General features: G+C 73.2%; 103 protein-coding genes and 2 riboswitches (1 of these 105 only partly in view). Of the genes, 54 read left to right on the top strand and 49 right to left on the bottom strand.

What is annotated here, in order from left to right; translation table 11 throughout:
* Positions 1–820: the 5' portion of an NAD-dependent epimerase/dehydratase family protein gene (locus tag ACWGSR_RS19685; RefSeq protein ID WP_453567778.1), read on the bottom strand. It extends 182 nt beyond the left edge of the window; the window shows 820 of its 1,002 coding nt (coding positions 1–820); it begins with the start codon at positions 818–820; its stop codon lies beyond the left edge, outside the window.
* A gap of 243 nt (positions 821–1,063) precedes the next feature.
* Between ACWGSR_RS19685 and ACWGSR_RS19680 the strand changes: the two genes are divergently transcribed.
* A complete protein-coding gene (locus ACWGSR_RS19680) occupies positions 1,064–1,693 on the top strand; it encodes a hypothetical protein (protein ID WP_453567776.1) in 630 nt (209 codons plus the stop codon).
* 48 nt (positions 1,694–1,741) lie between these two features.
* Positions 1,742–3,184 (top strand): PepSY-associated TM helix domain-containing protein, encoded by a 1,443-nt coding sequence (locus ACWGSR_RS19675; RefSeq protein WP_453567774.1) that lies wholly within the window; start codon positions 1,742–1,744, stop codon positions 3,182–3,184.
* Positions 3,185–3,220: 36 nt separating this feature from the next.
* Here ACWGSR_RS19675 and ACWGSR_RS19670 read toward each other — a convergent pair whose 3' ends face one another.
* From ACWGSR_RS19670 to ACWGSR_RS19655, 4 genes are all read right to left on the bottom strand, one after another.
* Positions 3,221–3,775, bottom strand: coding sequence for a winged helix-turn-helix domain-containing protein (locus ACWGSR_RS19670; protein ID WP_376235821.1), 555 nt, complete (start codon positions 3,773–3,775; stop codon positions 3,221–3,223).
* Between the two features lie 362 nt (positions 3,776–4,137).
* Positions 4,138–5,169 (bottom strand): glutamine synthetase, encoded by a 1,032-nt coding sequence (gene glnII / locus ACWGSR_RS19665; protein ID WP_376235819.1) that lies wholly within the window; start codon positions 5,167–5,169, stop codon positions 4,138–4,140.
* Positions 5,170–5,380: 211 nt separating this feature from the next.
* The gene (locus ACWGSR_RS19660; RefSeq protein WP_376235817.1) at positions 5,381–6,544 is read right to left on the bottom strand and encodes an ARPP-2 domain-containing protein; all 1,164 of its coding nucleotides are present in this window, start codon (positions 6,542–6,544) and stop codon (positions 5,381–5,383) included.
* Entirely contained in the window at positions 6,541–7,935 is a 1,395-nt protein-coding gene (locus ACWGSR_RS19655; protein ID WP_453567772.1) for a hypothetical protein, read from the bottom strand. Before ACWGSR_RS19655 ends, ACWGSR_RS19660 begins: the two co-directional genes overlap by 4 nt.
* A gap of 205 nt (positions 7,936–8,140) precedes the next feature.
* Here ACWGSR_RS19655 and ACWGSR_RS19650 point away from each other — a divergent pair, with 205 nt between their 5' ends.
* Complete coding sequence (locus tag ACWGSR_RS19650; protein WP_453567769.1) at positions 8,141–9,046, top strand: Gfo/Idh/MocA family protein; 906 nt, start codon at positions 8,141–8,143, stop codon at positions 9,044–9,046.
* A gap of 65 nt (positions 9,047–9,111) precedes the next feature.
* Here the strand turns inward: ACWGSR_RS19650 and ACWGSR_RS19645 are convergent, their stop codons facing one another.
* Entirely contained in the window at positions 9,112–9,474 is a 363-nt protein-coding gene (locus tag ACWGSR_RS19645) for an arsenate reductase family protein (RefSeq protein ID WP_376235809.1), read from the bottom strand.
* 161 nt (positions 9,475–9,635) lie between these two features.
* Here ACWGSR_RS19645 and ACWGSR_RS19640 point away from each other — a divergent pair, with 161 nt between their 5' ends.
* Positions 9,636–9,911: a hypothetical protein gene (locus tag ACWGSR_RS19640; RefSeq protein ID WP_376235807.1), complete on the top strand. Its 276-nt coding sequence runs from the start codon at positions 9,636–9,638 to the stop codon at positions 9,909–9,911.
* Between the two features lie 73 nt (positions 9,912–9,984).
* On the opposite strand, the gene glnA is transcribed toward ACWGSR_RS19640, so the two are convergent.
* Entirely contained in the window at positions 9,985–11,409 is a 1,425-nt protein-coding gene (gene glnA, locus ACWGSR_RS19635; protein WP_366375409.1) for a type I glutamate--ammonia ligase, read from the bottom strand.
* Between the two features lie 257 nt (positions 11,410–11,666).
* Here glnA and ACWGSR_RS19630 point away from each other — a divergent pair, with 257 nt between their 5' ends.
* Positions 11,667–12,134 (top strand): RDD family protein, encoded by a 468-nt coding sequence (locus tag ACWGSR_RS19630; RefSeq protein WP_376235804.1) that lies wholly within the window; start codon positions 11,667–11,669, stop codon positions 12,132–12,134.
* Between the two features lie 71 nt (positions 12,135–12,205).
* Here the strand turns inward: ACWGSR_RS19630 and ACWGSR_RS19625 are convergent, their stop codons facing one another.
* The 4 genes from ACWGSR_RS19625 to lipB all read right to left on the bottom strand — a co-directional run bounded on the left by ACWGSR_RS19625 (position 12,206) and on the right by lipB (position 15,299).
* Positions 12,206–12,910, bottom strand: a complete 705-nt coding sequence (locus tag ACWGSR_RS19625) for a DUF4191 domain-containing protein (RefSeq protein ID WP_376246250.1) — start codon at positions 12,908–12,910, stop codon at positions 12,206–12,208.
* Between the two features lie 10 nt (positions 12,911–12,920).
* A complete protein-coding gene (locus tag ACWGSR_RS19620) occupies positions 12,921–13,136 on the bottom strand; it encodes an SCO2195 family GlnR-regulated protein (RefSeq protein WP_062756304.1) in 216 nt (71 codons plus the stop codon).
* A 277-nt stretch (positions 13,137–13,413) separates the two neighbouring features.
* Positions 13,414–14,370: a lipoyl synthase gene (gene lipA, locus ACWGSR_RS19615; RefSeq protein ID WP_376246254.1), complete on the bottom strand. Its 957-nt coding sequence runs from the start codon at positions 14,368–14,370 to the stop codon at positions 13,414–13,416.
* Between the two features lie 131 nt (positions 14,371–14,501).
* Entirely contained in the window at positions 14,502–15,299 is a 798-nt protein-coding gene (gene lipB / locus ACWGSR_RS19610) for a lipoyl(octanoyl) transferase LipB (protein ID WP_376246257.1), read from the bottom strand.
* Positions 15,300–15,595: 296 nt separating this feature from the next.
* Between lipB and ACWGSR_RS19605 the strand changes: the two genes are divergently transcribed.
* Entirely contained in the window at positions 15,596–17,065 is a 1,470-nt protein-coding gene (locus tag ACWGSR_RS19605; RefSeq protein ID WP_453567765.1) for a regulator, read from the top strand.
* A 156-nt stretch (positions 17,066–17,221) separates the two neighbouring features.
* Here ACWGSR_RS19605 and ACWGSR_RS19600 read toward each other — a convergent pair whose 3' ends face one another.
* Positions 17,222–18,574, bottom strand: coding sequence for an FAD-dependent oxidoreductase (locus tag ACWGSR_RS19600; RefSeq protein WP_453567864.1), 1,353 nt, complete (start codon positions 18,572–18,574; stop codon positions 17,222–17,224).
* Positions 18,575–18,815: 241 nt separating this feature from the next.
* Positions 18,816–19,727 (bottom strand): TIGR01777 family oxidoreductase, encoded by a 912-nt coding sequence (locus ACWGSR_RS19595; protein WP_376246263.1) that lies wholly within the window; start codon positions 19,725–19,727, stop codon positions 18,816–18,818.
* Between the two features lie 47 nt (positions 19,728–19,774).
* Here ACWGSR_RS19595 and ACWGSR_RS19590 point away from each other — a divergent pair, with 47 nt between their 5' ends.
* Positions 19,775–20,290, top strand: a complete 516-nt coding sequence (locus tag ACWGSR_RS19590; RefSeq protein WP_453567762.1) for an N-acetyltransferase family protein — start codon at positions 19,775–19,777, stop codon at positions 20,288–20,290.
* A gap of 123 nt (positions 20,291–20,413) precedes the next feature.
* On the opposite strand, the gene ACWGSR_RS19585 is transcribed toward ACWGSR_RS19590, so the two are convergent.
* The gene (locus ACWGSR_RS19585; RefSeq protein WP_376246269.1) at positions 20,414–21,061 is read right to left on the bottom strand and encodes a TetR family transcriptional regulator; all 648 of its coding nucleotides are present in this window, start codon (positions 21,059–21,061) and stop codon (positions 20,414–20,416) included.
* Between the two features lie 167 nt (positions 21,062–21,228).
* On the opposite strand from ACWGSR_RS19585, the gene ACWGSR_RS19580 reads away from it, so the two are divergent.
* A complete protein-coding gene (locus tag ACWGSR_RS19580) occupies positions 21,229–22,023 on the top strand; it encodes an SDR family NAD(P)-dependent oxidoreductase (RefSeq protein ID WP_453567760.1) in 795 nt (264 codons plus the stop codon).
* A gap of 79 nt (positions 22,024–22,102) precedes the next feature.
* On the opposite strand, the gene ACWGSR_RS19575 is transcribed toward ACWGSR_RS19580, so the two are convergent.
* Complete coding sequence (locus ACWGSR_RS19575; protein ID WP_376246281.1) at positions 22,103–22,624, bottom strand: DUF4240 domain-containing protein; 522 nt, start codon at positions 22,622–22,624, stop codon at positions 22,103–22,105.
* Positions 22,625–22,734: 110 nt separating this feature from the next.
* Here ACWGSR_RS19575 and ACWGSR_RS19570 point away from each other — a divergent pair, with 110 nt between their 5' ends.
* On the top strand, positions 22,735–23,673 hold the full coding sequence (locus ACWGSR_RS19570) for an SDR family oxidoreductase (RefSeq protein ID WP_453567757.1): 939 nt from the start codon (positions 22,735–22,737) through the stop codon (positions 23,671–23,673).
* Between the two features lie 113 nt (positions 23,674–23,786).
* On the opposite strand, the gene ACWGSR_RS19565 is transcribed toward ACWGSR_RS19570, so the two are convergent.
* The 6 genes from ACWGSR_RS19565 to ACWGSR_RS19540 form a co-directional block, all read right to left on the bottom strand.
* Positions 23,787–24,752, bottom strand: coding sequence for a helix-turn-helix transcriptional regulator (locus ACWGSR_RS19565; protein WP_453567755.1), 966 nt, complete (start codon positions 24,750–24,752; stop codon positions 23,787–23,789).
* Between the two features lie 45 nt (positions 24,753–24,797).
* Positions 24,798–27,512 carry a pyruvate dehydrogenase (acetyl-transferring), homodimeric type gene (gene aceE / locus ACWGSR_RS19560; protein WP_453567753.1) on the bottom strand — a complete coding sequence of 905 codons (2,715 nt, stop codon included), beginning with the start codon at positions 27,510–27,512 and terminating at the stop codon, positions 24,798–24,800.
* A 459-nt stretch (positions 27,513–27,971) separates the two neighbouring features.
* Positions 27,972–28,595, bottom strand: coding sequence for a GntR family transcriptional regulator (locus ACWGSR_RS19555; protein WP_030205765.1), 624 nt, complete (start codon positions 28,593–28,595; stop codon positions 27,972–27,974).
* A 130-nt stretch (positions 28,596–28,725) separates the two neighbouring features.
* Positions 28,726–30,540 carry a 2-oxoglutarate dehydrogenase, E2 component, dihydrolipoamide succinyltransferase gene (gene sucB / locus ACWGSR_RS19550; protein ID WP_376242276.1) on the bottom strand — a complete coding sequence of 605 codons (1,815 nt, stop codon included), beginning with the start codon at positions 30,538–30,540 and terminating at the stop codon, positions 28,726–28,728.
* 62 nt (positions 30,541–30,602) lie between these two features.
* On the bottom strand, positions 30,603–31,991 hold the full coding sequence (lpdA, locus tag ACWGSR_RS19545) for a dihydrolipoyl dehydrogenase (protein WP_376242274.1): 1,389 nt from the start codon (positions 31,989–31,991) through the stop codon (positions 30,603–30,605).
* Between the two features lie 299 nt (positions 31,992–32,290).
* The gene (locus ACWGSR_RS19540; protein ID WP_376242272.1) at positions 32,291–33,799 is read right to left on the bottom strand and encodes a leucyl aminopeptidase; all 1,509 of its coding nucleotides are present in this window, start codon (positions 33,797–33,799) and stop codon (positions 32,291–32,293) included.
* 316 nt (positions 33,800–34,115) lie between these two features.
* On the opposite strand from ACWGSR_RS19540, the gene ACWGSR_RS19535 reads away from it, so the two are divergent.
* The 5 genes from ACWGSR_RS19535 (at position 34,116) to ACWGSR_RS19515 (ending at position 41,011) form a co-directional block, all read left to right on the top strand.
* Complete coding sequence (locus tag ACWGSR_RS19535) at positions 34,116–36,227, top strand: hypothetical protein (RefSeq protein ID WP_453567750.1); 2,112 nt, start codon at positions 34,116–34,118, stop codon at positions 36,225–36,227.
* A gap of 27 nt (positions 36,228–36,254) precedes the next feature.
* Positions 36,255–37,811: a GT4 family glycosyltransferase PelF gene (gene pelF / locus ACWGSR_RS19530; protein WP_453567748.1), complete on the top strand. Its 1,557-nt coding sequence runs from the start codon at positions 36,255–36,257 to the stop codon at positions 37,809–37,811.
* On the top strand, positions 37,808–39,397 hold the full coding sequence (locus ACWGSR_RS19525) for a hypothetical protein (protein ID WP_453567746.1): 1,590 nt from the start codon (positions 37,808–37,810) through the stop codon (positions 39,395–39,397). Before pelF ends, ACWGSR_RS19525 begins: the two co-directional genes overlap by 4 nt.
* 202 nt (positions 39,398–39,599) lie before the next feature.
* The gene (locus ACWGSR_RS19520) at positions 39,600–40,220 is read left to right on the top strand and encodes a spherulation-specific family 4 protein (RefSeq protein WP_453567744.1); all 621 of its coding nucleotides are present in this window, start codon (positions 39,600–39,602) and stop codon (positions 40,218–40,220) included.
* Positions 40,217–41,011 (top strand): endo alpha-1,4 polygalactosaminidase, encoded by a 795-nt coding sequence (locus ACWGSR_RS19515; protein ID WP_453567742.1) that lies wholly within the window; start codon positions 40,217–40,219, stop codon positions 41,009–41,011. Before ACWGSR_RS19520 ends, ACWGSR_RS19515 begins: the two co-directional genes overlap by 4 nt.
* 7 nt (positions 41,012–41,018) lie before the next feature.
* Here ACWGSR_RS19515 and cobS read toward each other — a convergent pair whose 3' ends face one another.
* A complete protein-coding gene (cobS, locus tag ACWGSR_RS19510) occupies positions 41,019–41,825 on the bottom strand; it encodes an adenosylcobinamide-GDP ribazoletransferase (protein WP_376242261.1) in 807 nt (268 codons plus the stop codon).
* A 25-nt stretch (positions 41,826–41,850) separates the two neighbouring features.
* Between cobS and ACWGSR_RS19505 the strand changes: the two genes are divergently transcribed.
* Positions 41,851–42,615, top strand: coding sequence for a hypothetical protein (locus tag ACWGSR_RS19505; RefSeq protein WP_453567740.1), 765 nt, complete (start codon positions 41,851–41,853; stop codon positions 42,613–42,615).
* Here the strand turns inward: ACWGSR_RS19505 and ACWGSR_RS19500 are convergent.
* The 4 genes from ACWGSR_RS19500 to ACWGSR_RS19485 all read right to left on the bottom strand — a co-directional run bounded on the left by ACWGSR_RS19500 (position 42,555) and on the right by ACWGSR_RS19485 (position 47,517).
* The gene (locus tag ACWGSR_RS19500; protein ID WP_453567738.1) at positions 42,555–43,166 is read right to left on the bottom strand and encodes a hypothetical protein; all 612 of its coding nucleotides are present in this window, start codon (positions 43,164–43,166) and stop codon (positions 42,555–42,557) included. The two genes, ACWGSR_RS19505 and ACWGSR_RS19500, sit on opposite strands and share 61 nt — an antisense overlap.
* A 140-nt stretch (positions 43,167–43,306) precedes the next feature.
* A complete protein-coding gene (locus ACWGSR_RS19495) occupies positions 43,307–45,070 on the bottom strand; it encodes a phosphatidylglycerol lysyltransferase domain-containing protein (protein WP_376242255.1) in 1,764 nt (587 codons plus the stop codon).
* Positions 45,071–45,179: 109 nt separating this feature from the next.
* Positions 45,180–46,268: a nicotinate-nucleotide--dimethylbenzimidazole phosphoribosyltransferase gene (cobT, locus tag ACWGSR_RS19490; protein ID WP_376242253.1), complete on the bottom strand. Its 1,089-nt coding sequence runs from the start codon at positions 46,266–46,268 to the stop codon at positions 45,180–45,182.
* 46 nt (positions 46,269–46,314) lie between these two features.
* On the bottom strand, positions 46,315–47,517 hold the full coding sequence (locus tag ACWGSR_RS19485; protein ID WP_453567735.1) for a bifunctional adenosylcobinamide kinase/adenosylcobinamide-phosphate guanylyltransferase: 1,203 nt from the start codon (positions 47,515–47,517) through the stop codon (positions 46,315–46,317).
* 91 nt (positions 47,518–47,608) lie between these two features.
* Between ACWGSR_RS19485 and ACWGSR_RS19480 the strand changes: the two genes are divergently transcribed.
* Entirely contained in the window at positions 47,609–47,815 is a 207-nt protein-coding gene (locus ACWGSR_RS19480; protein ID WP_030205728.1) for a hypothetical protein, read from the top strand.
* A 293-nt stretch (positions 47,816–48,108) separates the two neighbouring features.
* On the opposite strand, the gene ACWGSR_RS19475 is transcribed toward ACWGSR_RS19480, so the two are convergent.
* The 3 genes from ACWGSR_RS19475 to ACWGSR_RS19465 all read right to left on the bottom strand — a co-directional run bounded on the left by ACWGSR_RS19475 (position 48,109) and on the right by ACWGSR_RS19465 (position 50,798).
* On the bottom strand, positions 48,109–49,182 hold the full coding sequence (locus ACWGSR_RS19475; RefSeq protein WP_376242248.1) for a S1C family serine protease: 1,074 nt from the start codon (positions 49,180–49,182) through the stop codon (positions 48,109–48,111).
* Positions 49,183–49,350: 168 nt separating this feature from the next.
* Positions 49,351–50,127, bottom strand: coding sequence for a class I SAM-dependent methyltransferase (locus ACWGSR_RS19470; RefSeq protein ID WP_376242282.1), 777 nt, complete (start codon positions 50,125–50,127; stop codon positions 49,351–49,353).
* Between the two features lie 65 nt (positions 50,128–50,192).
* Positions 50,193–50,798, bottom strand: coding sequence for a DUF3043 domain-containing protein (locus tag ACWGSR_RS19465; protein WP_376242246.1), 606 nt, complete (start codon positions 50,796–50,798; stop codon positions 50,193–50,195).
* 293 nt (positions 50,799–51,091) lie between these two features.
* Here ACWGSR_RS19465 and ACWGSR_RS19460 point away from each other — a divergent pair, with 293 nt between their 5' ends.
* The 5 genes from ACWGSR_RS19460 (at position 51,092) to ACWGSR_RS19440 (ending at position 57,751) form a co-directional block, all read left to right on the top strand.
* Complete coding sequence (locus ACWGSR_RS19460) at positions 51,092–51,868, top strand: PspA/IM30 family protein (RefSeq protein ID WP_366375861.1); 777 nt, start codon at positions 51,092–51,094, stop codon at positions 51,866–51,868.
* Positions 51,869–51,931: 63 nt separating this feature from the next.
* Positions 51,932–52,210 (top strand): PspA-associated protein PspAA, encoded by a 279-nt coding sequence (gene pspAA, locus ACWGSR_RS19455; RefSeq protein ID WP_376242244.1) that lies wholly within the window; start codon positions 51,932–51,934, stop codon positions 52,208–52,210.
* Between the two features lie 244 nt (positions 52,211–52,454).
* On the top strand, positions 52,455–53,711 hold the full coding sequence (locus ACWGSR_RS19450; RefSeq protein WP_453567732.1) for a sensor histidine kinase: 1,257 nt from the start codon (positions 52,455–52,457) through the stop codon (positions 53,709–53,711).
* Positions 53,708–54,406: a response regulator gene (locus ACWGSR_RS19445; protein ID WP_453567730.1), complete on the top strand. Its 699-nt coding sequence runs from the start codon at positions 53,708–53,710 to the stop codon at positions 54,404–54,406. The genes ACWGSR_RS19450 and ACWGSR_RS19445 overlap by 4 nt, the downstream gene beginning before the upstream one ends.
* A 183-nt stretch (positions 54,407–54,589) precedes the next feature.
* A complete protein-coding gene (locus ACWGSR_RS19440; RefSeq protein WP_453567728.1) occupies positions 54,590–57,751 on the top strand; it encodes an efflux RND transporter permease subunit in 3,162 nt (1,053 codons plus the stop codon).
* Between the two features lie 81 nt (positions 57,752–57,832).
* Here ACWGSR_RS19440 and nadA read toward each other — a convergent pair whose 3' ends face one another.
* Positions 57,833–59,020, bottom strand: a complete 1,188-nt coding sequence (nadA, locus tag ACWGSR_RS19435) for a quinolinate synthase NadA (protein WP_376242235.1) — start codon at positions 59,018–59,020, stop codon at positions 57,833–57,835.
* A gap of 236 nt (positions 59,021–59,256) precedes the next feature.
* On the opposite strand from nadA, the gene ACWGSR_RS19430 reads away from it, so the two are divergent.
* Positions 59,257–59,613 (top strand): HesB/IscA family protein, encoded by a 357-nt coding sequence (locus tag ACWGSR_RS19430; RefSeq protein ID WP_015033024.1) that lies wholly within the window; start codon positions 59,257–59,259, stop codon positions 59,611–59,613.
* A gap of 71 nt (positions 59,614–59,684) precedes the next feature.
* Here the strand turns inward: ACWGSR_RS19430 and ACWGSR_RS19425 are convergent, their stop codons facing one another.
* Both ACWGSR_RS19425 and ACWGSR_RS19420 read right to left on the bottom strand, forming a co-directional pair.
* Positions 59,685–61,304 (bottom strand): hypothetical protein, encoded by a 1,620-nt coding sequence (locus ACWGSR_RS19425; protein WP_453567726.1) that lies wholly within the window; start codon positions 61,302–61,304, stop codon positions 59,685–59,687.
* Between the two features lie 75 nt (positions 61,305–61,379).
* Positions 61,380–61,586: a hypothetical protein gene (locus tag ACWGSR_RS19420; RefSeq protein ID WP_376243630.1), complete on the bottom strand. Its 207-nt coding sequence runs from the start codon at positions 61,584–61,586 to the stop codon at positions 61,380–61,382.
* Between the two features lie 129 nt (positions 61,587–61,715).
* On the opposite strand from ACWGSR_RS19420, the gene ACWGSR_RS19415 reads away from it, so the two are divergent.
* Positions 61,716–62,690 carry a carbohydrate kinase family protein gene (locus tag ACWGSR_RS19415; RefSeq protein WP_376243633.1) on the top strand — a complete coding sequence of 325 codons (975 nt, stop codon included), beginning with the start codon at positions 61,716–61,718 and terminating at the stop codon, positions 62,688–62,690.
* 84 nt (positions 62,691–62,774) lie between these two features.
* Here ACWGSR_RS19415 and ACWGSR_RS19410 read toward each other — a convergent pair whose 3' ends face one another.
* Entirely contained in the window at positions 62,775–64,217 is a 1,443-nt protein-coding gene (locus ACWGSR_RS19410) for an aminotransferase class V-fold PLP-dependent enzyme (protein ID WP_453567723.1), read from the bottom strand.
* A 413-nt stretch (positions 64,218–64,630) separates the two neighbouring features.
* Between ACWGSR_RS19410 and ctaC the strand changes: the two genes are divergently transcribed.
* From ctaC to ACWGSR_RS19390, 4 genes are all read left to right on the top strand, one after another.
* On the top strand, positions 64,631–65,626 hold the full coding sequence (ctaC, locus tag ACWGSR_RS19405; protein ID WP_376243638.1) for an aa3-type cytochrome oxidase subunit II: 996 nt from the start codon (positions 64,631–64,633) through the stop codon (positions 65,624–65,626).
* On the top strand, positions 65,623–67,362 hold the full coding sequence (gene ctaD, locus ACWGSR_RS19400) for an aa3-type cytochrome oxidase subunit I (RefSeq protein ID WP_453567721.1): 1,740 nt from the start codon (positions 65,623–65,625) through the stop codon (positions 67,360–67,362). Before ctaC ends, ctaD begins: the two co-directional genes overlap by 4 nt.
* Positions 67,359–67,757, top strand: coding sequence for a cytochrome c oxidase subunit 4 (locus tag ACWGSR_RS19395; RefSeq protein WP_366375336.1), 399 nt, complete (start codon positions 67,359–67,361; stop codon positions 67,755–67,757). Before ctaD ends, ACWGSR_RS19395 begins: the two co-directional genes overlap by 4 nt.
* 122 nt (positions 67,758–67,879) lie before the next feature.
* Positions 67,880–69,133, top strand: coding sequence for a L,D-transpeptidase (locus ACWGSR_RS19390; protein WP_376243645.1), 1,254 nt, complete (start codon positions 67,880–67,882; stop codon positions 69,131–69,133).
* Positions 69,134–69,138: 5 nt separating this feature from the next.
* Here ACWGSR_RS19390 and ACWGSR_RS19385 read toward each other — a convergent pair whose 3' ends face one another.
* Complete coding sequence (locus tag ACWGSR_RS19385; protein WP_041128838.1) at positions 69,139–69,540, bottom strand: DNA-binding transcriptional response regulator; 402 nt, start codon at positions 69,538–69,540, stop codon at positions 69,139–69,141.
* Between the two features lie 202 nt (positions 69,541–69,742).
* Between ACWGSR_RS19385 and ctaE the strand changes: the two genes are divergently transcribed.
* The 6 genes from ctaE to ACWGSR_RS19355 all read left to right on the top strand — a co-directional run bounded on the left by ctaE (position 69,743) and on the right by ACWGSR_RS19355 (position 76,953).
* A complete protein-coding gene (ctaE, locus tag ACWGSR_RS19380; RefSeq protein WP_125658266.1) occupies positions 69,743–70,363 on the top strand; it encodes an aa3-type cytochrome oxidase subunit III in 621 nt (206 codons plus the stop codon).
* 74 nt (positions 70,364–70,437) lie between these two features.
* On the top strand, positions 70,438–71,247 hold the full coding sequence (gene qcrC, locus ACWGSR_RS19375; protein WP_376243649.1) for a cytochrome bc1 complex diheme cytochrome c subunit: 810 nt from the start codon (positions 70,438–70,440) through the stop codon (positions 71,245–71,247).
* Positions 71,244–72,296, top strand: coding sequence for a cytochrome bc1 complex Rieske iron-sulfur subunit (qcrA, locus tag ACWGSR_RS19370; RefSeq protein WP_376243651.1), 1,053 nt, complete (start codon positions 71,244–71,246; stop codon positions 72,294–72,296). Before qcrC ends, qcrA begins: the two co-directional genes overlap by 4 nt.
* A complete protein-coding gene (qcrB, locus tag ACWGSR_RS19365) occupies positions 72,293–73,918 on the top strand; it encodes a cytochrome bc1 complex cytochrome b subunit (RefSeq protein WP_453567717.1) in 1,626 nt (541 codons plus the stop codon). Before qcrA ends, qcrB begins: the two co-directional genes overlap by 4 nt.
* Before the next feature lie 133 nt (positions 73,919–74,051).
* Positions 74,052–75,116, top strand: a complete 1,065-nt coding sequence (gene trpD / locus ACWGSR_RS19360) for an anthranilate phosphoribosyltransferase (RefSeq protein ID WP_376243657.1) — start codon at positions 74,052–74,054, stop codon at positions 75,114–75,116.
* Positions 75,117–75,202: 86 nt separating this feature from the next.
* Positions 75,203–75,319, top strand: a riboswitch (SAM riboswitch).
* Between the two features lie 209 nt (positions 75,320–75,528).
* Positions 75,529–76,953, top strand: coding sequence for an aminotransferase class V-fold PLP-dependent enzyme (locus ACWGSR_RS19355; RefSeq protein WP_453567715.1), 1,425 nt, complete (start codon positions 75,529–75,531; stop codon positions 76,951–76,953).
* Positions 76,954–77,024: 71 nt separating this feature from the next.
* On the opposite strand, the gene ACWGSR_RS19350 is transcribed toward ACWGSR_RS19355, so the two are convergent.
* Together ACWGSR_RS19350 and ACWGSR_RS19345 are read right to left on the bottom strand one after the other, a co-directional pair.
* On the bottom strand, positions 77,025–77,306 hold the full coding sequence (locus tag ACWGSR_RS19350) for an Lrp/AsnC family transcriptional regulator (RefSeq protein ID WP_030205672.1): 282 nt from the start codon (positions 77,304–77,306) through the stop codon (positions 77,025–77,027).
* Positions 77,303–78,037 carry a rhomboid family intramembrane serine protease gene (locus tag ACWGSR_RS19345; protein WP_376243664.1) on the bottom strand — a complete coding sequence of 245 codons (735 nt, stop codon included), beginning with the start codon at positions 78,035–78,037 and terminating at the stop codon, positions 77,303–77,305. Before ACWGSR_RS19345 ends, ACWGSR_RS19350 begins: the two co-directional genes overlap by 4 nt.
* A gap of 159 nt (positions 78,038–78,196) precedes the next feature.
* On the opposite strand from ACWGSR_RS19345, the gene ACWGSR_RS19340 reads away from it, so the two are divergent.
* The 5 genes from ACWGSR_RS19340 to ACWGSR_RS19320 all read left to right on the top strand — a co-directional run bounded on the left by ACWGSR_RS19340 (position 78,197) and on the right by ACWGSR_RS19320 (position 83,888).
* Complete coding sequence (locus ACWGSR_RS19340; protein ID WP_015033005.1) at positions 78,197–78,439, top strand: hypothetical protein; 243 nt, start codon at positions 78,197–78,199, stop codon at positions 78,437–78,439.
* Between the two features lie 33 nt (positions 78,440–78,472).
* Positions 78,473–79,837, top strand: a complete 1,365-nt coding sequence (locus ACWGSR_RS19335) for an NYN domain-containing protein (protein WP_453567713.1) — start codon at positions 78,473–78,475, stop codon at positions 79,835–79,837.
* A 254-nt stretch (positions 79,838–80,091) separates the two neighbouring features.
* Entirely contained in the window at positions 80,092–81,141 is a 1,050-nt protein-coding gene (locus tag ACWGSR_RS19330; protein WP_376243670.1) for a C40 family peptidase, read from the top strand.
* A gap of 194 nt (positions 81,142–81,335) precedes the next feature.
* Complete coding sequence (locus ACWGSR_RS19325) at positions 81,336–82,385, top strand: C40 family peptidase (protein ID WP_376243673.1); 1,050 nt, start codon at positions 81,336–81,338, stop codon at positions 82,383–82,385.
* Positions 82,386–82,661: 276 nt separating this feature from the next.
* Positions 82,662–83,888 carry a hypothetical protein gene (locus tag ACWGSR_RS19320; RefSeq protein ID WP_453567710.1) on the top strand — a complete coding sequence of 409 codons (1,227 nt, stop codon included), beginning with the start codon at positions 82,662–82,664 and terminating at the stop codon, positions 83,886–83,888.
* A gap of 96 nt (positions 83,889–83,984) precedes the next feature.
* On the opposite strand, the gene ACWGSR_RS19315 is transcribed toward ACWGSR_RS19320, so the two are convergent.
* A complete protein-coding gene (locus ACWGSR_RS19315) occupies positions 83,985–85,259 on the bottom strand; it encodes a glycosyltransferase 87 family protein (RefSeq protein WP_453567708.1) in 1,275 nt (424 codons plus the stop codon).
* A gap of 84 nt (positions 85,260–85,343) precedes the next feature.
* Here ACWGSR_RS19315 and ACWGSR_RS19310 point away from each other — a divergent pair, with 84 nt between their 5' ends.
* Complete coding sequence (locus tag ACWGSR_RS19310) at positions 85,344–86,486, top strand: glycosyltransferase family 4 protein (protein ID WP_453567706.1); 1,143 nt, start codon at positions 85,344–85,346, stop codon at positions 86,484–86,486.
* A gap of 65 nt (positions 86,487–86,551) precedes the next feature.
* On the opposite strand, the gene ACWGSR_RS19305 is transcribed toward ACWGSR_RS19310, so the two are convergent.
* On the bottom strand, positions 86,552–88,348 hold the full coding sequence (locus tag ACWGSR_RS19305) for an AMP-dependent synthetase/ligase (RefSeq protein ID WP_376243800.1): 1,797 nt from the start codon (positions 88,346–88,348) through the stop codon (positions 86,552–86,554).
* Positions 88,349–88,651: 303 nt separating this feature from the next.
* Here ACWGSR_RS19305 and ACWGSR_RS19300 point away from each other — a divergent pair, with 303 nt between their 5' ends.
* The 6 genes from ACWGSR_RS19300 (at position 88,652) to ACWGSR_RS19275 (ending at position 93,707) form a co-directional block, all read left to right on the top strand.
* Positions 88,652–89,419 carry a metallophosphoesterase family protein gene (locus tag ACWGSR_RS19300; RefSeq protein WP_376243797.1) on the top strand — a complete coding sequence of 256 codons (768 nt, stop codon included), beginning with the start codon at positions 88,652–88,654 and terminating at the stop codon, positions 89,417–89,419.
* A gap of 130 nt (positions 89,420–89,549) precedes the next feature.
* Positions 89,550–89,993, top strand: a complete 444-nt coding sequence (locus tag ACWGSR_RS19295; RefSeq protein ID WP_376243794.1) for an SRPBCC family protein — start codon at positions 89,550–89,552, stop codon at positions 89,991–89,993.
* Positions 89,994–90,207: 214 nt separating this feature from the next.
* Positions 90,208–91,341 (top strand): ArsA family ATPase, encoded by a 1,134-nt coding sequence (locus ACWGSR_RS19290; protein WP_376243791.1) that lies wholly within the window; start codon positions 90,208–90,210, stop codon positions 91,339–91,341.
* Positions 91,342–91,384: 43 nt separating this feature from the next.
* Complete coding sequence (locus ACWGSR_RS19285) at positions 91,385–91,813, top strand: DUF5304 domain-containing protein (RefSeq protein ID WP_376243789.1); 429 nt, start codon at positions 91,385–91,387, stop codon at positions 91,811–91,813.
* Positions 91,814–91,879: 66 nt separating this feature from the next.
* Positions 91,880–92,821 carry an ROK family glucokinase gene (locus ACWGSR_RS19280; RefSeq protein WP_376243786.1) on the top strand — a complete coding sequence of 314 codons (942 nt, stop codon included), beginning with the start codon at positions 91,880–91,882 and terminating at the stop codon, positions 92,819–92,821.
* Between the two features lie 142 nt (positions 92,822–92,963).
* Complete coding sequence (locus ACWGSR_RS19275) at positions 92,964–93,707, top strand: endonuclease/exonuclease/phosphatase family protein (protein ID WP_453567702.1); 744 nt, start codon at positions 92,964–92,966, stop codon at positions 93,705–93,707.
* A gap of 47 nt (positions 93,708–93,754) precedes the next feature.
* Here ACWGSR_RS19275 and ACWGSR_RS19270 read toward each other — a convergent pair whose 3' ends face one another.
* Both ACWGSR_RS19270 and ACWGSR_RS19265 read right to left on the bottom strand, forming a co-directional pair.
* Positions 93,755–94,546, bottom strand: coding sequence for a hypothetical protein (locus ACWGSR_RS19270; protein WP_453567700.1), 792 nt, complete (start codon positions 94,544–94,546; stop codon positions 93,755–93,757).
* Entirely contained in the window at positions 94,539–95,321 is a 783-nt protein-coding gene (locus tag ACWGSR_RS19265) for an alpha/beta hydrolase (RefSeq protein WP_376243810.1), read from the bottom strand. The genes ACWGSR_RS19270 and ACWGSR_RS19265 overlap by 8 nt, the downstream gene beginning before the upstream one ends.
* Positions 95,322–95,531: 210 nt before the next feature.
* Here ACWGSR_RS19265 and ACWGSR_RS19260 point away from each other — a divergent pair, with 210 nt between their 5' ends.
* The 4 genes from ACWGSR_RS19260 to ACWGSR_RS19245 all read left to right on the top strand — a co-directional run bounded on the left by ACWGSR_RS19260 (position 95,532) and on the right by ACWGSR_RS19245 (position 99,358).
* On the top strand, positions 95,532–96,278 hold the full coding sequence (locus ACWGSR_RS19260; RefSeq protein ID WP_453567698.1) for a lysophospholipid acyltransferase family protein: 747 nt from the start codon (positions 95,532–95,534) through the stop codon (positions 96,276–96,278).
* 104 nt (positions 96,279–96,382) lie between these two features.
* A complete protein-coding gene (macS, locus tag ACWGSR_RS19255) occupies positions 96,383–97,594 on the top strand; it encodes a MacS family sensor histidine kinase (RefSeq protein ID WP_376243775.1) in 1,212 nt (403 codons plus the stop codon).
* A 20-nt stretch (positions 97,595–97,614) separates the two neighbouring features.
* Positions 97,615–98,262, top strand: a complete 648-nt coding sequence (locus tag ACWGSR_RS19250; RefSeq protein ID WP_376243807.1) for a response regulator — start codon at positions 97,615–97,617, stop codon at positions 98,260–98,262.
* 97 nt (positions 98,263–98,359) lie between these two features.
* A complete protein-coding gene (locus ACWGSR_RS19245; RefSeq protein WP_453567696.1) occupies positions 98,360–99,358 on the top strand; it encodes a 2-hydroxyacid dehydrogenase in 999 nt (332 codons plus the stop codon).
* A gap of 33 nt (positions 99,359–99,391) precedes the next feature.
* Here the strand turns inward: ACWGSR_RS19245 and ACWGSR_RS19240 are convergent, their stop codons facing one another.
* Together ACWGSR_RS19240 and ACWGSR_RS19235 are read right to left on the bottom strand one after the other, a co-directional pair.
* The gene (locus ACWGSR_RS19240) at positions 99,392–101,260 is read right to left on the bottom strand and encodes an anthranilate synthase family protein (protein WP_453567694.1); all 1,869 of its coding nucleotides are present in this window, start codon (positions 101,258–101,260) and stop codon (positions 99,392–99,394) included.
* 103 nt (positions 101,261–101,363) lie between these two features.
* Positions 101,364–101,420: a trp operon leader peptide gene (locus ACWGSR_RS19235; RefSeq protein WP_366375856.1), complete on the bottom strand. Its 57-nt coding sequence runs from the start codon at positions 101,418–101,420 to the stop codon at positions 101,364–101,366.
* Between the two features lie 128 nt (positions 101,421–101,548).
* Between ACWGSR_RS19235 and ACWGSR_RS19230 the strand changes: the two genes are divergently transcribed.
* Together ACWGSR_RS19230 and ACWGSR_RS19225 are read left to right on the top strand one after the other, a co-directional pair.
* A complete protein-coding gene (locus tag ACWGSR_RS19230) occupies positions 101,549–102,901 on the top strand; it encodes a class II 3-deoxy-7-phosphoheptulonate synthase (RefSeq protein ID WP_376243766.1) in 1,353 nt (450 codons plus the stop codon).
* 122 nt (positions 102,902–103,023) lie between these two features.
* A complete protein-coding gene (locus ACWGSR_RS19225) occupies positions 103,024–103,281 on the top strand; it encodes a (2Fe-2S)-binding protein (protein ID WP_453567692.1) in 258 nt (85 codons plus the stop codon).
* A gap of 12 nt (positions 103,282–103,293) precedes the next feature.
* Here the strand turns inward: ACWGSR_RS19225 and bfr are convergent, their stop codons facing one another.
* The gene (gene bfr / locus ACWGSR_RS19220) at positions 103,294–103,770 is read right to left on the bottom strand and encodes a bacterioferritin (protein WP_030205614.1); all 477 of its coding nucleotides are present in this window, start codon (positions 103,768–103,770) and stop codon (positions 103,294–103,296) included.
* Between the two features lie 182 nt (positions 103,771–103,952).
* Between bfr and ACWGSR_RS19215 the strand changes: the two genes are divergently transcribed.
* Positions 103,953–104,609 carry a sulfite oxidase-like oxidoreductase gene (locus tag ACWGSR_RS19215; RefSeq protein WP_366375284.1) on the top strand — a complete coding sequence of 219 codons (657 nt, stop codon included), beginning with the start codon at positions 103,953–103,955 and terminating at the stop codon, positions 104,607–104,609.
* Positions 104,610–104,626: 17 nt separating this feature from the next.
* Here the strand turns inward: ACWGSR_RS19215 and ACWGSR_RS19210 are convergent, their stop codons facing one another.
* From ACWGSR_RS19210 to thiO, 6 genes are all read right to left on the bottom strand, one after another.
* Entirely contained in the window at positions 104,627–105,178 is a 552-nt protein-coding gene (locus ACWGSR_RS19210; protein WP_453567689.1) for a DUF4396 domain-containing protein, read from the bottom strand.
* Between the two features lie 68 nt (positions 105,179–105,246).
* Complete coding sequence (locus ACWGSR_RS19205) at positions 105,247–106,098, bottom strand: deoxyribonuclease IV (RefSeq protein WP_376243756.1); 852 nt, start codon at positions 106,096–106,098, stop codon at positions 105,247–105,249.
* A 6-nt stretch (positions 106,099–106,104) separates the two neighbouring features.
* The gene (gene pknB / locus ACWGSR_RS19200; protein ID WP_453567687.1) at positions 106,105–108,051 is read right to left on the bottom strand and encodes a Stk1 family PASTA domain-containing Ser/Thr kinase; all 1,947 of its coding nucleotides are present in this window, start codon (positions 108,049–108,051) and stop codon (positions 106,105–106,107) included.
* A 207-nt stretch (positions 108,052–108,258) separates the two neighbouring features.
* Complete coding sequence (locus tag ACWGSR_RS19195) at positions 108,259–109,053, bottom strand: thiazole synthase (RefSeq protein ID WP_376243750.1); 795 nt, start codon at positions 109,051–109,053, stop codon at positions 108,259–108,261.
* Between the two features lie 5 nt (positions 109,054–109,058).
* The gene (thiS, locus tag ACWGSR_RS19190; RefSeq protein ID WP_376243748.1) at positions 109,059–109,292 is read right to left on the bottom strand and encodes a sulfur carrier protein ThiS; all 234 of its coding nucleotides are present in this window, start codon (positions 109,290–109,292) and stop codon (positions 109,059–109,061) included.
* Positions 109,289–110,527, bottom strand: a complete 1,239-nt coding sequence (gene thiO, locus ACWGSR_RS19185) for a glycine oxidase ThiO (protein WP_453567684.1) — start codon at positions 110,525–110,527, stop codon at positions 109,289–109,291. The genes thiS and thiO overlap by 4 nt, the downstream gene beginning before the upstream one ends.
* Positions 110,525–110,637: riboswitch (TPP riboswitch) on the bottom strand. (Overlaps the previous gene by 3 nt.)
* 144 nt (positions 110,638–110,781) lie before the next feature.
* Between thiO and ACWGSR_RS19180 the strand changes: the two genes are divergently transcribed.
* Together ACWGSR_RS19180 and ACWGSR_RS19175 are read left to right on the top strand one after the other, a co-directional pair.
* Positions 110,782–111,945 carry an NAD(P)/FAD-dependent oxidoreductase gene (locus tag ACWGSR_RS19180; protein WP_453567858.1) on the top strand — a complete coding sequence of 388 codons (1,164 nt, stop codon included), beginning with the start codon at positions 110,782–110,784 and terminating at the stop codon, positions 111,943–111,945.
* A gap of 78 nt (positions 111,946–112,023) precedes the next feature.
* A complete protein-coding gene (locus ACWGSR_RS19175) occupies positions 112,024–112,389 on the top strand; it encodes an Rv2175c family DNA-binding protein (RefSeq protein ID WP_366375266.1) in 366 nt (121 codons plus the stop codon).
* The last annotated feature ends 210 nt before the right edge of the window (positions 112,390–112,599 follow it).

Raw genomic sequence — 112,599 nt, 5'->3', positions numbered from 1 at the left:
CGGTGTGCATCGCGTCGTACGTCTCGCCCGGCGGCAGCCACACGGGCAGCTCCGACCACGGCTCCGCCCCCGCCGCGACCAGCTCCTCCGGCGCGGTCCAGCGCAGCTCGGCGCCCGAACCGGTGGCCCGGACGCAGGCGTCCAGGAACTCGCCCATGGTGGTGTGCCCGGGCGGCGAGACGAGGTTGTACGGCCCCGAGAGCCCGGCCTCCACCGCGTCCAGCGTCCACGCGGCCAGGTCGCGCACGTCCACGTACTGGATCGGCGCCTTCTCCGGCCCGGGGGCCAGGACCGGGCCGCCGCGCGCGATCCGGTTCAGCCACCAGGGGAGCCGGCCCACGTTCTCGTACGGGCCGAGGACCAGGCCCGCGCGGACGAACAGCGTCCGGTCGGCGCCGAAGGCGGCCCCGGCGGCCAGCTCCCCGCCCCGCTTGGCCTCCGCGTACGGCACGTCCCCGTCGTCCGGCGAACCCTCCACCAGCGGCCCGTCCTCCGCGAGCCCGGCCGCCGGGGGCCAGGCGTACACGGAACGGCTCGACACGTACGCGTAGCGCCCGACCCGGTCCGCGAGCAGCCCGGCCGCGTCCCGCACCGCCGAGGGGGCCGCCGACCAGGTGTCCACGACCGCGTCCCAGGACCCCCCGGCCAGGGCGGCGAGACCGTCCGCACCGGCGGTGCGGTCGCCCGTGAGGGACCGGGCCCCCTTCGGGGCGGCGTGCCGGCCCCGGTGGAAGACCGTCACCTCCCAGCCCCGTTCGAGCGCGTCCTCGACGACCGCGCGGCCCACGAACTCCGTACCTCCGAGCATCAGCAGTTTCATGATCAGAGCCTGCCCGGCCGCCCGGTCGGGGGGCCAGCGGTTCCGCTCCCGGAGGATTCCGCCGGGGGCGGAAACGGAAGGCGGACGAGGGAGGGCGCGGGAGGACGAGGGGGGTCTGTTCGGCCAGATGGCGGGATGACACCATGGCGGACGATGACGGATGCCCGGTCGCCCCTGCGCGCCCTGCGAGCCGCGCTGTTCGCGGTGGTGTGCGTGGCTTTGGCGGCCGTGGGGCATTCGTCCATGTCTGCGCACCGGCTTCCGGCCACCGCCCTCCTCGGCGCCTTCGTCGTGACGGCCGCCCTCGCCTGGGCCGCGGCCGGCCGCCGCCGGGGCACGCCCGCGATCGCGGGCGCGCTGCTCGCCCTCCAAGGAGCGCTCCACGCCCTCTTCTCGGCGACGGGCGCCCACGGAGGACACGCGGCCCGCCCGGCGCTCCCGGACGGACCCGCCGTCACGGCCCACCACCACGCGACGCACGGCGTGCACGACGCGGCCGCCCCCGTGACGGGGATGGAGGGGACGGTCTCCGCCCTGGACCCGGCCGTCGCGCAGACCGTGGACTCCGCCACGGCCTCCGGCCCCGGCATGCTCGCCGTCCACCTCCTCGCCGCGCTCCTCTGCGGCCTCTGGCTGGCCCGCGGCGAGGCCGCGCTCTTCGCGCTCGCCCGCGCCGCCCTCGCGTACGCCTTCACCCCGCTGCGGCTGATGTTCGCGCGCGTCCACGTCCCCGACGCCCCGCGCGGCCCGGTCCGCAGGGCCCGGCGGAACGCCCACCGCCCGCACACCGTCGTCCTCGCCCACACCCTGTCCCGGCGCGGTCCGCCCCGACCGTCCGCACCCCGCGCCACGGCCCTCGGAGCACACGTCTGACCCGGGGGCCGCTCCCCCTGCCTGCACCGAGAACCAGGACGGTCACCCATGACGATCGACGATCCCGCACGCCCGGAAACCCCCGAGGCGCCACCGTCGGACCCCACTCCGCCCACGCCCCACAAGCCCACCACCTGGAGCGCCCTCCGCCCCCTCCTCCTCCGCGTCCACTTCTACGCGGGCGTCCTCGTCGCCCCGTTCCTCCTCGTCGCCGCCCTCAGCGGCCTGCTCTACGCGCTCTCCTTCCAGGCCGAGAAGGTGGTCTACGCGCACGAGCTGGAGGTCCCCGTCGGCGACACGGCCCTGCCGCTCTCCCGCCAGGTCGACCTCGCCCGCGAGGCCAACCCGGACGGCACCGTCACCGCCGTCTGGCCCGGCGCCGAACCCGGCGCGACCACCTGGGTCCTGATGGCCGACCCCGACGCCCCCGAGGGCACCTCGCTCGCCGTCTTCGTCGACCCGTACACCGGGGACGTCCGCGGACAGCTCCCCAGCTACGGCGGCTCCGGCGCCCTGCCGCTGCGCACCTGGATCGACGGCCTCCACCGCGACCTGCACCTCGGCGAGTTCGGCCGCAACTACAGCGAGCTCGCCGCGAGCTGGCTGTGGGTGATAGCGCTCGGCGGCCTGCTGCTCTGGCTCGGCCGGCGCCGGAAGAGCCGCCGCGCCCTGTTCGTGCCGGAGGGCGGCCCGGCCTCCCGCCGCCGCACCCTCTCCTGGCACGGTTCGGTCGGCCTGTGGGCGGCGGCCGGCCTCGTCCTGCTCTCGGCGACGGGCCTGACCTGGTCGCGGTACGCGGGCGAGAACATCGGCACCGTCCAGGACGGCCTGGGCGGCGCGACCCCCGTGCTCACCGCGACGGTCGGCGGCGCGTCCACCGGCCACGAGGGGCACGAGGGTCACGGCGGCGGCCACTCCGGCACCGCCGAACCCGCCGCCCAGGGGCCGGACATGGGCCTGGACCGGGCCGTCGAGGCGGCCCGCGCGGCGGGCGTCGACAGCCCGCGGATCTCGGTGGTCCTGCCCGCCGACGGCAAGGGGTACGTGGTCAAGGAGACCGACACGCAGTTCCCGCTCGAACTCGACTCGGTCGCCCTCGACCCGGCCGACGGCACGGTCCTCGACCGGCTCGCCTTCGCGGACTACCCGCTGCTCGCGAAGCTCACCCGGATCGGCATCGACGCGCACACGGGCGTCTTCCTGGGCCTGTTCAACCAGCTGCTGCTGGCGGCCCTCGCCCTCGCGCTCGTCCTGCTGATCCTCTGGGGCTACCGGATGTGGTGGCTGCGCCGCCCGGGCCGCCCGGCGGCGCGCGGGGCCTGGCGGAAGGTCCCGGTCACCCTGCTGCTGCCGCTCGCGGCCACCACGGCGCTCGTCGCCTGGTTCGTCCCGCTGCTCGGGATCAGCCTGCTGCTGTTCCTGGCCGTCGACCTCGCCCTCGCCCTGGCCGCGAAGGTCAGGACGAGGGCGGAGGAGAACCGGACGGCCTGACCGGACGGAGCGTCCCGGCCGGGCCGAACGGCCCGGTCAGGGCGTGTACTTGTAGCCGACCCGCCGCACGGTCTGGATCGTGTGGCGGTGCTCGGCGCCCAGCTTGCGGCGCAGCCGCGCCACGTGGACGTCGACCGTGCGCCCGTCGCCGACGTGCCCGTACCCCCACACCGTGGTGACCAACTGGTCGCGGGTGTGCACCCGGTGAGGGTGCGCCACCAGATGGGCGAGGAGCTCGAACTCCAGGTACGTCAGGTCCAGCTGCTCCCCGTCCACGACGGCGACCCGCTGCACGTCGTCGATGGTCACCGGCCCCCGCTCCTCGGCCGCGACGGGCGCGGTCACGGGGGAGGGGACGGCCACGGGCAGGTGCTGCTGCTGGTCGGCCGGGACGAGCACGAGGTACCCGATCATCGGCGGACGGCCCGGCAGCGCGGGCAGCGTGTGCTGCGGCGCGGGCAGCAGGGTGGCACCGGGCGGCAGGAAGTCCGCCACCTGGGAGAAGTCGACGACCTCGTTCGGATCGACGGCACGCAGTCGGTGCCGGCCGGGACGGACGGCCGTGAGGGAGGCGCTCTGGGTGTGGGCCATGGCAGGTCAGCTCTTTCGCGCGGAGAAACGGACGGACAGGCGTCGTACGTCGTGCGCGTCGGCCGAAGGCCGGGGATCGGACAGGGCCGATCGGGGCTTTAGAGGGCCGACGCGTTCCTCGCGCGGCAACACACCCGGTCGAAGTCGTGATGCTGCCGAGAAGGCCAGAACGGCTCGAGGTCGTGACGACCCGTCGCGGTGTCGTTCTGCAGGATGGCCATAACCCTATTGAACCAGAAGGGAAACACCGGGACGACCCCCGGAGCGGTCAAAACCTGTGTCGCGCATCCCACATGACGGAAGGGGCGCCCACCGTACGAAACGGTGGGCGCCCCTCCGGAAGTCGCCCGGGGGCCTTCCGGTCAGACCTGGCCGGCCTTCGCCAGGGCCTCGCAGCAGGTGTCCACCAGGAGGCGGGTCACCACGTACGGGTCCACGTTGGCGTTCGGGCGGCGGTCCTCGATGTAGCCCTTGCGGTCCTGCTCGACCTGCCACGGGATGCGGACCGAGGCGCCGCGGTCCGAGACGCCGTAGGAGTACTTGTCCCACGGGGCGGTCTCGTGCAGGCCCGTCAGGCGGTCGTCGATGCCGGCGCCGTAGTTCTTGACGTGGTCGAGCGGCTTCGAGCCCTCGCCGAGGGACTCGGCGGCGGTGATGATCGCGTCGTAGCCCTCGCGCATCGCCTTCGTGGAGAAGTTGGTGTGCGCGCCCGCGCCGTTCCAGTCGCCCTTCACCGGCTTCGGGTCCAGCGTCGCCGAGATGTCGAAGTCCTCGGCCGTGCGGTACAGCAGCCAGCGGGCGATCCACAGCTGGTCGGAGACCTCGAGGGGGGCCAGCGGGCCGACCTGGAACTCCCACTGGCCGGGCATGACCTCGGCGTTGATGCCGGAGATGCCGAGACCGGCCGCCAGGCAGTTCTCCAGGTGCGCCTCGACGACGTCGCGGCCGAAGATCTCGTCCGCGCCGACGCCGCAGTAGTAACCGCCCTGCGCGGCCGGGAAGCCGGCCTCGGGGAAGCCCAGCGGGCGCGAGCCCTTGAAGAAGGTGTACTCCTGCTCGATGCCGAAGATCGGCTCCTGCGCGGCGTACGTCGCGGCGACCTCGGCGAGCGCGGCGCGCGTGTTGGACGAGTGCGGCGTCATGTCCGTGTTGAGGACCTCGCACAGGACCAGGACGTCGTCGCCGCCGCGGATCGGGTCCGGGCAGACGAAGACCGGCTTGAGGACGCGGTCCGAGGCGTGGCCCTCGGCCTGGTTCGTGCTGGAACCGTCGAAGCCCCAGATCGGCAGCTCGTCGAGCGTCGCGCCCCCGCCCACGACGATCTTCGTCTTGGAACGAAGCTTCGCGGTCGGCTCGGTGCCGTCGATCCAGATGTACTCAGCCTTGAAGGTCACGGGGCTCATCCTTAGGGCGCGTGGCGTGCTGCTGGGGTTTCCCCCGGCGCCCGGAGGCGGCGGGAGGGGCTGCCCGCGGCGGCTCGCGGCGCTGCGAGAAGCTGCGGTCTCCGTACGGACCGGCCGGGGCCGGACCGTACGGTTGCTTTCGGACCGCAGCTTCGCAACACGGGATTTCCCGTCGGTTGCCCGTTTGTGAACCCCGTGTTACTCAGCCTTCCCGGCCCTCCCGCACCTTCCGTGCGACCACGTGGGCGTCCAGCAGCCCGCCGAGCCCCGCCGCCCCGATCCGCCGCACCAGCTCCGGATACGTGGTGCCCAGGGCCTCCGCGGTCCGCCCGAGGTGCCAGTCGTGGTCCGCCAGGCGGTGCAGCAGGTACCCCTTCCTGACCTGCTTGTCCGAGAGCCGGAAGGTCTTCAGATAGGCCGTCCGCCCCCGGTGGTCGGTGATCAGCTCCCCGATGTGCTGCTCCCGCCCGTCCCGCCGGAACGGCGGCAGGAACCGGTACAGGTCGAACGTCCCCGCCCGGTACACCCGCTCGAAGGAGTACGGCGTCTCCAGGAGGTCCCGCGCCATCAGCCCGTCGTGCGCCGCCGCCCAGGCCCGCTCCTGCCCCAGGGCCGCCGCCCGCAGGTCCGCGAGCGTGCGGATCCCGCCGGCGCCGTCCCGGATCCGCGCCGTGAACTCCGGCACCGGGGCGCCGTAGTGCGCGTACTGGTGGACGAGCTCCCCGTACAGGTCCTCGACCAGCGTCGGGTGCAGGACCCGGTAGTCCTCCGGGTGCGGCACCACGAAGGCCGCGGCCAGCGCGTCGGCCACGTACAGGAGCGTCCCGCACTGCCCCGGGTGCAGCTCGAACACCCGCAGCGCCTCCCCGAGCCCCGGCACGCCCCACCCGGCGTACGCGGCCTCGGCCCGCGGCGAGAGCCCGCGCCGCACCGCCTCCCGCGACCAGTCGTCCCAGACCACGGACGGCCCGCCGAAGTGCAGCGCGAGATAGCCCTCCAGGGCGAGGTGCAGCGGCAGGAACCGCAGCCGCCGCTCGCCCCGCCGGCGCTTGGCCGGGCGGTGGACGCGGCGCACCGGCACGCACGGCGGCGGCTCCTCGGTGCGGTCGCCGAGCAGCGTCCCGTACGCGGCGGACTCGCCGTCCTGCCGGGCGCCGGACCAGTCGGCGACGAAGCCGTGCGGGACGTACGAGGTGTACGCCGTCCGGCCGCCGAGCTCCACCGAGGCCGTCCCGAACCCCTCGTACACCTCCCGGCGCAGCCGCAGTCCGGCCACCGGCTCGGACCGCACGAGCGGCACGAGCCGCACCCCGCCCCACACCTGCGCGGGCCGCACGTCGAGCCCGCCCAGATCGATCCGGGTCACCCTCCGGCCCCCTTCAGAAACGTTTCCACCCGCCGGTCCAGATAGGCCCGCAGCTCCCCGAATCCCGTCCGGCCCTCCGCGAACTGCGCGATCTCCACCAGGGCCGCCAGGTCCTCCGCGTCCCGGACGCCGGCGGTCGGCACCCCGGGCGCGAGCCGGCGCACGTCGAAGCCCTCGGCGTCGTATACGGGGTTGAGGTGCACGACGCTCGTCCGCCGCTCCGGATCGAGCCGCGTCCGCCACACCCGGAGGACCTCGCCCGCGAGCCCCGGCGGGGCGTTGTCCCAGCCGTCCGAGACGATCACCAGCCGCTCGGGACCGGTCTCCAGGGCGTCCAGGACCCGCAGGCCGAGCGGGGTCGGCCCGTACGGCCGGACGAGCAGCGGATCGTCCCCGCCGGAGGTCCACAGCGGGGCGTACGCGCCCGGCGCCGCGAGGGCCTCCAGGAGGAAGTGGCAGCCCAGGGCCACGGCCAGCGGACGGCGCCGCTTCACCGCCGAACCGGAGGACGAGAAGCTGTCGTCGAGCACGGCCGCCACCCGCCCCCAGCTCCCCGCGTGCGGTCCGGCCGCGCGCCGGGCGGCGGCCCGCAGCGCCCCGGTCAGCTCGCCCCGCCGGGCGACCCGCTCGGCGAAGGGCAGCGAGAGCACGTACACCGCGAGCCGGGTCAGCGGCAGGGCGGACAGGTCCCGCGCGGCCCCCGCCGCGCGCTCGGTCCTGAGCCGTTCGAACCGGGTCATCCGGGGCGCGATCCGCTCCAGGAACAGCGCGCGGGGCACGCCGTGCTTCGCGGCGAACCCCTCGGCGACGGTGAACGGCAGCTCGTACAGCGCGCCCTGCTCGTGGTGCGCCCTGCGGTACGCGTCGAGCAGCGGGCTCCCGTACCGGACGCGGCGGCGGGGCGCGAAGAGGAAGTCGCCCGTCTCCGGGTCGGCCGCCGGCCCGTGGACGTGCCGGAGGGCGGTCTTCAGGCCGGGCCGGTACTTCACGGCGTCGAGCGCCGGGTCGGGCCGGGCCGCGATCCACTCGCGCACGATCGCGCGCGTGCGCCGGTTGTTGACCCCGGCGGCGCGCAGCGTCCGGAACAGCCGGTAGACCCGCTGCGGCGGCAGCAGGGCGAGCCGGGCGGCGATCAGCCGCCCCTCGCCCGGCCCGGCCTCCGCCGGGGTGCGCAGCAGGTGCTCGACGACGAGGGCCGCGTTGTGGTCGTTGATGTCGAGCGCGAGCGCGGCGGCGTACACGGGACGGTAGTTGACCCGTACGTACGCGTGGAGGAAGGCGAGCGAGAGCCGCTGCTCGCCGGCGGAGGAGCGGAACTCGCCCTGCCCGGTGGCGGTGACGGCGGCGTTGACGAAGAGGAGCACGTCCTCGGCGGCGACGAGCTCGGACACGGACCTTCCCTCTCCCTCGGGCGCCGGCCGGGGAATGAGGGCGCGAACAGCGAAGACGTTGCTTCAGAGGCAGGTTCCGGAAGTCGCGCCGGAGTCCCGCGGCCGGCGGGGAAACGCTAACCCGGGAGGGGGGAGGGGAGCCAGGGGGTTTCGGGGCCGCACCCCGTCACCACCGCCCGGTGGGGCCACCCGGCAGACTGTGACCATGGCGAAGCAGCTCGGGGCGAGGCCCCGCATCGGACTCCTCGGCACCGGCCCCTGGGCCGGGCACACGCACGCGCCCGCACTCGCCGGGCACCCGGACGTCGAGTTCAGCGGGGTGTGGGGCAGGCGCCCGGAGGCGGCGGAGGCGCTGGCCGCCGCGTCGGGCACGCGCGCGTACGAGGACGTGGACGCCCTCTTCGCGGCGAGCGACGCGGTGGCCCTCGCCCTCCCGCCGGACGTGCAGGCCCCGCTGGCGGTGCGGGCCGCGGCCGCCGGCTGCCACGTCCTCCTGGACAAGCCGGTCGCCACGACGGTGGCCGGGGCCCGCGAGGTGGCGGAGGCGGTCGAGGCGGCGGGCGTCGCCTCGGTGGTCTTCTGCACCCTCCGGTTCGCGGAGCCGACGGCCTCCTGGATCGAGGAGCGGGCGGCGGCGGACGGCTGGTTCCTGGGCGAGGCGCACTGGCTGGGCTCGCTCTACGGCTCCGGCTCCACCAGCGAGTACGCGGCCTCGCCCTGGCGGCGCGAGAAGGGCGGCCTGTGGGACGTGGGCCCGCACGTCCTCTCGGTCTACCTGCCGGTCCTGGGGGACGTCACGGAGATCACGGCCGCGCCGGGCCCGGGCGACACCCACCACCTCGTCCTGCGCCACGCGTCGGGGGCGAGCAGCACGGCGACGCTCACCCTGAGCGCCCCGCCGGAGGCGGCGGAGGCGGCCCTCACCCTCTTCGGCACGGAGGGCCGCGCCGAGATGCCCCGCTGGAACGGCGCGGTGGACGCCTTCGGGGCGGCCGTGGACGCCCTGGTCGCGTCGGCCCGCACGGGCACGCCCCACCCCTGCGACGCCCGCTTCGGCCTGCGCCTCACGGAGATCCTGACGGAGGCGGAGCGACTGACGGCGAGGCACTGAGGCTTCGGGACCGGCCCCGGGGCTTCTGCTCCTCAGCGGCGGGTACAGACGGGCCCCGGGCCCCCTCAGCGGCGGGACAACGCGTCCCGCACGGCCTCCTCGGACCGCCCCACGACGGCGGTGCCGTCCTCGGCGGTGATGATGGGCCGCTGGATGAGCTTCGGGTGCGCGGCGAGGGCCTCGATCCACCGGTCGCGGCCCTCCGCGTCCCGGGGCCACTCCTTCACCCCGAGCTCCTTGGCCTCGGCCTCCTGGGTCCGGGCGACGTCCCACGGTTCGAGCCCGAGCCGCCCGAGCACCTCCCGGATCTCGTCGGCCGAGGGCACGTCCTCCAGGTAGCGCCGGACGGTGTACTCGGCCCCTTCGGCGTCGAGGAGCGCGAGGGCGCCGCGGCACTTGGAACAGGCGGGATTGATCCAGATCTCCATGGCGCACACGGTACCCCCGCGACCTCCCTCCGTGAGCCCCTCCGTGCCCCCGAAAACCGGTCCTGGCCAGGGACGATTGTCAGTGGGGGCCGGTAAAATAATGGGTGAAGGTGAGGGTCCCGAGGAGGGCCCGCACCCCGCCGTTCGCCAGGAGGTAGCCCATGGCTCTCGCCGTGATCCGGACGCCGTCCCTCGAACCCTGGAAGCCGCTCCAGAAGCAGCCGCTCCCCGCGGGCCGGCCCCGCGAGTGGTACGTCACGCACAACCGGCGCCTGAAGGCCATGCGCCTCGCGATCGCCCTCCTCGACGCCGGCGTCTACGTCCCGTCGAAGGCCACGAACGCGACCATACGCACCACGGCCGAGCAGCTCGGCGTCCACCCGCCCTCGGACACCACCTGCCGCATGGTCCGCGCCCTGATCCGCTACGGGCGCTGACGGGGCCGCGAGCACGCCGAAGGCCGCCGCCCGGAACCTTCCGGGCGGCGGCCTTCACTGCTGAAGCTCCGGCTTAGAGGTCGAAGTACAGCTCGAACTCGTGCGGGTGCGGGCGCAGCTGGATCGGCGCGATCTCGTTCGTGCGCTTGTAGTCGATCCAGGTCTCGATCAGGTCCGAGGTGAAGACGCCGCCGGCCTGGAGGTACTCGTTGTCCTCCTCCAGGGCGGAGAGGACGGCCTCCAGGTTGGTCGGGACCTGCGGGACGTTGGCGTGCTCCTCCGGAGCCAGCTCGTACAGGTCCTTGTCGATCGGCTCCAGCGGCTCGATCTTGTTCTTGATGCCGTCGAGGCCCGCGAGGAGCAGCGCCGAGAAGGCGAGGTACGGGTTCGAGGACGGGTCCGGCGCGCGGAACTCGACGCGCTTGGCCTTCGGGTTCGCGCCCGTGATCGGGATGCGCATGGCGGCGGAGCGGTTGCGCTGCGAGTACACCATGTTGACCGGGGCCTCGAAGCCCGGGACCAGGCGGTGGTAGGAGTTCACCGTCGGGTTGGTGAAGGCGAGCAGCGACGGGGCGTGCTTGAGGATGCCGCCGATGTAGTAGCGGGCGGTGTCCGAGAGGCCCGCGTAGCCCGTCTCGTCGTAGAACAGCGGGTCGCCGTTGGCCCACAGCGACTGGTGGACGTGCATGCCCGAGCCGTTGTCGCCGAAGATCGGCTTCGGCATGAAGGTCGCGGTCTTGCCGTTGCGCCAGGCGACGTTCTTCACGATGTACTTGAAGAGCATCAGGTCGTCGGCCGCGGCGAGCAGCGTGTTGAACTTGTAGTTGATCTCGGCCTGGCCGGCGGTGCCGACCTCGTGGTGCTGGCGCTCGACCTGGAGGCCGACGTTCTCCAGCTCCAGGGAGATCTCGGAGCGCAGGTCGGCGAAGTGGTCGACCGGCGGGGCCGGGAAGTAGCCGCCCTTGTAGCGGACCTTGTAGCCGCGGTTGTTCTCCACCGCACCGGTGTTCCAGGCGCCGGCCTCGGAGTCGATGTGGTAGAAGCCCTGGTTCGCCGAGGTCTCGAAGCGCACCGAGTCGAAGACGTAGAACTCGGCCTCGGGGCCGAAGAAGGCGGTGTCGGCGATGCCGGTGGAGGCGAGGTAGGCCTCGGCCTTCTTCGCGATGTTCCGGGGGTCGCGGCTGTACTGCTCGCCCGTGATCGGGTCATGGATGAAGAAGTTGATGTTCAGCGTCTTGTCACGGCGGAAGGGGTCCACACGGGCCGTCGACAGGTCCGCGCGCAGCGCCATGTCGGACTCGTGGATCGCCTGGAAGCCGCGGATCGACGAGCCGTCGAAGGCGAGCTCCTCCGACGGGTCGAAGGCCGAGGCGGGGATCGTGAAGTGCTGCATCACACCCGGAAGGTCGCAGAACCGGACGTCGACCATCTTGACGTCGTTGTCCTTGATGAACTTCTGGGCCTCTTCGGCGTTCTGGAACCCGTTCGTCTGGGACATCCCACTCCTCCTACTCCCGGCCCGGGGAGGGGCGGGGTTTGCAGCTCGGTCGTGCGGCCAGTGCGGTGGCACACGCTGGACCCGACCATAGGCAGACGGGATTTCTCAAGCATGACCCAATTGTTTCGTCGAAGTTAACCGGGGTGGGTGCCGGTCGTGCTCCGGGCGTGGGTCCGTTCCCGCCGCCAGGGGGTCCTCGGACCTCCACCCGCTACCCGGGCCGAAGAGATCGAAAACGGGCACAGTACCGTGGTCGGGTGGACAACAGGCAAGCAATCGGATCTTGGCTCTCCGGCCCCCGCGCGGCGGCCGAGGACGCAGGCGTCGACTTCGGCTACCGAGGTCAGCAGCTCGGGCTGCCCGAGGAGGGACCCGGCTCGATCGCCCGCCCCGGGCGGCGCCTCGGCGCCCTCGCCGTCGACTGGGCCCTCTGCATGCTGATCGCATACGGCCTGGTCACCGACGGCTACAACCAGGCCACCGGCAACTGGGCCCTCGTCATCCTGCTCGTCCTGAGCGTCCTGACGGTCGGCACCGTCGGCTCCACGCCGGGCAAGCGGCTCTTCGGCCTGCGGGTGGTCTCCGTGCGCGGCGGCCGTCTCGGCCTCCTCCGCGTGGTGCTCCGCTCCGTCCTCGTCTGCCTGGCGATCCCGGCCCTGATCTGGGACCGCGACGGCCGCGGCCTCCACGACCGCCTCTCCGGCGCCGTCCAGGTCCGCATCTGACGCCCCGGGTACGCGAGAGGGGCTCCGGACCGCACGGTCCGGAGCCCCTCTCACGTGTTCGGTCGGGCGCGTCAGCGCATCTTTCCGCCGCGCGGCATCCGCATGCCCTTCGGCATCGGACCCTTCGGCAGCGGCATGTTGCTCATCAGGTCGCCCATCGCCCGCAGCCGGTCGTTGGCGGCGGTCACCTGCGGTCCGGAGAGCACCCGGGGCAGCTTCAGCATGGTCGTGCGGACCTTCTTCAGCGGCACCTGGCCCTCGCCGTCGCCGACGATGATGTCGTGCACGGGCACGTCCACCACGACGCGGTTCATGCGCCTCTTCTCGGCCGCGAGGAGCGCCTTGACCCGGTTCGGGTTGCCCTCGGCGACCAGGACGATGCCCGCCCGGCCGACCGCGCGGTGCACGACGTCCTGGTTGCGGTTCATCGCGACCGCGGGGGTCGTCGTCCAGCCGCGCCCGACGTTCTGCAGCACCGCCGCCGCCGCGCCCGGCTGGCCCTCCATCTGCCCGAAGGCCGCTGTCTCGGCGCGCCGTCCGAAGACGACGGCCGCCGCCAGGAGGCCCAGGACGAAGCCCAGGATGCCCAGGTAGACCGGATGACCGATGAGGAAGCCGATCGCGAGGAGGACACCGAGTACGCCGATGCCCACGCCCGCGACGACGAGACCGACCTTCGGGTCGGCCTTCCGGGTCATCTTGTACGTGAGGGCGATCTGCTTCAGTCGCCCGGGGTTGGCAGCGTCAGCGCTGCTCGTGTTTGCCTTCCTCGCCATGTCCTGAAGTTTACGTGGCCCGGGAAGCGCGGCCCGACGCGACCTCCATCACGCGCTGGGCCTCGACCCGGTCCTTGGCGCGGCGCCGGTCCTCCAGGACGGAGTTCCAGGCGTTGCGCCGGGCGGTGCGCTGGCCCGAGCCCAGGAGCAGCGACTCCACGGCCCTCAGTGCGTCGGTGACGGACGGGATCGCGGTGACGCGGACATGCGTCGATGCGGCCGGCATGGCGGGGTCCTCCCTCGATGGCGGGTGAGACGAGGCGGGGGTGTGAGCGGGCGGTGGCGGTGGGTGAAACCAGGCTCACAGATCGGTGTTACCAGGACGTGACCCGACGGTCAAACACTGATGAAACGTCGGTGCGGCCGGTCGGCCCAGTGCGGAAACGTCGGTGCGGCCCGTACGGCCCCGCTGAGCTGCGGGGTCGTGCGGACCGCACCGGATCCGGCCACTACCGGCCGGTAACTACTTGTGCTCGGATTCACACGGGGATCGGCGCACCGGCTCACGCGCTCTGCGTGGCCGCCCGCTTCTCCCTCGCCTGCTGGTACAGACGCCCCGCGCGGTACGACGAACGGACCAGCGGGCCCGACATCACGCCGGAGAAGCCGATCTCGTCGGCCTCCTCCTTCAGCTCCACGAACTCCTGCGGCTTCACCCAGCGCTCCACCGGGTGGTGGCGGACCGAGGGGCGCAGGTACTGCGTGATCGTGATGAGCTCGCAGCCCGCGTCGTGCAGCTGCTGGAGCGCCTCGCTGATCTCCTCGCGGGTCTCGCCCATGCCGAGGATCAGGTTCGACTTCGTGACCAGACCGTAGTCACGCGCCCGCGTGATGACGTCCAGGGAGCGCTCGTACCGGAAGCCGGGGCGGATGCGCTTGAAGATGCGCGGCACCGTCTCCACGTTGTGCGCGAAGACCTCGGGGCGGGAGTCGAAGACCTGCTCCAGGAGCTCCGGCACCGCGTTGAAGTCGGGGGCGAGCAGCTCGACCTTCGTACGGCCGGCCTCGCGGCCCGCCGTCTGCTGGTGGATCTGGCGCACGGTCTCGGCGTACAGCCAGGCGCCGCCGTCCTCCAGGTCGTCGCGCGCGACGCCGGTGATCGTGGCGTAGTTCAGGTCCATCGTGACGACCGACTCGCCCACGCGGCGCGGCTCGTCGCGGTCGAGGGCCTCGGGCTTGCCCGTGTCGATCTGGCAGAAGTCGCAGCGCCGGGTGCACTGGTCGCCGCCGATGAGGAAGGTCGCCTCGCGGTCCTCCCAGCACTCGAAGATGTTGGGACAGCCCGCCTCCTGGCAGACCGTGTGCAGGCCCTCGCTCTTCACGAGGCCCTGCATCTTCGTGTACTCGGGCCCCATCTTCGCCCGTGTCTTGATCCACTCGGGCTTGCGCTCGATGGGGGTCTGGGCGTTCCGGACCTCCAGGCGCAGCATCTTGCGTCCGTCGGGTGCGACTGCGGACACATCGGCTCCTGTAGCTTCGATTCTTCGGCGTACACCAGGGTACGCCCGTGGCTTCCATGCCTGCCTACGTCCGGCCAACCTCTGGCCATCGCCCCGCATTCCTGGGGCCGTGTGGACGCGGCGGCCCGGGGTCAGGCGGACGCGGGCTCCACGGCCCGCGGCTTGAGCTCCGCGTGCTCCAGGACCTCCCGCAGGTGCTTCTCCACGACCGGGAGCACCTCCCGGACCGTGACGTCCCGGCCCAGCTCGTTGGCGAACGAGGTGACGCCCGCGTCGCGGATGCCGCACGGGATGATCCGGTCGAACCAGGCGTTGTCCGGGTTCACGTTGAGCGAGAAGCCGTGCATCGTGACGCCCTTGGCGACCCGGATGCCGATCGCCGCCAGCTTCCGGTCCTCGCGGCGCTGGCCGGCGTTGGAGGGCGCGTACTCCGGCCCGTTCAGGCGCGGGTCGAACTCCTCGTCGGTCAGGCGCGGGTCGAAGTCGAGGGAGAGCCCGCCGAGCGACGGCCGGTGCTCGACCGGGTCCCCGAGGATCCACACCCCGCTGCGGCCCTCGATCCGCGTCGTCTCCAGGCCGAATTCGGCGGCCGTGCGGATCAGGGCCTCCTCCAGACGGCGCACGTGCGCGACGACGTCCACCGGGCGGGGCAGCTTCATGATCGGATAGCCGACCAGCTGGCCGGGCCCGTGCCAGGTGATCTTCCCGCCGCGGTCCACGTCCACCACCGGCGTCCCGTCCAGGGGGCGCTCGCTCTCCGCCGTGCGCCGGCCGGCCGTGTAGACCGGCGGGTGCTCCAGGAGCAGACAGGTGTCCTCGATCTCGTCGGCGAACCGCGCGGCGTGCACCTCGCGCTGCTTGTCCCAGGCCACCTGGTAGTCGACGGCCTCGTCGCCGAAGCCGAGACGGACGAATCGCAGCTCACTCACGGCCTTGCCTCCTCCTGCGCCGGGATTCCGGGGACCGGGGATCATCCCGGGCCGGCTCGGCACCATGCGTCATTCGCGCCCATGCCACTGTACGGCGGCGCCGGGGCCGCCCCTCCGGCGGGCGGACGGGTGCGGACGCGGGCGCCCACGTCAGCGATGCCGCCAATCCTCACACGATCGGATGAATGTGGGGCGAAGGTGGCGGTACGGACCGTGGGGGCCGCTAAATTCACGCCGTTCCAGGAGGGTCCGAAGGGGTGCCGCCCGGGCCCGGAAAACAGGAGACCGCACAGCTCATGACGGAACGACCCCCGCAGCGCATCCCGAACAGCCGGCTCGCCGCGCTCATCGCCGAAGCAGGGTTCTCCCACGCGGGCCTCGCCAGACGGGTGGACCAGCTGGGCCTGGAACACGGCCTCGACCTGCGGTACGACAAGACCTCCGTGACCCGCTGGCTCCGCGGCCAGCAGCCGCGCGGCACCACCCCCGCCCTCATCGCCGAGGTCTTCACCCGCCGCCTGGGCCGCCGGCTCTCCGCCCAGGACCTCGGCCTCGACGCCTGCGCGCCCGTCTACGCGGGCCTGGAGTTCGCCGCCACCCCCGAGGAGGCCGTCGACATCGTCAGCGGCCTGTGGCGCAAGGACTCCGGCAGCCACGCCGAACTCCGCAAGATCGCCTTCACCCCGGCGGGCCTGGTCGTCCCCAGCCGGGACTGGCTGATCGGCCGCGCCGACGAACGGGTGGCGCGCGGCGAACCCGTCCCCTCCCGCGCCTCCGCCGGAACGCCCCCGCACGACCCCCGGGTCCCGGCCCAGGGCCGCTTCTCCGTGCCCCGCCAGCGCGGCACGGACCGGGGGCCCGGACAGCGGGTCTCCAGCGGCGACATCGCCGCCCTCCGCTCGGTCGCCGAGCTCTTCCGCACCCTCGACCACGCCTACGGCGGCGGCCACGCCCGCCAGGCCCTCGTCCGCTACCTGGAGCACGAGGCCGAGCCGATGCTGCGCGGCACGTACGGCGAGTCCACCGGCCGCCGCCTCTTCGCCGCCGTCGCCGACCTCACCCGGCTCGCGGGCTGGACCTCGTACGACATCGCCGCCCACGGCCTCGCCCAGCGCTACTTCGTCCAGGCGCTGCGCCTCGCGCAGGCCGCCGGGGACCGGGCGTACGGCTCGTACGTGCTCCTCACCATGAGCTGCCAGGCCGTCTACCTCGGCCACGGACGGGAGGCCGTGCAGCTCGCCCGGGTCGCCCAGCAGGGCGTCGGGCCCGCCGCGCCGCCCGTCGTCCAGGCGATGCTGCACGCGGTCGAGGCGCGCGGCCACGCCGTCCTGGGGGAGGCACGGGTGTGCAGCGCCTCCCTCGTGCGGGCCGAACGGGCCCTGGAGGCGGCCCGGCCCGGCGACGAGGTGCCGTACTGGGCCCGGACCTTCGACGAGGCGCAGCTCGCCGACGAGCTCGGGCACTGCCACCGCGACCTCCAGCAGTACCGGACCGCCGCCCAGCATGCCGAGCGCTCCCTCCAGCTCCGCGCCCCCGGCTTCGCCCGCAGCCGCCTCTTCTGCCGGGTCGTCCTCGCCACCTCCCGGCTCGCCCTCGGCGAACTGGAGCAGGCCTGCGCGCTCGGCGCCGAGGCCGCCAGGGAGGCCTCCGAGATGCGCTCGGCCCGCGCCGCCGAGTACGTGCGCGACTTCGAACGCCGCCTGGAGCCCTACCGCGACGCGGCCCCGGCCCGCACCTACCGCGACCGGGTGGCGGCGATCGGCTGATCCGGGGCCCGTCGGGCGGATCGGGGCGCGTACTCGGCTCCGATCCGCCGTCAGCCGTCAGCCGTCAGCCGTCAGCCGTCAGCCGTCAGCCGTCAGCCGTCAGCCGTCAGCTGTCAGCCGTCCGCTGTCAGTCGTCAGCCGTCCGCCCGACAGGCCTTAGGCGGCCTCCGTCGCCAGGGGCTCCGCCGGGAGGCGTACGCCCAGGTCCGTCAGGAGGGCGTCGGCCGCGCGGTGGCCCGAGGTGAGGGCGCCCCGGGAGGTGCTCGTGGCGCGGTGGTCGCCGCAGACGTAGAGGCCCGCGAGCAGCCGGACCGAGCGGTGCCCGTCGTGCGGGGGCGGCATCGCCGGGACCGCGTCCGGGGTGTGCCGGAGCGCCAGCAGCTCCCACTCGTCGGTCGACGTGCCGTACAGCGTGGCGAGGTGCTTGCGGACCCGCCGCTCCGTGTCGTCCGGCGGCGTCCCGAGCACCGTCGAGGTGATCAGGGTCCGGCCCGCCGGGACGCGGCCCGGGTCGACCGCGCTCATCACGGCCGTGTGGGCCACCGGCCCGCCCGGGTCCGACTCCAGGAGCAGCACCGGGTCGCCGGCGGGCGCGACCGGGGCCGTGTGGTGCAGGACCGTGACGGGGTGGAACGCGGGCGTCCGCAGCCCCGGAAGGAGCGCCGCCGCCGTGCGCGCCCCCGTGGCCAGGACCACCGAGCGGCAGCGGAACACCCCGTGCTCCGCCGTCGTGACCCGGGAGACGGACGCCTCCGTGACCCGTACGCCGGTACGGACCGTGCCCGGCGGCAGCCCGGCTGCGAGCAGCTCCGGGAGCGCCGCCGCACCGCCCTCCGGCACCGCGAGCCGCCCCCGGGCGAAGCCGCGCAGCGCCAGGTCCGCCCGCCGGCTCGACGTGCCGAGGTCCGGGTCGGCCAGGAGCGCCGCGAGCAGCGGCCGCAGCACCCCCTGGACGGTCCGGGCGGGCAGCCGCGCGTTCAGGGCCTCGCGCGCGGTCCGCTCGGGCCGGGCGAGGATCCGCTGCGTCGGGGTCGCGGCGAGCCGCACGAGGGACGCGCCGAGCCGCGCCTGGTCGAGCGAGGCCGCCGGATGCCGGGGGGCGCTCGCGAGGGCGCGCGCCACGCTGAACGCTCCCCCCACGCTCCGGCCGCCCGTCGCCCGGGGCGCTCCGGCCGTCCGGCGCGGGTGCGGGGCGCCCCACCGCGCGTACCGGCCGTCGCTGTGCACGAGGACCCCCGGGGCGAAGGGGCGCAGCGCGAGGCCGCCGAGCCCCGGCAGGGTCCGCAGCTCCTCGTGCGACAGGGTGAGCGGTCCGCCCACCCGGTCGAGCAGGAAGCCGTCGACGGACGCGGTCGCCATCCGGCCCCCGATCCACGGCTCCGCCTCCAGGACGGCGACGGAGAGTCCGGCGCGGGTCAGCCGGTGGGCGGCCGCGAGACCCGCCGCCCCGGCCCCCACGACCACGACGTCGACGCTCCCGCCGGTGTCCTCCGTGGTGACTGTGCTGATGGTGTTTTCCGTGCTGCTGACGGTGTTGTCTGCGCTGCTGAGCACGTGCCCCTCCCCAGGTCGGCGCGGCCGGTGGGAGGCCTATGCCCCCAACGGGCCTCCGGAATGCCGGAGTTCACGGTCCGCGTCGAGCCTAGGCAGCGCTCCCACGGGTGCCAGGAGCGCGCACCGGGGTGCGCGCGGCACGGGGGAGCACGGAGGGGGCCGGTGGGAGGGCCCGGGGGGCCCGGGGAGGGGCGCGTCAGCGGGCGGCGGCCCGGATCGCGTCGTCGATCGTCGGGAACGCGAAGTCGAAGCCGCTCTCCAACAGGCGCCCCGGCAGCACCCGCTGACTGCCCAGCACGTCCTGCGCGAAGTCCCCGAGCACGATCCGCAGGGCCGGCGCCGGGACCGTGAAGAGGGCCGGCCGGCCCAGCACCCGGCCCATCGCCGCCGTCACCTCGCGGTTGGTGACCGGGTCGGGAGCGGTCAGGTTCACCGGCCCCGACAGGGAGGCCGTGTCGACCAGGTGGCGCAGGGCGGCCACCTCGTCGTGCAGGGAGATGAAGGACCAGTACTGGCGGCCGTCGCCCATCCGCCCGCCGAGCCCCGCGCGGAAGACCGGGAAGAGCCGCCCCCACGCCCCGCCCTCACGGGCCACCACCAGGCCGGTGCGGGCATAGGCGACCCGGATGCCGGCCTCCTCGGCGGGGGCCGCCGCGGCCTCCCACTCCACGCAGACCGAGGGCAGGAAGCCCGTCCCCGCCGGGGCGCCCTCGTCGACCGCGCGGCTGCCGGTGTCCCCGTACCAGCCGAGCGCCGTGCCGCACACCAGCACCTCCGGCGGCTCCGCGAGCGAGGCGAGCGCCTGCGCGATCGCCGTCGTGCCGAGCACCCGGCTGTCCCGGATCTCCTTCTTGTACGCCTCGGTCCAGCGGCGCTCGCCGACCCCGGCGCCCGCCAGGTGCACGACGGCGTCCACGCCGACGAGCCCGGCGGCGTCCACGTACAGCCGCGCGGGATCCCACTCGACCTCGTCGGCGGTACGGGCCGCGCGGCGGACGAGACGGAGGACGTCGTGGCCGTCGGCGCGCAGGGAGCGGACCAGGGCCGAGCCGATGAGACCGGAGGCGCCGGTGACGGCGACGCGCTTGCGGGAGGCGGAACGCTGCATGGGGCCATCCTGCCCCCTTCCGGCCGGGACATGGCACAGTGACGGTCATGACCGAGCCGGAGACGAACGCGCCCGAGACGCTGATACGCGTCGCCGTCCACGGCGACGACGCCGGGCTCGGCGTCCTGGACCGGGTCACCTGGTCCACGCTCCACGCGGTGGTGCCCGCGCCGGTCCCGCCGTACGGCCCCTTCTTCGACGAGCGGCACCTCCCCGAGGACTACCTGGTGGCGGTGCGCGGGGGCGCGCTCGTCGGCTACGTCCGGGTCGCGCAGCCCATCCCGCTCGCTTCCCACGCGCACGTGCTCCAGATCCAGGGCCTGGTGGTCGCCGAGTCCGCCCGGGGCGAGGGCGTCGCCCGGGGGCTGCTGCGGGCCGCCATGGACCGGGCGCGGGAGCGGGGCGCCACCCGCCTCACCCTGCGGGTCCTCGGCCACAACGCCCCGGCCCGCGCGCTCTACGCCTCCGAGGGCTTCGCGGTGGAGGGCGTCCTGCCGGGGGAGTTCCTGATCGACGGGCGGTACGTGGACGACGTGTGCATGGGGCGGTCGCTGGTGGGCTGAGAGGGCCCGGCCCTCCGAGAGGATCCCGCCCTTCTGGTGGAGCCCTGCTCTTCCGGGAGAGCGCCGCCCCTTCTGGTAGCGCCCTGCCCTTCCGGGAGGGCCCCGCGCCTCCGAGAAGGCCCGTCACCTCCTCGACATCCCGATCCCGCCCGTCAGCTCGCGCAGGCAGTGGACCGCCAGGGCCGCCGGGGAGCCCTCGCCGCGCACCGGCGGCTCGCCCTCCGGCTCCGCCCAGCCCTCCAGGGCGATCCGGATCGCGTCCGTGGCCGCCGCCGCCACGAGCCGTACCTCCAGCGGGTCGGCGCCCGGCCCCGCGAGCCCGGCGAGGACCTCGCGCAGCCGTTCCTCGGACTCCTGGTTGACCCGGTACCAGACGGCCCGCAGGGCGGGGTCCCCGGCGGCCGCGCGCAGCAGGCCCCGGGTCCTGCGCAGCTCCTCCTCGGCCTCCGCGTCCGCCGGGGTCAGCGACGCGGTGACGGACCGCTCCAGGGCTTCGGCCAGGGGCGTGCCCGGCGCGGTGGCGGCCAGGTCGGCGCGCCAGCGGTCGGCGCCGCCCGCGAGGAGCGGGGCGACGGCGTCCTGCTTGGAGCGGAAGTAGCGGTAGAAGGTGCGCAGCGCGACCCCGGCCCGCAGGGCGACGTCCTCGGCCGTGGTGTCGTCCGGGCCGCGCTCGGTGAACAGCTCGACGGCCGCGCGGGCGATGTCGAGCTGCGTGGCGGCCTTGCGGCGCTCCGTCAGGGAGGGGGCCCGGGAGGGCGTCTTGTCGCTCACCCACCCAGCGTACGCCCGTGACTGCCAAGCGTGCGCGTCGTGCAGAGATGGCAAAACGTGCCACATGGGCGTACCGTGACAGTGCTCCACCCGTGAGGCTCGTGAAGCCCCCAAAGCTTCTAAAGCCCCTAAAGCCCGTGAAGACCGTCATCGAGAGGCCGCCCCCCATGAACCACCTCACCCGTTACGAAGGACGCCGCGCGCTCGTCACCGGCGGCGGCTCCGGCATCGGCCAGGCCACCGTCCTGCGCGTGCTCGCCGAGGGCGGCCGGGTCGTCGCCGCCGACATCAGCGAGGACGGCCTCAAGGACACCGCCGACAAGGCCGGCGACGCCGCCGTCCGCCTCACCACCGTCCTCCTGGACGTCGCCGACGAGGCCTCCGTACGGGCTGGCGTCGCCGCCGCCGTCGAGGCGCTCGGCGGCCTGGACGTCCTGGTCAACGCCGCCGGGATCCTGCGCTCCTCGCACACCCACGAGACCACCCTCGACGCCTTCGAGCAGGTGATCCGGACCAACCTCACCGGCACCTTCCTGGTGATACGCGAGGCGATCCCGGCCCTCCTGGAGGGCGACGGCCCGGCCGTCGTGAACTTCTCCTCCACCTCGGCGGCGTTCGCCCACCCGTACATGTCCGCCTACGCGGCCAGCAAGGGCGGCATCCAGTCCATGACCCACGCGCTCGCCGCCGAGTACGCCGGGCGGGGCATCCGCTTCACCGCCGTCCAGCCGGGCTCCATCTCCTCCGGCATGACCGACGGCACCGGCGCCAGCCGCCGTTCCGTCGGCCCCGGCCTCCCCGCCGACGCCGACATGGCGCTCTTCGTGAAGCTCGCCCCCGCGCTCGGACAGGGCTTCGCCGGTCCCGAGACCGTCGCGGGCGTCGTCGCGATGCTGGCGAGCGAGGACGGCGGGTTCATCACCGGCACCGAGGTCCGCGTCGACGGCGGCACCCACTTCTGAGCCCGCCCGGAGCCGGTCCCGTAAGCCATGTCCGGAGCCGGCCCCGGAGCCGGCCCCGGCCGGATCCGGCCCGCCCCGGTCACCCCGTGCCGAAGCGCTCCCACAGCCGGGGGAAGCGGACCGCCAGGTCCTCGTCGTCCGCCAGGTCGAGCGGGGTCCCGAGCGGCTCGCCCCCCGGCATCGGAATGCCCAGGTCCGGCGTCTCGGCGCCGGTCAGCGCCTCGTACGCCTCGTCCGCCGCGAAACCGATCTCCTCGCCGTCCCCGTCGATCTCCACGTCGAAGTCGTCGAGCAGCTCCGCGAGCGCGTCCGGGTCGTGCACGGCCCCCTCGTACACCTCCCGGCCCTGGCCGATCAGCCAGCAGCGGAAGGAGTCGAAGACCTCCTCGCCCGCCCCGTCGAACAGCACGGCCGCCGCGCCCCACAGGTCCCAGAGGTACGCGCGGTTGTAGCGGGCCTCGAAGTGGCGCGCGTAGTCGAGCACCGAGTCGGGGTCCAGCCGGGTCAGCCTCTCCACCAGCAGGTCCGCCTGCTCCTCGGCGTCGCCCTCGGCGTCCTCCCGGGCGGCGTCGATGATCTTCCAGAACTCGGTCTCGTCCATCACGGGACCAGCATCCTGCCCCGGCGGGGACGACGCACCCGGAAAGCCGGAAATGAATTCGGACGGAATCCGGACAGAAGATGTCCGGCTTTCCTGCCAGGGTGAGGTCCATGAGCACCGAGACAACCGACAGCAAGCCCCTGCGCGGACGGATCTGCCTGGTCGCCGGGGCCACCCGGGGTGCCGGACGGGCCATCGCCGTCCAGCTCGGCACCGCCGGAGCCACCGTCTACGTCACCGGGCGCACCACCCGCGAGAAGGTCAGCGAGGTCGGCCGGACCACCGAGACCATCGAGGAGACCGCCGAACTGGTGACGGCCGCCGGCGGCGAGGGCGTCGCCGTCCCCACCGACCACCTGGAGCCCGAACAGGTGCGCGCCCTGATCGACCGGATCGACCGCGAGCGGGGCCGCCTCGACGTCCTCGTCAACGACATCTGGGGCGGCGAACACCTGGTCGTCGCCGGCTTCGGGAAGAAGATCTGGGAGGTGGACCTCGCCGACGGCCTGCGCATGCTGGAGCTGGGCGTGAAGAGCCACCTGATCACCAGCGCGGCCGCCGCTCCGCTGCTCACCCGGAACCCCGGCGGCCTCCTCGTCGAGGTCACCGACGGCACCCAGGAGTACAACGCCACCCGCTACCGCGAGAACGTCTACTACGACCTCGCCAAGAACGCCCCGATCCGGATGGCCTTCGGCCTCGCCCGCGAACTGGAGCCGTCCGGCGGCACGGCCGTCGCGCTCACCCCCGGCTGGCTCCGCTCGGAGCAGATGCTGGACCACTTCGGCGTGACCGAGGAGAACTGGCGCGACGCCGCCGAGAAGCTTCCCGACTTCGCCGTCGCCGAGTCCCCGGTCTACGTCGGCCGCGCGGTCGCGGCCCTCGCCGCCGACCCCGACCGGGCCCGCTGGAACGGCCGCTCCCTCTCCAGCGGACAGCTCGCGAAGGAGTACGGCTTCACGGACGCGGACGGCTCGCGGCCGGACGCGTGGGGCTTCATCGTCGCCAAGGAGACGGACGAGAACGCGTCGGTGGACGACTACCGATAGAACCCGCCGGGTTCTGTCGGTACAGCCCCCAGGTACCGGTGGGTCCTATCTCTACGGCCTCCCCAGGCACCGGCGGGCCCTGTCCGTACGGCCTTCCCAGGCGCCGATGGGCCTCACCCGTACAGCCGCCCCAGGCCCCGCGCCGCCTCCGCGAACCGCTCCCGGAGCGCGGCCGGGGCCGTCACCTCGGCCTCCGGGCCCAGGCCCAGGAGCTGCGCGAAGGCGACCTCCTCGCTCTCCACGCGCAGGGTCGCCCGGAGGCGGCCGTCGGCCTCCGCCGTGGCCGCCGCGAGCGCCTCCTCGGCCGCCGCCCGGTCCGTCACGTACGGCAGCCGCCGCGCCCCCTCCTCCGTGAGGAGCAGCACGGCCTCGGACCGGAGCAGGGAACGGGTGAACTCCAGGGAGCGGACGGACCAGAACGCGGGCAGGTCGAAGTCCGGGTCCCGCTCGAAGCGCTCCCCGCCCACCGCCACCGCCGTGAACCGGTCCACCCGGTACGTACGGAACGAACCGTCCGTCCACGCGCACGCGTACCAGACGCCCGCCTTCAGGACGAGCCCGTACGGCCGCAGCTCCCGCTCCACCTCCGTGCCGTCCCCGCGCCGGTAGCGCACCCGGGCGCACCGGTCGTCCCAGACCGCCTCCGCGAGCGCGGGCAGCAGTTCCGGGGTCACCGGCTCCTGGTACCAGCCGGGCGCGTCCAGGTGGAAGCGCTGGGCCGCCGTGCGGGGCGCGTCCCGCAGCGAGGGGAGCAGCGCCGCCGACACCTTCAGCCGGGCCGCCGAGGCCGCGTCCTCCAGGCCCATGTCCCGCAGCGCGCCCGGCAGTCCGGACAGGAACAGCGCCTCCGCCTCGCCCCGGGCGAGCCCGGTGAGCCGCGTGCGGTAGCCGTCGACGAGCCGGTACCCGCCGGCCCTGCCCCGGTCCGCGTACACCGGCACCCCCGCCTCCGAGAGGGCGAGGGCGTCCCGGGCGACCGTCCGCTCCGACACCTCCAGTTCGGCGGCGAGTTCGGCCGCCGTCATCGACGGGCGGGACTGGAGCAGCAGGACCAACTTGATGAGGCGGGCGGCGCGCATGACTCCATCATGCGTGCCGCCCGCCCCGTCCGGACCGGAGGACCCTTACAGGCCGTAGCGCTCGCGCGCCTCCTTCACGGCCGACGCCTGCACCTCGCCGCGCCGCGCGAGCTGCGCGAGCGCCGCGACGACGATCGACTGCGCGTCGACGCCGAAGTGGCGGCGGGCCGCGTCTCGGGTGTCCGAGAGGCCGAAGCCGTCGGCGCCCAGCGAGGACCAGTCCTGCTCGACCCACTGCGCGATCTGGTCCGGGACCTGGCGCATGTAGTCGGAGACCGCGAGCACCGGGCCCTCGGCGCCCGCCAGGGCCTCGCGGACGTACGGCACCCGCTCCTCGCCGCGCAGCAGCGCCGCGTCCGCCTCCAGGGCGTCGCGCCGCAGCTCCGTCCAGGAGGTCGCGGACCACACGTCGGCGGCCACGCCCCACTCGGCGGCGAGCAGCTTCTGCGCCTCCAGGGCCCAGTGGATGGCCGTGCCGGAGGAGAGGAGCTGGATGCGGGAGGGGTTCGCGGGCAGGTCGACCCCGGCGGACTCGGCCGTGTTGAAGCGGTACAGGCCCTTGACGATGCCCTCGTCGATCCCGGCCGGCTTGGCGGGCTGCGGCATCGGCTCGTTGTAGACCGTGAGGTAGTAGAAGACGTCCTGGTCCTCGCCCTCGGCGGCCTCGCCGTACATCCGGCGCAGACCCTCCTTGACGATGGCCGCGACCTCGTAGGCGAACGCCGGGTCGTACGTCAGGGCCGCCGGGTTGGTGGCCGCGATCACCGGCGAGTGGCCGTCGGCGTGCTGGAGGCCCTCACCGGTCAGGGTGGTTCGGCCGGCGGTCGCGCCGACGAGGAAGCCGCGGCCGAGCTGGTCGCCGAGCTGCCACATCTGGTCGGCGGTGCGCTGCCAGCCGAACATCGAGTAGAAGATGTAGAACGGGATCATCGCCTCGCCGTGCGTGGAGTACGCGGTGGAAGCGGCGATGAAGTCGGCCATCGAACCGGCCTCGGTGATCCCCTCGTTGAGGATCTGGCCGTTCTTGGCCTCCTTGTAGTACATCAGCTGGTCGCGGTCGACCGGCTCGTACGTCTGGCCCTTCGGCGAGTAGATGCCGAGCGACGGGAAGAGGCTCTCCATGCCGAAGGTGCGGGCCTCGTCCGGGACGATCGGGACCCAGCGCCTGCCGGTCTCCTTGTCGCGGATCAGGTCCTTCACCAGGCGGACGAACGCCATCGTCGTGGCCATCGACTGCTTGCCGGAGCCCTTGTCGAAGACGCTGAACGCCTTCTCGGCCGGGGCCGGCAGCGGGGCCAGCGGGTGCACGCGGCGGGCCGGGGCCGGGCCGCCGAGGGCCGCGCGGCGCTCCTGGAGGTAGCGGACCTCGGGGGAGTCGGCGCCGGGGTGGCCGTAGGGCACCTGGCCGTCGACGAACTGCGCGTCCGAGATGGGCAGTCCGAGCAGGTCCCGCATGTTCTTGAACTCGTCCGTGGAGAGCTTCTTCATCTGGTGGTTCGCGTTCTTCGACGCGAAGCCCTCACCGAGGGTGAAGCCCTTGACGGTCTGCGCGAGGATGACCGTCGGCGCGCCCTTGAACTCCAGGGCGGCCTTGTACGCGGCGTACACCTTGCGCGGCTCGTGGCCGCCGCGGGAGAGGTGGAAGCACTCCAGGATCTTGTCGTCGCTCAGCAGCTTCGCCATCTCGGCGAGCGCCGGCTCCTTGCCGAAGAAGTCCTGGCGGATGTAGGCGGCGTCGCGGGTCTGGTACGTCTGGACCTGCGCGTCCGGCACCTCGCGGAGGCGGCGGACCAGGGCGCCGGTGGTGTCGAGCGCGAACAGCTCGTCCCAGGCGTTGCCCCACAGCGACTTCACGACGTTCCAGCCGGCGCCGCGGAACTGGGCCTCCAGCTCCTGCACGATCTTGAAGTTGGCGCGGACCGGGCCGTCGAGGCGCTGCAGGTTGCAGTTGATGACGAAGGTCAGGTTGTCCAGGCCCTCGCGGGCCGCGAGCGCGAGGGCCGCGGTCGACTCGGGCTCGTCCATCTCGCCGTCGCCGAGGAACGCCCACACGTGGGAGGCGGAGACGTCCTTGATGGCGCGGTTGGTCAGGTAGCGGTTGAAGCGCGCCTGGTAGATCGCGGAGAGCGGGCCCAGACCCATGGAGACGGTCGGGAACTCCCACAGCCAGGGGAGGCGGCGCGGGTGGGGGTAGGAGGGCAGGCCGTTGCCGCCGGACTCCTGCCGGAAGTTGTCGAGGTGCGCCTCGTTCAGGCGTCCGTCGAGGAAGGCGCGGGCGTAGATGCCGGGGGAGGCGTGGCCCTGGATGTAGAGCTGGTCGCCGGAGCCGGGGGCGTCCTGCGACTCCTTGCCCTTGAAGAAGTGGTTGAAGCCCGTCTCGTACAGCCAGGCCGCGGAGGCGAAGGTGGCGATGTGGCCGCCGACGCCGTACTTGGAGCCGCGGGAGACCATCGCGGCCGCGTTCCAGCGGTTCCACGCGGTGATCTTCCGCTCCATCTCCTCGTCGCCGCCGAACTCGGTGACCGACGGCTCGGCGGAGGTGGGGATGGTGTTGACGTAGTCCGTCTCCAGGAGCTTGGGGAGGGCGAGGCCCGCGCCCTCGGCGTGCTGGAGCGTGCGGCGCATCAGGTAGGCGGCCCGGTGCGGGCCGGCGGCCTTGGTGACGGCGTCCAGGGAGGCCGCCCACTCGGCGGTCTCCTCGGTGTCACGGTCCGGGAGCTGGTCGAGCTCGCTCGGAATCTTGCCTACGGGATCGGTCATGATCGCCGCCTTCCGGACAGGTGGGGGTGAAGATGGGGCCTTGTCTGGCAGGACAGGGCGGAGGGCCGGGTGTGGCCCGCCGAAGACTGTAAACCGGCGATCGATGATCGATCAAAGGGTTGAAGGCGAAAACCTCTTCAGATCGAGAAAGTCGGCACAGGGTGCCGCGAAAAAGGGCACCCGGTGCCTTGTTTTCGCAGGTGGGGGCGGCTTTCTGAGGGGGTGCGCGCACGGATGAGCGGGCCGCCGGGATGCGGACGGACGGCTGTCCGGGCGACCGGACAAGCGGGGGCGCGGGCAGCGGGGCGAACGGGCGTGCGGACGCGCGGGCGGGCAGGCCTGCGGACGTGTGAACGACCGGGCGTGCGGGGTCGTGTGGGCGAGCAGGTCTGCGGACGCGCGTACGGGCACGGGAAAAGCGGGCCCGGAAGGGACCCGCTCAGGAGGAGGGCGGCGGCGTCAGGCGCGTGGCGCGCAGCCCAGGACGTGCGCCTTCACCAGCGCGCCGATGTTCGGGTCGCCCCGCCGGAAGGCCTCCACCAGCTCCTGGTGCTCCTCCGCGTACGACTTCTGGACCGTGCCCAGCCAGCGGATCGAGAGGGCCGTGAAGACCTCGATGCCGAGCGTCTCCCAGGTGTGCAGCAGCACGGCGTTCCCGGCCGCCTTCACCAGCTCCCGGTGGAAGGCCACCGTGTGCCGCACCTGCGCCGTCCCGTCCGAGGCCGCGTCCGCCTCGTACAGGGCCGCCACGTGCGGCTCCAGGGCCGAGCAGTCCGCCGAGAGCCGTCCGGCCGCCAGCTCGGCCGCGATCTGCTCCAGACCGGCCCGTACGGGGTAACTCTCCTCCAGGTCGGCCGCGGTGAGGTTGCGGACCCGGACGCCCTTGTTGGGCGCCGACTCGATCAGCCGCAGCGACTCCAGCTCGCGCAGCGCCTCGCGGACCGGGGTCTGGCTGACCTCCAGCTCGGTCGCGATCCGGCGCTCCACGATCCGCTCGCCCGGCTTCCAGCGGCCGCTGACGATCCCCTCCACGATGTGCTCGCGGATCTGTTCGCGCAGCGAGTGGACGACGGGGACGGTCATGAAGGGCTCCTCGGGGAGTGTTGACCCTTAGACAATACGGCGGCGCCCCCGTCCGGAAACACTTCCGGACGGGGGCGCCGCAGGTGAGGCTCGTTACGTTGCGGCCGGGCCGGAGCCCGCCCGCACGCGACTACAGGCCGAGGTCGACCTCGAACTCGCCGGCCTCCAGGATCGCCTTGACGGCCGTCAGGTAGCGGGCGGCGTCGGCGCCGTCCACCAGACGGTGGTCGTAGGACAGCGCGACGTACGTCATGTCGCGGATCGCGATCGTCTCGCCCAGGTCCGGGTGGTCGATCACGACGGGACGGCGCACGGTGGCGCCGATGCCCAGGATGGCGACCTGGTTCGGGGGCACGATGATCGTGTCGAACAGCGCGCCGCGCGAACCGGTGTTGGAGATGGTGAAGGTCGCGCCGGCCAGGTCGTCCGGCGTGATCTTGCTGGCGCGCACGGCGCCGGCCAGCTCCGCGGTCTTCTTCGAGATGCCGGCGATGTTGAGGTCGCCCGCGCTCTTGATGACCGGGGTCATCAGACCCTTCTCGGAGTCCACCGCGATACCGATGTTCTCGGTGTCGAAGTAGGTGATCGTGCCCTCGTCCTCGTTGATCCGGGCGTTGATGACCGGGTGGGCCTTCAGCGCCTGGGCTGCCGCCTTCACGAAGAACGGCATCGGGGAGAGCTTGACGCCCTCACGGGCGGCGAAGGCGTCCTTGGCGCGGGCGCGCAGCTTCATCAGCTTGGTGATGTCGACCTCGACGACCGAGGTCAGCTGGGCCTGGCCGTGCAGCGCCTTCATCATGTTGTCGCCGATGACCTTGCGCATGCGGGTCATCTTGACGGTCTGACCGCGCAGCGGGGAGGTCTCCGGAGCCGGAGCCTTCGGGGCGGACGCGGCCGGGGCGGCGGCCGGAGCCGGAGCCTTCTTGGCCTCGGCCGCCGCGAGGACGTCCTGCTTGCGGATGCGGCCGCCGACGCCGGAGCCCTTGACGGACGCCAGGTCGACACCGTTCTCGGTGGCGAGCTTGCGGACCAGCGGGGTCACGTACGCGCCGTCCTCGGCAGGAGCCGGGGCGGACGGGACGGGGGTGACCACGGCCGGGGCGATCGACGGGGCGGCCTGGGCCGGAGCGGCCGGAGCCGGGGCCTGGGCGGCCGGAGCCGGAGCCGGGGCGGCGGGAGCGGCCGGGGCGGCCGGCGCGGGAGCCGGGGCCGGGGCGGCCGGAGCCGCGGGGGCCTCCTCCTGCTTCGGGGCCGGGGCCGGAGCGGCCTCGGGGGCCGGGGCCTCCTGGGCCGGGGCGGCGGCCGGAGCCGAGCCCGCGGCGCCGATGACGGCCAGCTTGGCGCCGACCTCGGCGGTCTCGTCCTCGTTGACGACGATCTCCAGGAGGACACCGGAGGCCGGGGCCGGGATCTCGGTGTCGACCTTGTCCGTGGAGACCTCGAGCAGCGGCTCGTCGGCCTCGACGGTCTCGCCGACCGACTTCAGCCAGCGGGTGACGGTGCCCTCGGTGACGGACTCGCCCAGGGCGGGCAGCACGACGTCGGTGCCCTCGGCGGAACCGCCGCCGGAGGTGGCCTCGGCCGTCGGGGCCGGGGCGGGCTGCTCGGTCTCGGTGGACGGCTCGGCCTGCGGGGCCTCCGGAGCCGGGGCCTCCTGCGCCGGAGCGGACTCGGCGGCCGGGGCCTCGGCCGCGGCGGAGTCGCCGGAGCCGTCGTCGATGATGGCCAGCTCGGCGCCGACCTCGACCGTCTCGTCCTCGGCGACCTTGATGGAGGCCAGGATGCCCGAGGCGGGGGCGGGGATCTCGGTGTCGACCTTGTCGGTCGAGACCTCGAGCAGCGGCTCGTCGGCCTCGACGCGCTCGCCCTCGGCCTTGAGCCAGCGGGTGACGGTGCCCTCGGTGACGCTCTCGCCGAGCGCCGGCAGGGTTACGGAAACCGACATGGTTTCAGTTGCTCCTAACGAATTGCGGAAAGTGGTCGTCGCGCCCTGGGATGACGTGAGCGTCAGTCGTGGGAGTGCAGCGGCTTGCCGGCCAGGGCCAGGTGGGCCTCGCCGAGCGCCTCGTTCTGCGTCGGGTGGGCGTGGATGAGCTGCGCGACCTCGGCCGGCAGCGCCTCCCAGTTGTAGATCAGCTGCGCTTCGCCGACCTGCTCGCCCATGCGGTCACCGACCATGTGGACGCCGACCACGGCACCGTCCTTGACCTGGACGAGCTTGATCTCGCCCGCGGTCTTCAGGATCTTGCTCTTGCCGTTGCCCGCGAGGTTGTACTTCAGGGCCACGACCTTGTCCGCGCCGTACACCTCCTTGGCCTTCGCCTCGGTGATGCCGACGGAGGCGACCTCGGGGTGGCAGTACGTCACCCGCGGCACGCCGTCGTAGTCGATCGGGACGGTCTTCAGACCGGCCAGGCGCTCGGCGACGAGGATGCCCTCGGCGAAGCCGACGTGCGCGAGCTGGAGGGTCGGGACGAGGTCGCCCACCGCCGAGATCGTCTCCACGTTGGTGCGCATGTACTCGTCGACCAGGACGTAGCCGCGGTCCGTCGCGACGCCCTGCTCCTCGTAGCCGAGGCCGGCGGAGACCGGGCCGCGGCCGATGGCGACCAGGAGGACCTCGGCCTCGAAGGTCTTGCCGTCGGCCAGGGTGACCTTGACGCCGTTGTCGGTGTACTCGGCGGACTGGAAGAAGGTGCCGAGGTTGAACTTGATGCCGCGCTTGCGGAACGCGCGCTCAAGAAGCTTCGAGCTGTTCTCGTCCTCGACCGGCACCAGGTGCTTCATGCCCTCGATGACGGTGACGTCGGTGCCGAAGGACTTCCACGCCGAGGCGAACTCGACGCCGATGACGCCGCCGCCCAGGATGATCGCGGACTCCGGGACCCGGTCCAGGGTCAGCGCGTGGTCCGAGGTGATGATCCGGTTGCCGTCGATCTCCAGACCGGGCAGCGACTTCGGCACGGAACCCGTGGCGAGCAGGACGTGGCGCCCCTGGACGCGGCGGCCGTCCACGTCGACGGAGGTCGGGGAGGAGAGGTGACCCGTGCCCTCGATGTAGGTCACCTTGCGGGAGGCGACGAGACCCTGCAGACCCTTGTAGAGGCCCGCGATCACGTCGTCCTTGTACTTGTGCACGCCCTTGATGTCGATGCCCTCGAAGGAGGCCTTGACACCGAACTGCTCCGCCTCGCGCGCCTGGTCGGCGACCTCGCCGGCGTGGAGCAGGGCCTTCGTCGGGATGCAGCCGTTGTGCAGGCAGGTGCCGCCGAGCTTGTTCTTCTCGATCAGTGCGACGTCCAGGCCCAGCTGCGCTCCGCGCAGCGCCGCGGCGTAACCGCCGCTACCGCCGCCGAGGATCACTAGGTCGAAAACGGTGCTGGCGTCGTTCGCCACGTCACGTCCTCCATGCATGTGCGCTCGTCGCCGGTCGTCCATGACCGGGCGGCGGCTGGTATTCGGCCGCTATATTTTCGGCCCTGTGATGGGGGCCCTGTCCTGCCGAGAACCCATCTTCGCACTTGTTGACGGATGGCGGGACGCGGGGCCGCCCTCCGAGACGGCCGATCGACCGTACGGAGGGTTCCGGACGGTGTGCGAGCCTGCGGATTCCGTCGCGGTTACGTCGGGAGCGAACGGGGACGGCCCCGGGCACGCAGCCCGGGGCCGTCCCCGTCGCACGGGTCACACGGTGCTCAGAGCTCGCCCTCGGCGGCCCGCTCGGCCAGGCGCACCAGGGTGCGGACCGAGGAGCCGGTGCCGCCCTTGGGGGTGTAGCCGTACGGGGCGCCCTCGTGGAAGGCCGGGCCCGCGATGTCCAGGTGGGCCCAGGTGATGCCCTCGCCCACGAACTCCTGGAGGAAGAGGCCGGCGACCAGGCCGCCGCCCATCCGCTCGCCCATGTTCGCGATGTCGGCGGTGGGGGAGTCCATGCCCTTGCGCAGGTCCGCCGGGAGCGGCATCGGCCAGGACGCCTCGCCGACCTCCTCCGCGACCTCGTGGATCGTGGAGCGGAACTCGTCGTCGTTGGCCATGATGCCGAAGGTGCGGCTGCCGAGCGCCATCATCATCGCGCCGGTCAGGGTCGCCACGTCGACGATCGCGTCCGGGTGCTCCTCGGAGGCGCGGGTCAGCGCGTCGGCCAGGACCAGGCGGCCCTCGGCGTCGGTGTTCAGGACCTCGACGGTCTTGCCGCTGTACATGCGCAGGACGTCACCCGGGCGGGTGGCGGAGCCGGACGGCATGTTCTCGGCGAGCGCCAGCCAGCCGGTGACGTTGGCCTCCAGGCCGAGGCGGGCCGCGGCGACGACGGTGGAGAACACGGCGGCGGCGCCGCTCATGTCGCACTTCATCGTCTCGTTGTGGCCGGCCGGCTTCAGGGAGATGCCGCCCGAGTCGTAGGTGATGCCCTTGCCGACCAGGGCGAGGGTCTTCTCCGCCTTCGGGTGGGTGTAGGCGACGCGGACCAGGCGCGGCGGGTTCTCCGAGCCGGCGCCGACGCCGAGGATGCCGCCGTAGCCGCCCTTGGCGAGCGCCTTCTCGTCGAGGACCTGGACCTTGAGGCCGTGCTCCTTGCCGGCGGTCTGCACCGCGGCGGCGAAGGCGGCCGGGGTCAGGTCGTTCGGCGGGGTGTTGATCAGGTCGCGGGCGCGGTTGATCTCCTCCGCGACGGCCTGGGCGCGCTCGGCGGCGGCCTTGTGGGCCTTGTCGCGCGGCTTGGCGCCGAGCAGGGCGACCTCGGCCAGCGGCCGCTTCGCGTCCTTGCCGACCTCCTGGTACGCGGTGAAGGCGTACGCGCCGAGCAGGGCGCCCTCCGCGACGGCGGAGACGGCGTCGGCGTCGGCGACCGGCAGGGCGAACGCGGCCTTCTTCGAGCCGAAGAGCGCGCGGGCGGCGGTGCCGGCGGCGCGGCGCAGGGTCTCCGTGCCGAACGCCTCGCCGTCCTCGGGCGCACCGCCCAGGCCGACGGCCAGGACGACGGGGGCCTTGAGACCGGCGGGGGCGGGCAGCTTCGTCGCCTCACCCTCGGCACCCGAGGCGCCCAGGGTCTCCAGGACGGCGGCGAGCCGGCCCTCGAAGGCCTTGTCGACGGCCTCGGCGCCCGGGGCGACGATCAGCTCCTTCCCGGACTTGGCGACGCCGACCACGAGGGCGTCGGCGCGCAGCGTCGCCGCGCCGGCAGTGCTGAGAGTGAGAGCAGTCACGGTGGTGAATTCTCGCTTCCATTGAGTTCTGTGGCGGTCGAGGGATGGGCCGACCGTGCCCGCCGCATCGTATTTCGGCCCGGAGAGCGCCGGGAACGAGCCTACGCTCGCTCACCCGGTTCGCTCACGGCGACGTTGATTCACTCATCCGTGGTGTCTCTTTCATGTTTACCGGCCAAAGTCGAAGAGCTCCATCCACACTCGCCTCAATCACGCAAGGGCGACACCCTCGCCTTCGCGCCATCTGCAACATCTTCACAGGCCCGCCCGGTCCCGTCCCGGCCCGGCGCGGTCCTGCAGAGGGGGGAAACCACCGATGGACTCCGGCCGAATCCGTACGCCCGGAAACGGGTCCCGCACCGCCCCGGACGACCGCGCCCCGTCCCGCACCGCGTCCCGGATAGCCCGCACGGCGGCCCTCGCCGCCGCAGCGCTCGTCGCCACCGTCGTGCCGTCCGCGCAGGCCGCCACCGCCCCGGCGGCGCCCCGCGTCGACCTCACCGTCCTCGTCGTCGACGACGGCGGCAGCGCGGTCGGGGCGATCACCGCCGAGCTGAAGGGCTCCGGCGTCCCGTACCGCAGGATCGACCTCAACGACCCGAACCGGCCGGTCCTGAACCAGGCCTTCCTCAGCGACACCGTCGACGGGCGGCCCCGCGCCAAGTACCAGGGCGTCGTCCTGCCCCACGAGACCGCCTTCGGCCCCGACTCCGCCGAGCAGACCGCGCTCCGGGCGTACGAGCGGACCTTCGGGATCCCGCAGGTCGACGCCTACACCTGGTCGCACCCGGGCGTCGGCCTCGACTACACCAGCGAGGGCGGCATGTCCGGCGTCCTCGACGGGATCACCACCTCCGTCACCGCCGCCGGCAAGGCGGGCCCCTTCGGTTACCTCGCCGGTTCCCTCACCTTCGAGGACAACGACCCGACGGTCTCCGAGAGCTACGGCTACGCGGGCCGCCCCCGCGCCGGCTACACCAGCTACCTCGACGTCCCCGTCGACGGCGGCGGCCGGGCCAGCCTCGTCGGCGAGTACGCCGCCGACGGGCGCCGCGAACTCGTCGTCACCTTCGCCTACAACCAGTACCAGCGGCAGTTCCGGGCCCTCGCCCGCGGCATCGTCGAATGGCTGACCCAGGGCGTCCACCTCGGCCAGAGCCGCAACTACCTCTCGGTCCACGTCGACGACGTCTTCGCCCCCGACGCCCGCTGGGACTCCGCGCGCGACTGCACCCCGGGCGACTTCGACTGCGTCGGCGACGACGGCGAGGGCGCGGACCCGATCCGCATGACCGCCGCGGACGCCCAGTACGCCGCCGCCTGGCAGAAGGCCTCCGGCCTCACCCTCGACATGGTCTACAACGGCGGCCAGGGCGAGCAGTGGAAGACCGAGCACGGCGGCTCCGACCCGCTCACCGACCGGCTCGTCGCCGACCGCGCCCAGTACCGGTGGATCAACCACACCTACACCCACCCCTTCCTCGGCTGCGTCCAGGACACCACCGTCGTGCCCTGGCGGTGCGCCGCGGACGCCAAGGGCAACACCCTCTGGGTGAGCCGCGCCGAACTGTCCGCGCAGATCCGCGACAACCACGACTGGGCCGTCCGCAAGGGCATCTCCGTCGACCGCTCCGAACTCGTCACCGGCGAGCACTCCGGCCTGAGGACCCTGCCCCAGCAGCCCGTCGACAACCCCCACCTCGCCGGCGCGCTCGCCGACAACGGCGTGAAGTGGATCGCGAGCGACAACTCCCGCGAGCCGCAGCAGCGCACGGTCGGCACCTCCTCCGGCGCCGCGAAGACCGTGCCCCGCCACCCCATGAACGTGTACTACAACGTGGGCACCGCCGCCGAGATGGCCGACGAGTACAACTGGGTCTACACCTCCCGCGCCGACGGCGGCAGCGGCATCTGCGAGTCCAACCCGGCCTCCACCTGCCTGCCCGCCCCGCTGCCCGTCGCCACCGGCTACGCCGACCACATCGTCCCGCAGGAGGCGCGCATCGCGCTCTCCCACGTCCTCGGCAACGACCCGCGCCCGCACTACGTGCACCAGTCCAACCTGGCCGAGGAGCGACTCCTCTACCCCGTCCTCGACCGCGTACTGGCCGACTACCGGGCCCTGTTCGCGCCCTCCGCGCCCCTGGTCAACCCGGCCCAGCGGGACGTCGGCACCGAACTGACCCGCCGCGCCGCCTGGGACCAGGCCCTCGCCGCCGGGAAGGTCACCGCCTACCGGATCGGCACCACCGTCACCGTCAAGGCGCCCTCCGGCGTCACCGCGCCCGTGACCGCCCCCGAGGGCACCCGCAAGAAGCTGCTCCTCGGCACCACCGCCTTCGGCACGGCCTACGCCGGCACCCGCTCCGCCTGGACCTCGCCCGAACTGCTCCAGAGCGCCGTCACCCTCACGATCCCGACCACCTGACCCAGCACGTTCCGGGGGGAACCGAACATGCCGAGCAGTGGCCGTCACGTCACCATGCTCACCGAAGGCACCTATCCGCACGTCCACGGCGGGGTCAGCACCTGGTGCGACCAGCTCGTCCGGGGCATGCCCGAGGTGGACTTCGACATCCTGGCCCTCACCGGCAGCGGACGGGAGCCCGTCACCTGGGACCTGCCGTCCAACGTCGTCCGGCACACCGCGTTCCCCCTCTGGGGCCACTCCCGGGGCCCGGCCGCGCCCGTCCGCGCGCGCCGGGCCCCGCGGGGGCGGGACCGCCGCCGCTTCCTCGACACCTACGAATGCCTCCTGCTCTCCCTGCTCGACCCGGGGACCGGCTACGACTTCGGCACCAGCCTGTACGAACTGGCGGCCCTCGCCCGGCAGGGACGGCTCACCGCCGCCCTCCGCTCCGAGGCCGCCCTGCGCTCCCTGATGTGGACGTGGGCCATGCCGCACCTGCCGACGCGCGCGGCCCGGCCCACCGTCCACGACGCCCTCACCGCCACCGACCTGCTCGAACACGCCCTGCGCCCGCTCGCCGCCCGGATATCCCCCGGTGGTGTGGCGCACGCCGTCTCCAGCGGCCTCGCCACCCTGCCGGCCCTCGCCGCGCAGCACTTCGAAGGGGTCCCCTTCCTGCTGACCGAACACGGCATCTACCTGCGCGAGCGGTACCTCGGCTACCGCACCGAGACGCAGCCCTGGCCCGTCAAGGCCCTGATGCTCGCCTTCTACCGCGAGCTCAACACCCTCGGCTACCGCAAGGCCGACCTCATCACCCCCTGCAACCAGTACAACCGGCGCTGGGAGGAGCGCGGCGGCGCCCCCGCCGACCGCATCCGCACCGTCTACAACGGTGTCGACCCGGCCCTCTTCCCCGAGGCCGGCCCCGAGCCCGCGATCCCCACCCTCAGCTGGTGCGGGCGCGTCGACCCCATCAAGGACCTGGAGACCCTGATCCGGGCGTACGCGATCTGCCGCGCCGAACTCCCCGCGCTGCGGCTGCGGTTGTTCGGCCCGGTGCCCGCCGGGAACGAGGACTACCGGACCCGCCTGGAGAAGCTCGCCGCCGAACTGGGCGTCACCGACGGCGTCACCTTCGAGGGCCGCGTCTCCGACGTGCCCTCGGCCTACGCGGCCGGCAGCGTGGTCGTGCTCTCCTCCATCAGCGAGGGCTTCCCCTTCTCCCTCATCGAGGCCATGTCCTGCGGCCGCGCGACCGTCTCCACGGACGTCGGAGGGGTGCGGGAGGCCGTCGGCGACACCGGGATCGTCGTCCCGCCCCGCGAACCGGCCGTCATGGCCGCCGCCCTCTCGGCGCTCCTGGGCGACGGCGCCCGCCGCGCCGAACTGGGCCGCCTGGCCCGGCAGCGGGTCGTCGACCGCTTCACCCTGAACCGCTCGGTGGACGGCTTCCGCCGCATCTACCGCGAACTGGCGGGCGAACGGCCACGCGCCCGCGTGGACCGCCCCGACCGCCCGGCCCCGAGGCCCCGGACGGCCGGCGCCCCCGCCGTCCGCCGCACCCCGGCGGCCCTCGTGGCGGGAGGCACCCCGGCATGAGCGGCTCCCTCTGGCTGAGACCCCCGAAGGAGGGGGACACCCTCCCGGCGATCCCGAGACCCCGCCGGGAGGAGACGCCGAAGACCCGGGACGCGGGGACGGCCCCGGACGCGGAGAAGACCCCGGACGAGGAGAGGGCCCCGCACGCGCCGAAGCCCCCGGACAGGGAGAGGGCCCTGCACGCGGAGAGGGCTCTGCACGCGGAGAGGGCCCCGGGCGCGGAGAAGGCCCCGGACCCGGGCCCCACCCCGGACCTTGGCCTCGCCCCCGACCCCCTCGACGAACTCGCCGAGCGGCTCGACGGGTTCGTCGCCGCCGCCGTGCACCCCGACGAGGTGGCCGCGCTCCTGGAGTCCGACGGCATGACCGACGACCACATCCGGCTCACCTACGGCCGCGCCGACTCCTTCGCCCTCGCCGAGGACCTCTACGCGCGCGTGGAGCGGCGCCACCCCGCACCGCAGGCGCCGCCCGCCGGGCCCCGGCTCGGGGGGCTCGCGGACTGCCTCCTGCGCGGGCTCGTCTTCGCGCTGCCCGGCCTCGCGTACGTCCTGGCCGCCCCGCTGCTCGCGGGGGAGCACGGCCGGTTCGGGCTACCCGGCGGAACGGTTCCGCTGCTCGCCGGGGCCGTCACCGGCTGGGTCTGGAACCAGGCCCTGTCCCACCGCGCGTACACCTGGCTCGGCCTCGGCGACCGGCCCGCCGCCGCCCGCGCCCTGCTCACCGGCGCGCCCCCGGGCGCCCTCGCCGGGACGGGCGTCGCCCTCGCCGTCGCCGCGCCCGGCGAGATCCCGGCCGCCGTCTTCGCCGCCGGACAGGCGCTCTACCTCGCCGCCGCGACCGCCCTCCTGGTCCTCGGCCGAGAACGGGCCCTGCTCGGCGCCCTGGTGCCGCTCGCCGGGGCCGTCCCCGCCTTCCGCTGGGACCTGCCCGACCCCCTGCGGACCGGCCTCCTCCTCGCCTCCCTCACCGCCACGACCGTCCTCGCCGCGCTCGTGCTCCGGCCGGGCCTGCGGCGGGCGGCGGCGGGACGCGGCGGACCCCCGCGCGCGGCCTCGCTCCCGTACGGGCTCTTCGGCCTCGGCAGCGGCCTGCTCGTCCTGCACGCGGGCGTCGGCCCCACCCCGGTGGGCGGCGCGGGAGCGGTCGTCGCGCTCACCCTCTCCATGGGGCCCGCCGAATGGCTGCTGCACCGCTTCCGGGGCGAGACCCTGACCCGGCTGCGGACCCTCACCACCGCCCGCGAGTTCCGGCGGGCGGCCACCGGCACCCTCGTCCTCTGCCTCGGGAGCTACCTCACCGTCCTCACCGCCCTCGCCCTCGCCGTGACCCTGCTCTGGCCGGGGGCGCCCCGGCCGGCCCTCCCGCACCTGCTCGCCCTGCTCCTCGTCGGGACCGCGCTCTGGCTCGGGCTGCTGCTCCAGGCCTTCGGCGCGGTGCTCGGCGCCGCCACCGTCTGCCTGCTCGCGGCGGCCGCGCAGACCGCGCTGCCCGCGGCGGGCCCGGCGGCGACCGGGGGAGCGGCGGCCGTGCTCGCCGTCCTCACCTGTGTTCTGCTGGTACGACCGACTGCCCATCGCGCTTAGGGGGTGTCTTGCCGATCATGCCGGGCTCGCGGCGTCCGGTGCCGCACCTAGCCGCGTTGTCGTCACCCGCCGACTCCCCCGCAGCCCTTCGGGCACGGGAGGTGCCCCCACCGCGTCGACTCCCTCCTCCGCCTTGCGAGGCACGGCACCGGACGCCGCTCCCCGATCCGGCCCGATCGACAAGACACCCCCAGGTGATGCGATGACGACCCCGTCCCTCCTCGTGCCGTTCTACGAGCACCCGGCCGAACGCCCCGACGCCTGGGCGGCGCTCGTCGGCGCGGCGCCCTCCCTGTACGGCGTCGTCCTCAACCCGGCGAGCGGCGCGGGCCCGGCGCCCGACCCGGCGTTCGCCGAGGCCGCCGGGCGGCTGCGGGAGGCCGGCGTCCGGGTCCTCGGCTACGCGGACACGGCCTACGGGCGCCGCCCGCAGGCCGAGGTCGTCGCCGAACTGCTGCGCCACCGCGACTGGTACGGCGCCGACGGCGCCTTCCTGGACCAGGTGGCGACCGCGCCCGGAGCCCTCGCCCACTACCGCCGGATCGCGGTCGCCGCACGGGCCGCCGGGGCCGCGACCCTGGTCTTCAACCACGGGGCCCACCCGGACCCCGGCTACGAGGCCCAGGCCGACCTGCTCGTCACCTTCGAGGGCCCCTGGGACACCTACCGCACCCTCGACCTGCCGGTCGCCGCCCACTACTGCCACCTGGTCTACGCCGCCCCCGCCGGGTTCCGCCCCGCCACCCCGGTGCACTGCGCGGTGCCCGGCGCGGGCGCGCACCCCTGGGGCACCCTCCCGCACCTCCCGGAGCCCGCCCGATGAGACGCCCGCTCTCCCTGCTCGCGGGGCTGCTGCTCCTCGCCACCGCCTGCACGACGGCCCCCGGCCCCGCCCCCGACGCCAAGCGGGCGGAGGAGCGCTGGCGGCCGAAGCCCGGCCTCGCCTGGCAGTGGCAGCTCAGCGGCCGGCTCGACCCGACGGTCGACGTCCCCGTGTACGACATCGACGGCTTCGACCACCCGGCGTCCGCCGTGAAGGACCTGCACGCCCGGGGCCGCAAGGTGATCTGCTACCTCTCCACCGGCGCCTGGGAGGACTTCCGCCCGGACGCCGGCCGCTTCCCGAAGGCCGTGCTCGGCGGGGGCAACGGCTGGAAGGGCGAGCGCTGGCTCGACATCCGCCGCACCGACGTCCTCGGCCCCCTGATGGCCGAACGCCTCGACATGTGCCGCGACAAGGGCTTCGACGCCGTCGAGCCCGACAACATGGACGGCTACAAGAACCGCACCGGCTTCCCGCTCACCGCCGCCGACCAGCTCCGCTACAACCGCCTGATCGCCCGTCTGGCCCACGAGCGCGGACTCGCGGTCGGCCTCAAGAACGACCTCGACCAGATCCCGGAGCTCCTCCCGGACTTCGACTTCGCGGTCAACGAGCAGTGCGCCGAGTACGAGGAGTGCGACCGCCTCACCCCGTTCGTGAAGGCCGGCAAGGCCGTCTTCCACGTGGAGTACGAGCTGACGACCGCGCAGTTCTGCCCGCAGTCCCGGAGGATCGGTCTCAGCTCCATGCTCAAGAAGTACGAGCTGGGGGTCTGGCGCAGGCCCTGCTAGGGGCCGGTCAGCCCAGCGTCAGCGCCATCAGGGCCGCCGTCGCCGCCGTCTCCTCCACCGCGCCGAACACGTCGCCCGTGACCCCGCCGAACCGGCGCACGCACCGGCGCAGCAGCAGCGCCGCCGCGCCCAGGGCGGCGCCGGCCGCCAGGACGTTGCGGACCGCGTCGTACGGGGAGAGCAGCAGGCCCGCCCCGGCGGCCAGGACCAGGAAGGTGCCCGTCACCAGGGTCGCGGAGCGCACCGGGACCGTCGCGGCGACGATCGCGCCGAGCCCCTCGGGCCGGGCCGCCGGGACGCCGTGGCGGGAGGCGTGGGTGAGGGCGAGGCGGGCGACGGTGGCGGCGAGGACGGCGGCGGTGACGCCGTGCGCCCAGCCCTCCTCGTACAGGTGGGAGAGCGCGGCGACCTGGGCGAACAGGACGAGGACCACGGCGATCACGCCGAACGGGCCGATGTCCGACTGCTTCATGATGCGCAGCGCGTCCTCGGCCGGCTTGGCGCTGCCGAGGCCGTCGGCGGTGTCCGCGAGGCCGTCGAGGTGGAGGCCCCGGGTGAGGACGGCGGGCACGGCGGCGGTGACGACGGCCGCGAGCAGCGGGCCCGAGCCGAGCAGCAGGAACGTCCCGCCGAGCGCGGCCGAGGCCAGACCGACGGTCACCCCGGCGAGCGGGGCGCAGAGCATGCCGGCGCGCGCCGCGTCCCGGTCCCAGCGGGTGATGCGGGCGGGAAGCACCGTGAGGGTGCCGAAGGCGAAACGCAGGCCGTCCATCCGGGCAGGGTAATCGCCGGTTCCGGACGGTAGATTGCGCATAACGCACATTTCGGAAGGGGGTGGCATGGGTCACTGGTTCTCGCGGAACATCCTCGAACCGGGGAAGCTCCCGCTGCTCCTCGCCCTGACCTCATTTGTCGTGACGTTCCTGGTCACACGGACCATCACCCGTCTCATCCGGGCCGGGAAGGGCCCGTTCGGGAACGTCTCCTCGGGCGGGCTCCACATCCATCATGTCGTGCCCGGCGTCGTCCTCTCCGTCATCGGCGGCTTCGGCGCGGTGGGCAGCGGCCGGCACGGCGTCGGCGCGGCCGTCTTCGCCGTCGTCTTCGGGATCGGCGCGGGGCTCGTCCTGGACGAGTTCGCGCTGATCCTCCACCTCGACGACGTGTACTGGAGCGAGGACGGCCGCAAGAGCGTCGAGGTGGTCGTGCTCACCGCGGCCCTGGTCATGCTCACCCTGAGCGGCTTCTCGCCGCTCGGCGTCAACGACGTGACCGAGGAGGAGCGCCAGGACCGGGCCGCCTTCATCCTCACGATCGCGCTCAACTTCCTCTTCATCCTGGTCAGTCTGGTGAAGGGGAAGTTCCGGATGGCCGTGATGGGGGTCTTCGTCCCCTTCGTGGCGCTCGTCGGCGCCGCCCGGCTGGCCCGCCCCGGCTCCTGGTGGTCCAAGCGCTTCTACCGCCGCCGCCACCGGGCCAGGGCCCGCTCCCGGCTCCGCACGTACCGCCACGACCGGCGCTGGACCAAGGTCCGCCGCCGCTTTCAGGACCTGATCGGCGGCTTCCAGGAGCGCGTCTCGGGCCCCGGCTCGACCCCGCCCTGACGCCGCTCGCGCCGGGAGACGACCGCGATCAGGACGAGGGCGGCGGCGATGGCCGCCAGGTGCTCCTTGCCCGCCAGGTTCGGCTTGATCACGACCTCCACGATCATCGCGAGGACGACCAGACCGCCGGTCCAGTACGCGCGGTGGCGCCGGCAGACGTAGACGGCGAGGCCCACGACGGCCGCCGACGGGCCGGTGTCGACCACCAGGGCGTCCGAGGCCGGCAGGCCGAACGGGCTGTCCGGGCCGATCGCGATGCCCACGCGCGCGTAGAGGGTGCCGGCCAGCGTCGACAGATAGGCAACGGCGAGCGTCCGCCGGCGCCCGAGGCAGATCTCGGCGATCCCGAACACGAGCAGCACCTGCGCGAGGGCGCCCCAGACGGGCAGGTCGAGCGCGGGCACGAAGAGCGAGAGGGGGGTGCGGAGCAGCGCGATCCAGAGCGGGTCCTCGGCCCGTACGAAACCGATGTCGTGGACCGCTCCGTAGCCCCAGTCCTGGTTCTGCACCACCTGGAACAGGGACGTCAGGCAGACCGCGGCCAGCGTCATGGGTATCGCCCGCCACCGCTTCGTGACGAGCGCCGTCCGCACGGCGGTGAACAGCGGGCCCCACTCGCGGCGGGCGAACCCTCGGACGCCGCCGGCCCGGGAGGACCCTCCCCGCGATGCCCCTTCCCGGGAGGACCCGCTCAACGCCCGCCCTCCAGGTGTCTGCGGTGCAGCCACTTCGGCAGCCCCGGGGCCTCCAGGAACCCTTCGGCCCGTCCGGCGGCCAGGCCGATGCGCAACAGGTCGGCGCTCTTCTCGAAGAGCATGAATCGGGGCTCCCAGATCGGTCGGTACTTGGCGTTGGCGCGGTACAGCGACTCGATCTGCCACCACCGGGAGAAGAAGCTGAGCAGCGAACGCCACATCCGCAGCACCGGCCCCGCCCCGAGCTTCGAGCCGCGTTCGAAGACGGAGCGGAACATCGCGAAGTTCAGTGAGACCTGAGTGATCCCGATCTCCTCGGCGCGCTGGAGGAGTTCGATGACCATGAACTCCATCAGGCCGTTCTCGGACTCCCGGTCGCGGCGCATCAGGTCGAGCGAGAGCCCCTTCGGCCCCCACGGCACGAACGAGAGCAGGGCCCGCAGCTCGCCCTGTCCGTCGGTGCACTCCAGCATCACGCAGCGCCCGTCCCCCGGGTCGCCGAGCCGGCCGAGTGCCATCGAGAAGCCGCGCTCGGTCGCCCCGTCCCGCCAGTCGTCCGCCTTGCGCACCAGCGCGGCCATCTCCTCGGCGGGGATGTCCTCGTGGCGCCGGATCCGGACCTCGTACCCGGCCCGCTTGACCCGGTTGAAGGCCTGCCGGACGGTCCGCATGGCCCGCCCGTCCAACGTGAACTCGTCGGTCTCCACGATGGCCTCGTCGCCCAGCTCCAGGGCGTCCAGACCGTGCCGGGCGTAGATCGTCCCGGCCTCCTCGCCCGCGCCCATCACCGCCGGGATCCAGCCGTGCTCGCGCGCCTCGGCCAGCCAGGGCTCGATGGCGCCCGGCCAGGCCTCGGGGTCCCCGATCGGATCGCCGGAGGCCAGCGAGACCCCGCCGACCACCCGGTAGACCACGGCCGCCTTCTCGCTCGGCGACCACACCACGCTCTTCTCGCGGCGCAGCGCGAAGTAGCCCAGCGAGTCGCGGTCCCCGTGCTTGTCGAGCAGGGCCCGCAGCCGCTCCTCGTCCTTCTCGGTCAGCGGGTCGACGGCCCGGCGGGAGCGGAAGGCGGCGAAGAGCACCGCGCACAGCAGCAGCGTGGACAGGACGTTGATGGTGACGTCGACCCAGCCGGGGGGCGCGATCCCGGGGAACCGCGAGTCGTCGGAGGCGAGCGTGACGAGCCGCATCAGGCCGTAGCGCCAGCGGTCCGGGAAGGTGGAGCGGCCGGAGGAGGTGTCGGTGGCGGTCACCAGGAGGGCGGCGAGCAGCGAGGTGACGAGCAGCCCGCCGACCGCCACGACCGCGGCGAGCAGCGGGTTGGAGCGGTCGCCCTTCGCGTAGAACTCCTTGCGGCCGAGCAGCAGCGCGAGGACGAAGGCGGCGGTCAGGACCAGCGAGACCCAGTTCTGGGCGTGCCGCCGGACCTCGGGGAAGAACATCACCAGGGCGAAGAGCAGCAGGAAGAGGCCGCCGAGCACCAGGTTGAGGATCCACGCGGCCCGTTTGCGGCGGCGCATGGTGATCGCCAGGAAGAGGGTGAAGAGCCCCGAGGCGAAACCGGCCGTGAGCAGGTACGGCGTGAAGTAGTCGTCCTCGTTGTGCCGGCGCAGGTCCTGGCCGAACGAGACCCAGACGGCGCTCAGGAAGTTGATGAACGTGACGACGCGCAGGTACCAGACGGCGAACGCGGCGCCGCGCCGTGAACGGGCGGTGGTGCCCCGGGGCGTGCCTTCGGCGGACAAACGGACCTCTCCCATGAAAAGCGATCATATGGGGCACCGTCGGTCGCGCGGTGACGCCGGAGGCGGCCGCACGCGCGTCGCGTGCGGCCGCCCCGGAGACGATGTGAGTCCGTCGCGCTCCCCGTCAGGCCACGGGGACACCCGGGGTGTCGCCGCCGTCGTCCGGAGTGGTCGGATCCGGACGCTCGGGCAGCTCCGCGGCGAGCGCCGCCGCGGCCTGGACCAGGGGGAGCGCGAGCAGTGCCCCGGTTCCCTCACCCACATGGACGCCGTGGTCGAGCAGCGGGTTGAGCGCCATCCGGTCCAGCGCCTTCGACTGCGCCGGCTCGCCGCTCACCTGGCCCGCCAGCCACCAGTCCGGCGCCCGGAACGCCGCCCGCTGCGCCACGAGCGCGCAGGCCGCCCCGACCACGCCGTCCAGGACCACCGGCATCCGCCGCACCGACGCCTGGAGCAGGAAGCCGGTCATCGCCGCCAGGTCCGCGCCGCCGACCACCGTGAGCAGCGCCGCCTGGTCGCCGAGGACCGGCCGGGCCCGCCGCAGCGCGTCCCGGATCGCCGCGCACTTGCGCATCCACGCCAGGTCGTCGATCCCGGCGCCGCCCCGGCCGGTCACCACCGAGGCGTCCGTCCCGCACAGGGCCGCGATCAGGGTGGACGCCGGGGTCGTGCCGCCCACGCTCAGGTCCCCGAGCACCACCAGATCGGTGCCCGAGTCCGCCTCCTCGTCCGCGATCGCCACGCCGAGCCGGAGCGCGGCCGCGGTCTCCTCGGACGTCAGCGCGTTCTCCACGTCGATCCGGCCGCTGCCGCGCCGGATCCGGTGCCGCACGACCTCGGCGGGCAGCAGCTCCGGGTCGCAGTCCAGACCGGCGTCCACGACCCGTACCGGCACGTTCGCCGCGCGGGCGAGCACGGCCACCGGGCTCGCCCCGTCCAGGACCGCCCGCACCAGCTCGTGCGCGGTGCCGGCCGGACGCCCCGACACGTCGAGCGAGGCCACCCCGTGGTCGCCCGCGAACAGGACGACCTTCGGCTGCGCGATCGCCCGCACCTTCACCGAGGCCTGCGCGGCGGACAGCCACTCGCCCAGCTCGTCGAGCCGCCCGAGCGCCCCCGGCGGCACCACGAGCCGCTCCCGGCGCTCCTCGGCGTCACGCCGTATCCCCCCGTCGGGGCGCTCGATCAGATCGGAGAAGTCGTCCAGGTTCACGGTTCCGCCTTGAGACACATCAGCCAGGGCCATCGGTGATCGCACCCTACCCGCGCAGCACCAGCGCCTGCCCCGCGACCACGAGCACCACCTGCTCGCACTCCTCCGCGAAGGCCGCGTTGAGCCGGCCCAGCTCGTCCCGGAACCGGCGCCCCGCCGCCGTCGCGGGCACCACGCCCGAGCCGACCTCGTTCGTCACCGCCACCACCGTGCGACGCGTCGCCCGCACCGCCGCCACCAGCTCCGCCGTCCGCTCCCGCAGCGCCTTCTCCCCGCCGTCCGCCCAGACCTCGTCGTCCCAGGCGCCCACCCCGTCCATGGCGTGCGTCAGCCACAGCGACAGACAGTCGACCAGGAGCGCGGGTCCGTCCTCCGCGAGCAGCGGTACGAGGTCGCAGGTCTCGGAGGTGCGCCACGAGGCCGGCCGACGCTCCCGGTGCAGCCCGACCCGCTGCGCCCACTCCGGGTCGCCCTCCCGGGTCCCGCCGGTCGCCACGTACAGCACCTCGGGGAAGGTCTCCAGACGCCGTTCGGCCTCCACCGACTTCCCCGACCGGGCCCCGCCGGTCACCAGGGTCCGCCGGGGCGCGTCCGGCACCTCGTGGTACTCGCCCGCGTACAGCGTCGTCCCGTCCGGCACCGCCCGCGCCCCGGCCGCCGCGAGCCGCCGGTCCAGCTCGGCGCCCGTCGGCGCGTCGTGGTCCAGGTGCGCCGCGATCACGTCCGTGGCCGGTCCGACGGCCCCGATCGCCCGCAGCCGGGCCAGGCCGTCCGGACGGCCCGTCACATCGGCCACCACCACGTCGTACGGCGCGAGGTGCTCCTCGCCGAGGCCCGCCGGGGCGCCGCCCGGCGGCAGGTAGAGCAGCCGCTCGCCGTCCGCCGAGGTCACCTCGTAGCCGGTGCCGGGGGAGTCCATCGCCACCGCCCGCACCCGGTGTCCGCTGATGAGCGTCAACTCGCGTCCGTCCGGCACCCGCCCGGCGGTCGGCAGTCCGGCCGGCAGCTCCACGGCCGGTCCGTCGTGCGGATGCGTGAGCAGCACCTGCCGCACGCCCACGAGCGAGTGCCCCGACCGGGCCGCCGAGAGGGCGGCCCCCGGAGTCAGATCGAGCAGCAGGGCCCCGTCCACGAGCAGCGCGGTCGCGGCACGCGCGCGTGGCCCCCGGGAGCGCGCGCACACGGCGCAGGGGCAGTCGGGACGGGGGAGGCCGAGCGGGGCGCCGGTGCCGAGCAGAGTCAGTTCCACCCTCAGATCCTCCCGCGTGGCCGCGAGGCGTGCGCGCCCGGCTACGCTGCGGGCAGGAAACCGATCATCCGGTGAGCGCCAGGAGGCGGACATGGCATGGACGTGGCGGTTCGAGAAGTCCGACGGCACCGAGGTCGAGCCGGTGGTGACCCCCGAGGAGTTCACCACCCAGGGCGACGCGGAGAGCTGGATCGGAGAGCACTGGCGTGACCTCCTGGGCGGCGGCGCCGACCAGGTCACCCTCTCGGAGGACGGGACGAAGATCTACGGCCCGATGCCCCTGAACGCGGAGGGCTAGGGCGCCCGGCGGCCGTGGAGGGTGCGGGGCCGATGAGGTCCCGCACCCTCTCGGGGGCCGGGGGCCTGGGCCGGGGGCCGGGGGCCGGGGGCCGGGGGCCGGGGCCTGGGTCCCGTACTCCCTCGGGTTCCGGGGGGCATGGGCCCCGCATCCCTTAGGGCTCCGGGGCCGACGAGCCCCGCGCCCTCTCGGGTTCCGGGGCCGACGAGCCCCGCGCCCTCTCGGGTTCCGGGGCCGACGGTTCCGCGCCCCTCGGGCCCGGGAGCCGACGGGCCCTCGCCCCTCCGCGTCGGCTACATCTCGCCCAGCGTGACCTCCGTCTTCGCCGTCTCCGTGCCCCGCACGTACGTCACCTGCACCTTCTCGCCCGGCTCGCGTGAGGCCAGCGCCTCCGACAGCGAGGTGATCGTGGTGATGTCGGTGTCGCCGATCCGCGTGATCACGTCGCCCGGCTTCAGCCCCGCCCTGCCCGCCGCGCCGTTCGCCGGCGCCTCGACCACCGCGACGCCTGCCGGCTCGTAGTCGTCGTTCAGGACCGTGCGCCCGGTGATGTTCAGGGCCGCCCGGCCCGAATCCGTCACCTTGCCGTCCTTGACGATCTGGTCCGCGACCGTCCGCACCATCGACGCCGGGATGGCGAAGCCGATGCCGGGCGCCGAGCCGCCGCCCAGCTCCGGGTCGGACGCCGCGAGCGTCGGGATGCCGACGACCTCGCTGTCGAGGTTCACCAGCGCGCCCCCGCTGTTCCCCGGGTTGATCGCGGCCGACGTCTGCACCATGTTCCCGATGGTCGCGCCCGTGCCGCCGCCGGCCCGCCCCTCGCTGACCGTCCGTCCGGTCGCCGAGACGATGCCCTGGGTCACGCTGCCGGAGAGTCCGAGCGGGGAGCCCATCGCGAGCACGATCTGCCCCATGTCGACGGTCGACGAGTCCCCGAACCTCGCCGCCTTCAGCCCCTGCGGCACGTTCTCCAGCCGGATCACGGCGAGGTCCTGCTCGGGGTACGAGGCGACGAGCCGCGCCGTCACCGGCTGCCCCCCGGTCGCCGCCGTGACCTTGAAGGTCTTCTCCTGGCCGACCACGTGCGCGTTGGTGACCACATGGCCCTTGTCGTCGTAGACGACGCCCGAGCCGAGGCTGTTCGCCGCGTCGATCTGCACGACCGACGGCAGGACGTCCTTGATGACGGCCCGGTAGTCGTCCTCCAGCTCGTTGGCGGAGCGCGGCGCCGCCGCCTGGGTCGACCGCTCGGGACCGGCCGCGTCCCCGGCGGAGGAGCAGCCCCCGACGAGCGCGGCGGCACAGGCCCCGGCGGCCAGGGGGAGGAGGAGACGGCGGGTACGGGCGTGGGCACGGGATACGTCCATGTCCGGAGTATCCGTTCGGTCCCCGCCCCGGGCCCGACGAGCGCATCCGATCAGGGGGCCACCGCGGCCCCACCATGCCGGACCCCGCTGCTCACGGCCCCGCTGCCCACACCCACGCACTCCGCACAGATACTGCCGCTACCCGCGCACTCCGCACAGATACTGCCGCTACCCGCGCACTCCGCACAGGTGCAGCAGCGCCGCTATCCGCCGGTACGGGTCCGTGCGTCCCGCCCGCTCCTCGGCGGCGAACAGCCGGTCCAGCTCGTCGGCGGCCGGCAGGCCCACCTCGGCCGGGACGCCGTCCGTGAAGACCCGCACCCCGTACCAGGCGTGCAGCGGCGCCGCGATCCCCGCGAGCGTCGACGTGAGCGCGTCGAGCCGGTCGGCCCGCACCTTCACCCCGCCGTCGTCGCTGTAGACGTCCGAGTCGAAGCCCGTGAGCGCCCCCGCCCAGTCCCCGGCGAGCCCCGGCCGCATGGCCAGGGCGTCGGCGTTCCGCACCACCAGGGAGAGCAGACCCCCCGGGGCCAGCATCCGGGCCAGGCCCGCGAGCAGCGCGTCCGGCTCGTCCGCGTACATGAGCACGCCGTGGCAGAGGACCACGTCGAAGCTGCCGGGCAGGAAGTGCACCCCGGTCTCGCGCCCGTCGCCCTCGACCAGCCGGACCCGCTCGCGGATCCCGGCCGGCTCCGTCGCCAGCGACTCGCGGGCCGCCTTCAGGAGGTCGGGATCGGCTTCGAGGCCGGTCACGGTGTGACCGGCCCTGGCCAGGCGCAGGGCCTGCGCGCCCTGCCCCATGCCCGCGTCGAGGATCCGCAGCCGCTGCCCCACGGGGTACCGGCCGGTTATCTGCTCGTCGAGCTGACGGGCGACGATCTCGTGGCGGATGGTGTCGCGCAGCCCGCCGGAATCGGCGGGCCAGTGCGTGACGACGGGCAGCACGGGGCCGGCCGCCTCCGACGCGGACCCGTCGAACACGGGCCCGCCCCACTCCGAGCGGTCGGCGCTCAGGGCCGCTCTCCGCGCTTGACCTGCGGCTTCGGCAGTCGCAGTCGGCGCATCTGGAGCGTACGCATCAGACCGTAGGCGACGGCTCCTCGCTTCGGCTCGTTCGGGAAGCGGGCGTGGAGCTGCTTCCGGAGCCGGATCCAGAGACCGATCGAGTCGATGACGATCAGGACGATCACACCGAGCCACAGGAGCAGCGAGATGTTCTGCAGCGACCGGTTGGCGTTGCCGAACAGCGACAGCACGAGGATCACCACGGCCATCGGCAGGAAGAACTCGGCGATCGCGAACCGGGAGTCCACGAAGTCGCGCACGAAGCGGCGCACCGGACCCTTGTCGCGGACGGGCAGGTAACGCTCGTCACCGCTGGCCAGGGCCTCGCGCTGACGGGCCAGGTCCGAACGGCGTGCCTCGCGCTGGCGCTTGGCGGCCTCCTTGCGGTCGAGCGGCACCGTCGAGGCGCGACGGCGCTGGGTCTGCGCCTCGCTCCGCTTCGGCGTCGGGCGGCCCTTGGGGGCCTCGGGGTCGCGGGGCTGCTTGGTGGAGAGGTCCGCCGTCACCTTGTCGGTGGGGGCCTTCTCGTCCTTCGAACGGCTACGGAACACAAAACCCAAGGGTACGGGGTGGGGCGCATGAACCCCATGCCGGGCGGGAACGATCCGCTAACGGACTGCGTCTTGGGCGGTACGTACGGGGGAAGGCCACGGGTTTACCCCGACTCCGTCTACTCCCTGCGCGGGAGGAGACGCCGCACGCAGTCGTTCTCGGGGAGGAGCGCATCCCGCTCCGAACAGTGCGGTAATGGAGTCGGGGCCCGTACTGTGGACCTTGTTGAAGAGCTGGAGCCGAGTCCGTCAGAAGGGGGCGCGCGAAGCCCATGAGCGGTGTCATGAAGCGTATGGGGATGATCTTCCGCGCGAAGGCGAACAAGGCCCTTGACCGGGCCGAGGATCCGCGCGAGACGCTCGACTACTCCTACCAGAAGCAGCTGGAGCTGCTGCAGAAGGTGCGACGGGGCGTCGCCGACGTCGCCACCTCCCGCAAGCGGCTCGAACTCCAGCTGAACCAGCTGCAGGGCCAGTCCTCCAAGCTGGAGGACCAGGGCCGCAAGGCGCTGGCGCTCGGCCGCGAGGACCTGGCCCGCGAGGCGCTGTCCCGGCGGGCCGCGCTCCAGCAGCAGGTCAGCGACCTGGAGGTGCAGCACCAGACGCTCCAGGGCGAGGAGGAGAAGCTCACCCTCGCCGCCCAGCGTCTCCAGGCCAAGGTCGACGCCTTCCGCACCAAGAAGGAGACGATCAAGGCGACCTACACGGCGGCCCAGGCCCAGACCCGGATCGCGGAGTCCTTCTCCGGCATCTCGGAGGAGATGAGCGACGTCGGCCTGGCGATCCAGCGGGCCGAGGACAAGACCGCCCAGCTCCAGGCGCGCGCCGGCGCGATCGACGAGCTGCTCGCCTCGGGCGCCCTGGACGACCAGTCCGGGCTTGCGAAGGACGACATCCAGGCGGAGCTTGACCGGCTCTCCGGCGGCACGGACGTCGAGCTGGAGCTCCAGCGGATGAAGGCCGAGCTGGCCGGCGGCCCGTCGGCGCAGCAGGCGATCGAGGGCGGCAACGGCACGGCGGCGCCGCAGCAGCAGAACCAGCAGCAGTCCCACCCGCGCTTCGAGAAGTAGCCCCCGGCTCTCCGGCAGAACCGGAGGACGGAAGAACCGGAAGACGGAAGAACAGGACGCGTCATGATCGTACGGATCATGGGGGAGGGCCAGCGGAAGCTGGCCGACGGCCACTTCGCCGAGCTGAACCGGCTCGACGACGAACTGCTCGCGGAGATGGAGACCGGTGACGCGGACGGCTTCCGCCGGACGCTCGGCGCCCTCCTCGACGCCGTCCGCCGTCTCGGCGAGCCGCTCCCGGACGACGTCCTGGAGCCGTCGGAACTGATCCTCCCGGCCCCGGAAGCGAGCCTGGACGAGGTCAGGAAGATGCTCTCCGACGACGGCCTCATTCCGGGCTGACCCCGCCGCCGCACACCCGCCACGAAGGTCCCGGCCCCCTCGGGGGCACCGGGACCTTCGCGCTGCCGGGCCGGGGGCCGCGCACACGCCGACGGGCCGGGGCCGTCCGTACACGCGCCGCCGGGCCCGGGTCCGGGCCCGCGCGGGTGCCGCCGGCCAGCTCCGCACCACGCGCCGCCGGGCCCCGGGAAGCCCGCACGCCGCCGCACATCCGCCCCCGCCCCGCCCCGTACCGTTGTCTCCCGTGACTCCCACCGGATCCGCCGCCGGCGCGCTCTCCGCCCGGCGGCTCGTCGACTGGGCGCGGGCGCATCCGCTCGCCCTCGACGCGGCCCTCGCGTTCGGCGTGCTCGTCTGCATGGTCGCCGGGTCGTTCACCGACCCGCACGGCAGCCCCGACGGACCCACCTTCGGCGACCGCGCGCCCGACGCGTACAGCGTGCTGCTCATGGGCGCCGGGGCCGTCGCCCTGGTGTGGCGCCGCCGCAACCCCTTCGTCGTGCTCGGCCTCACCGTGGCGTTCACCCTCGTCGAGCTGGTCGACGACAGCAGGCCCGCGCCCATCGCCATGAGCGCCGTCGTCGCGCTCTGCACCGTCGCCGCCCGCACCGACCGGCCCACCACCTGGCGGGTCGGCCTCGCCACCATGACGGTCCTCACTGCCGCGGCCATGGTCTTCGGCCCGACGCCCTGGTACGCGCAGGAGAACCTCGGCATCTTCGCCTGGACCGGCATGGCGGCCGCCGCCGGGGACGCCGTCCGCAGCCGGCGGGCCTTCGTGGACGCGATCCGGGAGCGCGCCGAGCGGGCCGAGCGCACCCGCGAGGAGGAGGCCGGACGCCGGGTCGCGGAGGAGCGGCTGCGGATCGCCCGCGACCTCCACGACGTCGTCGCCCACCACATCGCCCTGGTGAACGTCCAGGCCGGAGTCGCCGCCCACCTCATGGAGAAGCGCCCCGACCAGGCCAAGGAGGCCCTCGCGCACGTCCGCGAGGCCAGCCGCTCCGCCCTCGACGAGCTGCGTGCCACCGTCGGCCTGCTGCGCCAGTCCGGCGACCCGGAGGCCCCCACCGAGCCCGCCCCCGGCCTCGCCGTCCTCGACGGGCTGCTCGACAGCTTCCGCAAGGCCGGCCTCCCGGTCGCCCTGGCCCGCGCCGACGGCGAGAAGCCACTGCCCGCCGCCGTCGACCTGGCCGCGTACAGGATCGTGCAGGAGGCCCTGACCAACGTGCGCAAGCACGCCGGACCGGACGCCGCGGCCGAGGTCAGCGTCGTGCGGGTGGGCCGTACGGTCGAGATCACCGTCCTCGACGACGGCCCACCCGCCGCCGTCCCCGCTCCGGCCCCGGCCGGCGGCCACGGGCTGCTCGGCATGCGCGAGCGGGTCGGCGCGCTCGGCGGCACCCTGACCGCCGCACCCCGCTACGGCGGCGGATTTCGTGTACAGGCGATACTGCCCGTGGCCCCCCGCACGGGAGAGGGCGAGGGGGAGGACACATGACGATCCGGGTGCTGCTCGCCGACGACCAGGCCCTGTTGCGCAGCGCCTTCCGGATCCTGGTCGACTCCGAGCCCGACATGGAGGTCGTCGGCGAGGCGCCCGACGGCGCCCGGGCCGTCGAGCTGGCCCGCGCCGAGCGGCCCGACGTGGTCCTGATGGACATCCGCATGCCGGGCACGGACGGCCTCGCCGCCACCCGCGCGATCACCGCCGACCCCGGCCTCTCCGGCGTGCGGATCGTCATGCTGACCACCTTCGAGGTCGACGAGTACGTCGTGCAGTCGCTGCGCGCCGGAGCCTCCGGCTTCCTCGGCAAGGGCGCCGAACCGGAGGAGCTGCTCGGCGCGATCCGGGTCGCCCACGCCGGCGAGGCGCTGCTCTCCCCGGCCGCCACCAAGGGCCTGATCGCCAGCTTCCTCGCCCAGGGCTCCCGGGACGACGGCGCGGGGGCCGCGGGCGAGGAGGTCCGGGCCCGCTCCGAACGCCTCGCCGCGCTCACCGCCCGCGAGCGCGAGGTCCTCGTCCTGGTCGCGGGCGGCCTGTCCAACGACGAGATCGCCCGGCGGCTCGACGTCAGCCCGCTCACCGTGAAGACCCACGTCAACCGGACCATGGCCAAGCTCGGCGCCCGCGACCGGGCCCAGCTGGTGGTCACGGCCTACGAGTCGGGACTGGTACGCCCGAGGGTGGAGTGACCTGGGGCGCGGGCGTACTCCGGACGCGGTACGCGCGGCGTAAAGAAGTGCGCCCGAGGGCCGAGGACTTCCGGCGGCGGATGGCCGATCGTAGGGACGGGGGCGTCGCGGGCCGGTCGAAGACCGGGTTTCCGGCCGTTCCCGACCGCCGACGCGTACGCCACGGAAGAGAGACCCCATCCCATGTCCTGGCTGTCCAGATTCAGCCTCGCGCAACGGGCCCTGATCGGGCTGACGTCGCTCGTCGCGATCGTCTTCGGGGCGATCGCGATCCCGCAGCTCAAGCAGCAGCTGTTCCCCTCGATCGAGCTGCCCGTGGTCTCGGTCCTCGCGCCGTACCAGGGCGCCTCTCCCGACGTGGTCGAGAAGCAGGTCGTCGAACCGCTGGAGAACAGCCTGAAGGCCGTCGACGGCCTCACGTCGGTCACCTCCACCGCCTCCGAGGGCATGGCCCTCGTCATGGCCTCCTTCGACTACGGCGACGAGTCGACCAAGCAGCTCGTCGCGGACGTCCAGCAGGCCGTGAACCGCGCCCGCGCCGAGCTCCCCGACACGGTCGACCCGCAGGTCGTGGCCGGTTCGACGGACGACATCCCGACCGTCGTCCTCGCCGCCTCCTCCGACAAGGACCCGCAGGCCCTCGCGGACCTCCTCGACCGGACCGTCGTGCCCGCCCTCCAGGACATTGAGGGCGTCGGCCAGGTCTCCGTCAGCGGCGTCCAGGACCTCCAGGTCTCCGTCGTCCCCGACGAGCGCAGGCTCGCCGCGGCCGGCCTCAGCACGATGAGGCTCACCGAGGCCCTGCGCGCCGGCGGCGGCACGATGCCCGCCGGCTCCTTCGCCGAGGACGGGAAGAGCCGCACGATCCAGGTCGGCGGCGGCTACACCTCCCTGAAGCAGATCGAGGACCTGCGCATCCCGGCGGCCGTCCCCGGCAAGGGGAAGGCGGTCCGCCTCGGCGACGTGGCCGCCGTCCGCCAGGAGGAGTCCCCGCGCACCTCCCTGACCCGCACCAACGGCAGGCCCAGCCTCGCCGTCATGGCCACCATGGACAAGGACGGCAGCGCCGTCGCGATCTCCGACGCCGTCGCGGAGAAGCTGCCCGAGCTGCGCCGCGACCTCGGCGCCGGCGCCGGGCTGACCGTCGTCTCCGACCAGGGCCCGGCCGTCGCCAAGGCCGTCTCCGGCCTCACCACCGAGGGCGCGCTCGGCCTCGTCATGGCCGTCCTGGTGATCCTGGTCTTCCTCACGTCGATCCGCTCGACCCTGGTGACCGCGGTCTCCATCCCGCTCTCGGTCGTCCTCGCCCTCATCGTGCTGTGGACCCGCGACCTCTCGCTCAACATGCTGACGCTCGGCGCGCTCACCATCGCCATCGGCCGGGTCGTCGACGACTCGATCGTGGTCCTGGAGAACATCAAGCGCCACCTCGGCTACGGCGAGGAGCGCCGGGCCGCGATTCTCACCGCGGTCCGCGAGGTGGCGGGCGCCGTCACCTCCTCCACCCTCACCACCGTCGCCGTCTTCCTGCCGATCGGTCTGACCGGCGGCATGATCGGCGAGCTGTTCGGCTCGTTCTCGCTGACGGTCACGGCGGCCCTGCTCGCCTCGCTGCTCGTCTCCCTGACCGTCGTCCCGGTCCTCTCGTACTGGTTCCTGCGCGCCCCCAAGGGCACGCCGGAGGACCTGGCCGAGGCCCGCAGGCTCGCCGAGGAGCGGGAGGAGAGGAGCCGCCTCCAGCGCCTGTACGTGCCGGTCCTGCGGTTCGCGACCCGGCGCCGGCTCATGAGCCTGGGCATCGCGGCCGCCGTCCTGGTGGGCACCTTCGGCATGGCCCCGCTCCTGAAGACGAACTTCTTCGACCAAGGCGAGCAGGAGGTCCTCAGCATCAAGCAGGAGCTGCCGCCCGGCACCTCCCTGGACGCCACCGACGCGGCCGCGAAGAAGGTCGAGAAGGTCCTCGCGGAGACCGAGGGCGTCAAGGACTACCAGGTCAACGTCGGCTCGTCCGGCTTCATGGCGGCCTTCGGCGGCGGCACCGGCGCGAACCAGGCCTCGTACCAGGTCAGCCTGGAGGGGTCCGCCTCGTACGAGAGGACGCGGGACGCCATCGAGAAGGGGCTCGCCGGGCTCGACGGGATCGGCGACACCACCCTCGCGGCCGGTGACGGCTTCGCCAACCAGAACCTGAGCGTGGTCGTGAAGGCCGCCGACGCCGAGGTCCTGAAGAAGGCCTCCGAGCAGGTCCGCACCGCGATCGCCGGGATGAAGGACGTCACCGACGTCCAGAGCGACCTGTCGCAGTCCGTCCCGCGCGTCTCCGTCACGCCGAAGCCCGCCGCGGCCGACGCCGGCTTCGACGCCGCCTCGCTCGGCATGGGCGTCGCCCAGGCCGTCCGGGGCACCCCGGCCGCCAGGGCGACCCTCGACGGCAGCGAGCGGGACGTCCTCGTCACCTCGGCGAAGCCCGCCGCCACCCTGGACGAGCTGAGGGCGCTGCCCCTCGGCCCGGTGCGGCTCGGTGACGTCGCCACCGTCGAGCTGGTCCCCGGCCCGGTCTCCACGACCCGGATCGACGGCGCCCGCGCCGCGACGATCACGGCCGAGCCGGTCGGCGACAACACCGGCGCCGTGAGCGCCTCCCTCCAGTCGAAGATCGACGCGCTCGACCTGCCGGCGGGCGCCACCGCCACCATCGGCGGCGTCTCCGAGGACCAGAACGAGGCCTTCCTCAATCTGTTCCTCGCGATGCTCGCGGCCGTCGCGATCGTCTTCATGCTGCTCGTCGCGACCTTCCGGTCGCTGGTCCAGCCGCTGATCCTGCTGGTCTCGATCCCGTTCGCGGCGACCGGCGCGATCGGTCTGCTCGTGGTCACCGACACCGCGATGGGCGTCCCGGCGATGATCGGCATGCTGATGCTCATCGGCATCGTCGTCACCAACGCGATCGTCCTGATCGATCTGATCAACCAGTACCGGGAGCGGGGCCTCGGCGTCGTCGAAGCGGTGGTCGAGGGCGGCCGGCACCGGCTCCGCCCGATCCTGATGACCGCCCTGGCGACGATCTTCGCCTTGCTGCCGATGGCCCTCGGCATCACCGGCGAGGGCGGTTTCATCGCCCAGCCGCTGGCCGTGGTGGTGATCGGCGGGCTGATCACCTCGACGCTGCTGACCCTGCTCCTCGTCCCGACCCTCTACGCGATGGTGGAGCTCCGCAAGGAGCGCCGTGCGAAGCGGAAGGCGGAGAAGAGGGCCGCGAAGGAGAAGGACGGCGACACGACGCACAACGCGGAGCAGCCGGACGTCTCGCCGCTGGACGCGACCCTGCTGAACCTCCTGGACTGAGTCCGGCATGTGCGAAGGGCGCCCCGCGACACGCGCGGGGCGCCCTTCGGCGTACGTACGGGAGTACGGGGAGGTGAATCGTTACGGCAGCGCCAGCATCCGCTCGAGCGCCAGCTTCGCGAAGCTCTCCGTCTCCTTGTCGACCTCGATCCGGTTGATCAGCTTGCCCTCGGCCAGGGACTCCAGGGCCCACACCAGGTGCGGCAGGTCGATGCGGTTCATGGTCGAGCAGAAGCAGACCGTCTTGTCGAGGAAGACGATCTCCTTGCCCTGGTCGGCGTACCGGTTCGCCAGGCGCCGGACGAGGTTCAGCTCCGTCCCGATCGCCCACTTCGAACCGGCCGGGGCCGCCTCCAGGGTGTTGATGATGTACTCGGTCGAGCCCACGTAGTCGGCGGCGGCGACGACCTCGTGCCGGCACTCGGGGTGGACGAGCACGTTCACGCCGGGGATGCGGGCCCGCACGTCCTCGACCGACTCCAGCGAGAACCGGCCGTGCACCGAGCAGTGGCCCCGCCACAGGATCATCTTGGCGGCGCGCAGCTGCTCGACGGTCAGCCCGCCGTTCGGCTTGTGCGGGTTGTACAGGACGCAGTCGTCCAGGGACATGCCCATGTCGCGGACGGCGGTGTTGCGGCCCAGGTGCTGGTCCGGCAGGAACAGCACCTTCTCGCCCTGCTCGAACGCCCAGTCCAAGGCCCGCTCGGCGTTGGACGAGGTGCAGATGGTGCCCCCGTGCTTGCCGGTGAAGGCCTTGATGTCGGCCGAGGAGTTCATGTACGAGACGGGCACGACCTGCTCGGCGATCCCGGCCTCGGTCAGCACGTCCCAGCACTCGGCGACCTGCTCGGCGGTGGCCATGTCGGCCATCGAACAGCCGGCCGCGAGGTCGGGCAGGACGACCTTCTGGTCGTCGCCGGTGAGGATGTCGGCCGACTCCGCCATGAAGTGCACGCCGCAGAAGACGATGTACTCCGCCTCCGGCTTGGCGGCCGCGTCGCGCGCGAGCTTGAAGGAGTCGCCGGTGACGTCGGCGAACTGGATGACCTCGTCGCGCTGGTAGTGGTGGCCGAGCACGAAGACCTTGTCCCCGAGCTTCTCCTTGGCCGCGCGGGCGCGTTCCACGAGGTCGGGGTCGGAGGGCGACGGCAGGTCGCCGGGGCACTCCACGCCGCGCTCGCTCTTCGGGTCCGCCTCGCGGCCGAGCAGGAGGAGGGCGAGCGGCGTCGGCTGGACGTCGAGCTCATGACGGGTTTGGGCCGTGGTCACGTCACGCACCCTTTCTTCGGGGAACCTTTTCGTCTAAATGACGCTATCTATCATAACCCCTTCACGTCACGTTGACGATGTCCATAGTGTCGATGTGACGAATTCGCCTTCCACGCATCTGGACAGGGTGTGCGAGCATGAAAGGAGGAAAAACCCACTCGGCCCGGAATGAATCCGGGGCACCGTCGGTTTCCACCGTCGGTAAGCAGTCTCCGTACACACCGGGAGAGAAGCAGATGTCCGTATCGGACGAGAAGACCACTGTCAGCGACGGCATCCTCCTGTCCGACGCCGCCGCGGCCAAGGTCAAGGCCCTCCTCGACCAGGAAGGCCGCGAGGACCTGGCCCTGCGCGTCGCCGTTCAGCCCGGCGGCTGCTCCGGCCTGCGTTACCAGCTCTTCTTCGACGAGCGCTCGCTCGACGGCGACGTCGTGAAGGACTTCGACGGCGTCAAGGTCGTCACCGACCGCATGAGCGCTCCGTACCTCGGCGGTGCCTCGATCGACTTCGTCGACACCATCGAGAAGCAGGGCTTCACCATCGACAACCCGAACGCCACGGGCTCCTGCGCCTGCGGTGACTCGTTCAGCTGAGTCGTACGCGTGAGTGAGGGCGGGCCCCGGAAGGAATTCCGGGGCCCGCCCTCACGCGTGCGCGGGGGACGTCAGCGGCGCGGCACCGTCTCGCCGCTCGCCGCGTCCACCACCGGCCGCGAGCCGAGCGGGGCGTCCAGGGTCACCGTCTTCACGATCTCCACCGCCATGGCGACGCACATCCGGCCCGGCTCGGCCGGGGTCTCCTCGATCCGGAGGGCGACCCGCTCCGGGGTCTGCTCGGCCGTCACCCCGTACGTGCTGCACACCCCGCCCCAGAAGGCGACCGTCAGCTTCCGGCCGTCGTCCCCTGCCTTGTACGACTGGACCTGCCGGGCCGGCGCCGTGCCCTCGTCGGGCGCCGGCGGGGTCTTCACCGGCGGCGCCAGGTAGCGGTCCTCGACCGCCGTGCGCACCACCGTGTACGGCGCCGCGTCGGCCGGGTCCGCCGTGAACAGCCACGCCGGTACGAGCAGCCGCTCGCCGTCCACGTCCTGCGCGGCGAGCCCGAAGACCGCGCCCGTCACCGGCACCTCGACCGGCGGGCCCTGGTCGGCGGGCGACTGACAGGGCGGAACGGGCCCACCCGTGGGCTTCCCGGCGCTCGGGACCTCCTCGGCCGTCCCGGGCCTCCCGGCGCTCGGGATCTCGGCCGTCCCCGGCTTCCCGGCGCCCGGCACCTCGTCCGCCCCCGGCTTCCCGGCGCCCGGCACCTCGTCCGTCCCCGGCTTCCCGGCCCCCGGGCCCTCCGGCACCCCGGCGCCCGGCTCCTCCCCGTTCGGGACGGGCGTGGCGCAGCCGCCGATGCCGATCGGGCCCGTGCCCTTCGAGTCCTCGTTCAGCTCCTGGAGGGCCTTCGCCGCCCCCACCACGGGGTACGCGGCGCCCTCGGCCGGCAGCTCGAGCATCCCGCTCCCGCCGGACACCCGGCCGTCCGGCTCGACGTGCAGCCCCGTCGACCAGCCGTAGGTCGGGAGGCCGCCCACCACCGGCTCGGCGTTGACCACCCGTACGGACCCGTTCATCACCTGTCCGGCGGTCACCTTCGCGCCGTCCTGGCCGATCGCCTTCAGGACCGGGGCCGCCACGGCCTTCGCCGCCGCCTCGCTCACCGGCGAGCCGCCGCGCGAGGGCTTCGTCTCCCCCGGCGGCGGGCACGCCTTGCCCTTGAGGCAGGTGTCGCCGGCCGGACCGCCGTCGTACCAGGAGTAAGTCCAGTTCCCCGGCGCCTTCCGCGCCACGTCGAGCCGCGGTCCCGAGCCGTCCTTCTCCGGCGCGATCGACCAGACGTCGCCCGCCAGGACGGGGCGCCCGGAGACCCCGAGCGCGTCGGCCAGCCTGGTCACCTCCGCCGAGGTGACCAGGCCCTCGGGCCGGTGGACCGCGGCCGAGGAGGGCCCTTGGGGGAGTGGGCCCTTGGCTTTGTAGACGGTCCCGCGCGGACCGCCGCCGGGGTCGGGCTCGCCGGGCGCGATCCCGGGACCCCCGTCCGCACCGCCGTCGCCGGCCCCCAGGCGCAGCGGCGGCGGGGGCCCGGCCGCGTCGGCGGACCGGCTCGCGCCGTCCGCGCCGCCGTCGCCGGACGCCGCGGTGGCGAGGTAGACCCCGCCGCCCCCGGCGAGCAGCACGCCCGCCGCCACCGAGGCGGTGAGCAGCGTCCGCCGCCTCCGACCGTTCTCCGTACCGCTCACGGCTCAGCTCCTTCGTCCCTCGGTCATCTCCGTGGAAGACACCGGTGGGACGGAGCGGGAGCCCGGACGGTTCCGTCAGCCGCCGTACTCGGCGGTGGCGTCGATCATCCGGGCCGAGGCGGCCGGCACGACGACCCCGTTGATCAGGGCGGGAGAGACCGGGGCGGACTCCGGCTCCACCGGTGCCACCCAGTGCGGGGCCATGCGGGCGCCGTCGCCGCGCAGCTGCGCCAGGCTCAACTCGGACTCGTGTCGCTCTCGAGGAGCGGGGTAGAGACTCATGGGCGCACCGTACGCACCGCCGGCCCGCGGAGAAAAGGCCTACTCTGGGGTAGTTTCCACTGTTCGGCAGGGCGGGCCCCAGCGGGTAGCGTGAACTGTCATTACCGCCTTCCCGCAGGAGCGCCCGCCGTGCGTATCGCAGTCACCGGCTCCATCGCCACCGACCACCTCATGACCTTCCCCGGAAGGTTCGCCGACCAGCTCGTGGCCGACCAGCTCCACACGGTGTCCCTCTCCTTCCTCGTGGACAACCTGGACGTGCGCCGGGGCGGCGTCGCCGCCAACATCTGCTTCGGCATGGGGCAGCTCGGCAGCAGCCCCGTCCTGGTGGGCGCCGCCGGCTTCGACTTCGACGAGTACCGGGCCTGGCTCGACCGGCACGGCGTCGACACCGGCTCGGTCCGCATCTCCGAGGTCCTGCACACCGCCCGCTTCGTCTGCACCACCGACCGGGACCACAACCAGATCGGCTCCTTCTACACGGGCGCGATGAGCGAGGCCCGGCTGATCGAGCTCAAGGCCGTCGCCGACCGCGTGGGCGGCCTCGACCTGGTCCTGATCGGCGCCGACGACCCCGAGGCGATGCTCCGCCACACCGAGGAGTGCCGCACCCGCTCCCTCCCCTTCGCCGCGGACTTCTCGCAGCAGATCGCGCGCATGGACGGCGAGGAGATCCGCACCCTCCTCGACGGCGCCACCTACCTCTTCTCCAACGAGTACGAGAAGGGCCTCATCGAGTCGAAGACGGGCTGGACCGAGGCGGAGATCCTCTCCCGCGTCGGCCACCGCGTCACCACGCTCGGCTCGCGCGGCGTGCGCATCGAGCGGGTCGGCGAGGACCCGATCGAGGTCGGCTGCCCCGAGGAGACGGCCAAGGTCGACCCCACCGGCGTCGGCGACGCCTTCCGGGCCGGCTTCCTCACCGGTCTCATCTGGGGCGTCGGCCACGAGCGCGCCGCCCAGATCGGCTGCATGCTGGCCACCCTCGTCATCGAGACCCTGGGCACCCAGGAGTACACCCTGGGCCGCGCCAACTTCATGGAGCGCTTCACCAAGGCGTACGGCGACGAGGCCGCCGCCGAGGTCCACGCGCACCTCGTCTGACGCCCGCCCCCGCCGGGCCCGGGACCTCCCGGGCCCGCGCGGGCCGGTGCGCCCGTCGCGCCGGACGCGTCCGGGCCCGCGCGGTCAGGCCGCCCGCCGCACCAGGTACGCGACGCCGCCCCGCGCGGACGGCTCCTCGCCCAGGTACTCCTGGCCCCGCATCTCGCACCACGCCGGGATGTCCAGGCGCGCCGCCTCGTCGTCCGCGAGGACCCGCACCGTGCCGCCCACCGGGACGTCGCCGATCACCTTGGCCAGCTCGATCACCGGGATCGGACAGCGCCGCCCCAGCGCGTCCACGACCAGCACGTCCGCGACCTGCGCGTCCGCGACTTGCGCGTCCGCAGCCGGTACGTCCCCGGCCACCGCGCCGGAACCGGCCACCGAGGCCGCCGCGCCCGGGACGCCGAGCCGCTCCCGCACCCCCGCCACCACCCCCGGCAGCACGTCGAGGAAGCGGTCCACGTCCTCCGCCGGCGTACCGGCCGGCAGGGAGACCCGGACGTTCCCCTCGCTCAGCACCCCCATCGCGCGCAGCACATGGCTGGGCGTCAGCGTCGAACTCGTGCACGACGAACCGGACGAAACGGAGAAACCCTCCCGGTCCAGCTCGTGCAGCAGCGTCTCCCCGTCGACGTAGAGACAGGAGAAGGTGACGAGATGGGGGAGCCGGCGCACCGGGTCGCCCACCACCTCCACGTCCGGCACCAGCTCCGGCACCCGCGCCCGGATCCGGTCCACCAGCTCCCGGAGCCGCGCCCCCTCTGCCTCCGCCTCCGCCCGGACCGCCCGCAGCGAGGCCGCCGCCGCCACGATCGCCGGCAGGTTCTCGAAGCCCGGCGCCCGGCCCGACTCCCGCTCGTCCGAAGGCCCTTGCGGGGCGAACCGCACTCCCTTCCGCACGGCGAGCAGTCCCACCCCCGCCGGACCGCCCCACTTGTGCGCGCTGGCCGCGAGCAGCGACCAGCCCCCCTCCACCGGGCCCCAGCCGAGCGACTGGGCCGCGTCCACCAGCAGCGGCACGCCCACCCCCCGGCAGGCCTCGGCCACCTCGGCCACCGGCTGCGCGGTCCCCACCTCGTGGTTGGCCGACTGGAGGCAGGCCAGGGCCGTCCCCTCCCCGAGGGCCGCCGCGAAGGTCCCGGCGTCCACCGCCCCCGACCGGTCCACCGGCACCTCGGCCACCGTCCCGCCCGCCGCCGCGTGGACCTCGGCCGCGTGCAGGACGGAGGAGTGCTCGACCGCCGACACCACGAGCCGGTTCCCGGCGCGGCGGCGCCCCGCGAGCGCGCCGGAGACCCCCGCGTGAACCGCGCGCGTACCCGAAGGAGTGAACACGAGCTCGTCGGCGCGGCAGCCCACCGCCTCCGCCGCGGCCTCCCGCGCCGCGTCGAGCAGCAGCCGGGCCCGCCGCCCCTCCCGGTACAGCCGGGCCGGATCGGCCCAGCCCTCGTCGAGGGAGGCGAGTAGCGCCTGGCGGGCGACGGGGTGCAGCGGGGCGGCGGACGCGGCGTCGAAGTACGGCATCCGCCCACGGTAGAACGTGCGCGGGCCCGGCCCCGGCGCACCCCTCCGCAGGCCCGCCGCCCCGGCCCCGGGCGCACCCCTCCGCGGGTTCCTCCCCCCGCCCCCGGCGCACCGCCTCCGCCCCGGCTTGTCGCCCGGCCCCGCCCGATGAGCCCTCGTCAGAACAGCCGCCCGGCCCGTCTCCGAACCCCCGGACGGGTGCGCCGGACCCCCCTCCGGAACCCCCGGCTCCACCCCTTCGGGGAGTCGGACGGCGCGTTGGGCACCCTCCCCGCGCGACCCCAAATAGCGTCCAGTAGGGTTTGGTCCGCATAAACATCCAAACCCCTGCCCGCGGCCGGGGCGGCGACCGACCAGCGAGACGGACGGCCGTGGCCGACCAACGCGGGCCGAGACTCTCGGGAAGGCGCTACGTGAGTCCCAACGGCTCCGACCTCCCCCGCAGCCAAGGCGCGGGCGGTACCCCCACGTCTCGGCGCCCGATGCGGCGGAAGCTGCCGCAGGTGCTGACTGCGGGCCTGATCCTGGCGACAGCCACCGGCTGCTCGTACAACTGGGAAGACTTCCCCCGCCTCGGTATGCCCACCCCCGTCACGGAGGAGGCTCCCCGGATCCTCTCCCTGTGGCAGGGCTCGTGGGCGGCCGCCCTCGTCACCGGTGTGCTGGTGTGGGGCCTGATCCTGTGGTCCGTCGTCTTCCACCGGCGCACCCGCTCCAAGGTCGAGGTACCTCCGCAGACCCGTTACAACATGCCCATCGAGGCGCTGTACACGGTCACGCCCCTCATCATCGTCTCGGTGCTCTTCTACTTCACCGCGCGCGACGAGTCGAAGCTCCTCGAGCTCTCCGACAAGCCCGCCCACACCGTCAACGTGGTCGGCTACCAGTGGAGCTGGGGCTTCAACTACGTCGAGGACGTGCCCGGTGTGAAGGGCGACGCCAAGACGGACAAGAACCTCGCCTCGATTCCGGACAAGTTCATCGACGACTTCCCGGCGAATGCCGGCGGAGTCTACGACGCCGGCATCCCCGGCGACCGGAACCCGCAGACCGGCAACCCGGGCCCGACCCTGTGGCTGCCCCTGGGCGAGAAGGTCCGGTTCGTCCTGACCTCGCGTGACGTCATCCACTCCTTCTGGGTGGTCCCCTTCCTCATGAAGCAGGACGTCATCCCGGGTCACACCAACTCCTTCGAGGTCACCCCGACGCGTGAGGGCACCTTCCTCGGCAAGTGCGCCGAGCTGTGCGGTGTCGACCACTCCCGGATGCTCTTCAACGTCAAGGTGGTCTCCCCGGAGCGCTACCAGCAGCACCTGAAGGAGCTGGCCGAGAAGGGGCAGACCGGCTACATCCCGTCCGGCATCGAGCAGACGGACCCGGCCAGGAATGCGGAGAAGAACCAACTGTGAGCATCCACAACGAAACCCAGGGTGCCGCCGCAGCAGCTGAGGGCTCGTACGAGAACGAGCTGCCCGTACGGCGCAAGCAGCCCGGCAATGTCGTGGTGAAGTGGCTGACCACCACCGACCACAAGACGATCGGGACGATGTACCTGGTCACGTCGTTCGTCTTCTTCTGCATCGGCGGACTCATGGCGCTCTTCATGCGCGCCGAGCTGGCCCGTCCGGGTACGCAGATCATGTCGAACGAGCAGTTCAACCAGGCGTTCACGATGCACGGCACGATCATGCTGCTGATGTTCGCGACGCCGCTGTTCGCCGGATTCGCGAACTGGATCATGCCGCTGCAGATCGGCGCGCCCGACGTGGCGTTCCCGCGGCTGAACATGTTCGCCTACTGGCTCTACCTCTTCGGCTCGATCATCGCGGTGGCCGGCTTCCTCACCCCGCAGGGTGCGGCCGACTTCGGCTGGTTCGCCTACTCCCCGCTGTCGGACGCCGTCCGCTCGCCGGGCGTCGGCGCCGACATGTGGATCATGGGTCTGGCCTTCTCCGGCTTCGGCACGATCCTCGGTTCGGTCAACTTCATCACCACGATCATCTGCATGCGCGCTCCGGGCATGACGATGTTCCGCATGCCGATCTTCACCTGGAACGTGCTGCTGACCGGTGTCCTGGTCCTGCTCGCCTTCCCGGTCCTGGCGGCCGCGCTGTTCGCCCTGGAGGCGGACCGCAAGTTCGGTGCCCACGTCTTCGACGCGGCCAACGGCGGTGCCCTGCTCTGGCAACACCTCTTCTGGTTCTTCGGACACCCAGAGGTGTACATCATCGCCCTGCCGTTCTTCGGCATCGTCTCCGAGATCATCCCGGTCTTCAGCCGCAAGCCGATGTTCGGCTACATCGGCCTGGTGGCCGCGACGATCGCGATCGCCGGTCTGTCCGTGACCGTGTGGGCCCACCACATGTACGTCACCGGCGGCGTGCTCCTCCCGTTCTTCTCCTTCATGACGTTCCTCATCGCCGTACCGACCGGCGTGAAGTTCTTCAACTGGATCGGAACGATGTGGAAGGGCTCGTTGTCCTTCGAGACACCGATGCTGTGGACGATCGGCTTCCTGATCACCTTCACCTTCGGTGGTCTGACCGGTGTCATCCTGGCCTCGCCCCCGATGGACTTCCACGTCTCCGACTCGTACTTCGTCGTGGCGCACTTCCACTACGTCGTCTTCGGCACCGTCGTCTTCGCGATGTTCGCCGGCTTCCACTTCTGGTGGCCGAAGTTCACCGGCAAGATGCTGGACGAGCGCCTCGGCAAGATGACGTTCTGGACGCTGTTCATCGGCTTCCACGGCACCTTCCTGGTGCAGCACTGGCTCGGTGCCGAGGGCATGCCGCGCCGTTACGCGGACTACCTGAACGCCGACGGCTTCACCGCCCTGAACACGATCTCGACGATCTCCTCCTTCCTGCTGGGCCTGTCGATCCTGCCGTTCCTCTACAACGTCTGGAAGACCGCCAAGTACGGCAAGAAGATCGAGGTCGACGACCCGTGGGGCTACGGCCGTTCGCTCGAATGGGCGACGTCCTGCCCGCCGCCGCGGCACAACTTCCTCACGCTGCCGCGCATCCGCTCGGAATCCCCGGCGTTCGACCTGCACCACCCTGAGATCGCCGCCCTCGACCAGCTCGAGAACAAGCCGCACGAGGCCGAGGCCCTCACGGGCAGCAAGGAGGCCGGCAAGTGAAGATCCAGGGCAAGATGTTCATCTGGCTGAGCGTCTTCATCCTTGCCATGGCGATCCTGTACGGCGTCTGGTCCAAGGAGCCGGTCGGCACGACGGCGCTCTTCCTGGCCTTCGGCCTGGCCATCATGATCGGCTACTACCTGGCCTTCACGGCCAAGCGTGTCGACGCGATGGCGCAGGACGACAAGGAGGCCGACGTCGCGGACGAGGCCGGTGAGCTGGGCTTCTTCGCCCCGCACAGCTGGCAGCCGCTCTCGCTCGCCATCGGCGGCGCGCTCGCCTTCCTCGCCGTCGCGATGGGCTGGTGGATCCTGTACTTCTCCGCCCCGCTGATCCTCGTCGGCCTGTTCGGCTGGGTCTTCGAGTTCTACCGCGGCGAGAACCAGAACCAGTAGATGTACCCCGCTCCGCACCGGAGCACACCGAGGGGCCCGGACGCTTCGTCACCGAAGTGTCCGGGCCCCTCTTTTGCCGCACTCGGCGCGCCCCCTCCGAGTGTTGTTCTTACGGTGAGGTCATGAACGACACGCCGCGCATTCGGACTGTTCTGAGCTGCACCCTGTTGGCCGTGACCGTCACGGCGGGCACCACCGCGTGCTCCGGATCGGACGACCACCCGCTGACGGTGAAGGCGTACGACGCGGCGGACCAGCTCGCCGTCAGCGCCCCCGCCGACGGAGCCAAGGCGGACCCCGAGAAGCCCCTGGAGATCACCGCCAAGGGCGACGAGGGCCGGATCACCGACGTCACCGCCGTCGACGCCTCGGGGCGCCACCTGGCGGGCGAGCTCACGGCGGACGGACGGCGCTGGCGCTCCACGGCCACCCTGGCGGCCGGTGCCCGCTACACGGTCCGGGTGGCCACGGAGGACGAGGGCGGCGCCCCCGGCGCCCGTACGTTCACGTTCGAGACGTCCCCGGCGAAGCGGGCCCTGACCGCGACCTTCGGGCCGGAGGCGGGCACGTACGGCGTCGGACAGCCGATCACCGCCGAGCTCAGCCTCCCCGTCAAGGACCGGGCCTCCCGCGCGGTCGTCGAACGCGCCCTCAAGGTCCGCTCCACCCCCTCCGTCGAGGGCTCCTGGTACTGGGTGGACGACAAGAAGCTGCACTTCCGCCCGAAGGAGTACTGGCCCGCCGGCGCGACCGTCACGGTCAGCGGCAACCTGGACGGCCTCAAGGTCGGCGACAAGCTCTACGGCGGCGAGTCCAAGCCGCTGAAGCTCACCATCGGCGACCGGCTCGAGGCCATCGCGGACGCCGGGACCCACCACATGACGGTGAAGCGCAACGGAGAAGTGATCAACACCATTCCGGTGACCACCGGCAAGCCCGGCTTCGACACCCGCAACGGCGTCAAGGTGGTGCTCGGCAAGGAGTACTACGTCCGGATGCGGGGCACCACCGTCGGCATCGCGGAGGGCAGCTCCGAGTCGTACGACCTGCCGGTGTACTACGCCACCCGGGTGACCTGGAGCGGCGAGTACGTGCACGCCGCGCCCTGGTCGGTCGGCTCGCAGGGCGTGGCGAACGTCAGCCACGGCTGCGTGGGCATGTCGACCGGGAACGCGGCCTGGTTCTTCGAGACCGTGCGCCCCGGCGACATCGTGAAGACCGTCAACAGCTCCGGGGACACGATGGAGGGGTTCGGCAACGGCTTCGGCGACTGGAACCTGTCCTGGGAGAAGTGGCGCGAGGGCAGCGCCCTGGTGGAGACCGCCGGCGAGCCGGTGGTCTCCACCGAGCAGGCCCGCCTGCGGCCCTCCCTCTGATCAGCTCACGCGTCGAGCGAGAGGCGGGAGCGCAGCAGGGACGCCAGGGACGCCGCGAACTCGACCGGTTCCACCGGGAGGGTGACCGCGGCGTCCGCCCGGCTCCAGGTGGCCAGCCAGGCGTCCTGCGGGCGCCCGATGAGCAGCAGCACCGGCGGGCAGCGGAAGACCTCGTCCTTGATCTGCCGGCAGACCCCCATGCCGCCCGCCGGCACGGCCTCGCCGTCCAGGACGCAGACGTCGATCCCGCCCTCGTCCAGCCGCTTCAGGACCGCCGGCAGTGTGGCGCACTCCACGAACTCGACCGGGGGAACGTCGGCCGCGGGCCTGCGCCCGGCCGCGAGCCGCACCTGCGCGCGCGTGTTCGCGTCGTCGCTGTAGACCAGGACCGTGGCACTCGACTGCATCGTTCCTCCGTGGGGAAGTCCGTGGGAAGGTCGTCGACCGATGCGGCGGATGCTACTCCGGTCCACTGCCCGTCAACACCCGTTCAACACCTGTTCGAAGGGCGCCCCGGAGGCCCCGCACTGGGCCGTTCGGGCTGGACACACCCCCCTGACACTCCGAACGGCACCCCCCGGAGTGAGGGCGGGATAAGCGACCGACATAATGTCGGTCGTGGCGACAGTAACGACAGTAGAAACAGGGCACGCACACCCGTCGGTCAATCGACCGAACCTCACCAGCGTCGGAACCATCATCTGGTTGAGCTCCGAGCTGATGTTCTTCGCGGCCCTCTTCGCGATGTACTTCACCCTGCGATCGGTGACGGGTGCCGACTTCTGGGCGGAAAAGGCCTCGGCCCTGAACTTCCCGTTCTCGGCCACCAACACCACGATCCTGGTGCTCTCCTCCCTCACCTGCCAGCTCGGCGTCTTCGCCGCGGAGCGGGGCGACGTGAAGAAGCTCAGGACGTGGTTCATCATCACGTTCGTGATGGGTGCGATCTTCATCGGCGGCCAGGTCTTCGAGTACACCGAGCTGGTGAAGCACGAGGGGCTCTCCCTCTCGTCGGACCCGTACGGCTCCGTGTTCTACCTGACCACCGGCTTCCACGGCCTGCACGTGACGGGCGGACTCATCGCCTTCCTGCTGGTCCTGGGCCGGACGTACGCCGCCAAGAGGTTCACTCACGAGCAGGCAACCGCCGCCATCGTCGTGTCCTACTACTGGCACTTCGTCGATGTCGTCTGGATCGGCCTCTTCGCCACGATCTACATGATCAAGTAATCGGTCCCGCCGACACGGCGGACCGAGACATCCAGCAAGCATCGACGCAGAAGATCCTGACACCGGGGTAATCCGTGAAAAAGCTCTCCGCACGACGACGCCATCCGCTGGCGGCGGTCGTCGTCCTACTTCTCGCGCTGGCGGCCACGGGGGGGCTGTACGCCGCGTTCGCGCCCGCGGGCACGGCGAAGGCCGATGAAACCGCCCAGTCCCTCGCCATCGAGGAGGGCAAGAAGCTCTACTCCGTCGGCTGCGCCAGCTGCCACGGAACCGGCGGTCAGGGCACCACTGACGGCCCCTCCCTCGTAGGCGTCGGTTCGGCCTCCGTGGACTTCCAGGTCGGCACGGGCCGCATGCCGGCCCAGCAGCCGGGCGCCCAGGTCCCGAAGAAGAAGAACATCTACTCGCAGGCCGAGATCGACCAGCTCGCGGCGTACATCGCCTCTCTCGGCGCCGGTCCGATCACGCCGACCGAGAAGCAGTACGACCCCGCGGGCGCCGACGCCGCCAAGGGCGGCGAGCTGTTCCGCACCAACTGTGCCCAGTGCCACAACTTCACCGGTGAGGGCGGCGCGCTGACGCACGGCAAGTACGCCCCGAGCCTCGAAGGCGTGAGCCCGAAGCACCTCTACGAGGCCATGCAGACCGGCCCGCAGAACATGCCCTCCTTCCCGGACACGACCATGCCGGAGCAGCAGAAGAAGGACATCATCGCGTACGTCCAGGCCGTCAACGGCGAGAAGGCCGACAGCCCGGGCGGTCTCTCGCTCGGTGGCCTCGGCCCCGTCTCGGAAGGTCTGTTCGGCTGGATCTTCGGCCTGGGTACGTTGATCGCAGTTGCCGTCTGGGTCGCGGCCCACACCGCTAAGGCCAAGAAGTCATGAGTAGCCAAGAGATTTCAGAAGAGAACCTGCCGGCAGGGCAGGACACCGCGCACGGCGCGGTGAAGGTCGCCGACGACCCGTTCGCCGACCCGGGCCTCCCGCCCCACAAGCCCCGCATCCAGGACATCGACGAGCGGGCCGCCCGCCGGTCCGAGCGCGCGGTCGCCTTCATGTTCACGCTGTCGATGCTGGCCACCGTCGGCTTCATCGCCTCGTACGTGATCTTCCCGGTCGACAAGATCGTGTACATCTGGCCCTTCGGCCGGGTGTCCGCGCTCAACTTCGCCCTGGGCCTGACCCTCGGCGCGGCCCTCTTCTTCATCGGCGCGGGCGCGGTCCACTGGGCCCGCACCCTGATGTCCGACGTCGAGGTCGCCGACGAGCGTCACCCGATCGCGGCGTCGCCCGAGGTCAAGGCGCAGGTCATGGCGGACTTCGCGGCCGGTGCCGCCGAGTCCGGCATGGGCCGCCGCAAGCTCATCCGCAACACGATGTTCGGCGCGCTGTCGCTCGTACCGCTCTCCGGCATCGTCCTGCTGCGCGACATGGGCCCGCTGCCCGAGAAGAAGCTCCGGACCACCCTGTGGGCCAAGGGCAAGCAGCTCATCAACATGAACACCCACGAGCCGCTGCGTCCCGAGGACGTCGCGGTCGGTTCGCTGACCTTCGCGATGCCCGAGGGCCTCTCGGAGCACGACCACCACTTCCAGACCGAGATCGCCAAGGCCGCCCTGATGATCGTCCGGATCCAGCCGGACGACATCAAGGACAAGCGCGAGCTCGAGTGGTCGCACGAGGGCATCGTCGCGTTCTCGAAGATCTGCACCCACGTGGGCTGCCCGATCTCCCTGTACGAGCAGCAGACGCACCACGTCCTCTGCCCGTGCCACCAGTCCACCTTCGACCTCTCCGACGGCGCCCGCGTCATCTTCGGCCCGGCCGGTCACGCCCTTCCGCAGCTGCGGATCGGCGTGAACGACAAGGGCTTCCTGGAGGCGCTCGGCGACTTCGACGAGCCCGTCGGTCCTGCCTTCTGGGAGCGCGGATGAGCACCGTGACGGATACGACCAAGAAGGCGCCCGCCGGTGAGCGGGTCGCCGACTGGGCCGACGGCCGCCTGGGGATCTACACGCTGGCCAAGGCCAACATGCGGAAGATCTTCCCGGACCACTGGTCCTTCATGCTGGGCGAGATCTGCCTCTACAGCTTCCTCATCATCATCCTGACGGGCGTCTACCTGACGCTGTTCTTCCACCCGTCGATGAACGAGGTGGAGTACGCGGGGCCGTACGTCCCGCTCCAGGGACAGCTGATGTCCGAGGCGTTCAACTCGACCATGCACATCTCGTTCGAGGTGCGCGGCGGTCTGCTCGTCCGGCAGATCCACCACTGGGCGGCGCTGATCTTCCTCGCCGGCATGTTCGTGCACATGATGCGCGTCTTCTTCACCGGCGCGTTCCGCAAGCCGCGTGAGATCAACTGGCTGTTCGGCTTCCTGCTGTTCTTCCTGGGCATGTTCACCGGCTTCACCGGTTACTCGCTCCCGGACGACCTGCTCTCCGGCACCGGTGTCCGCTTCATGCAGGGCGCGATCCTGTCCGTGCCGATCGTCGGCACGTACCTCTCGATGTTCCTGTTCGGCGGGGAGTTCCCCGGCGGCGACTTCGTCGCCCGGTTCTACTCGGCGCACGTGCTGCTGCTGCCCGGCATCATGCTGGGCCTGGTGGTCGCCCACCTCATCCTGGTGATCGTCCACAAGCACACGCACTTCGAGGGCCCCGGCCGTACGAACAACAACGTCGTCGGCATGCCGCTGCTCCCCGTGTACATGGCGAAGGCGGGAGGCTTCTTCTTCCTGGTCTTCGGCGTCATCGCGGCCATCGCGGCGATCGCCTCGATCAACCCGATCTGGGCGCTCGGCCCGTACCGCCCGGACCAGGTGTCCACCGGCGCCCAGCCCGACTGGTACATGGGCTTCGCCGAGGGTCTGATCCGCGTCATGCCCGGCTGGGAGATCAACCTCTGGGGCCACACGCTCGTCCTGGGCGTGATGATCCCGCTGGTGCTCTTCCCGGCGGTGCTCGCCGCGATCGCGGTCTACCCGTTCATCGAGTCCTGGATCACCGGCGACAAGCGCGAGCACCACATCGCGCAGCGCCCGCGCAACGCTCCGACGCGCACCGCCTTCGGCGTCGCCTGGATCACCGCGTACATGGTCATGCTCGTGGGTGGTGGAAACGACCTCTGGGCGACCCACTTCCACCTGTCGATCAACTCGATCACCTGGTTCGTGCGGATCTTCTTCTTCCTCGGCCCGGTCATCGCGTTCATCGTCACCAAGCGGATCTGCCTCGGCCTCCAGCGCCGGGACAAGGAGAAGGTGCTGCACGGCCGCGAGTCGGGCATCATCAAGCGCCTGCCGCACGGTGAGTTCGTCGAGGTCCACGAGCCGCTCAGCCAGGGCGAGCTGCACCGCCTCACGGCGCACGAGCAGTACGCGCCCGCCGAGCTGCCGCCGGCCGTCGACGAGAACGGCGTCGAGCGGAAGATCGGCCGCATGGAGAAGATGCGGGTCAAGCTCAACAAGGGCTACTACGGCGAGGACAGCCAGATCGCCAAGCCCACCGTCGAGGAGTACAAGGAGATCCAGAGCGGCCACGGCCACCACTGATCGCCTGAGCCCCTGACTTCCTGAGAGTCGCCACGGCGAGAGCCCCGTCCATTCGATGGACGGGGCTCTTCGCCGTCCCCGGGGGTCGATAGGGTGGGGCCGTATCCGTACGCGATGACGATCAGGAGCCGCCATGAGCGCCGCGACCCCCGCTGGAGGACCTACCACGGCGGGCCGCTCCTGGCCCGTCGTCCTGGACGGTCTGCTGACCGGCCGCGACCAGAGCGCCGAGGACACCGCCTGGGCGATGGACCGCATCCTGCGCGGCGAGGCCACCGACGCGCAGATCGCCGGCTTCGCGGTCGCCCTGCGCGCCAAGGGCGAGACCGTCGAGGAGATCTCCGGACTCGTCCGGACGATGTACGAGCACGCCAACACGATCGAGGTCCCCGGCCCCTCCGTCGACATCGTCGGCACCGGCGGCGACGGCGCCAAGACCGTCAACATCTCCACCATGTCCGCGATCGTGGTCGCCGGCACCGGCGCCAAGGTCGTCAAGCACGGCAACCGGGCGGCCTCCTCCGCCTCCGGCGCCTCCGACGTCCTGGAGAAGCTGGGCGTCAACCTGGAGCTGACCCCGCGCCGGGTCGCCGAGGTCGCCGGGGAGGCGGGCATCACCTTCTGCTTCGCGGTGAAGTTCCACCCGGCGCTGCGGCACGTCGCCGCCGCCCGCAAGGAGCTGGGCATCCGGACCACCTTCAACTTCCTCGGTCCGCTCACCAACCCGGCCCGCGTCCGGGCCCAGGCGACCGGCGTCGCCGACGCCCGGATGGCTCCGATCATGGCCGGGGTGCTCGCCGAGCGCGGCTCCTCCGCCCTGGTCTTCCGCGGCGACGACGGGCTCGACGAGCTGACCACCACGGCCACCTCGCGGGTCTGGGTGGTCCGGGACGGCTCGGTGCGCGAGGAGGCCTTCGACCCCCGGGACGTCGGCATCGACCTGGTGCCCGTGGAGGCGCTGCGCGGCGCGGACGCCTCGTACAACGCCGACGTGGCCCGCCGGCTGCTCGCGGGGGAGACCGGCCCGGTGCGGGACGCGGTGCTGCTCAACTCGGCGGCGGCGCTCACGGCCCTCGAACCGGGGGACGGCACCCTGGTGGAGCAGATCCGCGCCGGCATCGCGAAGGCCGCCGAGGCGATCGACTCCGGCGCCGCCCGCCGGGCCCTGGAGCGCTGGATCGCCGTCAGCAACGCGTAGTTCCCGGCCCTTTCGCCGTACGGCCCCGGTCCAGCATGCGGACCGGGGTCTTGCGCATCCGCGATCATGTGGCAGGATGCTCTTCAGGTCACGAGTGACAGCGTTTTGGCCCCGGCTTGCTGTCCGGCAACCCTCCGTCCGTGGCGGGGTGCCCCGGGTGATGACCAGGCCGTAGGCAGCGAGGTCTACGGCAAGCGCGGACCCCTCGAACACCAGGGGTCCTGGTCTCTCGAGGAGCTTTTTCCGTGAGCAAGCGAATGCGATAGGGCGAGTCCGCCCCTTCTTCACCCTCGGATCAGGGTCCCTTCCGCGTACCCCCACGTCTTCCGAGGCCTCACCCGTGCCCCGCCGTGTCCGGCCGCGTACGGGATTCACCGAAGCCATTCCGCACCGCCCGCCGGGAGATACCGCCATGTCCGCACGCCCTGACGCCGTCGCCACCGCCGCCACCGCCACCGCCGTCACCGTCGTCGAGACCGTCGCCACCGAGTCCGCCGACCCCTGCTGCGCCGCCCCGCTGCCCGTCCTCGGCCGGGACGTGACCGTCCCGCTCGTCACCGGCGGCGAGGTGACCTACGCGGCGCTCGACTACGCGGCCAGCGCCCCGGCCCTCCAGCGGGTGTGGGACGACGTCGCCGCGTACGCCCCGTACTACGGCAGCGTCCACCGCGGTGCCGGGTACCTCTCCCAGCTCTCCACCGACCTCTTCGAGAACAGCCGCGCCACCGTCGCCGAGTTCCTCGGCTGCCGCCCCGGCGACCAGGTCGTCTTCACCCGCTCCACCACCGACTCGCTCAACCTGCTCGCCGCCGCGGTCCCGGCCGGCTGCGAGGTTTTCGTCTTCGAGACCGAGCACCACGCCTCGCTGCTGCCGTGGCGCGACGCCCGGGTCACCTACCTCAACGCGCCCCGCACCCCGGCCCAGGCCGTCGAGACCCTGGAGCGGGCCCTCGCCGACCGCGACCCGTACGGCCCCGCCCTGGTCTGCGTCACCGGCGCCTCCAACGTCACCGGCGAGCTGTGGCCGGTCAAGGAGCTGGCCGCCGCCGCGCACGCCCACGGCGCCCGGATCGTGCTCGACGCCGCCCAGCTCGCGCCCCACCACCCGGTCTCCGTGGCCGAACTCGACGTGGACTGGGTCGCCTTCTCCGGGCACAAGCTGTACGCGCCCTTCGGCTCCGGCGTCCTCGCGGGCCGCGCCGACTGGCTCCAGGATTCCCAGCCCTACCTCGCGGGCGGCGGCGCCTCCCGCAAGGTGGCGCGTCGGGCCGACGGTGGTGTGGACGTGGAGTGGCACACCACCGCGGCCCGGCACGAGGCCGGTTCCCCGAACGTCATCGGGGTCTACTCGATCGCCTCCGCCTGCAAGGCCCTCACCGAGGCCGGCTTCGACGCCCTCGTCGCCCGCGAGCAGCACCTGATCGACACGGTCCGCGCGGGCCTGGCCGAGGTCCCCGAGGTCCGGGTGCTCTCGCTCTTCGGCGACGACTCCCCCCGCGTCGGCGTCATCTCCTTCGTCGTGGAGGGCTGGAACAGCTCCCACTTCGCCGCCGCGCTCTCCGCCGAGTACGGCATCGGCGTCCGCGACGGCCTCTTCTGCGCCCACCCGCTGGTCCGCACCCTGCTCGGCAGCGACCCGCAGGACCCGGGCGAGTGCGGCGCCCCCGAGGCCGCGCCCGGCGAGCGGTCCCTCAACGCCATCCGGGTGAGCTTCGGCGCCGGCACGCCCGACGAGCACGTGGAGCGGTTCGTCGGCGCCGTGAAGGAGCTCGTCGGGGACGGCGCCCAGTGGAAGTACCGCACCGAGGACGGCCGCTGCGTCCCCGACCGCGGCTGATCACTCACTCGTACGGGTGAAGGGGCCTCCCGACCGGGAGGCCCCTTCACCGTTTCCGTGCGCGCGGAGCCTCAGGACTCCAGACCGATGGCGAAGGCCGCCTCCAGGTCGTGCTGCGAGTACGTGCGGAACGCGACGTGCGTGTCCGTGGCCTCGACGCCCGGGATCTTGCTGATGCTGCCGGGGATCACGTCCGCGAGGTCGTCGTGGCGCGGCACCCGGACCATGGCGATCAGGTCGTACGTGCCGGTCACCGAGAAGACCTCGCTGACGCTGTCGAGCGCCGCGATCGACTCGGCGATCTCGGGGATGCGGTCCACGCTGGTCTTGATGAGCACGATCGCGGTGATCACGGCTGGCTTTCTCCCTCGGTCGCCGCGGCTGGGGCCTTCACTCTATCCCCACCCCGGTAGCGCACCCAGGCGTAGACGAAGCCGAGGGCGAAGCCCACCACGTGGGCCAGATAGGCGACGCCGGGCCCCGCGCCCGCCGCCCGCGCGGCCATCCACTGGAGCGTGAACCAGAAGACGAGCACGATCCAGGCGGGGAAGCGCAGCGGCAGGAAGAAGAGGAAGGGGAAGAGGCTGGTGACCCGGGAGCGCGGGAAGAGGAAGAGGAAGGCCCCGAGCACCCCGGAGATCGCCCCCGACGCCCCGACGAGGGTCTGCTCGCTGTGGGCGTGCGCCGCCGCGTACCCGGCGAGGGCGAGGTAGCCGGTGCCCAGGTAGAAGAGGGCGAACCCGATCCGCCCCATGCGCTCCTCGGCCATCGCGCCGAAGACGTACAGGAAGAGCATGTTCCCCAGGAGGTGGAGCCAGCTCCCGTGGACGAAGAGCGCGGTGAACGGGGTGAGCAGGGCGCGCGGCTCACCGCCCATCAGCTCGGCGGGGACGACCCCCCAGCGGCGGAAGTGCGAGCCCTGGGCCGCCAGGAGCGCGTCCCCCGTGCCGTACACCGGGTTCAGCCCGGAGACCGGGCCGAAGAGGAAGAGGAGGCAGCAGGCGGCGATGAGCCCGTACGTCACCGAGGGGCCGCCGCGGGCGCCCCGCCAGGCGCCGGTCACCGCGCTTCGCCAATCGATCACGGACAGATCATGGCGTACCGGCGGCGAACTGGACAGAGTGCCTCGCCGTGCCCCCGCCGGGCCGTGAGGCCGTAGGGTTGCGGGCAGTACGACCGCAGTTCGACGGCGCACCGCGGCTCCCGCACCTGAGTACCACGCAACAGGAAGAAGGACGGCTCGATGACGACGGTTCCCCTGCCGACCGCCGAGACCCGCTGGCGCTGCACGCTCTGCGGCAACCTCACCCGCTTCGACGTGACCCGCTCGTCCAAGGTCGTCGAGTACGTCCATCTGGACCTCGCCGGAGAGCCGACCGTCGAGGAGCGGCAGGTGGTCAGTGAGACCATCGAGTCGGTCCGCTGCCGCTGGTGCAACGCGGTGGACCAGATCGAGCTGGTGGACAGGCCGGGCGCCGCCTCCTGAGGGACGGCGCGGACGACATAGGGGTGACGGATCGTGGAGCAGCCCGCGCACGGTGGAGAGCCGGCCGGCGCGGCAGGTGACGCTGCCGAGACGCTCGACCACCCACTGCCGGAAGGCGTACGGCGGCGGGTCGTCGCGCTGGTCGCCGACGCCTTCGGCGGGCTGACCGTCGCGGAGCTGCCCGCGCCCCTGCGGCAGTACGCCCGTTTCACCCCGAGCCGGCGGGCCAAGTTCGCCGGCAACGCGATGGCGGCCGCCCTGGAGGGCGATCCGCTCTTCCGGCAGCGGATCGGCGAGCGGTTCAAGCAGGGCCAGCCCGAGCTGGCCGGAGCCGTGGAGGGCGGCACCCCGCCCGCGGCCGCCGATCCCGTCGACGTGGCGGCGGCCGCCTACGTGCTGCGCCCGCCCGGCTGGGTCAAGCTGGTCGCCGCCGCGGGCGAGGAGGCCCTGCGGGTCGACGCCGAGCGGGCCGACGAGGCCGGCCGGCGCGAGGTGGAGCGGCTGCGCGAGGAGCTCGCCGCCGCCCGGGACCGCTCCCGGGGCGAGACCGAGCAGTTGCGGCACGACCTCGACGCGGCCCGCAAGGAGGCCGAGTCGCTCCACCGCAAGCTGCGCAGCGCGCAGAGCGACGTGAAGCGGGGCGAGGCCGCGCTGCGCAAGGCGCGGGGCGAGATCGAGGCCGTGCGGGCGGAGGCGGCGGCCCAGGTGTCGGCCGCCGAGAGCGAGGGCCGGCGGCTCAAGGCCCGGCTCGGCGAGGTCGAGGCGGCCCTGGAGGCCAGCCGCAGGACCGCCCGCGAGGGGCGCTCGGTGGAGGACATGCGGCTGCGGCTGCTGCTCGACACGGTCCTCGACGCGGCCCAGGGGCTGCGCCGCGAGCTCGCGCTGCCGCCCGTCTCGACGCATCCGGCGGACACCGTGGACGCGGTGGAGCCGGGGCGGATGTCCCCGAAGGACATCGCGGCGCGGGCGCTCTCCGAGACCGACCCGGCGCTGCTCGACCAGCTCCTGTCGCTGCCGCAGACGCATCTGGTCGTCGACGGCTACAACGTCACCAAGACCGGTTATCCGACGATGCCCCTGGAGAAGCAGCGGCTGCGGCTGCTCGGCGGCCTCTCGGCCCTCGCGGCCCGCTCGGGCGCCGAGGTCACCTGCGTCTTCGACGGGGCGGAGCTGGCGGCCCCGGTGCTGCTCGCGCCGCCGCGCGGGGTGCGGGTGCTGTTCTCCAAGCCCGGCGTCACGGCCGACGAGTTGATCCGGCAGCTGGTGCGGGCGGAGCCGCCGGGGCGGCCGGTCGTGGTGGTCTCCACGGACCGCGAGGTGGCCGACGGGGTCGCGAAGGCGGGGGCGCGGCCGGTCGCGTCCGCCTTGTTGCTGAAGCGGCTTTCGCGGCTCTCGTAACCACTCGTAACTCCTGGGCCTTATGCCCGGATTCTGGACGGCGGACCGTCAAGTGCCCATCACAGCCCGTGCGATGTATGTAAATAATGTGGTGCGTGAGCGAGATTTTCTCCGGTGGGATTTGAATGATCACAACTCGGTCACTAGGGTCAGGCCTCGAACCTTCGCGCGGTCGATCACCCATCCGGGGTGACGGCGGAGGAACCGCCTGCCCTGACCGGCCGGGCGGCTCGAGGAAGAAGGAGACCGCCTTCGTGGCGTCCCACCGTCGACCCAAGCAGCCGAGCCGCGCCCGTGTGACCGTGCTCACCGTGACCGCGGCCGCGGCCGTCGCCCTCACCGCCCAGTCCGGCGCCCAGGCGGCCCCCGCCAAGCCCAAGATCGACGAGGTCAAGACGAAGGTCGACGAACTGCACCACGAGGCCGAGGAGGCCACGGAGCAGTACAACCAGGCCGACGAGCGCCGGGGCAAGCTGCAGAAGGAGATCGGCGAGCTCCAGGACAAGGTGGCCCGCGGTCAGCAGGAGCTCAACACCCTGCGCGACCAGATCGGTTCGGTCGCCAGCGCCCAGTACCGCTCCGGCGGCATCGACCCGGCGCTCCAGCTCTTCCTCTCCGGCGACCCGGACACCTACCTCGACAAGGCGTCCGCGATCGACCAGCTGAGCGCCCAGCAGGCCGACGTCCTCACGCAGATCCAGGCCAAGCAGCGCACCCTCGCCCAGCAGCGCGCCGAGGCCACCGCGAAGCTCGCCGACCTCGACGGCGTCCGCAAGTCCCTCGGCGAGAAGAAGCAGAAGTACCAGGGCAAGCTGGCCGAGGCCCAGAAGCTCCTCAACACCCTCACGGCCGCCGAGAAGGCCAAGATCGAGCAGGAGGAGCGGGCGAAGGAGCAGCGCGCCAGCCGCGCCGCCGGCGAGCGGGTCGACCTGGGCAACGAGGTCCCCGCCAGCGGCCTCGGCGCCGCCGCGCTCAGCGCCGCCGCCACCCAGATCGGCAAGCCGTACGACTCCGGCGCCGAGGGCCCCAACGCGTACGACTGCTCCGGCCTGACCCAGTGGGCCTACGGGAAGGCCGGCGCCAGGCTCAGCCGCGTCACCTACACCCAGCAGAACGACGGCACGAAGATCGGCCGCAGCCAGCTCCGGCCGGGCGACCTGGTCTTCTTCAACAGCCTGTCGCACGTGGGCCTCTACGCGGGCAACAACACGATCCTGCACGCCCCCAAGCCGGGCGCCAACGTCCGCTACGAGTCCATGGACTACATGGGCACGTTCCAGTTCGGCGTCCGCATCGGCGGCTGACCCCCGCGACCCGCCGCGGCATGCCGCCCGAACGGGTGGTTCGCCGCGACGCACCCTGACGCGACGCCCCGCCGGTGACCTGTGGTCTCCGGCGGGGCGTCACTTTGCGTGCCCGGCGCCTTCGTTGGACGGAGAGTGATCAGCGGCTACTGTCTGCCGCGCCAGTCTGCGTCGAGCCGAACGGAGCGCGATCCGTGGCGTCCCACCGCCGACCCGCCCGGGTCACCGTCCTCACCGCCGCCGCCGCGGCCACCGCGGCGGCGTCCCTCGGGGCCCTCCCCGCGAACGCCGACCCCGGAGCCGGTGCCGAGGCCGCCCGGACCAGGGTCGACCGCCTCTTCGAGGAGGCCGAGCGCGCCACCGAGGGCTACAACGAGGCCGACGAGAAGGCGGACGCGCTGCGCCGCACGGTCGCCCGGGCCCGGGACGGCCTGGCCCGCGGCCAGGAGCGCGTCAACCGCATGCGGGGCGTCCTCGGTTCGGTCGCCGGGGCCCAGTACCGCTCCGGCGGCATCGACCCCTCGCTCGCCCTGCTGCTCTCCTCCGACCCCGACAGCTACCTCGAACGCGCCTCCGCGCTCGACCGGCTCACCGCCCACCAGAGCGCCGCGCTCGGTGAACTCCTGCGGGAACAGCGCCGGTTGGGCCAGAAGCGGAGCGAGGCCCGCTCGGCCCTGGCCGAACTGGAGCGCAGCCGGACCGAGGTCGCCCGCCACAAGCGCACCGTCGAACGGAAGCTCGCCGAGGCCCGCCGGCTGCTCGCCTCCCTCACCGCCGAGGAGCGCGCCGACTTCGACCGCGCCTCGCGCACCGGCGGCCGCGAGGACTCCCGCACCGGCGCCGCCGGCACCGCGGGGGAGGCCGCGGAGGTGACGGCCGCCGACTCCGGACCGCTCTCCTCGCGGGTCGCCGCCGCGGTGGCCGCCGCCCGCGGCGCGGTCGGCAGGCCGTACGTGTGGGGCGCGACCGGGCCCTCCGCCTTCGACTGCTCGGGCCTGATGGTCTGGTCCTACCGCCAGGCCGGGATCAGCCTGCCGCGCACCTCCGCCGCCCAGCGGCACGCGGGCCGGCAGGTGCCGCTCTCGCAGGCGCGGCCCGGGGACCTCGTCACCTACCGGAGCGACGCCAGCCACGTGGCGATCTACGTCGGGAACGGGCAGGTCATCCATGCCCCCTACCCGGGCGCCCGGGTCCGCTACGACCCGGTGAACATGATGTCGCACGTGACGGTGACCCGGGTCTGAGACGGAGGGCGGGGCTCCGGGGCCCGGGTCCGAGCCGGACCGCAGGACCCCGGGTGCTCGGGTCCGAGCCGGACCGCACGGCCCCGGCGGCCCGGCCCGCCCGCTCCGGGAGCCGAGCCCGCCCAGGTCCGCACGCTCTGGGAGCCGAGCCCGCCCAGGTCCGCACGCTCCGGGAGCCCGGCCGCCCCGGGCCCCGCACGCTCCAGAGGCCCGGTCCGCCCGGGGCCCGACCGCCCCGGGAGCCGCGTCCGTCGTTCGGATCGTACGATCGGAGGCGTGGCGGGTCAGGGGTACGGAGCGCGACGGCCGGCGGTCTTCTGCCTGCTGGCCCTGCTGCTCGCCCTGACGGGCCTCGTCGGCTGCGCGGAGACCGGGCCCGCCGCCCGCACCGCCTCCCGGGAGATACAGGCGCTCCTCGACGAGCACGCCAGGGCCCTCCTCGCCCGCGACGAGCCCGGCTACCGGGCCGCCCTCGACCCCGCCCACGCGCCGGCCGCCCTCACCCTCTACCGGCGGCTCGCGGCGGTGCCGCTCGACGGCTGGTCGTACCGGGTCACCGGCGTCGACCGGACCGCCCCCGACCGGGTCACCGCCCGCGCCGAGCTCGGCCACCGGCTCAAGGGCCAGGACCGGCGGCCCGTCACCACCGCCCGCGTCCTGGACCTCACCGAGCGCGGCGGACGCTGGTACGTGACCGGTGAGCGGCCCGCGGAGGGCGCGCCCCGGCAGCTCTGGGAGCAGGGGGACGTCACGGCCGTCCACGGCGCCCGCTCGCTGGTCCTCGGCACCGGCCCGGACCGGGCGCGGCTCCGGGAGATCGCGGCGGCGGCCGACCGGGCGGTCCCCGCCGTCACCGGCGCCTGGCCCGAGGACTGGGCCCGCCGGGTGGTCGTCCTCGTCCCCGGCTCCCTGGACGCCATGGGGGAGCTCCTGGGGGAGCCGGGGGACTCCTACCGGGGGATAGCGGCCGTCACCACGGGCGAGACCAGGGGCGGACCGGACGGGCCCGCCGACCGGGTGATCGTCAACCCCGACGCGTACGGGGTCCTCGGCGACTTCGGCCGGCAGCTCGTCCTCACCCACGAGACCGTCCACGTCGCCACCCGCGCCCACACCACCCCCTCGACCCCGGTCTGGCTCTCCGAGGGCTTCGCGGACTGGGTCGCCTACCGGGACGCAGGCCGCACGCCCGCGGAGGCCGCCCCCGAGCTGCGCCGCGCGGTCCGGGACGGCGAACCGCCCGTCCGGCTCCCGGAGGACGCCGACTTCTCCTTCGGCGGGGACGCGGGGACCCTGGCACGGGCCTACGAGGGCGGCTGGCTGGCCTGCGAGCTGGTCGCGGAGCGCTGGGGCGAGAAGGAGCTGACCGCGTTCTACCGGGCGGTGGGCGCGCACCCGGGCCGGGAGGGCGCGGTGGAGAACGCGCTCCACGACGTCCTGGACACCACCCCGGAGGAGTTCACCGAGGCCTGGCGGGCGTACGTGGCGGAGAAGCTCGGGTAGGACCTGTCCGGCGGGTCAGGGCCGGAGCCGCGAACCTGACCCGTCGGACAGGCCCCAGGGCCCGCCCGTCCTGCCGATCGGGGCCGGGCCCGCCGCTCAGCGCGCCGAGCCGGACAGGGCCCCCTCGCGCTCCGTCCGCGAGGCCTGCGCGGGGACGGTCGCGGCGAGGCGCGGCTCCGTGACCGTCTGCCGCCACAGGATCCGGCAGGCCAGGACGGCGGCGGCGATCAGCAGCCCGTTCCGCGTGAAGAGCACCGCCATGCCCAGCGCGTCGCTCCGCGTCACGTGCCAGAACCACACCGGGAACTCGAACTGCGTCACCGCCGTCGCCCAGACCACCAGGTGCGCGGGCCGCTCCATCCGGCTCGACCGGAAGGCCAGGCACACCGCCGCCAGGCCGATCAGCCACAGCATGTACTGCGGGGAGAGCACCCGGCTCGTCAGCGTGAAGAGCAGCACCGCCACGAAGGCCGCGTCCGCCACCGTCGACGAGACGAACCGGCGTGCCCTGATCCGCCAGAGCAGCAGCCAGCCGAAGGCGCCGATCGTCACCGCCATCGCGGCCGTCGACACCGCGGACACGTACGGGCCGAGGAACTCCATCGAGCCGTAGTTCATCCGCACCTCGCCCTCCCAGCCGAAGTGCCGCAGGACGTGGAAGACCGTCGCGCCCAGGGACTCCACCTCGGTGCCCCGGTCCCGCTGGAAGGACAGGAAGGACAGCGCCCCCGGCTTCCACAGCACGCAGAGCAGCAGCACCCCGGCCGCCGCGCCCGCCGCCGCCGACCAGGAGCGGAACGTCGCCCGCCCCTTCGGGGTGCCCACGAGCACCAGCGCCGGCCACACCTTCAGGACCGTCCCGAAACCGGCGAGCGCGCCGAGGACCCGGGGATCGCGGCCGGCCGCGAGGAGCCCCGCCACCGCGACGGCGGTCACCATCACGTCGTACCGGGCGTACGCGGTCGGGCCGAGCAGCGCGACGCCCGCCAGCCAGATCCAGGCGCCCCGGGACGTCCGGCCCGCCCGGCGGCCCGTGTACAGGAGCAGCCCGAAGACCAGCGCGTCGCAGAGCAGTGCGAGGACGAAGAAGGCGGCCGCGTAGTTGAGGAACGGCAGCAGGCCGGGGGCGAGCATCACGAACGCCGCGGCCGGCGGGTACTGCCAGGTGACGTCGTCCAGCGGGTACGTGCCGTCCCGCAGCACCTCGTACCAGCCCCGGTAGATGTTCTCGACGTCGTACGCGATGTCCGGCCCCGGGACCTCCACGACGTCGAACACGCACAGCAGGAGGAGGACCCGGGTGAGCCCCCAGAGGCCGACGGGAAGCCACAGACCCGCGCGCGATCCCTTCCCCACGGTGCCCGTCGTCACTGACTCGTCCTCGTCGGGTCGGCCCGCTCGCGCGGGGGAGTGGTGGTGCCGGGCGGTGGGTGCGATCGCGTACTGTCGGCCACGATGCACAAGACCCTGATCGTAACCAACGACTTCCCGCCGCGTCCCGGGGGAATCCAGGCCTTCCTGCACAACATGGCCCTCCGTCTGGACCCCCAGCAGGTCGTGGTCTACGCCTCCACCTGGAAGCGCGGCCGCGAAGGGGCCGAGGCGACGGCGGCGTTCGACGCCGAACAGCCCTTCACCGTCGTCCGGGACCGCACCACCATGCTGCTGCCCACCCCCCGGGTCACCGCCCGCGCCACCGCGCTGCTGCGCGAACACGGCTGTGAGTCCGTGTGGTTCGGCGCCGCGGCCCCGCTCGGCCTGATGGCCCCCGCCCTGCGCCGGGCCGGCGCCCGGCGCCTGGTCGCCACCACCCACGGCCACGAGGCGGGCTGGGCCCAACTGCCCGCCGCCCGGCAGCTGCTGCGCCGCATCGGCGAGGGCACCGACACGATCACCTACCTCGGCGAGTACACCCGCTCCCGGATCGCCTCGGCCCTCACGCCCGCCGCCGCCGGCCGGATGGTCCAGCTCCCGCCCGGCGTCGACGAGAAGACCTTCCACCCCGGCTCCGGCGGCGACGAGGTCCGCGCCCGCCTCGGGCTCAGCGACCGGCCCGTCGTCGTCTGCGTCTCCCGGCTCGTCCCGCGCAAGGGCCAGGACACCCTGATCAGGGCCCTGCCGGGCATCCTGCGCCGGGTCCCGGACGCCGTCCTCCTGATCGTCGGCGGCGGCCCGTACGAGAAGGACCTGCGCCGTCTCGTCGACGAGACGGGCGTGGCCGGATCCGTACGCTTCACCGGCGCCGTCCCCTGGGCCGAACTGCCCGCCCACTACGGGGCCGGCGACGTCTTCGCCATGCCCTGCCGCACCCGGCGCGGCGGCCTCGACGTCGAGGGCCTCGGCATCGTCTACCTGGAGGCCTCCGCCACCGGCCTGCCCGTCGTCGCCGGCGACTCCGGCGGCGCCCCCGACGCCGTCCTCGACGGCGAGACGGGCTGGGTCGTGCGCGGCGAATCCCCGGAGGAGACCGCCGACCGCGTCACCACCCTCCTCCTCGACCCCGAACTCCGCGCCCGCATGGGCGAACGGGGCCGGGCCTGGGTGGAGGAGAAGTGGCGCTGGGACCTGCTCGCGGAACGGCTGCGCGAGCTGCTCTGAGCGGTACGGAGAGGGGCCCCGGGCGATGCGCCCGGGGCCCTCTCCTTACGTGTGCTCCGCCGGGCTCAGCCCCGGTAGATCGCCTCGATCTCGTCCGCGAAGTCCTTCGCCACCACGTTCCGCTTCAGCTTCAGGGACGGGGTGATGTGCCCCGCCTCCTCCGTGAACTGGGCGGGCAGCACACGGAACTTGCGGACCGACTCCGCCTTGGAGACCGCCGCGTTGCCGTCGTCGACCGCCCGCTGGACCTCCGCCAGGAGCTCCGGGTCGTCGCGCAGCGACGCCGCCGTCGCACCGGCCGGCTTGCCGTGCTCGGACGCCCAGCGGCCGAGGAACTCCTCGTCCAGGGTGACGAGCGCGCCCACGAACGGACGCCCGTCGCCGACCACCATGCACTCCGCGACCAGCGCGTGCGCCCGGATCCGGTCCTCGATGACCGCCGGGGCGACGTTCTTGCCGCCCGCCGTCACCAGGATCTCCTTCTTCCGGCCGGTGATCGCCAGGTAGCCGTCCTCGTCGAGCGTGCCGATGTCGCCCGTGTGGAACCAGCCGTCCGCGAGGGCCTCGGCCGTCGCCGCCTCGTTGTTCCAGTAGCCCGTGAAGACGTGCTCGCCGTGCAGCAGCACCTCGCCGTCGTCGGCGATCCGCACCACCGAGCCCGGCAGCGGCTGGCCGACCGTGCCGATCTTCTGCCGGTCCCACGGGTTGAACGCGGTCGCCGCGCACGACTCCGTCAGGCCGTAGCCCTCCAGGACGGTGAAGCCGATGCCGCGGAAGAAGTGGCCGAGCCGCTCGCCCAGCGGCGCGCCGCCCGAGATCGCGTGCTCGCCGCGCCCGCCGAGCACCGCCCGCAGCTTGCTGTAGACCAGCTTGTCGAAGACCTTGTGCTTCAGCTTCAGGCCGAAGGAAGGGCCCTGCGGGGTGCCGAGCGCCCGGCTGTACGCGATGGCCGTCTGCGCGGCCTTGTCGAAGATCTTGCCCTTGCCGTCGGCCTGCGCCTTCGCCCGCGCCGAGTTGTAGACCTTCTCGAAGACCCGGGGCACGCCCAGGATCAGCGTCGGCCGGAACGAGGCCAGCTCGTCCGTGAGGTTCTTGATGTCGGGGACGCAGCCCAGCCGGATCGGCGCCATCACGGACGCCACCTCGACGAGCCGCCCGAAGACGTGCGCGGCGGGCAGGAAGAGCAGGACCGAGCACTCGCCCGTGCGGAAGAGGGGCTTCAGCCGCTCCACCACGTTGCCGCACTCGGCGAAGAAGGCCCGGTGGGTCAGGACGCAGCCCTTGGGGCGGCCCGTGGTGCCCGAGGTGTAGACGATCGTCGCCGGGTCGTCCGCGTTCGCCGCCGACATGCGCGCGTCGAGCAGTTCGTCGGAGACGCCGGCCCCGTCGGCGGTGAGGCGGGCGACGGCGTCGTCCTCGATCCGCCACACGCTCTTCAGCTCCGGCAGGTCCGCCCGGACCGAGGCCACCGACTCCTCGTGCGCCGCGCTCTCCACCAGGACGGCGGTCGCGCCCGAGTCGCCCAGGATCCACTGGATCTGCTCCGGCGAGCTGGTCTCGTACACCGGCACGGTCACGCCGCCCGCGCTCCAGATCGCGAAGTCGAGGAGCACCCACTCGTAGCGCGTGCGGGAGAGCAGCGCGACCCGGTCACCCGGCTCCACCCCGGCGGCGATCAGACCCTTGGCGGCCCCGCGGACCTCGGCGAGGAACTCGGTGGCGGTGACGTCCGTCCACACTCCGCCGACCTTGCGCCCCATCACGGCGACGTCTGGGTGCTGGGAGGCGTTGCGGCGGATGAGATCCGTCAGGTTGCCGTCCGTGGGGACCTCGTACAGGGCCGGAAGGCTGAACTCGCGCAAGACTGCTGCTCCTCATCGGGCGCCGGCGCCACGGCTCTGTGTGATGCACCGGTTAGTCCATATTCGGTCAGGTGCTCAGTGGGGGTGAGCACGACTGGACTGCCCGGACGTTACCCATCAGTACGTGGTTCCCGATAGGGGGTCCCGGCCAGATGTTCCGTGCGTCACACACGCATGACGGTGCTCCGTGAACAGTAGTCCACCCGTTTCCCGACTAGGAAGTAACCGCAGGTAGGGCGGCCGGGAGGCGGTCCGCGGCCGGTTTCCCGGACCGGCCTCCGGGGCGCCCCCTAAGGTGGCTCCATGCGAGTCCATGTGGTCAGTGACGTGCACGGCAACGCCGGCGACCTCGCCCGTGCGGGGGAGGGTGCCGACGCCCTGATATGCCTCGGGGACCTGGTCCTCTTCCTCGACTACGCCGACCACGCCCGGGGCATCTTCCCTGACCTCTTCGGCGTCGAGAACGCCGACCGGCTCGTCGAACTGCGCACCGCCCGCCGCTTCGACGAGGCCCGTGACCTGGGCCGCCGCCTCTGGGCCGAGCTCGGCATCGACCGCACCACCGCCATCGAGGCCGCCGTGCGCCGCCAGTACGCCGAACTCTTCGCCGCCTTCCCCACCCCCACGTACGCCACCTACGGGAACGTGGACATCCCCCGGTTCTGGCCCGAATTCGCCCGACCGGGGACGACCGTCCTCGACGGGGAGCGGATCGAGCTCGGCGGCCTCGTCTTCGGCTTCGTCGGCGGCGGTCTGCGCACCCCGATGCGCACGCCGTACGAGATCTCCGACGAGGAGTACGCGGCGAAGGTCGAGGCGCTCGGCGAGGTCGACGTCCTCTGCTCCCACATCCCGCCGGAGGTGCCGGAGCTGACGTACGACACGGTGGCCCGCCGCTTCGAGCGCGGCAGCCGGGCCCTGCTCGACGCGATCCGGCGCACCCGGCCGCGCTACTCCCTCTTCGGCCACGTCCACCAGCCGCTGGCCCGGCGGATGCGGATCGGCGCGACCGAGTGCGTCAACGTGGGGCACTTCGCCTCGACGGGCAGGCCCTTCGCCCTGGAGTGGTGATCTCCCGGCCGTTCCCGCCCCCTCCGCGGCCTTCCCGTGGCGGGTCCGGGCCCGGGGCGCGATAGCCTGCCGTCGGCACGCCCGTGCCCCCTTGACTTCCGCCGGACCGCACAGTGGAGGAGCCACCGCGATGGCCGAACACACCAGCTCGAGCATCACCGTCGAGGCGGCGCCGGCCGACGTCATGGGCGTGATCGCCGACTTCGCCCGCTACCCCGAGTGGACGGGCGAGGTGAAGGAGGCCGAGGTCCTGGAGAAGGACGCCGCAGGCCGCGCGGCGAAGGTCCGGCTGCTCCTCGACGCGGGCGCCATCAAGGACGACCACACCCTGGCGTACACCTGGACCGGCGCCGACGAGGTCGGCTGGACCCTGGTCAAGTCCCAGATGCTCCGCTCCCTCGACGGCTCCTACCGCCTGACCCCGCTCGACGGCGGCAAGCGCACCGAGGTCACCTACCAGCTCACCGTCGACGTCAAGATCCCCATGCTCGGCATGATCAAGCGCAAGGCCGAGAAGGTCATCATCGACCGCGCCCTGGCGGGCCTGAAGAAGCGCGTGGAATCCGGCGCGTAGGCGCTGCGCGGCGGGACGGGGTACGGCTCCGGGGCCGGGGCGGCGGGACGGGGTACGGCTCCGGCCCGGAGCGGCGGCTCGGTGGCGGGCGCTCCCTCCGCCCGGGGCGCCCCCTCCGCCCGGGGCGGTCCCCGCGACGGGCGCCGCCCCCGCCGCCGGTCTTCGGTCCGGGCCCCCGGACCCCCCGCCGCCGGAGGCGGGTAGCGTCCTCCGCATGCGGATCATCCTTGTCACCGGCCTCGGCGGTGCCGGGCGCACCACCGTCGCCGCCGCGACCGCCCTCGCCGAGGCGCGGGCCGGGCGGCGGACGCTGCTCGTCTCCGAGGACGCCGGGCGGCTGCCGGACGACGGGAACCTGCGGGTGCTGCGGCCCGAGCCCGCCGCCGACTTCCGCCGCGAGTTCCTCGCCCTCCAGGCCCGCTCCGGCGTCGCCCTCGACCTGCTCGGCACCGCGCCCTTCGAGGACGCCGAGCTGACCGAACTGCCCGGCAGCCGCCCCTTCGCCCTGCTGCGGGCCCTGCGCGAGGCCGCCACGGGCGACCACGAGCTGGCCGTCGTCGACCTGCCGCCGCTCCCCGAGGCCCTCGCCGTCCTCGCCCTGCCCGAGCAGCTCCGCCGCTATCTGCGCCGGCTCCTGCCCCAGGAGCGGCAGGCCGCCCGCGCCCTGCGCCCGATGCTCGCCCAGCTCGCCGGGGTCCCCATGCCCGCGCAGTGGCTGTACGAGACCACCGCCCGCTGGGAGGCCGAACTCGCCGCCGTCCAGGCCGTCGTCGAGGCCCCCGGCACCACCGTCCGGCTCGTCCTCGAACCGGGACCCGCCGCCGTCCGCGCCCTGCGCACCGCCCGCCTCGGCCTCGCCCTCCACCGCCTCTCCCTCGACTCCGTCGTCGCCAACCGGCTGCTGCCCGCGGGCTCCGAGGACCCCTGGCTCGCCGGCCTGACCGCCGAGCAGCACCGGCACCTCGCGGAACTCCGTACCGCAGGCGGAGTGCTCCACGAGCTCCCGCACCTCGGCCGCGCCCCGCGCGGCGCCGACGACCTCGCCCTCCTCGCCCCCGCCCGGACCGACGCCGTGCCCGCGCCCGCGTGGACCGTCGAGGACCGGCGGGACGAGGACGGCGTCCTCGTCTGGCACGTCCCCCTGCCCGGTGCCGCCAAGGAGGAGCTCTCCCTCGTCCGGCGCGGCGACGAGCTGCTCCTGGCCGCCGGACCGTTCCGCCGCAACCTCCCCCTCCCCGGCGCCCTGCGCCGCTGCACCGTCACCGGCGCGGGCCTCGTCGACGGCGACCTCCGCGTCCGCTTCACCCCCGACCCCGGACTCTGGCCCGACCGGCCCCGCACCCCCTGACGCCCGTGTACCGTCGAAGTACCAGCCGACTGAGGAGTGCGCCATGAGCGATTCGGACGCCTGGGCCAAGGCGTGCGCCGAGGACCTGGAGGCGGAGAGGGCCCGCCGCCGGGCCGAGCGCGGGGCCGGGCCCGAATCGGCCGCCGAGGAGTTCCGCAAGCTCTTCGAGGCCGTCGCGGGCAAGGTCTCCGAAGGCCTCGGGAACCCGCTCCTCGCGGGCCGGGCCGTACGGACCGTCCAGCAGTTCGTCGACCAGGCGAAGGCCGCCGTCGAACCCGTCGTCGAGCGCAACCCGCAGGTCTTCGACCACCTCGCCGCCGCCGGCAGCGAACTCCTCGCCGCCTACCGCTCCGCCGTCGAGGGCCACGAGACCCGCTGGACCCGGGGGGAGACCCCCTCGGAAGAGCCTCCGAAGGCGCCCCGCGAGGACGGCGAAGGGCCCGGAACCGGCCAGCACATCGACCTGGATTGATCAGGACGCGCCTCCCCCTCGGGTACGGTGGGCCCTAGCGGGGCTCGACCGAAAACTGAGGGACACATGGGACTCACCATCGGCGTCGACATCGGCGGCACGAAGATCGCGGCCGGCGTGGTCGACGAGGAGGGCAACATCCTCGACACGCACAAGGTGCCCACCCCGCCGACCCCCGAGGGCATCGTCGACGCGATCAGCACGGCGGTCTCCGAGGCCGGCAAGGGCCACGCGATCGAGGCCGTGGGCATCGGCGCCGCCGGCTACGTCGACGACAAGCGCGCCACCGTCCTCTTCGCGCCGAACATCGACTGGCGGCACGAGCCGCTCAAGGACAAGGTCGAGCAGCGCGTCGGCCTGCCCGTCGTCGTCGAGAACGACGCCAACGCCGCGGCCTGGGGCGAGTACCGCTTCGGCGCCGGCCAGGGCCACGAGGACGTCATCTGCATCACCCTCGGCACCGGCCTCGGCGGCGGCATCATCATGGGCAACAAGCTGCGCCGCGGCCGCTTCGGCGTGGCCGCCGAATTCGGCCACATCCGGGTCGTCCCCGACGGCCTGCTCTGCGGCTGCGGCAGCCAGGGCTGCTGGGAGCAGTACGCCTCCGGCCGTGCCCTCGTCCGGTACGCCCGGCAGCGCGCCGCCGCCACCCCGGAGAACGCCGAGGTCCTGCTGAGCCTCGGCGACGGCAGCCCCGAGGGCATCGAGGGCCGCCACGTCAGCCAGGCCGCCCGCGCCGGCGACCCGGTCGCCGTCGACTCCTTCCGGGAGCTGGCCCGCTGGGCCGGTGCCGGCCTCGCCGACCTGGCCTCGCTCTTCGACCCCTCGGCGTTCATCGTCGGCGGCGGCGTCTCGGACGAGGGCGAGCTCGTCCTCGGCCCGATCCGCAAGTCGTTCCGGCGCTGGCTGATCGGCGGCCAGTGGCGCCCGCACGCCCAGGTCCTCGCCGCCCAGCTCGGCAACAAGGCCGGCCTGGTCGGCGCCGCGGACCTGGCCCGCCAGGGCTGACCTCTGCACGGGGCGCCCGCAGGGAGGCCCCGCGCGACCGCACCCGTACGGGGACACCCGTACGAAGGCGGATGAACACCTTGCGACGACCGCCCGCCGCGTCCCCTCGGACCCGGCGGGCGGTCGTCGTATGTTGGCCCGCATGGCGATCACCGAACTGCCCAACTCCCGCACCGAAGAGGACGGTTCGGCCGTCCTCCGGGTCCTGAGCTACAACGTCCGCTCGATGCGCGACGACGAGGACGCACTCGCCCGGGTCATCCGGGCCTGCGCCCCCGACGTCGTCTTCGTCCAGGAGGCCCCGCGCTTCTTCCGCTGGCGCAAGCACGCCGCCCGGCTCGCCGCCAAGAGCGAGCTCGTCGTCCTGAGCGGCGGCGCCACCGCGGCGGGCCCGCTGCTGCTCTGCTCCCTGCGGGCCACCGTGGAACGCACCGAGGACGTGCTCCTCCCGCTCACCCCCGGCCTGCACCGCCGGGGCCTGGCGACGGCGGTCGTCCGCTTCGGCGGGGCCCGGGTCGGACTGATCAGCTGCCACCTGAGCCTGCGCGAGGACGAGCGGTACGCCCAGGCCGGCATGGTCCTCGACCGGGTCGCCGCCCTCGGCACCCCGCACGTCCTCGTCGCCGGCGACCTCAACGAACGGCCCGGCGGCCCCGCCTTCACCCGGCTGACCGGGGAGCTCCGGGACGGCTGGGCCGTCAGCCCGTGGGGCGGCGAGCACACCTCGGTCCCCGAGGACCCGCACCAGCGCATCGACGCCGTCCTGGCCACCCCCGGCGTCGAGTTCCTCGGCTGCGGGGTCCCGACGGACCTGGACCCCGCCGACCTGAGGGCCGCCACGGACCACCTGCCGGTGCTCGCGGCGGTCCGGGTGCCCGCCCCGTAGGACCCGGAGCCCCGGGGCCCGTCCGGCCCCGATCCGCCGGACGGGCCCTACACGACCGCCCCGCGCCCCGGGTCGTCGAAGTCGTCGTCGTCGTCCTGCTTCATGCGCGCGACCAGGGTCGCGAAGCCGCCCAGGAAGCCGCCCACGCAGAGCGTCGTCAGCCACCAGGTCATGTCCCACTGGAGGAGGACGGCCACGAGCAGCAGCACCGGGCCGCCGATCACACCGAGCCAGGCGAACTTGGCCGTCGCGTCCGCCTCCGGCAGCGGGGGCGGCTCCGGCGGCACGAAGTGGCCCTCGTCCGAGCCCTCCGGGTCGTCCTCCGGCTCGGCGGGGGAGTAGTCCCGGGGTCCGGCGGGCCGCACCCCGGGCGCGAACACGATCGAGCCGCCGAGCACCGGCTTCTCCGGGCCGGCCCCGTCCGCCTCCGTCCCCGCCTTCGGCTCCTCGCCGTCCCCGGGCTCCTTCTCCGTACCGGAGTCCCCGGAAGCTTCGGCGGAGTCCCCGGAAGTCCCGGAGCCCCCGGAAACGCCGGAAGTCCCGGAGCTCCCGGAAGACCCGGAGTCCCCCGGCCCGCCGTCCGCCTTCGGCTTCCAGACCAGGTCCGGCTTCCCGGCCGCCTGCGGCGCGTCCCCGGCCTTCTTCTTCCGGACCCCGTCGTCCTCGTCCCCGTCGAGGTCCTCCGGCTCCGGCAGCGACAGGTTCTCGATCGGCCGGTACGGCCTCGTCCCCGGCGGGTCCGCGGGCTCCTCGCCGTATCCCGCGACGATCGCGGCCCAGGCCGCCTCCTCGTCGATGGGCTGCGGATCCCGGTCTCCGCCGTCCTGCTGCTCAGCCACCGCTCCTGCTCCCCTTCCCGCCGACCGGTTCCGGCGCGAGACGCTCGACGAAGGCCCAGCTCTCGTCGAAGATCCGCTCCGCGTCATGGTCCAACGTCGCCACGTGGTAGCTCTGTTCCAGCAGGACCTCGCGGACGTCCGTCGAGGAGACCCGGCTCAGGATCCTGGCCGAGTCGGCCGGCGGCACCACGTGGTCCTGCGGACTGTGCAGCAGCACCAGCGGCTGCGTGACCTGCGGCAGCTCCCCGTCCACCGTACGGAAGAACCGGCGCAGCGAGTACGCCGAGTGCAGCGGCACCCGGTCGTAGCCCACCTCCGTCACGCCTTCCTTGGCGATGTCGTTGGCGACGCCCTTCGTGGTGGCGACCAGGTGCCGGACGACCGGCAGCGCGTGCGCGGCCACGCCGTGCACCTTGTTGCCCGGATTGACCAGGACGAGCCCCCGCACCGCGTCCCCGTGCCGGGCCGCGAGCCGCAGCGCGAGCGCCCCGCCCATGGAGAGGCCGAAGACGAAGACGGTCCCGCACCGCTCCCGGAGCTCGCGCAGCGCCCGGTCCACCTCGGCGTACCAGTCGTGCCAGGTGGTGATCCGCATGTCCTCCCAGCGCGTGCCGTGCCCCGGCAGGAGCGGCACCGACACCGACAGGCCGCGCTCGGCCAGGTACTCGGCCCACGGACGCATCGACTGGGGGGAACCGGTGAATCCGTGACAGAGAAGGACGCCGACCTCTCCGCCCTCATGGCGGTACGGCTCGGCTCCGGGAAGGACCGGCACCGGGGTCTCCTGTTCGCTCGGCTTCGCGTTCGCCACCGGACGCGTCCCCGGATGCGCCCTGGGTGCGCCTCCGGTGCGCCGAAGCGACGGAAAATGGGGAAGGGCCTTCACCGTACGCGACCGGACCGACACCGACCAGGGCCGTAGCGGGGGGCGTGCGCCGGTACGGGATAAAGTCGGGGCCCGACAGCACACGGAAGGCATGGCGAGTTGATCTACGGCGCAATGAAGTTCTCCCTCGGCGGGTCCCTGAAGCTCGCCTTCCGTCCCTGGGTGGAGGGTCTGGAGAACGTTCCCGCCGACGGGCCCGCCATCCTGGCGAGCAACCACCTGTCCTTCTCGGACTCCTTCTTCCTGCCGGCCGTGCTCGACCGCAAGGTCACCTTCATCGCCAAGGCCGAGTACTTCACCAGCCCCGGCGTGAAGGGAAAGCTCACCGCCGCCTTCTTCAAGGGCGTCGGCCAGCTCCCGGTGGACCGTTCGGGTGCCCGGGGCGCCGGCGAGGCCGCCATCAAGGCGGGCATCGAGGTCATCGAGGGCGGCGGCCTCTTCGGCATCTACCCCGAGGGCACCCGCTCGCCGGACGGACGCCTCTACCGGGGCAAGCCCGGCGGCCTGGCCCGGGTCGCCCTGGCCACCGGCGCGCCCGTGATCCCGGTCGCCATGATCGACACCGAGAAGATCCAGCCGCCCGGCAAGCTCGTCCCCAAGCTGATGCGCCCGGGGATCCGCATCGGCAAGCCGCTGGACTTCGCCCGCTACCAGGGCATGGAGGGGGACCGCTTCATCCTCCGCTCGGTGACCGACGAGGTCATGTACGAGATCATGAAGCTGTCCGGCCAGGAGTACGTCGACATCTACGCCACCGCCGCCAAGCGGCAGATCGCGGAGGCGGAGAAGGCGGCCAAGGAGGCCGTGAAGGCCGAGATCGCCGCCCGCGAGGAGTCCGGGGCGTAGGGCCTGTCCGGCGGATCAGGGTCGGACAGGCCCTGGGCCACGGGCACAGGCGGGGGAACGCACGAGGGAGAACCGCCCCGCGAGGGGCGTCGGGGGTGGGGGAGATGGCCGGGCGCGAGCGCGTCGTGCGGATGTCGGTCGAGCAGCCGCTGTGGCGGGCGCTGACCGGCTACCGCGTCCTGACCATGGGCTATGCGGTCCTGGTCTTCGTCTTCGGCCGCGACCGCTACGAGCGGCCCTGGATCGGCGTCGTCTACCTGGCGGTGCTGTGCGTCTGGACCCTCGCCACCCTTCCCAAGGTGGCGAACGCGGCCGGCTGCACCAAGCGCTTCCTCGGCGCCGACCTCGCCCTCGCCCTCACCGGCATCCTCCTCACCCCGCTCGCCGACGCCCACGCCCAGTCGGTCGACGGCCCCACCCTGCCCTCCATATGGACGGCCGGCTCCGTCCTCGCGTTCGCCATCAAGGGCGGCTGGCGCTGGGCCGGCGTCGCCTCCTCCCTCGTCGCCGTCGCCAACATCGTCGAGCGCGGCCACCCCAGCCAGGACACCGTCCACAACGTGATCCTGGTCTGGGTCGCCTCCATCGCCATCGGGTACGTCGTCGAGGTCGCCCGCGCCTCCGAGCGCACCCTCGCCCGCGCCCTGGAGATCGAGGCCGCCACCCGGGAGCGGGAGCGGCTGGCCCGCGACATCCACGACAGCGTCCTCCAGGTCCTCGCGATGGTGCAGCGGCGCGGCACCGCGCTCGGCGGCGAGGCCGCAGAACTGGGCAGGATGGCCGGCGAGCAGGAGGTGGCCCTGCGCACCCTGGTGGCGGGCGGGCTCGCCCGGCCCAGCCTGGTCTCCGAGGACGAGTCCGAGGGGGCCGTGGTCCGGGTCGTGGAGGTGGACGACGAGGCGGACGACTCCGCCCCCGTCGACCTGCGCGTCCTGATCGCCCCGCGTGCCGGCTCCCGGGTCACCCTCTCCGAACCGGGCGCGCCGGTCCTGCTGCCGCCGCCCGCCGCCCGCGAGCTGGCCGCGGCCGTCGGCGCCGCCCTGGACAATGTGGGGGTGCACGCGGGCGAGGACGCCCACGCCTGGATCCTGATCGAGGACTGGCCCGACGAGGTGATCGTCACCGTCCGGGACGACGGACCGGGCATCCCGGAGGGCCGCCTCGCGCAGGCGGAGGGCGAGGGCCGGATGGGCGTCGCCCTCTCCATCCGGGGGAGGCTGCGGGACCTGGGCGGCAGCGCCGAGGTCGTCTCGGTCCCGGGTCAGGGCACGGAAGTCGAGTTGAAGGTCCCACGGGGGAAGGCGGAGGAGCAGTGAGCGAGCAGCGGATCAGGGTGATGGTCGTGGACGACCACCCGATGTGGCGGGACGCGGTCGCCCGCGACCTCGCCGAGGCGGGCTTCGACGTGGTCGCCACCGCCGGCGACGGCGAGCAGGCCGTGCGGCGCGCGGCGGCGGCCGTCCCCGACGTCCTCGTCCTGGACCTGAACCTGCCGGTCAAGCCCGGCGTCCAGGTCTGCAAGGAACTGGTCGGCGCCCGGCCGGAGCTGAGGGTCCTCGTCCTCTCGGCGAGCGGCGAGCACGCCGACGTCCTGGAGGCGGTCAAGTCCGGCGCCACCGGCTACCTCCTCAAGTCCGCCAGTACGGAGGAGCTGACCGACGCGGTGCGGCGCACGGCCGCCGGCGACCCCGTCTTCACCCCCGGTCTGGCCGGCCTGGTCCTCGGCGAGTACCGCCGGCTGGCCTCCGAGCCCGCTCCGGTCGCCGGCGGCGACGGGCCGAAGGCCCCCCAGCTGACCGAGCGCGAGACCGAGGTCCTGCGGCTCGTCGCCAAGGGCCTCAGCTACAAGCAGATCGCCGAGCGCCTGGTCATCTCGCACCGCACGGTGCAGAACCACGTCCAGAACACCCTCGGCAAGCTCCAGCTGCACAACCGGGTCGAGCTCGTCCGGTACGCCATCGAGCGCGGTCTCGACGACGCGTAGACCCGTCCGACGGGCCGGGGCCGGGCGGGGGCCGTATATTCGCGCTGACAGGACACAGGCGCCGGTACCCGGCCCGTCACCGCACCGAGGGGCATGCGTGGAAATCCTGGCATTCGGCGTGCAGGCGGACGAGAAGCCCCTCATCGAGCGGGCCTTCGAGGGGTACCACGACGTCCACTGCCTGGACGTCTTCCTCACCGAGGACACCGCCCGCATCGCGGCCGGCTACGAGATCGTCTCCACCAGCGTCAACGCCGTCCTGGACCACCGCGTCCTGCAGACCCTCGCCGCCGGCGGCACCCAGATGATCGCCCAGCGCTCCACGGGCTTCAACAACATCGACCTGGAGGTCGCCGAGCGCCTCGGCCTCACCGTCGCCCGGGTGTCGTACTACTCGCCGTACTCGGTCGCGGAGTTCGCCTGGACCCTCGCCATGGCCGTCAACCGGCGGATCGTCCGCGCCTCCAACCGGACCCGCGACTTCGACTTCCGCCTCGACGGGCTGATGGGCCGCGACCTGCGGGGGCGCACCGTCGGCGTCCTCGGCACCGGCAAGATCGGGGAGGCCTTCACCCGGATCGCCCACGGCTTCGGGATGAAGCTCCTCGGCTGGGACGTCGCCGAGAACCCGGCCTGCCTCGACCTCGGCATGCGGTACGTCGAGAAGGAGCGGCTCTTCGCGGAGTCGGACCTCGTCAGCCTCCACGTGCCGCTGCTCCCGGCCACCCGGCACGTCGTCGACGCCGCCGCCCTCAGGGCGATGAAGGACGACGCCATCCTGGTGAACTCCAGCCGCGGCGGGCTCGTCGACACCGAGGCCCTGGTCGCCGAGCTCCGCGCCGGCCGCTTCACCGGCGTCGGCCTGGACGTGTACGAGGCGGAGGCCGGGCTCTTCTTCCTCGACAAGTCCCTGGAGGTCGTCGAGGACGACACCCTGGCCCGCCTGGTCACCTTCCCGAACGTGGTGGTCACCTCCCACCAGGCGTACTACACGGCGGACGCCGTCGGCCAGATCGTGGACACCACCCTCCGCAACGTCCTCGACCACATCGCGGGCCGGCGCAGCGAGAACGTCCTGGTCCCCAGGGCCGGGTGACCCGGCGGCCCGGTCCCGGGGACCTCCGGACCCTCAGACCAGCACGCCCGCGAGGAGCGAGGCCGTGAGCGCCGCGCCCTCCGTCGTCAGGACCGACTCGGGGTGGAACTGCACCCCGGCGAAGCCGGGCCCGCGCAGGGCGTGCACCTCGCCCGTCCCCGGGTCGCGGCTGACCTCGATCCGGTGCAGCGCCAGCTCCTCGGCCGCCCGGTCGTCGCAGCGGGCGGTGAAGCTGTTGTAGAAGCCGACCGTCCGCTCCTGCCCGAAGAGGTCGATCCGCATCTGGGCGCCCTGGAACGGCACCCGCTTGCGGACGATCTCCAGGCCCAGCTCGGCGGCGATCAGCTCGTGGCCGAGGCACACCCCCAGCAGGCCGTGCCGGTGGTCCCGGACCAGGTCGGCCGTCAGGCCGCGCAGGAACCGCATCTTCGGATCGGCCGCGTCCGAGGGGTCCCCGGGCCCGGGGCCGAGCACGACCGGCCCCTCGTGCGCGAGCGCGAGCTCCCGCAGCCCCGGCTCGTCGTACCGGAGCACCGACACCTCAAGACCCGAGGAGCGCAGCACGTGCGCCAGCATCGCCGTGAAGGTGTCCTCGGCGTCCACCACGAGCGCGTGCCCGGACAGCTCGGCCGAGCGGACCTGCATCTTCAGCCAGAACGGCGCCAGGTCCGCCCGGCGCGCGTCGAGCGCGGCCCGCACGCGGGGATCGTCGGCCAGCCGGGGAGCGGCGGGCGCCTCCGCCGCCGGCCGGCCCTCCCGCACGCCCAGCGCGGTGAGGATCCCGGCCGCCTTGGCGTGGGTCTCGGCCACCTCGCCCGCCGGGTCCGAGTGCCGCACCAGGGTCGCGCCGACCGGCACCCGCAGCCGCCCGTCGGCGGCGATGTCGGCCGTACGGATCAGGATGGGGGAGTCCAGCGTCTGCCCGCCGGACCCGTCCGTGCCGAGGAGGGCGAGCGCCCCCGCGTAGTAGCCGCGGCCCCCGGCCTCGTGGCGCTCGATCACCCGGCAGGCGTTCTGCACCGGCGACCCGGTCACGGTCGCCGCGAACATCGTCTCCCGCAGCACCTCCCGCACGTCGAGCGACGACCGGCCGCGCAGCTCGTACTCGGTGTGCGCGAGGTGGGCCATCTCCTTCAGGCGCGGACCGATCACCACCCCGCCCCGGTCGCCCACCGTGCACATCATCTTCAGCTCCTCGTCCACCACCATGGACAGCTCCTCGGTCTCCTTGCGGTCGCCGAGGAAGGCGAGCAGGTCCTCCGGGGTGGGGGCGGCGCCGGCCGGGTAGCGGTACGTGCCGCTGATCGGGTTCATCACGACCGTCCCGCCCGCCATCCGGACGTGCACCTCGGGGCTCGCCCCGATCAGGGTCCGCTCCCCGGTGTGCACGACGAAGGTCCAGTACGCGCCCCGCTCGCCCGCCAGCAGCCGCCGGAACAGGGCGAGCGCGTCGGCGCGCCCGAAGCCGGGGACCTCCCCGGTGTAGGTGCGCCGGATCACGAAGTTCGCGCCCTCGCCGGAGCCGATCTCCTCGTCGATCACCCGCCGCACGGTCTCCGCGTACTCCTCGTCGGAGACGTCGAACCCGCCCCCCTCGACCCGCACGTCGTGTGCCGGGAGCTGCTCCAGGGCCTCGGCGAGCGGCAGCTCGTGCACCTCGTCGGCGACGAGCACGGAGAGCGGGGTGCCGTCGTCGCGCACGTCGAAGCCGCGCTCCCGGATCTGCCGGAAGGGCACGAGCGCGAGCGTCGGCAGCGGGCCCACGGGCAGCTCCGCGAGGCGCTCGGCCTCGTGGACCCGGCCGATCAGCACCTCGACGGTGTCGTGGTCGCGGCCCGGGGTGCGCCTGCGCAGCAGGGCGAAGGGAGGGCAGGAGTCGTCGAGCAGACGGGAGAGCTCCATGGGGTCCGTCGTTCCTTCCATCGATGTGCGGAGAGGAACGGCCCCGGGTACGGGAAAGGCCGCCCCTCGGGCGGCCTTCGCGTGTGTTTCGGTGTACGCGCAGTCAGTGGGCCGCCGGAAGAGCGGTCCACCACCAGTTCGTGTTCAGGGGCGCGTACATGCGAGCACTGTAACCCAGCCGGGGCCCGGTGCGGCGGCATGAAGCCCAGCGACCGACATTCCGGACAGTCGTCTCAGCCACTGGTCGGTGGGACAGGACCGGACGAAGAACCCCGTAATGTTGTCCGTGTGACCGTGAACGCTGATTCCCACGCCGTCGCCGAGGCGACCTGGCGAGACCTGCCCGCGGCGCAGCAGCCCGAGTACCCCGATGCCGAGGCTCTGCGCGATGTGATCGCGGACCTCGAGTCGTATCCTCCGCTCGTCTTCGCCGGCGAGTGCGACCAGCTGCGTGCCCGGATGGGAGCCGTCGCCCGTGGCGAGGCGTTCCTGCTCCAGGGCGGCGACTGCGCCGAGGCCTTCGACGCCGTGTCCGCCGACCACATCAGGGCCAAGCTCAAGACGCTGCTCCAGATGAGCGCCGTCCTCACCTACGCGGCCTCCGTGCCCGTGGTGAAGGTCGGCCGCATCGCCGGGCAGTACTCCAAGCCCCGCTCCAAGGGGACCGAGACCCGCGACGGCGTGACCCTGCCGACGTACCGCGGCGACTCCGTCAACGGCTTCGACTTCAACGAGGCCTCCCGCGTCCCGGACCCCGAGCGCCTGAAGCGGATGTACAACGCCTCCGCCTCCACGCTCAACCTGGTGCGCGCCTTCACCACCGGCGGCTACGCCGACCTGCGCCAGGTGCACGCCTGGAACCAGGACTTCGTGAAGTCGTCCCCCTCGGGCCAGCGCTACGAGGCGCTCGCCCGCGAGATCGACAACGCCCTGAACTTCATGAAGGCCTGCGGGACCGACCCGGCCGAGTTCAAGGCCGTCGAGTTCTACGCCTCCCACGAGGCGCTGCTGCTCGACTACGAGGGCGCCCTGACCCGTACGGACTCGCGCACCGGCAAGCTGTACGACACCTCCGGCCACATGGTCTGGATCGGCGAGCGCACCCGCCAGCTCGACCACGCCCACATCGAGTTCGCCTCGCGGATCGCGAACCCGATCGGCATCAAGCTGGGCCCGACGACCACGTCGGAGGAGGCGCTCACCTACATCGACCGCCTCGACCCGGACCGCGAGGCGGGCCGGCTGACCTTCATCGTCCGCATGGGCGCCGACAAGGTCCGCGACAAGCTCCCCGAGCTGGTCGAGAAGGTCACCGCCTCCGGCGCGGTCGTCGCCTGGGTCACCGACCCGATGCACGGCAACACCTTCGAGGCCGCCTCCGGCCACAAGACGCGCCGCTTCGACGACGTCCTGGACGAGGTCAAGGGCTTCTTCGAGGTCCACAAGGAGCTGGGCACCCACCCCGGCGGCATCCACGTCGAGCTCACCGGTGACGACGTCACCGAGTGCGTGGGCGGCGGCGACGAGATCTTCGTCGACGACCTGCACCAGCGCTACGAGACGGCCTGCGACCCGCGCCTGAACCGCAGCCAGTCGCTCGACCTGGCGTTCCTGGTGGCGGAGATGTACCGCGATCAGTAAGTGGTTTCCTACGACGATGGGGCGCGGATCCTTGTGATCCGCGCCCCATCGTCGTTTTCAGGTCTTTTACCGCCCCGGCTCACCGGGTAAGGTTAGGTTAACCTAAACGATCTCGGCGGGAGGTGAACCGCGTGTACGTCTGCTCATGCTTCGGTGTCACGGAGAAGCAGGTCAAGGAGCACGCGGACGCGGGCGCCCACACGCCCCGCCAGATCGCCTCCGCCTGCAAGGCCGGAACGGACTGCGGGTCCTGCGTCCGTCGCATCCAGGCGATTCTCGGGCGCGGCAACTGCCCCCGGCGCGAGCTCGTCGACCGGGGCGTCCCCGCCCTGGCGGCCGAGAAGGCCGCTCCCGTCACCGCCCTCGGGGAAGCCGCCTGACCTCGGAGGGGATCAGCTCGGCTGCTCGATGAGCGTCGAGATGTAGAGCGCCTCACCCAGGGACTCGATCAGCTCCAGCTGCGTGTCCAGGTAGTCGATGTGGTGCTCCTCGTCCGCGAGGATCTCCTCGAAGAGGTTGGCGGACGTGATGTCCCCCTTGGCGCGCATGACCTCGATCCCGCGCCTGAGGCGGTCGATCGCCTCCACCTCGACCTGGCGGTCCGCCTGGAACATCTCGGTGACGGTCTGGCCGACGCGCACGTGGAAGAGCCGCTGGTAGTTGGGCAGGCCGTCGAGCATCAGGATGCGCTCGGTCAGCTTGTCCGCGTGCTTCATCTCGTCGATGGACTCTTCACGGGTGTACTTGGCGAGCTTCGTCCACCCCTTGTTGTCCTGGATGCGGTAGTGCAGCCAGTACTGGTTGATGGCGGTCAGCTCGCCGGTCAACTGCTCGTTCAGGAACTCGAGGACCTCGGGGTCGCCCTGCATCGCACAGGCTCCTTCCACTTCACACGGTGTGTCTACGCCATAACTGGGCAGGATGGCGGCATCCTCGCACCCCGAATGGGGGGCGTCCAGTAAGTGCAGGCTTAGTGGGAGTTGCCCCAATGGTGTCGTCGGAGTGGTCGCCTGGTCATGACCACCCCTTGCGGTCTGTCACCATGGATGACATGGGTCAGCCGGAGAGCGGAGTACACCGGGAAGCGGATCAGCCGGATCGTTCGCCGGGCCTTCCGGCGGATCTCCCGCCGGGACAGCGGATCCAGCGCGGCTGGCCGGTCACCCACTACGGTCCCGTACCCAAGTTCAAGCCGGACCGCTGGGAGTTCCGCGTCTTCGGGGCGACGGCCGACGGCGACAAGCGCTGCTGGAACCACGAGGAGTTCTCGGCCCTCCCGTTCTCCACGGTCGTGGCCGATCTGCACTGCGTCACGAAGTTCAGCATGCTCGGGTCCGAATGGGGTGGTGTCCCCGCCCGCACGGTCCTGGAGCTCGCCCCGCCCGCGCCCCAGGTCACCCACGTGATGGTCTGGGCCGAGTACGGCTACAGCGCCAACATGCGGCTCGCCGACTTCGCCTCGGACCGTACGATCTTCGCCACCCACATGGACGGGGAGCTGCTCACCGCCGAGCACGGCTTCCCGCTGCGGCTCGTCGTCCCCCACCTGTACGCCTGGAAGGGGCCGAAGTGGGTCCGGGGCGTGGAGTACATGGCCGCCGACCGGCGGGGCTTCTGGGAGGAGCGCGGCTACCACAACCTCGGCGACCCGTGGCGGGAGCAGCGCTACTCGTACCAGGAGGAGCCCGGGGACGGCCCCGAGCTCTGACCCCGGCGGCTCCGGCCTCAGTGGTGGTACCGGTGGACCACCGCGTGGCCCTTGCCCCGGCCGATCAGCCACTTGTTGACCGGCGTGGTGATCACGAAGGCGGCGGCGAGGGCGATGGCGAGCACGGTCCAGAAGAGCGGATCGGACAGGTGCGCGTCCATGGCGCCGGGCCAGAGGGCGATGACGCCGTTGTCGATGATCTCCATGACCGCGATGGAGAGGGTGTCGGCGGCCAGGGCGACCCTGACGGCCGTCCGGAGGCCGACGCCCGAGGTCAGGACGCCGCGCAGGGTGAGCGCGTAGCCGAAGAAGAAGGCCAGCGCGATGGCGAGGACCATCGTCGGCACGTTGCCCCAGCCGAGCGCGGTGCCGATCACCATGCCGAGCACCTCGCCGATGGCGCAGCCGGTGAGGCAGTGCAGCGTGGCCCTGGCGGCCGTGGACCAGGAGGCCCCGGCGGGGGAGTGGTGCGGCCCGTTCCCGTGGCCGTGCCGGTGCCCGTGCTCGTGGCCGGCGTGCCCGGTCCGGTCGTGCCCGTGTTCGTGGCCGGCGTGTGCTTCGTGTCGCATGAGGGCCCCCGGTGTCAGGTAGCGGTTCCTGTCGACACCGGAACCGTATACCCCCTAGGGGTATTCCCTCAAGGGCGCAGCTTCTTCAGCAGGTCCACGTCCGCCCGGTGCCCCTCCCTGCCGCCCGGCGTCTCGATGACCAGCGGCACGCCCTCCGTCGCCGGATGGCGCAGCAGCTCCCGGAAGGCGTCCTCGCCGATGTGACCGGCCCCGATGTTCGCGTGCCGGTCCTTGTGGGCGCCCACGACGTCCTTCGAGTCGTTGGCGTGGATCAGTTTCAGCCGTCCCGCGCCGACGGTCTCCACGAGCAGGTCGAGGGTCTGCGCCGCCCCGGACGGGCCCGTCAGGTCGTGCCCGGCGGCGAACACGTGGCACGTGTCCAGGCAGACGCCCAGCTTGGGGTGGCGGTCGAGGACGTCGAAGTACGGGCCGAAGTCCCAGGTCCGCGAGCAGAGCGAGGAGCCCTGCCCGGCCGTCGACTCCAGGAGCAGGTCGGGGTCGTCCGGGTGCGTCAGCTCGTCGAGCAGCGGCAGCAGCCGCTCCCGCACCTGGGCGAGCGCCACCTCGCGCGGCCGGCCGCCGGTCGCCGAGCCGGTGTGCACCACCACGCCCTTCGCGCCGATCTCCCGGCCCCGGCGCAGCGAGTGCCGCAGCGACTCCACCGACCTCTCCGCGGTGGCCTCGGTGTGCGAGCCGAAGTTGATCAGGTACGGGGCGTGGACCCAGGCCGAGAGCGACAGCTCCGCGCACTCGGCGCGGAACCGCTCGTCCTGGGCCGGGTTCCCGGCCGGGGTGGCCCAGCCGCGCGGGTTGGCGACGAAGACCTGCACGGTCTCGGCGCCCAGCTCGCGGGCGTAGCCGAGGCCGACCGTGGCGAGACCGCCGGCCACGGGGACGTGGCCGCCGACGGGGTTGCGCATGGGTGTCTACAGTCCCTTGATCGTGAGGGTGATCGCGGAGCCCTCGGGGGCGGTGGAGCCGCCCTCCACGGACTGGCTCGCGACGGTGTCGCCGAGGTACGGGAAGGTCTTCTTCAGCTTCACCTCGAAGCCCGCCCCCTCCAGGGCCGCCCGCGCGTCCTCGGTGGTCTCGCCGGTGACGTCGGGGACCTCGACCAGCTCGGGCCCCTTGGAGACGGTGAGGGTGATCGTGTCGCCCGCGGCGGCCCGGCTGCCCTCCGCGAGGGACTGGGCGGCGACCGAGCCGGCCTCCTCGGGGGAGTTGATCCGCTCGGGGGCGACCCGGACGGTGAGCCCGGCCTTCTGGAGCCCGGCCGTGGCGGCGGCGACGGCCTCGCCGGTGACGTCGGGCACGTCGATCGGGGAGCCCTTGCTGACGACCAGGGCGATCGCCGAGTCGGGGGCGCGGTCGGTGCCGGGCTCGGGGTCGGAGCCGACCACGGCGCCCCGGGCGACGGAGTCGCTGAACTCGCGGGTGACCACCCCCGCGACCAGGCCCTCCTTCTCCAGGGCCTGCTTCGCCTCCGCGAGCGGCTTGCCCCTGAGGTTCGGGACCTTCACGGTCTCCGGGCCCCGGGAGAGGGTGAGGACGACCGTGCCGTTGCCCCGCAGGCGCTCGCCGGGGGCCGGGTCGACGGCCATGACGGTGCCGCGCTCGTACACGTCGCTGAAGGCGCGCCTCGTGCTGCCGACGTCCAGGCCCGCGTCGGTGATCCGCCGCGTGGCGGCGTCCTCGGTCTGGCCGAGGACGGCGGGGACGCGGGTGAACTGGCCGGAGTTGATGTACCAGACCCCGGCGCCCAGGCCGAGGACGAGCAGGACGGCGGCGACCACGAGCAGCGGGCCGCGCGGGGGCAGCCGGCGGCCGGCGGGGGCCGCGGGCGGCTCGGGCGCGGGCATCCGGCCGGTGTGCCGCACCTCCCGGACGTCGTCCTCCGCCGGCGGCGGGAGGTCGATCACGCTGGTGCGCTCCTCGGCCGGCACGGCGCGGGCGATCACGCTCGTCCGGTCGTCGGCGGTGTCCCGGGCGCCGGACCGGGCCTGCGGCGGCACCGCGTCGAGCTGCGCGTCGGTGAGCGCGGCGCGGGCCTCCAGGACCAGGCCGAGCAGGGCGACGGCGTCGTGCGGGCGGGCCTCGGGGGCGCGGGCCGCGGCGGCCGCCACCAGCCCGTCGAGCTCCGGGGCCAGGCCCGGCACGGCGGCGGAGGGCGCGGGCACGTCGGTGTTCAGGTGCCGGTAGAGCACCTGGGCGGGCGTGTCGCCCTCGTGCGGCTTGGCGCCGGTCAGCATCTCGTACAGGACGACGCCGCAGGCGTACACGTCGGCGCGGGTGTCGGCGGTGCCGTGCTCGATCTGCTCCGGCGCCAGGTACGAGACCGTGCCGAGGACCGAGCCGGTGGTGGCGGTCGCCGAGCCCACGGCCCGGACGAGACCGAAGTCCGCGACCTTCACCCGGCCGTCGTCCCCTATCAGGACGTTCTCCGGCTTCATGTCCCGGTGCACGAACCCGGCCCGGTGCGCGGCGCCGAGCGCGGCGAGCACCGGCTCCAGGATGTCGAGCGCGGCCCGGGGCGCGAGGGCGCCCCGCTCGCGCAGCACGTCGCGGAGGGTGCAGCCGGGCACGTACTCCATCGCCAGGTAGACGTACGCGCCCTCGGCGCCCTGGTCGAAGACGCCGACGACGTTGGGGTGGGCGAGCCGGGCGACCGACTTCGCCTCGCGGATGAACCGCTCGACGAAGACGGCGTCGGCCGCGAGCTGCGGGTGCATCACCTTGAGCGCGAGGACGCGGTCGAGGCGGGTGTCGACGGCCCGGTAGACCGTGGCCATCCCGCCGACGGCGATGCGCGCGTCGACGCGGTAGCGGCCGTCGAGCAGCCGCCCGACGAGGGGGTCCTGAAGGGTCGTGTCCACGGCGACGAGTCTACGAGCCGCGCCCGCGCGTCCGGCGCGCGCGCCCCGGACCGCAGCACACCTGTGACGAGCGCACCGGGCCCCGGAGGGCGGGCGCCCCGGGCGGTCCCGGGACCGGCAGGGCAGGGCGCCCCGGGACCGGGGCGGGGTGGGGTGGCCCGGGTGCCCCGGGCCCGGGCGGGCGAGGTCTCCCGGGCGCCCCGGGGCTCAGAAGGCCGGGCGTTCCGGGTCCAGGTGGGCCAGGCCCTCCACCGGGGACGACGCCTCCGCGAAGTGGCGGCGCGGGATGCGGCCGGCCCGGTGGGCGAGCCGCCCCGCCTCGACCGCGTGCCGCATCGCGGAGGCCATCAGGACCGGTTCCTGCGCCCGGGTGACGGCCGACGCCAGCATCACCGCCGCGCACCCCAGCTCCATCGCGAGCGCCGCGTCCGACGCCGTGCCGGCCCCCGCGTCCAGGATCACCGGCACCCCCGCCCGCTCCGTGATCAGCCGGAAGTTGTGCGGGTTGCGGATGCCGAGCCCGGAGCCGATGGGGGAGCCGAGCGGCATGATCGCCGCACACCCGACGTCCTCCAGCTTCCGGGCGAGGACCGGGTCGTCGTTGGTGTACGGCAGGACGGTGAAGCCGTCGTCGACCAGGGTCTCCGCCGCGTTCAGGAGCTCCTCCCCGTCCGGCAGCAGGGTCCGCTCGTCGGCCACGACCTCCAGCTTGATCCAGTCGGTGCCGAGCGCCTCCCGCGCCAGCCGGGCGGTCAGGACCGCCTCGCCGGCCGTGAAGCAGCCCGCCGTGTTGGGCAGGACCCGGATGCCGAGCCGGTCCAGGACGGAGAGGACCGAGCCCCGCACGGTCGGGTCCAGGCGCCGCATGGCGACCGTGGTCAGCTCCGTGCCGCTGGCGACCAGGGAGCGCTCCAGGACGTCGAGGCTGGGCGCCCCGCCGGTGCCCATGATCAGGCGGGAGGAGAACTCCGTACCACCGAGGACGAACACGTCGTCGGACATCGCGCTCAGCCCCCCTGCACCGCGGTGAGGACCTCCACCCGGTCCCCGTCGCCGAGCCGCGTCGACGCCCACTCGCCGCGCGGCACCACCGTCTCGTTGACGGCGGCGGCCACCCCGGAGGGGGCCGCGGTCAGGGTCGCGACGAGGGCGTCGAGGGAGACGGGGCCGGAGAGCTCGCGCGCCTCCCCGTTCACGGACACGGTCACGGTCGCGTCGTTGGTGGGCGGGTTCGCGCTCATGCGGGCTGCTCCTGACGTGCGGGAGGGGCGGGGGAGAAACGGCGGGGGGTGAAGGGGCGGGCCTCGTCGGGCAGGGCGCCCGTGGTGAGCGCCTCGGCCATGACGTCGCCGGTGACGGGGGTCAGCAGCACCCCGTTGCGGTAGTGGCCGGTGGCCAGGTGCAGGCCGGGCAGGGCGGTGGGGCCGAGCAGCGGCGCGTTGTCCGGCGAGGCGGGGCGCAGCCCGGCCAGGGTCTCGGTGAGCGGCAGCTCGGTGAGGCCGGGCACCAGCTCGTGGGCGTCGCGCAGCAGCTCGTACACCCCGCCCGCCGTCACCGTGGTGTCCCAGCCCAGCTCCTCGCTGGTGGCGCCGACGACCAGCTCGCCGTTCTCGCGGGGCACCAGGTAGACGTGGCTGCCGCGGACGACGGCCCGGACGGTCCGGGAGAGGAAGGGGGCGTACGCGGGCGGCACCCGCAGGCGCAGGACCTGGCCCTTCACCGGGCGGACCGGCGGAAGCACCTCGTCCGGCACCCCCGCGAGCCGCCCGCTCAGGCTGCCCGCCGCGAGCACGGTCTGCCCGGCCGCCAGCTCCTCGCCCCCGGCCAGGACCGCACCGCGCGCCCGGTCCCGCACCACGCTCAGGCGCTCCGCGAGGGCCCGGTGGAAGACCACCCCGGCCCGCTCGCAGGCGACGACGAGCGCGGCGGCGAGCCGGCGCGGGTCCACCTGGTGGTCGCCGTCGACCCGGAGGCCGCCGCGCACCCCCGGCGCCAGCATCGGTTCCAGACGGCGGCACTCGCGGCCGCTCAGCCACTCCGAGGCGAGCCCGCAGCGGGTCTGCAGGGCGTGCAGCTCGCGCAGGTGGGCCCGGTCGTCGGCGTCCAGGGCGACGGCGAGGGTGCCGCAGGCGCGGTAGCCGACGTCGAGCCCGGTGGCCTCCTCCAGCTCGGCGACGAAGGCCGGATAGCGGGCGGCGGAGGCGAGGTTGAGTCCGAGCAGGGTCTCCTCGCCGTAGTGCAGCTCGGTGACGGCGGCGAGCATCCCGGCCGCGACCCGCGCGGCCCCGCCGCCCGGCTCGGGGTCGACGACGGCGGTGCTCAGTCCGCGCCGCGCGGCCCGCCAGGCCGTGACCAGGCCGATGATCCCGCCCCCGACCACGAGGACGTCGAAGGCCTTTCGGCCGTCGGAGGCTCCCCGTACGCCGGAAGCCCCTCCCGCGCCGGAGGATCTCTGTGCGTCGTCAAAAGAACGCATGGGCGTCCAGCCCCTCCCTTCGCCGGCATGACCCGGATCAGGTTCGTACGGTCGGAGGCCGGCCAGCCTCCCTCTCAGCCCGGTGCGTCCGGGCTCCCGCGAGTGCTTTACGCCCGCCAGACTAGCTTCCGCCCCGCGTCCGTCACGAGGGGGCCGTGACCCCCACCCGACCTGACGGACCGTCAGTTACGTAAGGTGGCCGTGTGAGCGAGCAGAAGCAGACCCAGCGGCGCGTCGTGGTCGTCGGCGCCGGAATGGCGGGCGTCCAGACCGCCGTCGCCCTCCGCGAGCAGGGCTTCACCGGCCCCGTGACCCTCATCGGGGCCGAACCCCACCAGCCCTACGACCGGCCCCCGCTCTCCAAGGCGGTCCTCCTCGGCAAGGCCGAGGACTCCGCCTTCGAGGTCGACTTCGAGGAGCTCGGCGTCGAACTCCGGCTCGGCGTGGACGTCACCGGACTGCGCGCCGCCGACCACGAGGTCGACACCGAGGCCGGACCCGTCCCGTACGACACCCTGGTGATCGCCACCGGCGCCCACCCGGTCGCCCTGCCCGGCTCCGAGGGCGTCCCCGGCGTCCACCTGCTCCGCACCCTCGACGACGCCGTGCGCCTCGGGCCCGTCCTGGAGCGCCGCCACACCGTCGTGGTCGTCGGCGCCGGCTGGATCGGCGCCGAGTTCGCCACCGCCGCGCTCGGGGCCGGCTGCGCCGTCACCGTCGTCGAGGCCGCGGACCTCCCGCTCGCCGGCACCCTGCCCGCCGAGGTCGCCGCCCCCATGGCCGAGTGGTACGGGGCGAACGGCGCCGAACTCCTCACCCACGCGCGCGTGGACACCGTCGAACCCGGCCGGGTCCTCCTCGCCGACGGCCGCGAACTGCCCGCCGAGGCCGTCGTCGTCGGCATCGGCGCCCGCCCCGCCACCGGCTGGCTCGCCGGCTCCGGCATCGCCCTCGACCCGAGCGGCGCCGTCACCGCCGACGACCGGCTGCGCACCTCCCTGCCCGACGTGTACGCGGTCGGGGACTGCGCCTCCTTCCCCTCCGCCCGCTACGGCGAGCGCCTCCTCGTCCACCACTGGGACAACGCCCTCCAGGGCCCGCGCGCGGTCGCCGCCGCGATCACGGGCGCCGACGCCGGACCGTACGACCCCGTGCCGTACTTCTGGTCCGAGCAGTTCGGGCGCTTCGTCCAGTACGCGGGGCACCACGCGGGCGCGGACGAACTGCTGTGGCGCGGCGACCCGGCGGACGAGACCTGGTCGGTGCTCTGGCTGCGCGCCGGGGTGCCGGTCGCCCTCCTCGCCGTCGGCCGCCCCCGCGACCTGGCCCAGGGACGGAAGCTGATCGAGGCCGCGGTCCCGGTCGATCCGGCCCGTGCGGCGGACCCCTCCGTACCCCTGAAGGCGGCGGTCCGATAGGGGGCCGCCCCACCTGATCGGCGGGACATCCCCGGGGCCCGACTACCGGCTGTCGGTCCGGGATGGCAGGCTTGTCCCGTGACCGAGATTGACGCAAAGATCGATGCTCTCGTCCCCGCCTGGCTCTACCTGCCCGACATCGCGGAGATGCTCGATGTCGAGGTGACGCGCGTGCGGCAGCTGGTCAAGGAGGGCCAGCTCATCGCCGTGCGCCGCGGAGAGAACAACGCACTCCAGGTGCCCGCCGCCTTCATCCAGGGCGACAAGGTCGTCAAGGGCCTCGCCGGCACCCTGACCCTGCTGCGGGACGACGGCTTCACCGACGAGGAGATGCTGGAGTGGCTCTTCACTCCGGACGAGAGCCTGCCGGGCACGCCCGCGCAGGCGCTCGGCGAGAACCGTGGCACGGAGGTGAAGCGCCGGGCCCAGGCGCTCGCCGTCTGACGCGCACCGCCTGACGCGCGCGCCGTCCGACGCGCGCGGCCCGACGGACGCCTCCCGGCGCCCGGGGGCCGCCGCACGTCGTCCCGCGCGCGCACCGAAGACACCACCAGCGGGCGTCGCGGGCGGCGGGGCCCCCCGGGGCGCCCCCCCCGCCCCCGGGGCGCCCCCGGGGGGGGCCCCCCCCACACCCCCCCCCCCGGCGGCCCCGCC

Source organism: Streptomyces sp. NPDC055632 (genome assembly GCF_053618675.1).
This window is presented reverse-complemented; position numbering and strand designations above follow the sequence as displayed.

Excerpts from the sequence above, each read along its gene's own strand:
- ACWGSR_RS19565 (WP_453567755.1), bottom strand. The coding sequence starts at position 24,752 with ATGCGCGCCGCCCGCCTCATCAAGTTGGTCCTGCTGCTCCAGTCCCGC.
- ACWGSR_RS19205 (WP_376243756.1), bottom strand. The coding sequence starts at position 106,098 with ATGCGCAACCCCGTCGGCGGCCACGTCCCCGTGGCCGGCGGTCTCGCC.
- ACWGSR_RS19355 (WP_453567715.1), top strand. The coding sequence starts at position 75,529 with ATGTCCGCACGCCCTGACGCCGTCGCCACCGCCGCCACCGCCACCGCC.
- ACWGSR_RS19670 (WP_376235821.1), bottom strand. The coding sequence starts at position 3,775 with ATGGCCCACACCCAGAGCGCCTCCCTCACGGCCGTCCGTCCCGGCCGG.
- ACWGSR_RS19595 (WP_376246263.1), bottom strand. The coding sequence starts at position 19,727 with ATGCAGCGTTCCGCCTCCCGCAAGCGCGTCGCCGTCACCGGCGCCTCC.
- ACWGSR_RS19440 (WP_453567728.1), top strand. The coding sequence starts at position 54,590 with ATGTCCTGGCTGTCCAGATTCAGCCTCGCGCAACGGGCCCTGATCGGG.
- ACWGSR_RS19385 (WP_041128838.1), bottom strand. The coding sequence starts at position 69,540 with ATGCAGTCGAGTGCCACGGTCCTGGTCTACAGCGACGACGCGAACACG.
- ACWGSR_RS19650 (WP_453567769.1), top strand. The coding sequence starts at position 8,141 with ATGGCGAAGCAGCTCGGGGCGAGGCCCCGCATCGGACTCCTCGGCACC.
- ACWGSR_RS19555 (WP_030205765.1), bottom strand. The coding sequence starts at position 28,595 with ATGACCGTCCCCGTCGTCCACTCGCTGCGCGAACAGATCCGCGAGCAC.
- thiS (WP_376243748.1), bottom strand. The coding sequence starts at position 109,292 with ATGAGCGCGAACCCGCCCACCAACGACGCGACCGTGACCGTGTCCGTG.
- ACWGSR_RS19515 (WP_453567742.1), top strand. The coding sequence starts at position 40,217 with ATGAGACGCCCGCTCTCCCTGCTCGCGGGGCTGCTGCTCCTCGCCACC.
- ACWGSR_RS19410 (WP_453567723.1), bottom strand. The coding sequence starts at position 64,217 with ATGCCGTACTTCGACGCCGCGTCCGCCGCCCCGCTGCACCCCGTCGCC.
- ACWGSR_RS19505 (WP_453567740.1), top strand. The coding sequence starts at position 41,851 with ATGGGTCACTGGTTCTCGCGGAACATCCTCGAACCGGGGAAGCTCCCG.
- ACWGSR_RS19500 (WP_453567738.1), bottom strand. The coding sequence starts at position 43,166 with ATGACGCTGGCCGCGGTCTGCCTGACGTCCCTGTTCCAGGTGGTGCAG.
- ACWGSR_RS19475 (WP_376242248.1), bottom strand. The coding sequence starts at position 49,182 with ATGGACGTATCCCGTGCCCACGCCCGTACCCGCCGTCTCCTCCTCCCC.
- ACWGSR_RS19445 (WP_453567730.1), top strand. The coding sequence starts at position 53,708 with ATGACGATCCGGGTGCTGCTCGCCGACGACCAGGCCCTGTTGCGCAGC.
- ACWGSR_RS19215 (WP_366375284.1), top strand. The coding sequence starts at position 103,953 with ATGGGTCAGCCGGAGAGCGGAGTACACCGGGAAGCGGATCAGCCGGAT.
- ACWGSR_RS19300 (WP_376243797.1), top strand. The coding sequence starts at position 88,652 with ATGCGAGTCCATGTGGTCAGTGACGTGCACGGCAACGCCGGCGACCTC.
- macS (WP_376243775.1), top strand. The coding sequence starts at position 96,383 with ATGGCCGGGCGCGAGCGCGTCGTGCGGATGTCGGTCGAGCAGCCGCTG.
- ACWGSR_RS19340 (WP_015033005.1), top strand. The coding sequence starts at position 78,197 with ATGACGACGGTTCCCCTGCCGACCGCCGAGACCCGCTGGCGCTGCACG.
- ACWGSR_RS19195 (WP_376243750.1), bottom strand. The coding sequence starts at position 109,053 with ATGTCCGACGACGTGTTCGTCCTCGGTGGTACGGAGTTCTCCTCCCGC.
- ACWGSR_RS19210 (WP_453567689.1), bottom strand. The coding sequence starts at position 105,178 with ATGCGACACGAAGCACACGCCGGCCACGAACACGGGCACGACCGGACC.
- thiO (WP_453567684.1), bottom strand. The coding sequence starts at position 110,527 with ATGCGTTCTTTTGACGACGCACAGAGATCCTCCGGCGCGGGAGGGGCT.
- ACWGSR_RS19460 (WP_366375861.1), top strand. The coding sequence starts at position 51,092 with ATGGGGATGATCTTCCGCGCGAAGGCGAACAAGGCCCTTGACCGGGCC.
- ACWGSR_RS19180 (WP_453567858.1), top strand. The coding sequence starts at position 110,782 with ATGGCGGGCGTCCAGACCGCCGTCGCCCTCCGCGAGCAGGGCTTCACC.
- ACWGSR_RS19430 (WP_015033024.1), top strand. The coding sequence starts at position 59,257 with ATGTCCGTATCGGACGAGAAGACCACTGTCAGCGACGGCATCCTCCTG.
- qcrB (WP_453567717.1), top strand. The coding sequence starts at position 72,293 with ATGAGCACCGTGACGGATACGACCAAGAAGGCGCCCGCCGGTGAGCGG.
- ACWGSR_RS19295 (WP_376243794.1), top strand. The coding sequence starts at position 89,550 with ATGGCCGAACACACCAGCTCGAGCATCACCGTCGAGGCGGCGCCGGCC.
- ACWGSR_RS19580 (WP_453567760.1), top strand. The coding sequence starts at position 21,229 with ATGAACCACCTCACCCGTTACGAAGGACGCCGCGCGCTCGTCACCGGC.
- ACWGSR_RS19625 (WP_376246250.1), bottom strand. The coding sequence starts at position 12,910 with ATGGCGAGGAAGGCAAACACGAGCAGCGCTGACGCTGCCAACCCCGGG.
- ctaE (WP_125658266.1), top strand. The coding sequence starts at position 69,743 with ATGTCGGTCGTGGCGACAGTAACGACAGTAGAAACAGGGCACGCACAC.
- sucB (WP_376242276.1), bottom strand. The coding sequence starts at position 30,540 with ATGTCGGTTTCCGTAACCCTGCCGGCGCTCGGCGAGAGCGTCACCGAG.
- ACWGSR_RS19495 (WP_376242255.1), bottom strand. The coding sequence starts at position 45,070 with ATGGGAGAGGTCCGTTTGTCCGCCGAAGGCACGCCCCGGGGCACCACC.
- ACWGSR_RS19275 (WP_453567702.1), top strand. The coding sequence starts at position 92,964 with ATGGCGATCACCGAACTGCCCAACTCCCGCACCGAAGAGGACGGTTCG.
- ACWGSR_RS19480 (WP_030205728.1), top strand. The coding sequence starts at position 47,609 with ATGGCATGGACGTGGCGGTTCGAGAAGTCCGACGGCACCGAGGTCGAG.
- ACWGSR_RS19250 (WP_376243807.1), top strand. The coding sequence starts at position 97,615 with ATGGTCGTGGACGACCACCCGATGTGGCGGGACGCGGTCGCCCGCGAC.
- glnA (WP_366375409.1), bottom strand. The coding sequence starts at position 11,409 with ATGTCCCAGACGAACGGGTTCCAGAACGCCGAAGAGGCCCAGAAGTTC.
- qcrA (WP_376243651.1), top strand. The coding sequence starts at position 71,244 with ATGAGTAGCCAAGAGATTTCAGAAGAGAACCTGCCGGCAGGGCAGGAC.
- ACWGSR_RS19620 (WP_062756304.1), bottom strand. The coding sequence starts at position 13,136 with ATGCCGGCCGCATCGACGCATGTCCGCGTCACCGCGATCCCGTCCGTC.
- ACWGSR_RS19310 (WP_453567706.1), top strand. The coding sequence starts at position 85,344 with ATGCACAAGACCCTGATCGTAACCAACGACTTCCCGCCGCGTCCCGGG.
- ACWGSR_RS19575 (WP_376246281.1), bottom strand. The coding sequence starts at position 22,624 with ATGGACGAGACCGAGTTCTGGAAGATCATCGACGCCGCCCGGGAGGAC.
- ACWGSR_RS19390 (WP_376243645.1), top strand. The coding sequence starts at position 67,880 with ATGAACGACACGCCGCGCATTCGGACTGTTCTGAGCTGCACCCTGTTG.
- ACWGSR_RS19645 (WP_376235809.1), bottom strand. The coding sequence starts at position 9,474 with ATGGAGATCTGGATCAATCCCGCCTGTTCCAAGTGCCGCGGCGCCCTC.
- pspAA (WP_376242244.1), top strand. The coding sequence starts at position 51,932 with ATGATCGTACGGATCATGGGGGAGGGCCAGCGGAAGCTGGCCGACGGC.
- ACWGSR_RS19605 (WP_453567765.1), top strand. The coding sequence starts at position 15,596 with ATGACGGAACGACCCCCGCAGCGCATCCCGAACAGCCGGCTCGCCGCG.
- ACWGSR_RS19285 (WP_376243789.1), top strand. The coding sequence starts at position 91,385 with ATGAGCGATTCGGACGCCTGGGCCAAGGCGTGCGCCGAGGACCTGGAG.
- ACWGSR_RS19590 (WP_453567762.1), top strand. The coding sequence starts at position 19,775 with ATGACCGAGCCGGAGACGAACGCGCCCGAGACGCTGATACGCGTCGCC.
- ACWGSR_RS19680 (WP_453567776.1), top strand. The coding sequence starts at position 1,064 with ATGTCTGCGCACCGGCTTCCGGCCACCGCCCTCCTCGGCGCCTTCGTC.
- trpD (WP_376243657.1), top strand. The coding sequence starts at position 74,052 with ATGAGCGCCGCGACCCCCGCTGGAGGACCTACCACGGCGGGCCGCTCC.
- ACWGSR_RS19520 (WP_453567744.1), top strand. The coding sequence starts at position 39,600 with ATGACGACCCCGTCCCTCCTCGTGCCGTTCTACGAGCACCCGGCCGAA.
- ACWGSR_RS19290 (WP_376243791.1), top strand. The coding sequence starts at position 90,208 with ATGCGGATCATCCTTGTCACCGGCCTCGGCGGTGCCGGGCGCACCACC.
- ACWGSR_RS19675 (WP_453567774.1), top strand. The coding sequence starts at position 1,742 with ATGACGATCGACGATCCCGCACGCCCGGAAACCCCCGAGGCGCCACCG.
- ACWGSR_RS19280 (WP_376243786.1), top strand. The coding sequence starts at position 91,880 with ATGGGACTCACCATCGGCGTCGACATCGGCGGCACGAAGATCGCGGCC.
- ACWGSR_RS19420 (WP_376243630.1), bottom strand. The coding sequence starts at position 61,586 with ATGAGTCTCTACCCCGCTCCTCGAGAGCGACACGAGTCCGAGTTGAGC.
- aceE (WP_453567753.1), bottom strand. The coding sequence starts at position 27,512 with ATGACCGATCCCGTAGGCAAGATTCCGAGCGAGCTCGACCAGCTCCCG.
- ACWGSR_RS19640 (WP_376235807.1), top strand. The coding sequence starts at position 9,636 with ATGGCTCTCGCCGTGATCCGGACGCCGTCCCTCGAACCCTGGAAGCCG.
- ACWGSR_RS19240 (WP_453567694.1), bottom strand. The coding sequence starts at position 101,260 with ATGGAGCTCTCCCGTCTGCTCGACGACTCCTGCCCTCCCTTCGCCCTG.
- pelF (WP_453567748.1), top strand. The coding sequence starts at position 36,255 with ATGCCGAGCAGTGGCCGTCACGTCACCATGCTCACCGAAGGCACCTAT.
- ACWGSR_RS19570 (WP_453567757.1), top strand. The coding sequence starts at position 22,735 with ATGAGCACCGAGACAACCGACAGCAAGCCCCTGCGCGGACGGATCTGC.
- ACWGSR_RS19525 (WP_453567746.1), top strand. The coding sequence starts at position 37,808 with ATGAGCGGCTCCCTCTGGCTGAGACCCCCGAAGGAGGGGGACACCCTC.
- cobS (WP_376242261.1), bottom strand. The coding sequence starts at position 41,825 with ATGCGCAATCTACCGTCCGGAACCGGCGATTACCCTGCCCGGATGGAC.
- bfr (WP_030205614.1), bottom strand. The coding sequence starts at position 103,770 with ATGCAGGGCGACCCCGAGGTCCTCGAGTTCCTGAACGAGCAGTTGACC.
- ACWGSR_RS19535 (WP_453567750.1), top strand. The coding sequence starts at position 34,116 with ATGGACTCCGGCCGAATCCGTACGCCCGGAAACGGGTCCCGCACCGCC.